This is a genomic window from Leptospira bandrabouensis, assembly GCF_004770905.1.
GTDB lineage: Bacteria > Spirochaetota > Leptospiria > Leptospirales > Leptospiraceae > Leptospira_A > Leptospira_A bandrabouensis.
Genome location: NZ_RQHT01000003.1, coordinates 1 through 115,343, shown reverse-complemented (window position 1 = coordinate 115,343; position 115,343 = coordinate 1). Strand labels below are relative to the sequence as shown.

Below are 115,343 nucleotides of genomic sequence, written 5' to 3'. Positions count from 1 at the left end.
CTGTAATACCATAACTTAATATATTTCCAAATGTCGATGGAACATGTAACTCAAGGCCTTCGGTGGAAGGTTGGAAACACAAAACCACTTCCGAAATTCCATCAAAATTACGGAGCCAAGGAACTAAAGGGAGAATATTATTTTCTAATACTTGCGTATCCGCATTGGAAAATCTAAGGATAAAACCTGTCTCAACTTCTGAGTCACCCAAAGTATGAAAATACCCGGATTCAGTTGGTAAATTATGCAAACCTTTTTCGAGACCCTTCTCATTCAAAAGATAATAAAAAACAGCATTCGATGGATTTTGTTTCACCACTAATAAATCAGTGATTCGTTTTTTTAAAATTGTATCTTCCACTTGTTTCGTGATCCGAAGAGATTCTTGTTCTGGGATTGAAGTTGGAAATTCCAATTTAGCCATTTGAATGGTTCCATCGGGAATCTTTAGTGGATGAAAGAAAATAGCAGAATAAATTGCCAATAGGAAACTGCTAAAAAGAAAAAAAGAAACTAAAAGAAATTTAGAAAACGATTGGGAACGATCAGGTTGATTCCAAAATTTCCTAATTAAGAAAACAATAGAATCTAATCCAGACCAATAAAACTGAGGGAAAGTAATAGAAACAAAGGGAGTAAAAAGTTTTTTTAAGAATGTAATGGCTAAAAAAAAATAGAGGTTCGATAATAAGATGAAACCAAAAACTTTTGGAATCCAATCAAGGTAAATCAATATAGAAAAAATAAAGAAGGAAAAAAATGACTGTTTGACCCAAACCCCAACCCGTCTTACCGAAACAATGGCAAAAAAATATTTCCATAAAATCAGTAAAAATAGGAAAATTTTACCAATGGGGATGGCAAATAAAATACAAACGCCAAGGAAAACCAGAAGGGATGTATAATAAGCACAAAAATAAACAGAAAGTTTTATCCCTTCCAACCCAAGATAAGAAACAAAAATAACCAAAAACAAATCCACGGAAAAGAAAATGATAAAAAATCGAAACCAATCGTTCATCATTTCCTGATGACTTGAATATAACAAAATCCAATCTGTATATTCTTCTAATAACGTTTTCAATTCTCTGGTAAGATGATACTGAGAGATATGGCTCTCTGCTTTCAAAATCATAGTTTCCGAAGTTAGCCCATTAATCCGTGTTCCGTGCCGAAGGACTTTCTCTTCTAAAGACAACTTTCCCAATGAAGTAAACTTAAATCCTTCTCCAAAACGAAACGGTATTTCCATCTGAGAAAAAGATGTAAACTGAACAGGAAAATCTTTTTGAAACCAAATCTGATTTGATTGATCCAATCCAAATCCCCAATGGTAATTTCGAATGGTAGTAAAAATTTGAGATAAAGAAGGAAATTCCTTTGCATGAATCCAATTTGAATTCACTTGAACTACCATTTCACTTTCTTTATGCGAATAGTGAGTAAGTGATTCTAATCCAGAAATATTTCGTATTTTCTGTTCTAATTCCTTTCTACTTTTTTCATTCCCCTCTCTAATATTTTGTAAAATGATAATATGATGGTTATCTGGTTTACCGAATTTTATTTTCGGAAAATGAGAATCCTCAGGGAATCTTTGTCTTTGCAAAAGGTATTCATTTCGAATGATTTGAATCAAATTTTGTTTTTCAAATCCTCTTTCCAATTCCAAATGAATCAAAGAGCTCCCTATTTCTGAAATAGATTCTATTTTTTTATATCCAGAAATTGATTTTAAAATTTGTTCCCACGGTTTTGTTATATTTTCCTCTATCTGCAGTGCTGTTTTATTTGGCCAAAAAGTTGTGATTTGTAAACTGTCGTCATCTAAATCCGGAATTTCCGGCGCAAATACTAACCTTTGGATCGAAAGAGTAGAAAGTAACACAAAAAACAATACAGTAGTCAAAAGTCGGAAACGATATATTCGAATCCAATCGTCGCTCATATTTTTTTATCCAAATACTTTTGGAATATAACTGGATAGATATAAAAAACAAAGAAAACAGAAATGGGAATACCAACAAACATAGTTAATGCGATAGCCTGAGAGAACTCTGAACCAGGAACCCCGAATAAAATCACAGGGAAAACACCCATTAGAGTTGTACCAGAATTCAGAAGTATCGGCGAAACCAACCAACGAAAAGATAGTTCCATTTTCTTTGAATCTGGATCTCCTTTGGGGAATTCCATCCACCTTTCGCCAAACAAAGAAATACTATCGATAGACAAACCCAACAAAACTATTAAACCTATGTAATGCCCCAAATGGAATTCGTGTAAAAGAATAATTAAAAAAGAAATGGTTACGACCAAATACAATAAAGATATTCCTAGATAAAAACCAGGAATAAGAAAAGATTCATAAATTCCCACTAGAGCCAGATAGATAAATACAAATGAAAGAATTAGCAAAAGTATAAGATTTAGATAAAACTTGCGAATTTCCTTTTTCGCGGAAATTTGTATTACCGATAAACCAGTCTCTTTTGTAAAAAAGTTTGAATCAGAGCTAAAAAAATCGCCTACCCATTCATTATAATACAAACCAGATTCTCTATGGTATTCCGTAAAACTTTCCTGTTTTTTATAAGTAAAAAGAGAATCGATAAAAGTTGAATCGTAAGTTTTGGTTTTAAAACGAATCCGTTTGGAATCTTCTATTCCATCAGAATCAAAATCCGAAGTATCTATTCCCAAATACAAATCTCTTTTCTTTGTTTCTCCAATAGTTCCCAAAAACACTTGATTCCCGCGATAAAGAATTCTCTGTCTTAAGTCGTCCTCGTTAGGCATCAATTCGGGGATCGGAATCTGGTTACGCGACCACTCTTCCATTGTGATTTGTTTTGGAGAAAAATTGAAACTTCCATCAAACCCCAGTTTACTTGTTTTGTTTTTAAATTGATTTGTAAATTTTAATAACTCATCAAAAGATTCATGCAAAAAAATGATAGAATCCTTAGGAAGAAATGGAAGAACAATAGACACTTGTGATTCGATCGGCTCCAATTTCCAATCCCATTTTTTCTTCGAAAGGTGTTCATCCAAGATAGATTCCAATTCTTTGAGATCTTGTAACCCAAGTAGTTTCCATTGGATTGGAATTGCTTTATTAGGATTTTGTCCTTGTTTATCAAATCTTTGTTGAGGGAGAACTAAGTAAGGTCCATTTGGATTGATTTTTTGAATTTTATCTTGTAATTCCCGAACAACGCTAAGCTCCTCTGTCAGTGAAAGGTTAGATTTAGGAGACATTTGCAAATACAAACCGAGGTTTGTTTGTTTCGGAAATATTTGCCAATCAAATCCAAAACAAAGAAAAGAAACAAAAACCAAAATACAAATAACAGATGTTATCCCTTTTTTATTTAGATTTTGCCATCCCTTAAAAGATTCCTCATATTTAGAAAACAAAAATTTATCTAAACCGAGGTGTAGATCAGCCCCTTTAAATGATTCTGCAAAAGAAATCGTAACCAAAGGAACTATCCAAAAGGATGAAACAAAAGAACAAAAAACTAACAAGGCAATACAAATCCCAGAATCAGAAAAAAAACTTTTCCACTCTAGCGGGACCACAAGTAGCGGTATAAAGACAACAATAGTAGTTAAAGAAGAAGAAAATAAAGATATAAGAACAGAGCGAATTCCCTTAGAGATGGAATCAGAGATTTGTTCCTTTTCTAATTTTTTACGAATTGAGAATACAACCAAATTACTTGCATCAAATAACATCCCTATCCCAACAGAAATACCACCTAAACTAAGCAAATTGATGGAAATAGAAAAAAACAAAACTAAATGAAAAAAGAGTAAAAGAGAAAATACTACTGATACTAATAAGATAAAAGATGGAATCCAACTCCGATATAGCAGATAGGAAAACAAAAAAGCAAACAATAAACTCCAAACTAAATTAATGACAAACTGCTTTATCTGAATCCGTAATTCGTTTGAGGCATCAAAAAATATAATCGGAGAAAAATTTAATTGAAAATTTTCAATTTTTTTTTGAACATCCGAAGAAACAAACAGAGGATTTGCGGATGGATCTGTAAAAATTGCAATGTATACAGCACTTTTCCCATTTAGTCGAGTGAGTTTTTCATTTGGCAATTTTTCTTCAAATATGGTTGCTAATTGCCCAAGATGTACCGAGTGACCATCCCTTAAATCTACCGGGAAATTTAAAAGGTCTTCCTGTTTCTGAATTTGAGAACTAAACTTTAACTCTGTATCCTTTACATATCCCTCTATTTTTCCAAGCGATCCTCCTCGCATTGCCAATTGGATTTGCGATTCCAATTCACGAATGGTAATAGGAAAAATATCGAAAACTTTGGATTTCAGTGAAATAAAGGAAGATTGTTTTGGATCTCCTATGAGGCGGACTTCATTTACTCCAGAAATTCGTTCCAATTGAAAGACTAACTGTTGCAATGAGAAATCAAAACTAGTGGAATCTTTTTTATCTCTTTTCGGAATCAAGATTTCGATAAAAGGTCTTTCTTTTGTTCCACTCTGTAACAACCTCGGTGCCACAACACCAAGCGGTAGTTTATCTTTCATTTCTAAGATTGTTTGATACAACTGATCTTTGAACTCAGAAACCGAAGCTCCAAAATCTAAATCTATTTGAACCACTGACTTTCCATGTTCTGAATCGCTTCTAATTCGTTTTACCGATTTTACAGAAGAAACCATTTCAGAAATAGGAATACTTACAGAAAGATCTGTATCTTCTGCCGAATGATTCGGATATTCCGTTACCACATAATAACGAGTTGGTGTTAATTTAGGTAATAACCAAATTTCTAATTCAGGAATTCTAAAGATGGCACCCAAAAAAATACAAAAAAATAAAACCCAATACAAACGTTTGTGTTGCAACAGGGAAAGAACGTAATTTTCAAGATTCATAAAGGCAAACTAGTTTCAACTTCGTCTTCCAAGGTAAGTCCAGATAGAATTTCTAGTTCGTTCAATAAAAACGGTTTAAATTGAATGTATCGTTTGCTTATCTCCCCATCTTTTCCTTTTATGTTTACATAATGACCATTAATTTCATTTCCATGAAGTGATGATTTTGGAATTATTATTTTTCCGACAGTTTCGGGAAGTTTCACTTGCACCAAACCAAACATTCCAGGTAAAATATTATTTTGTTTTGAATCTAACTTAACTTTAATTCCAATACTATGTGACCTTGGATCCAAAAATCCACCGACGTGGTCCAACTTACCTTTGATTGCTGGCATTTTATCTAAAGAAGGAATAAAAAGGATTTCTTTCCCAGGTGTAAAAAAGGAAAGGTCTGATTCACCTATTTGGAATCCCGCTGATAACTCTCCTTTTTCTACTAAAAGCATCACAGGAGATTGAGTAGTTAATTCCCCTTCCTTGATTTGTATTTTTAAAATTTTTCCTGATTTAGGAGCTCTTAGTTTTGTTTCAGATAATAATTGTTCGTTCGATTTAATTTGGTTTTTGATAATTTTAAGATGTGACTGCGTTAATTCATATTCAGATTTTTCGAGAGAAGTATTCTTTTTTCTCCAAGTTTTTAACCTTTCTTCAAAATCTAAATTCTCGGATTCTAATTCTAAATTCATTCCCGATATCAGGTTTTCCCGATCCCGAATTAGGTTTTTATATTGGGTTTCTTTAGACTGTTCCTCCTGTTTTAGTTTTTCAATCTCAGATAAAGAAATAAAACCTTGTTTCCAAAGTATTATCTTTTTTTCTTTCAGATCTTTACTTATATTCCATTCCTTTTCTGCTAACGATATCCATTCCGTTTTTTTATCTATTTCTCGAAGTTTTACATCAACCTGTTTCTCTGCAAGTTTCCACTTTTCTAAGGCAATATTAGCATTTGATTCAGATACTTGCGCAGAAAGACGAAGCCTTTCCCCTTCCAATCGCAACAATTCATCATCGATTTCCAATAATATTTGTCCTTCTTTAACAACAGTTCCTTCCTCAACGTAAATTTTCCGAATACGACCAATTTGTTTATTGTGCAACTGAATTTCTTTTGTAGGTTCCACTACTGCTGGAAATTCAATGATCTTATTTTCTTCGATTAAACGAGGTTTTTCAAACACCAAATTTTGTTTTGGTTGTTCCGTTGCAGAAACTTCATTCAACACCTCCCAATAATTAGGAAAATATAAAATTTTTGCAAGTAGAGGAAAGCGACTCCTGATATTCCATGTAGAGAAAAGAGTATAAAAAACTGCGGAAATTACATACAAAACCCCGACTACAAGGAGTTTGCGAATCCATTGTTTTAGTCCAGCCATTCTGCTAAAATTCATACATTTGCCAATGCCAGAATCACAAAAACAAAGACTATCGGATTCACATAACCCAAACTATGCGACAAAAAAGTAATAGAATGATCTACTTGGAAAAATAACTTCTTATACAAATCTCCATTTTGAATGACAAAAAGTAAAAATAAACTAACCCAAAATAAAACCACTAAAATCGAATAATATTCCCAGTATTGTAGTAAGCCCAATATTTGATTCCCAACAAAGAGCAGACATACAAACAAGAAGAACTGTCGGACAAGACCAAAGGAAAAAGAGAAAATTTTGCCTCTAAATATTTCTTTGTTAGTTTTCCCAAAGGAAAAGATAAAATTGATACACAAGGATAGGAACCAATACAGAAAAAATACCAACAACACGCTGACTATTTGAAAAGGATACAAACTCCAAAGAGAAATTTGTTTTCCCGAATGAATTGCATTCAATTCTAAACTTCTGTTGAAACTCATAAACTCGGACCAATTCAAAATACAATGAAATCCATATAGAAAGAAATAAAGAAACAGAAAAGAAAAAGGAGACTGATACAAATCCTCTAATTGTTTTTTTACCATTCCTCTTAGAAAAATAATTCTGTCACCAATCGATTGATAAAAGCCAAACCGTTTCATTTTTTTTCACCCAACTCCTTTTGTAATCGATCCAAATGGGTTTGAAATTGTTTGCCTTGGGCCAATAAAAGTTTTTTTTCGTGAATTCTATCTTTGTGTTTGGTGAATTTTAAATATAACAAACATGCTTCGGGTGAGACAGTCAATAAATCAACGAGCCTCGATTCATCATTCGCAGAAACGGTTACTTGTGTTTTAGAAAGAATTACTGCCTTAAAATAAAGTAAAACGATTTCAGGAGTTTTGTTTTGTATCGAATTCCAATGAGAGAAAAACTCGCTCCAATTACCTTGATAGAACAAGGTTTTTGCAAACAAAACCTCTTCCTCACTGACAAATTTTCGATTCTTTTGGATATCTTTTAAAATTGAGTTTACAACTGTTAAATGACCAGAACGATATGCTTCCTTTAAAATTTTCAATTCTGATCGATCGGACACTGGTTTTGAACAAGAAAGTGAAACCAAAACCACTAAGATCATACTGTATCTTTGATTCACTTTTCCCCCTCCTCTTTATTCCGAAACGATTCATAAAAGGGAATTGGTTCGTCGGGATTCCAGTTCCAATCAAAACGACTGATTTCATTTTTATCAAAACGAATACAAAACATTCTAATTCGTTTGGTTTTATTTTCTAAAGAAAAGTGATAACGTAATAAAAATACACCGGTAGCACCTACCGAAGTCGCACGTTCTTTCCAAATTTGAATTCTTGGTTTTTCCTCTGTCCATTCCGGTTTCAAATTTTTCTGAAACACTTCTATATTATCATTTGTTATACGCTTTATCTCTTGATCTTCCCATACTTTATCTCCGATCACAATAGAATATCCCAACTCCTCTAATGTTTCGGAAATCAAATGATTAACATCTCTTACTTCATCATAAGAATCATAAAAAGTTGGAGAGATAGTATTTACAAAAAGCATCTTTTCCCCATTTGGTAATGGGTAAGTGATTTTTTGTAAATGATGACGATCAAAATGGCAAGATAACAAAGTTACCACTAGGAGAATCCATATATATTTCATTTTGCCTCCACCTGGATCACAAATCCAACTTTCATCCGTTTTCCTGAAATAGATTTTGCTTCTGGTTCCAATCGAAATTCATAATACGGATAAAAGTTTGGCGATGAGGCCGAGGCCGATATATTAAAATCACCACCAGTCGCAATATTTCCGAATAACGTACCGTTACAACTAGCCTCACTTTCCGCATAGGAATAGGTTAACTCTCTACACCCAAATGGATATGTTGTTTGACAATTTGCCCAAACCCATGTCGACAAACGAATATTTGTCGAAGGTGGTGAAATTTTTGATAACCTACTTGCACCAATCACTGAGGTTGTATCCATATATTGATTAAAAAAGATACGAAAATTATCAGTATTCACATCCGCGCAAGCAAGAGTGCTGCCTGAAATCCCAGTTCCATCATCGCCACCTCTAAACTGGTAGAAGTTAGGACTTAATATAGGTAAACCACGGCTCCAAAAACAAAAATTAGAATCCCAGCGAGCACCTGTCACCGAACCTATTTCTTGAGTTCCTAATCCACAGTTTTGTGATTCTAAACCAAATCCTATGACTTCTGGATCACTTAAGTCAGGCCCCACTAAAAAATTTCGTTGTATAGTTTCCTTAAGTTCAGCTCCATCATATGCATGGATTCCTTTCGGGAATAAGATATGGTATCTTGTCTCAGGTAACAAAATGGAATCAGGTAAAATTTTAAACTGCGATGGGTTCTCCCATTCCAAACGATAAGAAAGAGAAGGTTCGATCCTTAGCCCCAATTCTACTTCTTTTTGGTTCATTGGTTTTGTGAATCGAATGAGTAACGTAGGTGGCCCAGGAATCCCTGAACACACGGAACCAACATCACCTAACTTAAGATCTGTGGAATTTCCACCAGCCAAACATTCCGATTCGGTTCCTGTGAATACAATGAAAGATTCTAATTCAGGAGATTCAGGAATTTCCTTTTCTCCAACACGAAAAGGAATGGTATAAACTCGGTCCAAATCCTTTCCATTTTTAGCTTCACACTGTTTTGTGACTTTGATTATATAACCACCTGACGGTAGTTCACTTTTTGGGAAAAATTTCAAACTTAAATCGTTAGTTTCAAATGCACCTCTCACTTGTGGTTCCATAGAAAAAGCCGAAACACAAGATTGAATGGACATAGGATGACTAAATAATACAGAAATGTTCGTTTCTGGATTTACATCGATTGTATCGGAAGCAGGGAAAAATGATAAAATTTTAGGTGTGTCTTCCCAATTTAATAGTCCCAAAAGGTCTTTTGCGGATCCAAATTGGGAATGACAATTCACAAACAAAACAAAACTTAAAATTCCCCATTTAACGAGTTTCATACGGATCCTCCATTAAGAATGGGTAAGGTTTTTTCAATTTTGGTTCGTTTATTTTTCGATTTTCTGAGGAAAAATCCTGTTTCCAATTTTCTAAGATCATGGAAAGATCACTTGGAACAATTTTGGATTCTAGTTTGTAATACCGATTATCAAAAGGATCTTCTCCAAGTAACAAAACTAATTCGAGTGCGTTTGTTATATATTGAAAGTAATGATCTAATAAGGTTTCCAAACCAACAAAAATCTCTTCTTCAGATTTCAAATACTCAATTTCTGAAATGATTCCTTGGTTTCTTTCCTCCTTTCTCAAACGATGTTGATAAAAGTTGGATTTTGTATTTTCTAAGTACAGATTGTACTTTCTATAAATTTCTATTAATTTAATTTCTGTCGATTGGATTTGGTTTAATACTAAAATTTCTGATTGTTTCCATTCAGATTTTGCTTGTAACAAACTCATTTTTGAATCAAAGATTTTTTTATTGCGACCTATATCATCAAAAAGTCCTATAGATCCACTTTGAAATGAATTTTCACCAGGTCCCACTGGTTGCGGTCCATATCCCGGAATTCTTTGAATTCCATTTCCTTCCGACTGGATTCCATTTTGTGTATTGGTTTGAAAACTAGTTCCTCCTAAGTTGGCCTGAACTCCAAAACTCAATCCATAAATTTCATTCTGCAATGGGAAACCCGCATTCCCATTTTTACCAACATAACCACCGAGTATCAGTTTAGGTTTCCAATCATTCTCTAAACTCTCTTGGTCGAGCTCTGCAAGTTCCATTTGCAATCTTGCTTTTTTTCGAATGGGATGATTTTTATCGGCAGAGTTTGTTACTAAAAATGGATCATATAACCGAATCCGTTCCGTAAGTCCCATTTCCAAAATAATATTCACACCTGGATCTAAAGACATCGCTTGTTGTAATTCCAGATGGGCAAGTTTCTTAGCAGAATCAGAATGAATTTGTTTAGATTGAAATTCTACTTCCCAAACTTTGCGTTGGTTCAAGTCTCCTTTCGGAGAAAGACCTAGTTCACTTTCCTGTATTCGTTTTTTCTCCTCCCATTGGAAACGTTCCCATCTTAGTTGGTAAATAGTATCAACTAAGATTCGTTTTACTGAGTTAAAATAAGAAAATGAAATCGACTTAAAAACCTTTTCGCGTAAAAGTTTTTTTTCTTCTGAATGAATTAACCTTCGAATTTCTATTTTTTGTTTTTCTCTTTCCGTTTCTCCTCCATCATAAAGTAGCTGTTGGATTTGTAGACGAACATCTCTATATTCTTGGTCTATTTGTTCTTGGTTTTTAGAAAAGATTCCAAAATAATGAACTCCTAATTTGGGAAGGTATTGTTTCCATTTGTCTTTGGTAAGGATGGGAAAAATCTCAGACCTAATTTGTTCCAAACCCAAATTACCATTTCGCTCCATTCCAATCCAAACACAATCCTCCCATAATAATTTGCCCTTTGCATACATGGGATGGGAAAGGAATCCTAGAAAAAAATAGAGAACCCAAATTTTATGCCACATATCAGAAGATAGGTGATAAATCAGAATTCTGGTTCCCCTTCTCCTTGGTTGTAGTGGTTTTTTGAATTTTTTTTTTAGTTTTTTGGCTTGTAAGAAGGGGGATTTTAGTTATAAAAGTGGCATGATTCGATTCGCTGTGTCCGTTTTGTTCCTTTTATTTGCTGCCACCCTCTCCGCCGAAGAAGTGGGGATCGTTAGTTTCATCCAGGGAAAGAATTACCTTTCAGGACCACGTTTCAAAAAAGCCAAAGAACCGGTGAAGTTAGGAAGTATCCTAAAAAAAGGCGATACCATCACCACAGAAGACGGAACCTGCGAAATCCAGTTAGCCACACAAGCCACCATCCGTCTTTCCAAGTTTACTTCTATGCAAATTGAAGACCTTCTCAATCCAAAATCCAAAGCAACGACTTTGAAACTAGTCGGTGGTAAGTTATTTGTAAAAGCTTACAAACCCGCATCAGGTGTCCCAAGCCAAAACCAACTAAAAGTGGTAAATCCTAGTTTTGTGGCAGGTGTCAGAGGAACTGAGTTTTTAGCGGCTGCCCCAGATACGGGAGGAACTGATGACGAACTGAGCAATGTGGAAACGGGAGTTTATGTGAATGAAGGAACTGTTGCCGTAAGCCCAGACAAAAAAGGAAAAGAAACTCTTGTGAAAGAAAACGAAGAGGTCCTTGTCTCCGGCAAAGAACTGAAGAAACAAATTTTAGATGAATTTGTAAAAGAGAAAATGCGAATTTTCCAAGAATTCAAAGCCATCAAAGAAGAAAACTACCAACGAATCAAAGATCAGTATGAAAAAAACGACCAATTGATGAATGAATATAAAGGAAAAACAGAAGAATGATGAAACAATTTTGGATTTTAACTGCCTTCCTTTCCCTTTCTCTCTTTTCTTCGGATCGAGTAGGAAAGCTTCCCGTATACAAAATAGCAGTGGAAGTTACCAACCAAACTGCGGAAACCCTAATCCTTCGCGATTTTATGAAGGATCAAATCCAATCAACAGGACGTGGATTAGTTTCACTTCCCATAAAGAACTTTGAATCTAATGTTTGGGAATTTGATAAAGAAGGAATTGCCTCTGGAAAGTCAGCAGAAGTTTTGCAAAAACTGAACGATGTAGATAAACTGGCTCTCATTTCCACAGAAGATGGACAGGCAGTGATTTCCTTTGTGGATGTCCTCCAACAAAAATTGGAATACCGCAACTCCCTTCCTGAAAGTCTCTCCAAAACTTTGGTTTTCGACTTTCTAGGTTTTTTAGACAAAAAAAATATTTACTTAGCATTGTCGGAAACAGGTTCAGGATCCAATTCCCAACTCAAAATCAATTCTTTAAAACCTACTTATGTGGCAGGTGAACCGATTCGTTTTGAAATTGAGGCAGCTGAGGATAATTTCGTTTATGTGGTATTAGTCCCTGAAAACCAAAAAGGAGAACCGGTTCTACTTTTCCCGAACCAATTCCAAAACGATAACTTTATCCGTAAGGGTGACAAAGTGACCATTCCCGATAAACGAATTTCATTTAAGGCATCCACCACTCCTTCCAAAGATCGCATCCGCGCCTTTGCTTCTCGTGAAGAATGGAAAGAGTTTCAACTCCGCAGCAAAAGAGAAGATTCATTTTATAAGATCCTACCTCCCGCGATCACTGGCACTAAATCTGGAGTTAGACCTATGATTGGTTCGCAAACCATTACGGCCTCTATTGTACAAAGTCCTGTGATGGAATGGGAATACCAAACCATCTCTAGATAATCCTTGCAAAAAACTCTCATACTGATTGTAATCCGTAAGTATGAGAAATTTCCTCCTTAAATCCATTGCCATTTTAGGACTCACAACACTCGTCACTTGTTCATTATTCAAAAAAGATAAAAAAGAAGAGGATATGCTAAACGCATTCCTACTTTTGCTTTGGGCAAACAGCCAATCAGCCGGATGCTCTGGGCCAAAATCTGGATTCACTATCTGTATTCCCAAAGGAATTGCGGAATAAACCATGAAAAAATTTTTATATACAATGATTTTTCTTGGAATGAGTTTCCAGGTTTCCGATTTCAACAAGTTCACTCGTTTAGACCCGAAGATAAACTTGAGTCAAATTTTGGGAGGGGCCATCCAATTTGGATTTGGTTCAGAAAAACTTTGGTCGGCCACAAGTGCAGATAACTGGGGTTTTGTGCGCCAATCTGCCACTTGGGCTCGTGGCAACTCTGGTATCATTGACAATCTTATCCTCGGTTTAAAAAACGCTGGTTACTTTAATAACTCTTCCCCACGAAATGAAGTCTTAAACAATATCAACTTAAATGGATTTGGTTCGGCAACACTAACCATCAAAATCAGTACTCCGACAACGGGTGTGAGTTCCACTGCTTATACAGGAACCAAAGATTTTAATCATTTTTTTCAAATCACAAAAACTGGAGCCTCCACTCCCTCCTTACAGTTGTTCTTTGATGATCCCAATACTACTCTTGGTAATGATGGTGCTTTGATTTATTACCGCTTGGTTGATTTTGGAAGTACCCAATTTGCAACGGTTGGAGATGTCATCACTGAAAGTTATACTGCTAACGACTCTGTATATGGAACCAAATTCCAAACTTATACCTGGAGGAATGGTCCAGAAAATGCCGCTTGGATTAGTAAACATGGAAGAGTGGTTTTAACCGAAGTGGATGCAGGTAGGCAACTATGTTTTCGTTCTGTAGTTCGGTTGAGTTTTACCAAACTAAAAAGCCTCAATCCAGCCAATGCCACAGCACTTGAAAATTTAAAGTCCCAGTGTAATTCGCAACTAGGAACGGCGACAGACAACCTTTACTATGTGCTTGCCTATATGCAAAAGTTTGATTCTCCTTTCCAAACTACAGCCAAAGCAACTTACACTACGGCAGCTACAAAACATGAAACTATCTGTAATTTGGGTATAAAACTTTCTTATGGAATTTTTAATGTGAATGGGTATGTAACAGACCAACTCTCTGCGGGAGAGGTTCCCTCTGACTATCCAAGTCCCACCATAGGTGGTTCTGACTTTATGTCTGTGGATGATGCATTTTTACGTACCTACGTTGCGTTTGGTGCTAGTATCGCAGGACAAACTGGTCTCGGTACTGTAAAACAATACGAAACCACATCGCAAGCCTTTTTAGATACCTTTGATGGTAGTGACCAAAACTTAAAATTCAAATAAGGATACAGTTATAATTTAATTACTTCGGTAAATAGCGTTGGAGAGGATAGAACCTGTAAGGGCAATCATCTCCAACCTCACATAAGAATCTTTATCTTGGAAACGATACTCAGCTCTGTTTGTGTCAGGGTTTACTTGTAACACTTCCCCTTTTTGTCCTATAAAACGAATCTCCAAATACCTTTCCTTAGAATTCACTTGGATGGTATTCTCTTTTGTCACAAAAATTTTTGGAACCTTAGGATCATCCGCTCCTTGAAAAAATTTTTTCACACAATAAAAGGATCCAGAATGTAGCGAAGCGATTACAGAAGCTTGGTCCTTTTTACCTTCCTCTGTAACAATATAACGCAAAAAACTCTCTCCCTTTCTAGATCTTTGGTTTCCTAAAGTTTGAATCAAATCTTTCCAAAAAGGTTGGTCAAAACTTTTGATGGAATTTTCTGGAAAATAATGTAAGTCATCACTTGCCATACAATGTATGTTTCGTCCTTGGCTAAGAAGAGAATCCAAAATTTTTGGATCATCGCCAAACGGTGAATATACTTCCACTGCCTGAAATCCATCGATGGCCATTAGTTCTTCTCTGGAAAACGAATCAAAAAGTTTTGGATGCGAGACAATCACATATCCACCTAACTTTTTCATACGATCCATCACCCAATTTAAATTTTCGCGACTCGCATAAACAGGAAAATAATCATAAAAAGACTTCTTAATCCCAATGGCGAGTAGGTGCCGTTTTTTTAAATTTTGTCCCCATTCCATTCCTCGAATGTAATCTGGATTGTCAGTTTCGGATACCTGACCATAATCAGTGATAGCAAGATTCGAAAAACCCTCTCGTTTGTATTCGGATTGAATTTCTTTTACAGTATGTCTTTCGGGAGTAAACCATACTTCATTGGAATGGGTATGTAGGGAGATTTTTTCCTGACCTTCCCCATTCCAATTTTGGTATGGATTTACAATTTTTGAACCTTGAAAGGAGGATGCTGGCAAAACAATCGTCTTCCTAAGGAGTAAAACAACCGCTAATTGGTAACAAGTCAATATCCCAAGCAATGATAACAAAATCAGAATGTACCTGTACTTCCATAGAGAGGGACGCACTGCTGTTTGATGGTCTGAATAAGCAATGGATCCTGGAACATTGAAAAGCATAAAAAAACTCTATCTATCTTTCTTTCCAATTTGATTCCAGTTTTGTTACAAAATGAATACAAAAGCTAGGGTTCATTTCTGCTTTGACAAACAAGATAGGTATTTCTCTCGTGAGACTGTGAAATTCTTTTCTGTCCACCGCACCTTCCTTTTCCTACTTTCTGTACTAGTAGTTTTTTTATTTTATGGGAATTCCTCACCCCTGGTCGACCAAGACGAGGCAGCCTATGCAGGGTTTTCTAGGTCCATGATGGAAACGGGGGACTACCTGACCATGGACTTCCCTTATTCAACACCACACAGAAAGCCACCTCTCCATTTTTGGATTACCTCTTTTCTTTTCCAGATTTTCGGCCCTACAGAATGGGTTTTACGAATGTTCCCGGCTCTTTGTATTTTAGGGACAAGTTTGTTAACATACCATCTTACAAATGTTATGTACGGGCAGAGAACCGCACTTTATGCTTTCAGTATCTTAAGTTTTTCATTGTATTTTCCTTTAAACGGAAAAATTGCCTTAGTGGATTCCCTTTTAGTTTTCTTTAGTATGTTAGGTTTTGTATCGCTTTACCATTGGATTTTATCTAATAAAATAAGATTTGTATTTTTGTTTTGGCTTTCTGTAAGTTTGGGACTACTTGTAAAAGGACCACCAATCCTTATTTTCCTTGGGGGAACTTGTGTCCTTCTTTTGAGTATCAACCAAATCCGTTTTAGGGTGTGGAAACTGAATCCATTTTTATGGTTACCTGTTTCTCTTACTCCCCTTCTTCTTTGGGGATATTTTTCTTGGCAAAAAGACAATGGGGTTCTCATCCGATGGATGTTGGATTGGTATATTTTCCGAAGGGCTACAGATCCAGTATTTGGACAATCAGGTCCTCCTGGCACCTATCTTATGTTATTTGTTATAACACTTTTTCCTTGGACTCGAATTTATCTTTCCTTTTTAAATGAATATGGATGGAAATTGTTTGCCTATTTAAAAACGGGAGGTTTAAAACTTTTTAAAAACCTACTTCCTTGGAATTGGAAAGGAATCGATTCCCATTTTACACCAAAACGGTTTTTACTAATAGGACTTGGATTTTCTTGGATCTTTTATGAATGTTTGGCCAGTAAACTTCCTTCTTATCCTTTGTCTGCTTATCCTATCCTTGCCATCATCCTCGGTGACCAACTTTCCAGAAAACACAATCAAATCTATATGTTTCGATTGTATCTGACAGTTGCGTTGATTATGATTGCTGTTTTTTCTTTTATCATCCTTCCGAAGTTTTCGGAACTCCGAATGGATACAAAGAAGACTGCGGCTTCAATCCAAAATTTAATTCCTCCGAACGAAACCTTACATTCTTTTGGTGGTCTTGGAATTCCCAGTTTTGCTTATTATTACCACAGGCCGATCCAAGAAATTACCTGGGAAGAAATCCAAACAACAAAGGGTTATCTCCTTGTCACTGAATCCGATTTTTTACTTTGGAAAGGATTAGGACTTGGATGGGAAACAATCGGAGAGCCGTTTTCGATTTTTGCCTACGATCGTAATAAAAAACTAAACCTAAGGCTTGTGAAAACGAAGGAGAACTAATTCAAAAATCGTTTTTTAAGGTTTGGTGAAGGGATCATACAGGTTTCTGCTTTACCAAACCAATGGTACCTATGTTTGGCAATGTACCTATAGAGAAAGTTTCTAATAAAACGAGGAACGAACCTAAATCCATACAACAAAAACCAAGGAAATTTTAATTCAAGAACCAATTGCAAAATAGCATCAGATTCTGCGTATATCTCCCCTTCCTTCCAATAGAGGATACTATCGGGGAGTTTGGAAACCATGTTTATGGAGATTAGAGAATGGAAAACATCAGAACCAATCGCCGAAAAATATAAATTTTCTTTTTGGTTGTGTTTCAATAGAAACTGGACCGAACCCATACACAAATGGCAAACCCCATCAAAGAAAACAATTTTACTTTTTTCCGGTGGCATCCTTTCCCTCTACTTCCAAACTGACAGAGAACTAATTGAAATCGAGTCTAAAACAATAGAGGCCACTATGTTTCCTGAATTTCATTCTGAAAATCTTCCAAAAAAAGAATCTGCCATTTTAGAAAAAATGGAGTCCAACAAAAGTTTCATTCAATCCATATTACAAATAGACAAACCTACGTTTCAAAACTTTGTTAAACCCTACCAAAGAATCCAAACAGAACTGGGAGACCTGGTTACAGAAATTTCCCATCTCAATTCTGTAAAAAATAACGAAGAAAGCCAAACTATCTATAGCAGGTTATTACCAAAACTTAGCGAGTATTATACGGACCTTGGCCAAAACGAAGAGATTTTTTCTACACTATTAAAAATTCAATCCACGGAACCTAATTTGAACCAAGAAGCTTCTAAAGTTTTAGAAAATGAAATTCGTGACTTCCGTTTGTCAGGGGTGGGGCTTAGTACCGATACCAAAAATGCCTTAAAGGAAATTCGGGTTCGTTTGTCTGACCTTTCCAACCAATTTTCTCAGAATGTTTTAAATGCAACCAATGCTTTTGCACTCTATCTCACAGAAGCCGATGTAGAAGGTCTTCCTGAAAGTGATAAAATTTCAGCAAAAATGGAGGATGGTAGATATAAATTCACCTTACAATTCCCATCTTACATTGCTTATATGACCTACGGACAAAATAGAGAAATTCGAAAAAAACTCTATGATGGGTATTGTACAAGGGCGCCAGAAAATGGAAAACTAATGGAGGAAATATTAGAACTTCGTGACAAGGAAGCAAAACTCCTTGGTTTTCCTACTTTTTCTCATTTGAGTTTGGCTACCAAAGTAGCTGATACTCCAGAACAAGTAATAGAGTTTTTGGACCATTTGGGGAAAAAAGCAAAACCAATCGCTTTACAAGAGTTAAATGAAATTAAAAATTTTGCAAAGAAACTCGGCCACAATGATTTAGAACCTTGGGACCTTACCTATTTCTCTGAAAAATTAAAAAAGGAATCCTTTTCTTATGATGAGGAAATTTATCGGCCGTACCTTGAAAAAGAAACAGTCATCCAAGGAACCTTTTTATTTTTAGAAAAACTTTTAGGAATCCAATTCAAACAAGTAAACACTTCCGTCTGGGAACCGTCTGTCCTCTGTTATGACTTAGTCGTAGATGGAGAAACCAGATCTCGTTTGTACTTAGATTTAGAAGTCCGAACCGAAAAAAAAGGTGGGGCATGGATGCACAATTGGAAACCTCATTTTCAAGATGAAACGGGAAAAAGAGAACTTCCTGTTGCCTTTGTTGTAGCCAGTTTCCCGAAAGCAACTGAAACACAACCTTCACTTCTACGACCAAGCGATGTGGTCACTCTCTTCCATGAATTGGGACATGCCCTTCACCACCTCCTCTCTCGTGTCAACGAAGCCTTTGTCAGTGGAGTGAATGGGGTTGAGTGGGATGCCGTGGAATTCCCTTCTCAGTTTTTAGAAAACTTTGCTTATGAACCAAAAGTTTTAGAACTCTTCGCCAAACATTACCAAACGAAGGAACCAATTCCAAATTCTTATATTGAAACTATGGTAAAGGCCAAGAACTTTATGTCGGCAATGGGAGTAGTAAGACAAATCGAATTTGCAAAGTTTGATATGTTGATCCATCTAGAAAAACCAACAGAGTTTAGAGTTCAGGAAATTTTAGACCAAGTCAGGAAAGAATTTTCAGTTGTATTCCCACCAACTTATAATAAATTTCAAAATTCTTTTACTCATATCTTTGCCGGTGGTTATGCCGCAGGGTATTATTCCTATAAATGGGCAGAACTTCTTTCTGCGAACGCCTACTATTCGTTTGTCGATAAAGGTGTTTTCGATTTAGAACATGCTGCCCATTTCAGAAAAACGGTTTTAGAAAAAGGTGGCTCTGGGAACGCAATGGATCTTTTCCGCGATTTTTACGGAAGAGATCCAGAGATCGATGCCTTACTTCGCCTGAACGGAATCGCCGCTTAAGGCAAGTATTGATTTTGTGATGACTTCTTTGGAATCGGTGGACTTGATTAACTTCCTTGTCTTCCGATTTTTATCCAAAACATAAATGTAAGTGGAATGGTCAAAACTTTGACCATCTTCCGTTTTTTGTACATAGGCAGCATATTGTTTCAGAATTTGATTGGTTGTGTCTTCCGAAAAAGAAAGTCCAATCGATTGTGGTAAATAAAACTGCACATATTTTGTGGTAGTCTCCGGAGAATCACGCACAGGATCTACAGAGATAAAAACCACTTTGAATTTAGTTTTTTCCTCAGCAGAAAGTGGTTCAACAGCTGCTTTTATTTTTGCCAAAGTGTTAGGACAAAAATCAGGGCAGTAAGTATATCCAAAAAATACCAATAAAACTGGTTCCTGAAACGATTTAAAAGACACGAATTGTCCCGATTTATCTTTTGCTTCAATGTTTCCACCAATGGGAAGTTCTGTGAATTCTAAACTCGAACCACAACCTATCATTGAAATTCCAACTAACAAAATTAAGACTATGTTTTTTTTCATCATTGATTCTTTTCCACAACTACTGTTCGAGTTTCTCCGTTAGAAAATTGGATTTCTAATTTTAAATTTCCAGAAACATTTTCTTTATCATATAACATCAGGTGATTTCCAGACCGCATCAACTGGATCGTTTGATTTGCTTTCAAAAGGATAGGATATTCCTTTTTACGCATCCTGGCAACTTGAGTCTCGTTGTCTAAGGAGGTTTCGTGAAACTCAACGGTTTTGTAATGGTTACTAACAATGTTTCGAATCTCCACATCCACTTCAAAAGGATTTCTAATCTCTCCATAAACAGCAGCAGTTTTTGCTACTTCTGGTGGAGGTGTCATCCAGAGTCGGATGGGTTCTGTCGGTTTGTGACAGAAAACAAACAAATTGACTTGAATTAGAAACAGAAATCCTGCATTTGTGATATTTATCTTTCGTAACAAGAGAACCTCGATGAGAATAATAATCAAATGGGTGATAGCCATCACTCTCATTCTATCTTCATTCCTAGTATCCACTTACAACTGGTCTATCAGTGAATACAATTATGATTCCTCTAGGAAATTCGAAAATTTTGATGCCTTTTACCAAAACGAACTACAAATCAGTGCCAAAGAAAATACAAGGCCAAACAACGAAGAACTTCTCATCCGTGTTTCGGAAGAAAAAACTCCTATTGCCATTGTTTATATACATGGATTTGGTGCGAGTCGTGGAGAAGGCGAAGAGGTCACAAACAAACTTTCCGAATACTTTGGGGCCAATACTTATTACTTAAGACTCCCTGGGCATGGAACGAATCCAGAAGACCACTTACATACTAACTTTCAAAAATACCTTCAAGATGCAGAAGATAGTTTGATTTATGCAAGAGAGCTCGGACAGAAAACCGTTCTCATTGGAACCAGTATGGGTGGAAACATTGCGTCTTATTTAGCAGCGAAACATCCAGAGCTTGTGGATTCCCTCGTCCTTGCTTCCCCATTTTATGATTTTGATGATCCAAGTGCGCATATGTTTCGTTTCCATTGGGGAAAATCTTTTATCAATGCCATCAAAGGGGAAATGCGTATTTCCAAAACCGACCCCAAAGATGAATCGGGCAAATATTGGTATTTAGATCAGTATTATGGTGCCATTCAAAATCTTTTAGATTTAAAACGATTTGTAGACAAAGACAATCCGTTCCCTCGCATTACAGCTCCCACCTTACTCATGTACTACTATAAATCAGAAACAGACCATGATTTTGTTGCCTCTGTTCCAGCAATGTTACATGCCTTCGAGCAAATTCAATCGGGACCAAATCACAATCCTCAAAACAAACTTCTAAAAATTGAAAACGGAGCCCATGTTTTGCTTTCCAAATACGTGAAATCAGACAAAGAACTAATCGAAAAAGAGCTAATTCAGTTTATCAAAGATACAACGGGTGCCGAAGAAGTTAAAAAATCAAAGAAAACCAAACGATAACAAAATCGTTTCATAAAGTTCATCTACGGATATTGGTTTCGAACGAACCAATATCCCTTCTCTATCCAACTCTTCCGAATCAAGTCCTTCCATATTTCCGGTATAAAGAATCGCAGAAAGATTCGGATTTACCTTTTTGATATTTCGAATGAGACTAAGGCCATTGATCTCTCGCATCCGGTAATCTGATAAAATAAAATCAGGAACTATATTTTTTACATTTTCTAAGGCTGAAGTTGCCGTTCGAAATACTTTGGGAAAAATTTGTTTTTGAGAAAGAACAAAACTAATCGCTTCACTAGCCGCTTCATCATCTTCCACAATCCAAATTTCTTTTTCAGAAATCACGGACCAAACATCTTTAGGTTTATTTTCTTGGTTTGTTTTTTTGGCACCGAGTAGGATCTGTCCTTCCTCTAATGGCAAAAAAATATGAATCAGAACTGTCATTGGTTCCGGTTTTTCGATATAAAACTCACCTCCCCAATTTTTCACATAACGATTGATTAGGTGCATTCCTGTCCATTGAAATTCTTCCTCACCAAAATTGACAAAGTCCAGTGTATTTAAACCAGAAAGACTGGGTAAAGAAAGCCCAGCAAATTCCATAGAAACTAAAAGTTTATATTCATCTGCGGGTGACGTTTGTATTCGAACCAGTCCTCTCTTTCGATCATCCCAAACAAGAAGTCCGCCCGAAGTCAATTCACAAAGGATTTTAGAAAACCGAACCGCATCCAACTTTGTATAAAGAGGAGTTTTGTAAAAATCAAATTGGGCTTCTACATTTTTCGGTAAGCCTGCATTTACAAGAGGAATGGCAGACTCAATCACCGAAGATATTTCAATTTTTGCAGAGGAATTTTCGTCTTTTACCTTTGAATATTGAATGATCCTATGGATCATCGAACGAGCATTATCTGCTCCCATTCTAATTTTTCCAAAATATTCTAAAATTTTGGATTCGTCAAATTTTCCCAACTTAATTTGTTCTTCACCCAACTGAGAGAAAACATGAATGGGTTGTAAGTAGTTATTCAAATCATGTGCGATATTGGTTGCTAAACTTCCAATGGTTTCCATTTTTTGCGAATGCAACTGATAAGATTCGAGTTGTTTTTTTTCAGTCACGTCATCCAAAAAAACATAATAAAAATCTGGTTTGCCTTGTGAGTTACGAAAAGCACTGATCCGCCGGTACACATTGATGCGCCGACCATCTTTTCTTGTTAACCTTGACTCTTCGACTCCCTCTTTAAAAAAACTAAAATATTCCATTTCTTCTTCGGATATAGATTCCCCTTTGATCCGTTTGATATTCAAATCCGTTAAATTTTGAAAACTATATCCTGTGATTTCCGTAAACCTTGGATTGATGCGAAAATAACCACCTTCCCAATCTTGCAGAGCCATCCCGACAGATGCATTTTCAAAGAGACCAAGAAAAAATTGAATTTGTTCGACAATATTGATTTCGTTTGTTTTTTCATTGGTCACATCTCGAACAAAAACAATTTGTAATTGTGAATCCATTTTCGGAATGTTTACTTTTCGTTTTTCAAACTGAAACCATCTCACTAAAATTTCATTCGGCATTCGAAATCTGTAATCACCTTGTATGGTGTCCCGATCAAAATGTTTATTTGGGAAAAGAAACTGTTCCTTAAAATTGGCTTTGTCTTCTTCTGCGACCCATTGTAAAAGATCGGATTCCAAACATTCCTCAGTGGATTTGTGACAACCCAAATTGTTTTTAAAAAAATCGTTCGAAAATAAAATTTTCCCGGATTTTGGATCTGTTAAATACACACCACCGGAAAATAGATTGGGCAAGACCTTAAAGAATTCTATCATTCCGCTTGCTTCTAGATTCGTTTGCATAACTCTTGCCTTAAGAGGGAAATATGCCATCCAATCCGTTTTCTTTTCAAGCACCTATTGCTTTTTTTAATTTGGGACCTTGGGAGATTGCACTCATCGTCTTCTTAGCGTTACTTTTTTTTGGCGGAAAACGCCTTCCCAGCCTTGCCAAAGATTTAGGTTCTGGAATTAAAGAATTTCGCAAATCCTTAACAGGACAGGAAGACGAACCAACGCAAACTAGTTTTCCCCAAGAAGAACCAAAGTCCGCTTCTACGGGCGTTTCCAAATCTGGAAAAAAGAAAAAAGCATAAGATTTAAACTTTGGCCGGGAAAAAAAGAACCGCACTTCCATTACCGGAGGATTCTGAAACCAGGGAAAAATACATGTCCCTGGGGGATCATTTAGAAGAACTCCGCCAAAGGTTGATTTATTCCATTTTAGTGGTGTCAGTTTTTATGATAGCCACCTTGTATTTTGGAAGTGAAATCCATACCTTTCTCATCCAACCCTATAAATCTGTTTTAGGACCCGATGCCCATTTTTTTCAGATCCAGCTTATGGCTCCGTTTCTGATTTATCTCAAAACATCGTTTATCTTATCGGTCCTTGTTTCTTTACCATTTTTACTCTATATCCTTTGGGGATTCATTGCACCGGCTGTGGACCCAAGGACAGAAAAATGGGGTAAATTCATCATCCTATTTTCTACCTTACTCTTTTGGTCAGGTCTTGCACTCTGTTGGTTTACGGTCTTTGAAAACTTCCTTCGAGTTTTCCTTGTGATTCTCAGACCCGATGGAGTGGACCCGTATTTACCGATTGACGAATATTATGATTTGTTTTTTAATTTGCACCTAGTGTTTGGTGCCTCCTTTCAATTACCGATTGTTCTCATCCTACTCGGTAGGATTGGAATCCTTTCTTCCCGGTTTTTGATTTCCCGATGGAGGGAAGCTGTCCTTATCATTGCCGTTGTGTCTGCAGTTTTATCACCAGGCCCTGATGTTTTTTCTATGTTAATGTTACTTGTTCCTCTTAGTTTTCTATTCTTTCTTTCTGCTATCATTATGAAAGTATTGGAAACCACAGATCGCAAATGAGTTTTCGAGTTAAACTTCCTGTACTCTTAGGGATCATTAGTTTTCTTTTTTTCCTCATTCATTTTTTATTTGCAGAATTTACATTCACTCATTGGCAAAATCCCAAAGGAGAAAATGCACTTAACTTTAATTTGGTGGGAATTTATTCCTCTTTTGTATTTTCGCTCCTGCTTGGATTTTTAACCTATTATTTCCTCGGATTTTTATACCAATACATTCTTCATGTCATTGCCCACATCCAAGACACTGAACTTCCGAAAGACATTCAAAAACTAAATAAAGATTCGGAAGAATACAAAATCTACAAATCAGTTCGATTTACCCTTCTTCAGGGAGATGAAAGTTTCGGCGAGGAACAATTTGAAAACAAATTTGACTGGAAAACGAACCAAGCAGCTTCCATAAACAAACAAATCCCCGACGTCCATATTCCTAAAATTCATGGGTTCGATGTATCCGTTTTTCCATCTGTCATGCGTTATGCGGGTGCAGACTATATTCGAATCGTCAGAGCCAAAGATGGAATTTTTGGAATCCTTGCAGGGCATATGGAACCAGGGATTCTAGAGTCTTCTGAAAAAGTTTATATTCATGGGATCATTTCCTCTTTGGGAGATGGTATTTTTTCCACAGAAGAGATTTTGGAAAAACTAAAATTGGCCCTCCACCAGTTTACATTTTTAAAATTAAAAATCTCTGCATTTGTAATCGCCAGTAGAGAAGACAAAATGTCTTTTTTACACTATATGGACATGCCTATCTTCCAATTTTCTGAACACGGAATCCAAGTGATCGAAGGAAGCGGAGACGACCATTGGTATCCCAACCACAAACATCCACTTTCTATGGCAGATGGAATCGAAATTGGGGATTATTTAGTTTGGGCCAGTGACAGAACCCTCACACAGTTTGGACTCACATCCTTTGAAATTATGGAAGAGTTTGTGGATTATCTTTTGGATTTAAGGCCTAGTTCCTCTAGACAGATGTTACTGGCCATTGCTAAAAAAATGAGTGCTCTGGGTGCTGAAAGAAATCTAACAAACCCCATGGAAAAACTTTCGATTTTAGTGGTTCGGCGAAACAAGTAAACGGATCGTATGGCGAAGTAAATCTAACTTCCCCCAGTCGCCATGCCCTGGTACCACGACCTCGGCATCTGGATAACGAGATAACACCCGTTTCACCGAATTGGGCCATTCGTTTAAATCGGCTTCTTTGGTATTTCCTAAGTCTTCTGCATCGAGTGCCTTCACAAGACAACCCCCGAAGAGGATATGAGTTTCGGGAAGCCAAACCACAATATTATCTACAGAATGCCCATGCCCAGGATAAAATACCTCAACTGATTGATTGCCCAAGGATAATCTTGTTTGGATGTCAAGGATAGGATTTGTTTTTCCGAATCCTCTTTCCTTGGCTAGTTTCGCTGTTAAGGAAGTGCTATAAACCGGAATGTTTCGTTTGTGAAATAGAGAAACTCCCGCCATACGGTCGTCATGTGCATGAGTCACAATTAAAAACAAAATTTCTTTTTGGAACTTAGTTTGGATCTCAGAAAATAGTTCTTCTGTTTGTGATTCGGTCCAAGGAGTATCAATGACTACGACTCCTTTGTTTGAAAGAACCACAAGACCATTTGCCGAATAAACTTTTCCGCCAAAGGTTCCGAAACTACGGTGGATCCAAACGGATTCTTTGATTTTACTCCACTCTAAATGTGAGGGAAAAACAGTAGAATCTTGGATTTGCGTTTGGTCCTTTGGAGTGGCAACTGGTTCAGCGACTTTTCCAAGTTGGCAATTAAAAAAAGAGAACCCTAAACAAAAATAGAAAACAACCACATGGAATCGAATCTTAGGTAGTAATGAAAATTGCTGGGATCTGTTTTTTAAGGGACTGGAATCTAACATAAGTTACTCCTAAAAAAGAAAAACCTATCTGACCGATAGGTTTTTTCTAGTTTCTCTAGATCCAAAATTTAAGATTTTAAATCTAGAAATTGTAATTGGAACGGTTATGCGATTTTTTCGATATCGCCTTTGAGAATGGTGATCGGTGCGTCTTTTTTCAGAACCGTTTCATCTGTCACAACCACTTCCAATACATCCTTACGTGAAGGGATTTGGAACATGAGTTCCATCATTATCTCTTCCACGATGGCACGAAGTCCGCGGGCGCCACTTTCCCGTTTAATGGCCGTTTGGGCAATGGCTTCAATGGCAGATTCTGTAAACTTGAGTTTTACATTCTCAATATCAAACATCTTTTGGTATTGTTTGAGAAGAGAATTTTTTGGTTCCGTAAAAATGGATTTGAGACTTTCAATGGTGAGTTCATCGAGAGTGGCAATGATCGGAAGTCGACCAATGAACTCTGGAATCAGACCAAATTTCATCAGGTCATCAGGAATGACATGGTGTACTACAGATTCCCCTTCTTCGATTTTACGGCCTTTGTCATTTACGATTTCGTTGGAATGGAATCCGATGGATTTGACACCAACTCGTTGTTTGATGATGTCGCTTAGACCCACAAACGCTCCCCCACAAATAAAGAGGATGTTTTTGGTTTCCACAGGAATATATTCTTGGTGTGGGTGTTTGCGCCCCCCCTGTGGTGGCACATTGGCAACCGTTCCCTCAATGATTTTGAGTAAAGCTTGTTGGACACCTTCCCCACTCACATCACGAGTGATAGATGCAGAATCCGACTTACGAGAAATCTTATCAATTTCGTCAATGTAAATGATTCCCATCTCCGCACGTTTGACATCATTGTCTGCATTTTGGATGAGTTTAAGGATGATGTTTTCTACGTCCTCTCCCACATAACCTGCTTCCGTAAGGGCTGTGGCATCAACAATGGCAAAGGGAACTTTGAGAATTCGAGCCAGTGTCTGCGCAAGAAGAGTTTTTCCAGAACCAGTAGGACCGATGAGCATGATATTGGATTTTTCCAATTCCACATCCCCCGCCTTACGTTCGTTATGGAAGATTCTTTTATAGTGATTGTAAACGGCAACAGACAAAGCTTTTTTGGCTTGTTCTTGGCCAATCACATACTGGTCTAAGATTTTTTTGATTTCGGTTGGCTTTGGGATGTCACCGACAATGGCAGTTTTTTCACCACCTTGCGGTTCTTCTGCGATGATTTCATTACATAATGAAATACATTCATCACAGATATAAACACCAGGACCAGCGACAAGCCTTCTTACTTCATCCTGGGCCTTTCCGCAGAAAGAACAATGTAATTTTTCTCTGGAATTACCCGTTTGGCTTGGACGTTTGGTCATGGTGTAAGCCCCTCTTTTAAGCTTGTGGCATCTGTTTGCGTTCTTGGATGACGTTGTCGATGATGCCGTATTCTTTGGCTTCTTCGGCACTCATAAAGAAATTTCTCTCTGTGTCTTTACGAATTTGTTCTGATGATTTTCCGGTGTGTCTTCCATAAAGATCGATGAGTTTGTCCTTGATCTTTATGATTTCTTTTGCCGAAATTTCGATATCCGAAGCTTGTCCACCTGCACCACCATAGGGTTGGTGTAACATAATTCTAGAATTAGGAAGTGCAGAACGTTTTCCTTTGGCACCGCCCGCTAGAAGGAGAGCTGCCATTGAAGAAGCCTGTCCAATACAAAGTGTTCTTACTTCCGGTTTGATAAGTTGCATGGTATCGTAAATGGCAAGACCAGAGCTTACGTACCCACCAGGACTATTTATGTACAAATAAATATCACGATCAGGATTTTCCGCTTCCAAAAACAAAAGCTGTGCCGAAATGACATTGGCATAGGTTTCATCGATGGCAGATCCAAGGAAAATGATCCGATCTTTCAAAAGCCGTGAAAAAATATCGTATTGGCGTTCGCCACGGCTTGTTTGTTCGATTACATAAGGCATGAGTGTAGACATAGTTTACTCTTCTTTTCCGCTAAGAATTTTCTCAGCTTCTTCCGTTGAAATAGTCTTAGGCGACTTCTTTTCTACCTCAGCGTATACAAACTCGTCAATTTTATCAAACAGGAATTTGTCACGGTAGTAGGTTTCCGCCTTCTGTTTTTGGACTTCCTTTTTGAGTGTTTCGGCAGGAATTCCTTGTGCAGAAGCCTCTTTTTCGTAACCCGCTTCTACTTCTTCGTCAGAAATTTGGATTTTATGGTCTTCAGCGATTTTCTGCTTCAAAATATAGGTTTGGATCCGTTTTTCAGCGGCTTTGGAAAAAGATTCACGAACTTCTTTTTCTTCTTTATTCAATCGTTTTGCGTAGTCTGCTAAGGATGATACAGGAAGGCCGAATTCACGCATAAAGTTTTGGAAAACGGTTTCTGTTTCTTCGTAAATTAATGACTCAGGAATGATGAACTTGGATTCTTTGATGATTTCATTGTAAGCATCATCGGTGGCCCGTTTCGTCAGTGCGTTTCCGAAAATTTCAACAAGTTGTTTTTTTGTTTTTTCTTTTAACTCTTGTAAGTTGGCAGAACCATCCACTTCCGATGCAAAATCATCATTGATTTCAGGATAAGTCACCTTGTAAATCGCAGTGACAGTTACAGTATAAACGATGGTTTTTCCAGCAGATTCTGGGGATTGTGGGTAGGAGTCAGGGTAAGTGAAAGAAAACTCTTTGGTTTCGTTTAGTTTCATTCCAAGAAGGTTCGTTTCAAAACCAGGTGGGTTTTGAGGAGCACCCATTTGGAATTTGCCCACTTGGCCTTGTTCTGGGTATTCTTTGTCAGTTTCTTTGAACTTATAATTGATTTCTAAGAGATCTGAGGATTCAACTGGTTCTCCCTCTTCTTTCAAAGAGTTACGAGCCATGTTTTTTTGAATTCCTTCTAATTCTTTTTGGATGTCCGCATCAGAAATTTTAATTTCTTTGGGTTGGATTTTGATCTTTTTCAACTTCGGTAAGGTGACTTCTGGTTTGGTGTCGTAAGTGGCTTTGGCTTTGGCACCAGTATTTTTATCAAAGGTTTCCATTTGGAATTGGGGCAGGCGAATTGGTTTGTGTTCCAATTTATCAAATAAATCTGCCATTGCTTGGTTGAGCATAATGTTGGCAGCATCATCCATTACGGAATCCCCAAGAACTTTTTCGACCATATTCAGAGGTGCTTTTCCAGGTCGAAACCCTGGGATTTTTACTTTTTCAGATGCATTTTTGTAAGCCTTAGAGTAGGCAGTGCGGACTTCTTCAGCGGTAAATTGAATGCTTAAGTCACAGGTTGCGTTGTTATTTTTTTTTGCCGTAAATTCCATCGTATTATATCCAGTGTAAAAAAAGAGAGTGTAGTGGAAAGAAAAAGAAGCGTACCTTCATTAGCGGGAAACGGGACTTGAACCCGCGACCCTCTCCTTGGCAAGGAGATGCTCTACCGCTGAGCTATTCCCGCAGAAGGTTTGTGAAACCATCATTTGGAATTGGGGCAAATCGGCAAGGAAAAAAGGCAAAAATTGATAGAGGAAAATCGGCGGCAAGGTTTAAAATCAGATCCCCAAATTTTGGGACGCGGGTCGGGGGAACTACTCCGCCAACTAACAAGCATCATAGGCTAGAATAAAAAATAGCATTCCCAACTTTACCAATGGGTAGTGTGGACATTCCTCCCTGTTAAAATAAACGATGTACTTTTTAGAAAGATTCTTTTTCTAAGAAGCATTTCTTTATATTCGAAACCACGATACCATTCCCCAAAAGGAAGTCTCTCTTTCTTTCTGAAAGGAACCAACTGGCAATCAATAGTGAACAGTGAACGCGATTGAAAAACTTTTTTATGGAAATCCCTCGATTCAAATTCGCAAAATACAAGGATTATGCGAAAAATTCATAACCTACCCTTCGATTTTTGGATCTTTTCTTCCCTTTCCGCTCCACCAAAATGCGTGATGACAGTTCTACAAACAGTTTCATTACCAGGAAAACACTTTGTAAGGTTATTTTCTACTAGAGAGAATCCAGGTGTTACAAGTGTTTTAGATTGATTCCATACTACCGCATAATCCTTGTATGGATGGAAAAATGTCAGAAAAACAGAAGTTTACAAAAAATTACGTATTTAAACCGAATTCTCTTGACACAATTTTCATATCTGCGACTAACTAGTACCCGCTGGCAAACGGCGATAATATTCCATAAGGAAACACGAATGAAAAAAACAACATCTATCCTCCTCGCTCTACTTTTCGTAGCTGCGGTTTTTGGTAACTGTAAAGAAGATAAAAAAGACGACACTCCTGTACTTGCTCTTTTGCTTTATGCAAATGACCAATTAAGTGGTAACTGTGCTACTGTTACTAGAAACAGCACAACATCTTACTCAGTATCTCTTTCTACTGTTCCAAAAGGTGGTTGTAAAGTGAACCAAACAAAAGCAGAAGCAGAAGCAAGTTTCAATACTCAAAAAACAAACGTCCTTGCTTTCTTCACAAAAGCAGGATCTGTTTGTGATACTTCTGCTACTTTTACAACAAATTACTTTAACACTCAGATTACAAACTCTAACAACCAAACTGATTCTGCTTTTGCTGCCACTGTTGAGAAAACAAGAGCATTCTCAGTTGGTAACCTTGTTACAGAATCAGCATTGAAACTAAAAAATACAGACGGTAGAACTGATGCACAAATTGCTGCTATGTCTCCTGGTAGTTTAAATGACCTTTTCTTTAGCACTGCTATCACTCTTGCTGGAAACGTATCTGCATCTTGTGCAACTGCTGTAAAAGCATTGGACCAAACTACTGCTGACGCGTTAACTTCAACTCCACCTACAAAACTAGTATCTTCCTCTTGTACTTACGGTTCTTCTGCAGCTGCAACTACAAAATGCGCAACTCTCGCAACTGAGTTCTAAGAACTCTTAAGAAATTTAAGTTTTTAAGGACCGGTCACTTAAGTGACCGGTTTTTTTATTTCTCAACATTATTTGATTCTGACTTTTCCCTATATGAAAAAAATCTTTATCCTCACTATCTCCTGCCTATCTTTCTACTGTTCTCCCTTACAATTCACAGAAGTGAAAAACCAAGCCATCATCCAATGGAATGACTTAGGTCTTGGGTTTTTCTTAGCTACCAAAGAAGAGGGAAACCTCTACCATGACCTAGCTTGGATTTACGGTGATTTAAAAGACCAATCCAAAACATTTCCTCTGTTTAACGAATGGAGAGACCCAAAAACAAAACAACCTACACGTCGTTTGTGGTTTGGGCCCGAGACACAAAAATTAGTGGAATGGTCTGACGAAAATCAAAACGGGATTTGGGAAACAAAAACCTATTTTAACCAAACCGCAAAAACAGGAATCACATCTGGACATATTGCCTACTCCGACTTCGATACTGACGAAAATGGATTTATGAATGTCCGTATTTTTTTAGGGGCTCGTGTGGAGGAATTGGTTCAGGAAAATGGCACCATACGTATCTGGGCCGAAGGAAATGGCAATCTAGAAAAAATCGATGCTTTTATTCGGTCTAAAAACCTAACCGACTTAGGTCCTAGTCGTAAAATTCCCATTGCAGAATCTTGGGTGGTTCATCCGGAAAAGGTGACACAAAAAGTGTACAAAGCCGTATATCAACCGTAAGTTGGGAATTGATAAAATCTGGACACTCCCAAATCGCTTTAAAGAAATAGTGTATTCTTCATTACCTAGTTTAGTATATGGCTTTCATGGCTTGCGATGAAGAAATTGCTAATTCTATTAAAGGCTTTTTCAAACCAATACTTTAGCTCAAAATTACACTTAATACTAAATTACTTCCCTTTCTGGTATTCGCCTTGCCTACCGCAAGCTACATGCCAGTCCCTAACGTCCCGTTGGGACTCAGGGACAGGGAACTTTTATAAGTCTAGTTCGTTATGCGTAAGTTTTCAAACTTTGACTGTGAACAAAGAGATACTTTATTTGACACTTTTTTCGTCTTGCTATTATATAAAGTAACCATTATCATGAAATTGTAACCACAATTTTGGAGCAAAAATAATGATCTATGTAGGAGTGAGAGATTTAAAAGCAAAACTCAGCGAGTATCTCGATAAAGCAAGGCTTGGAGACGAAGTAATAGTTACTGAACATGGTAAACCTATTGCTAGACTAATAAAAGAACCAAGTAAACAAAAAACTACAATTGATAAAATGTATCTTTTAGCTGAGAAAGGTATAATACAACTCCCAAGTAAAGAAAAAAAAAGTAAATCGGCTGCGCCACTGACAACAAAGTCAAAAATACCAGCATCCGAAACCTTACTGAATGACCGCTAATGTTTTATTATTTAGATTCCAGCGTTCTGGTAAAAAAATACTTTAATGAATTTGCTTCAGATACTGTTTTAAATATATGGAAGGAAAATAGATATCTAGCCATATCACAAGTAGGATACTCGGAAATACTAGCGACTATAAATAAAAAACAAAAAATCGAAAATTTCTCTGACAAGGTAAAAGAAAAGATCATAAAACAATTCAAATCTGATTGGGACCAACTTGTCAAAATTAATGTTGATCATACAATCAATTCGGAATTAGAAAGAATTCATTCAAAATACCTACTACGTGGTTTCGATGCGATTCACCTCGTTTCTGCAATTATCCTATTCAATGAATTAGAAGAAGAAACATTCTTCCTTAGCGCTGACGAAAATTTAGCTACTGCTGCAAAAAAAGATGGCTTAAATATCGGTAATTACGATTGGAAATAAACGGAAACCTTCGCATAATAGAAGATAACTGCTTCGCTTCGGCACTTACGTCCTCGCTTTAGAGTTCGCTACATTCCTCTCCATTATGCTTTCCTTTCGCAAGAAGAAATAATGATCAGCTGACGCCTACTTCATAGGCCCTTCTATTTTACTAACAAAGGTTTCAGATAAGGATAAACTGTTTCTGCCACTAATTTATGACCTGCTTCTGTGGGATGGATTCCATCTTTTTGATTGAGTTTTCGAATGGAGGCCACTTTTTCTAAAATAAAAGGAACTAGGGGCACATTCTCTTCTTTAGAAAGTTCTGGATAAATTGCATTAAAGGCACTTGCATATTTTTTCCCCATATTGGGTGTAGCATACATCCCGACTAACAGTATTTTGGTGTTTGGGTATTGGGATTTAATTTGTCGAATCATAGAACGAAGGTTTTCTTTGGTAACACTGGGACTAATGCCTCTAAGCATATCATTGGCACCTAACTCTAAAACAAAGATAGAGGGTTTTTCGGCAAGAACCCATTCCAATCGTCCAAGCCCGCCGCTCGTTGTGTCGCCAGAAACGCCAGCATTGGTCATTTGATAGGAATATCCTTCCGCTTGTATTCGTTTGGTAAGGACATGGGGCCAAGCGTCTTCGAAATCTAAAAGACCATATCCAGCCGTCAGAGAGTCACCAAAATAAATAATCCTTCTCGTTTCATTTGCCTCTTTTGTCGCAGAAACATTCGTGTTTGTGGGATCAGAGGAATTTCCACAAGTGAGTAAAAGAAAAAAACTAATAAAAATTACGTAAGGCATCACTGATTAGATTGTTCCAAACTAAGGAAAAATCAAAGGAAAAAATAAGAATTCAGTAAATTTTGTCCGAGTCGTAAAAAAAGGAAACTCCGGGCATTATGTAAAATTCTGTTACCGTATGTTTGACTGAGGTAGACATTTCCGAAAATCCAATATATACACTTCTAGAGGAATAATCACTTCTTGGAACCCCACCAAGTGTATCACCCAAATAGGTCTCATAATTACGTTTGATATCTTGGCGGATCATTCCAATGTCTAAAGTAAAACGGCAATATTGAAAAGAAGATTCTATGTTTAGTATGGTTCCCTTGTCTCTTACCTTTCCACCGTAAGCAGGGACCACACCTGTTAAGTTAGAACTTCCATCACTAAATGTTTCTTGGATGATTTGAGAACCTAACACAGAAAAGTTTCCTTTTCGATCCAATAATTCTAACCTGGTTCGAAGTTCCCACCAATCTCTCAGTTTCAACTTTGCAAAAATTCCCGGCAAAATTCCTTTCATCGAATATTCTGCGTTTGCATCGCCGCCAATAGACCAAGTAGCCTTGTTAGGAACTGTTGCTTCTGCTCTGCTCGTAGAATAGGAACCATAGGAAATATTATTTCTCTCCGTATAACGATGGAAGTTGATAGAGGGACCGATCATAAAGATTTTGGAAAAAGGATGTGTATAGGAAAACCGAAGGTGTTGGCTTACGCCTTCAAATCGCAACAAACGGTTCCCTTCAAAAGCACTGGCCCAATAAGTATCAGTTCTTGGTGAAAAAAAGTTATTGGAGGCAGGAAGATCCCTACTATAAACACCAAGGGAAATATCTTCGGCTAATTGGATTTCAAATTTATTTTTGTAACCGTACCGAATGTCCCAAAACTGAGAATTAACACCCAAATCTTTTACTGGTTTGTATGGAATTGAAAGCGGAGAGCCTGGTTCTGTGATTTGTCGAAAAAGAGAATTCTGAAACCATGCGGGTCCCGTTTCATTGAGAATTGCTGGAGAGAGTTTTCCGATACCCCAACCTGTGCGAAACATTACTCTATGTTCATACACCTGATTAAAAATATCCATTCGAGTTTTGTTATCTTCTCTATCTTCTAATGGAATGGATGTTTTGTTTTCTGAATCTTTTCCTTCCTGTTTAACTCCAGGACTCACTACTTCTTTTTTTGTTTCCTCGGCAAAGGAAGGAAAAACAAGTCCAAGAAATAAAACTAGAAATAGATAATTGTATAAACTAAATAAAAAAATCGTACGGACTTTAATAAACAATGCGAACCGTCCCTACATAAATTTCTGTTCTACGGTTTTTCTTTTCAGCAAGCATTGTATCTACAATTTTATGTAAATCAGCGAAACCATCCACTTCCTTAAAACGTTCTTCCACAATTCGGTGAATTAGTTTTAATTCAAGTTTTACGGATTGAGAACGCTCCTTACTAAGTTTTAGGTTCATCGAAAAAGCCCCCACACTATCCGTGTGTCCGCCAATTCGACAATTAGTTTCAGGATAAGCATCCATAGCGTCCCCAACTTTAGCGATGAGTTCTTTTGCTTTTGGAGTGAGAGTTGATTTTCCAGATGGGAAAGCTACGTCTCCATCAATGACAATTAAAAGTTCTCTAAGACGTTTTTCATCATCTTCAATTCGTTTGAGTTCGACCCCTTTTCCAACAAGACTTCCTCCCACTTCTTCAAATGGCGTTCCGGAGTGTTCAAAATCACCGCGAAGACCTTTATACAATTTCTCCAAATATTCCGAAGTTCCCAGTTTATCCAAAGAACCTACTGGTAAACTTCCCAAATAGTCGCCAGCTTTCTCCTCTTTAGGAGTGACACATCCGCAGAATTTTTGAAAAGCAACTGAATCCTTCCATTCTTGTTTTACAATACTATTGCAATTGATAACAAATAACAAAAGGAAGGTGGAATGGATTATGATTGATAAGTATATTCTTTTACGCATAAAGCCAACAGTCCTTATCTTGAGAAGTGATTGGGAAAATCAAATGAAAATTAGTTCAGCTAAAATTAACAGATTTAGAAATAAAAAGTAAAATCATTCTACCATAAAGTTGACACATACATTAGGAGTTCACACTAAAAACTCCCCTTGGATTTCACTACAAACTGCTAGTTTTTTCACCACCAACTAACGCATATTTGGAGGCCAATTCAAAATTTGTTCTTCATAGGTTTTTCGTTGCCCCGATCTGATTGCCAAAAACAATTGGACCAACCCAACCACTGGAAACAGGAAATTATTTATGAACTTTCACCAACAGATCAAATCCTCTCTTTTGATTCTTTGTCTCTCATTCATCCTATTTCAAAATTGTAGTGGCCAAGTCTCTGCTGGAGATACTTTTCTTTTTGGACTCAGCGAGCAGTTCGATAAGTTGTTTGGGAAGGAAGTGGCGACTGCGGCTTGTTCGACTGACGTAACGATTACGACAAAAAAAATTGACCTAGTGGAAGATGGCAATGTTTCCGCATCATTTAGCACAACAGAAGATTCTGGAGTGACTCCTGCGCCTACAGAAAACGATTGGGGATACAGTAGTTTCGAAACCTGTATTTACCCTAGCTCTCCATTTACTGGATCTGTAGAAATTCCTGTATCACTCTCCTCAAACTATGGCACACGAATCACCTCCGCTCAGTCAGTTCCTGGACCTGCTGCCTTTCCATCAAAGCTTACGTTTACAGGGAACGGATTAACGGCAAGGCAGTGTCTGCGATTTACAGTAGTTAACGATGGAGATAGAAGTGCCGTTGTGGATCCAATGACAGTAGACTTAGGAAAAATGGTTCAAAAAGATGGGGATGGAAAGGTAACATCAGGAACTTATTCCAATAAAGATGCCTGCGATATTTCTGTATCACTCGAAGATGATGAGGCCCCGGGTGTAAGAGTTTCCAATATTCGTGTTATGGAAGAACCAGGCCCTTCGGCGACAACTACCTATGGTACTTTTAAAGTAAAACTTAGAACCGCTCCCTCAGCCAATGTGACCATTCCCATTAATGATGTTTACGATGCGGTGAATGTTGGGAATCGAGAAGGAACTACGAATCCCAAAACATTGACATTCACACTAGGAACTTGTCCAGGAACTGGAAATTGGTGTGCAGACCAAACAGTCAGGGTTGATTCTGTCGACGATTTAGAGTTAGATGGATTAAAATCGTATACGATCGAACTTGGAAAAACAACTAGTACCGATTCGGATTACAACGGAATCAAACCAAGAAATGTAGTGGTTTACAATCTGGACCAAAGTGTCCCTGGGTTTAGTGTCCTAAAGTTTAGCGGTGGTTCCACAATCAATTCTGCAAGTGCAAGCGTTCCAGCAATAACAGGTTTTGCAACAGATGAAAACAATCAATTCGGAGATAAATATTCCAACTTCCAAATTCGACTCCGATCCAAACCAACAAACAATGTTACATTAAATTTTACATCCGATTGCGGAAATAAATGTACGATCCAAACTCCTTCTTTGGTGTTTACACCAAGCGATTGGAATACATACCAAACCTTTCGTGCCATTGGAAAAACAGATTCGGCAAATTCAGGTAACCAAAATTATACAGTCTCATTTACAGTGAGTTCCTCCGATACAACTTATAGTACGACAGTTTACAAACCCAGCGTTACCATTCGATCTTGTGACAATGATGGGACTCATCTCATCCAACCTTGCAATTATTCAGGTTCTCCTTTAGGAACTATAGGCAATCAACTTAGTGCTGCGGAAGGCGGATCGACTCAAATTTGGCTCATCACTCAATCCTCTCCCGGCGGTTCTATCTCTGTTGGTCTTACTTCCAGTGATACTTCAGAAGGAACAGTTCCTGCCAGTGTTTCCATCGACGCTAGTAATTATAATACAATGGAAACAGGAGCCACAAACAGAATTGGTTTGGCCCATGTGGATGATGCTTTAGTTGACCTCACACAATATTGGACAATCACAACAGCGACTTCCTCTGGAGGTTTGACTTATGATCCCATTGATATTTACGCAGCAACAACCGACGATGAAAAAGCATTTTATGTAACTCACACAGGTTCACCAAAAGAAGGAACAGCTAATGTTGCCACTGTGCATGTATGTTTGGGGGGAAATAACCCGACACAACAAGTGGTTTTAAATATTAGCTGTAAAACATATACAGCTACAGAAGCAGCTTACAATGAGTGTGATGTGATAACTCCTACTCAAATCACTTTTCCCGTGAATAGTGAAGTGGAGACGATGAATGCTTCCGATTCAGGATGTGCTGCCTCAGCAAAAAAACAATCTTTTACAGTCAGTGGCAAGGATGATTTATTTGCCGATGGAAACCAACCCTTTGATATTCGTTTAGTAATGGCTGCGAATACTGACACAAATTACCAAAATGCAACTAGCCCTTCCGACCATTCCATTACGAATGAAGACGACGAGCCAGCAGGTAAAAAAATATTTACAACAGCCAACTCCTATAAAGGAGAGATGGGAACAGATGGAGTTTTCGGTGCTGACCTTACCTGCAATAACAATAAACCGACGGGCGTTTCAGGAACCTACAAAGCTTTGATCATCAGTAATAGTGTTGGTGATACATCGATTGCCAACCACCGAGTGCCTAACGGAATTAACTGGATCCTTTCACCTAACTATCATTATTACCGCTGTACAGGTTCAGGATATAATGTTTGTAGCGATGAATATACAAGACTTTTTATCACTGATGGATCTGCCTTATTCAATCCAACTTCCATGTCTCGTGATTTTTCAACCACTGCATCGGATGAATTTTGGACTGGGATGACAAATACGGCTTCCCTAACGCCTGCAACCCAAACGGCATTAAACCCTGATGCAACGGCATGTAATGATGCCACACTTGTTTATCGACAAAACTGTCATGGCTTCAATTATGAAACTTGTACAACAAATTCCTCAACGTATTTCTATGGTGAAATTTGGGTTCGCAATGGCAACGGTTCCGTATCCAACGCTTCAAGGCGATGCGATTTACTAAAAAAACTAATCTGCGTGGAACAATAGAAAGATCCTTCTCCTAGAGCAACTTTAACTTTTCTTTCAAAACTTTGGCGGCCATCGCAAAACCGCCATCAGCTCCATCCACGAAATGAACTTCTTCGGAAGAGTTCACCTTTAATACGCAGGTCATCAGAGACCGGTTGGAAACAAAATTTCCATACCGGATCAATCCTTCCAATTCCAATTGATTTAAAAAACTAACAAGAGACTCCCTATTATGTTTGGATCCATCAATTACCATTTTTAAGGTTCCATCATATTTACGAAAGTCAGCAGAAAGAATTTGATACTCTTTCAAATGGTTTAATGAATAATGTCCGGAGCGAAAGGGAATCCCAAACTGCATAGCGATTGCCACCACTGTTCTTTCCAACCAAATTTGTGTTAGTGCCAAATAGAATCTGATTCCACTTGGTTTTCCAATGCGGGCAATGGCTTCCTTTCTTAAATAAGGACCAGAATCTAATTCTATATTACTAACTCTTAATGGATGATAATCCCCTTCTTCGCCATATTCAGATCGAATAAAATTCAAAACACGAGTGATAGTTTTTTTACAAACATCAAAATCTGGATGAATGGGTTTTACAATGAGAGAAACAATCTCACCTCTTTCGCTGGGGATATCCTTCCATCGGCAGGTAAAACCTGTAAAATCAGCAGGAAAAATCTTTTCATTTTCTCGAACTAAATAAGACTCATCTTTTCCTTCTTTGATCCAAGTTTCTGCAAGCGATAACGCATCTCCAAAGAGAGAACATTGAACATAATGAGCAGATGCACGGAATTTACTTAAAAATAAATCGGCTCCTGCGCGGTACAACTCTTGTACGGGAACAATTCCTGCGCGCATCTCCAATCCAAAGGCTGACCGCACTTGGGCTATAGTATCAGCAATCGCCGATCGAATGGGAAACAGTAGATTTACGGGGAGTAAAAAGGTTACCCCATCACCACCAAATACAAATGGAAAATCCATATGCCCATATACATTGGCAACCGCTATCGCTGTAAGTCCACCAGCCGTATTTACATCTTTATAACGACCTTCCTCTATCGCTTTTGTTGATCCAACAATATCGGTAATCAATACAAACCAATCATCCGGAACTTTTGTGGGTTCTTCACCATAAAATAAATTTTGGAATTCAGGACTTGGTTTTAGGTTTTTATAAAAATCATCCACAGAAACTCAGACGAAGGATTTCGTATACAAAGTGGATATTTTTCTTAGTTGTCTCGAAAAAGCCGTCAGTAAATCGTACTTATCAAACCGTATGAACCAAGTTTTACTTCGCACAACATTTTCCCTGTTTCTTCTTTTCGGATTTTTTGGCTCTTCCTATTGTTTTGGATTTTACTTAAATGAACTAGCCGCCAACGAAAGAAAGGTTTGGTTAGAGGATAAAGCCTGGGCCATCACAAATGCCATGACAGATGCGGAACTGGTTGGCCAAACGATCCACATCGCCATTCCACAAAAAACAGTAGATGCCATTGCTATTGAAGAAATCAAAGAAACAAAACCAGGGGGGATCATTCTCTTTGGAAAAAACTTAGGTAAAAAAGAAGAAATCCTCTCTCTAACAAACAATCTACAAGCGGAGGCGAAAGCCAATGGACTTCCTCCATTTCTTATCTCCACAGACCAAGAAGGCGGACGTGTGTTTCGAGTCCAAGATGGAATCACACCTTACCCTGGTGCAATGGCAGTAGGCCAAACTGGAAATACGGAATGGGGAGAAACTGTTGGTTTTGTAACTTCCTATGAACTTCGTAACTTAGGGCTTAACTTTTTATTCGCACCTGTTTTAGATATCAATAACAATCCATTAAATCCTGTCATCAACACACGTTCGTTTGGTTCTGATTCCAAACGAGTTTCTGATGTAGCAGTGGCTTATGAAAGAGGAGCTCGTACTGGAGGATGTTTGCCAGTCATCAAACATTTTCCAGGACATGGAGACACAACTGTGGATAGCCATTTAGGCCTTCCCATCATAAATAAAAGCCTAGAAGAACTAGAACAATTGGAACTGGTTCCGTTCAAAAAATCCATTGCCGGTGGTGCCGAAGCAGTGATGTCTGCACATATCGTTTATCCAAAAATTGATCCGCAGTTTCCTGCAACACTTTCCAAAACTATATTAACCGATGTTTTACGAAAAAAATTAAATTTTGATGGGATCATCATCACTGATGCAATGGAGATGCATGCCATTTCTAAAAACTACGAAAAGGACAGGCCAGGAGTTTTAACCATACTTGCGGGTGCCAATATAGTTCTCCTTACAAGTTGGGGAGAAACTGCTCGCAAATTCAAGGCACAACTCAGCGATGCTTATAAAAATGGAGAGTTCCGTTATGTAGACAAGGACGGAAAGGAACATGACAAATTAAAAGAGGCAGTGCAAAAACAAATCCGCAAAAAATTAGAACTCGGTATTTATGATACAAACTCCATTTTGCCTACAGTATATGACGAAAACCCAAAACAAAAAGAATATTTAACCAATTGGAACGAAGAAAGAAAACAAAGGTATATTAAACTCAATCAATCCAAAAACTTTGTGAAAGAAATCAACGAAGACTCCATTCGTTCGTATCCAAAATCCTTTCCAACTTCAGGAATTGTACAAACGGAAACAATCTCCTTTGCAAAGAACGGCCGCCTGAAAGAAACTCTTAAATCCAAAAAAATCGACACACTGCCTTTCAAAAATTTCGCAAGCCAAATCAAAAATAAAACTCTTACAACTTTCGTTTTTGATTCCACATCCGAAAACGAAGTTCTTTCCGTTTTTAACTTAGCAAAAAAATACCCAAACAAAACGTTTGTGATTTTACATGGAGGAACTCCCTTTATCAAACTTCCGGAGCTTCCAAACTTACACTATTTATTATCTTTTTCTTTAACCCAAGGATCATGGGAAGCATTAGGAGAAAAACTCACCTCGGGGAAAGAAATCCCCGCAGTGGATTTAATTTTATTACCAAAAGGATCGAAGACTCCATCGAAAGGAGCCTTCCCCGAGAGATTATAACAGTAGTATTTTTTAAGTCAAAACTTCTCTGATACCACCACGTTTGCGGATTTCTTCATACAAAGTTTTCCGCACAGTTTCATCAGCATCTACATAACGTAGTAAATACAAATCTGACTTTTGTTTGGTGGGCATCATCTTGGCTCTGATATGAAACATAGGTCCATTCTCAAAACTAAAACTAACTTCCCAAAGATCTTGTTGTTTCCAAATTTCGGAAGAAGTTCCCGGGGGAAAAGAAAACAAAATGCCACGATCAGAAAGTCTTTCTGACAAAGTAATAAAAGGTCTCGGTGTTTCTTTGATATCAAAACGTTTTTCGTTATTTTCCTTTTGGTCTTTGGCAATTCGTTTTAATACTTCTAACTGTTTATCAATATTTTCTTCTGTGAGTAAAAGTTTATTTTTATCCAACTCGAGAACTTGTTTTTTTTCATCAGGTGGTGGCCAAGGGGAAACGGTAATAGATACTTTGTCCGTTAACATCAAATGTGATTCTCCTTTCCTTTCAATTTTTCCATTAAAATGAAAAATCACTCCACTTTCATTGGTTCGAACCACTTTCCCTTCTAACAAATAACCGCCGCTACTGGGTCGAAATACATATAATTTAGCTTCTTTACCAGGAACGAGTAAATCCTTGGAAAGGCCTTTTACCGATAGAAGAAGTTCGTCTGTTGTTTTTTGCATTACATAGGTAAGTTCCTCACGGCCATCTGCTTCGAGAGCCGCAACCTCACCTATTGTCAGTTCATTCAAAGAAAGAATTTCTTTTTTAAATTCAACTCCGGATCGGAATAGTTTATCAAAAAGATCCACTTCCTTTTCTGTTGTGTTTGCATTCGATTTTAAAAAGTAACGATAAAGCGCATTTTTTAATTTGTTTCTATTTTCAGGTAAAAGATAAATTTCACGTTCTTCTTCGCTGAGATGATCATAAAACGCATGAAGAATATTCAGTTCTACTTGGTTGCATTTTCTTGCTACGGCAAAACGTTGAAACTCAACCCAGTGGTTCACGACACTGGTTTGTTTGTTTTGTATGTAATTCATTACTTTCACGTAAATGAAGGCAGCAACTCCCATTAGGAAGATGTAAAAGAGGTAGATCGTATCAAATTTGGGAAAAATCCAAACGACTTGTGCTATAAAATTCATAATTTACTTTTCCTCATATCCGTATTGTGTCGAATGGAAGCAAGGTGAGCTCTTCCTACTTTAAAATTATCGGCAAAAATCCTCTCCACGGGACTGTTGTTCCCCAAGGAAATAAAAATGAAGCACTTCCACTTCTGGGAGCCCTACTCCTTTGGGAAGGAGACGTCATCCTAGACAACCTTCCAGAAATTGCAGACGTTCTGAAACTTATGGAAGTACTCCGCCAAATAGGAGTAGAAATCAGTGCTCTCGATACAAAAGGATCTTATCTCTTTCAGAAAAAAAATCCAGTGAAATCGGATCTTCCTTACGAACTTTGTTCGCAACTCCGAGGAGCTGTCACTTTAGCTGGCCCTATCCTTGCACGCACAGGAAGGGTATTTCTTCCCAAACCAGGGGGGGATAAAATTGGCCGACGCCGTATGGACACCCATTTGTTGGCACTCGAGGCACTGGGAGCCAAAATCGAAGTTTTTCCCGACGGGTATATGATTACCGCTGACCGATTGGTTGGAAAAGACATTTTACTTGATGAAGCATCCGTTACCGCCACAGAAAATGCAGTGATGGCTGCCGTTTATGCCGAGGGCATAACAACGATTCGTAATGCCGCTTCCGAACCTCATGTCCAAGGGCTTTGTCGTTTTTTGATTGCTGCTGGTGCCAAAATTGAAGGTGTGGGAACAAACCAACTAACAATCACAGGTGTTAGTTCTCTAAAATCCCCACCCGGTGGGCTTCGACATAGAATTGGATCGGATTATTTAGAAATTGGATCCTTTATCAGTCTTGCGGCCGTTACGGGAGGAGAGATTCATATCACCGATGTCAATCCAGAAGACATTCGTATGATTCGAATGGTTTATTCGAGGTTAGGGATTGAAGTAAGACCCACGGAAAATGGAATCCTTGTTCCCTCAGACCAAAAAATGGAAATCATTCCCGACTATCACGGAGCCACTCCTAAAATCGATGATGCTCCTTGGCCAGGATTTCCTGCCGATATGACCTCAGTGGCCCTTGTCACAGCCACACAATGTAAAGGAACTGTTCTCATCCACGAAAAACTTTTTGAATCCAGACTCTTCTTTGTGGACAATATCATTGCCATGGGTGCCCAAATCATCCTCTGTGATCCACACAGGGCCATTGTCATTGGTGCCAACCGTTTGTATGGCCAAAGGGTCGCAAGCCCCGATATCCGTGCGGGGATGGCCATGATCATTGCTGCTCTATGTGCCGAAGGCCAAAGCGAAATTCATAACATTGTTCAGATTGATAGAGGTTTTGAATCGATTGATACCCGACTTCGTTCTTTGGGTGCTCAAATCGAAAGAGTCTCCGATTAGATGAAACGAAAAGACCTATTCCGAGAGGGATTTAAATCTGTTTTTCAGTTTACCTTTACGAAGGCAGATGAACTCACCGAGGTGATCAAAGAAGTTTGGGAAGAAGAAAAAACTCCCAAACAAAAAGGAAAACAAAAGGCAATTTCTCCATCTAGCAAGGAAAAGTTGCCCCCAAAACCAACAACTGTCCGGAAACGTAAAACCAGAATGTTCCAGACATTATCCCTACCTCCTGGTGCTTCTCCTGATTTTTTTTCCCGTTGTACAGGTTGTAATGAATGTATTTTTGCCTGTCCTTATGCCGTCTTATTCCCTGTTACAGCAGGGGAAGAAGGAAAAATATTTCCACATTTGGATCCTAACGCAAAAGCCTGTCATCTATGCACTGACTGGCCCTGCATTAGTGTTTGTCCTGAAGAGGCACTCTTACCGTACGAACTGTCCGGTGAAAAACCAAATTTTGGTAAGGCGAAAGCCATCACAGAACATTGCATTAACGAAAAAACAGGTGAATCCACTTGTAATGCGTGTTTTGTTACCTGCCCAATTGAAAAAACAGTGAAATTTAAAGGGAATTTGCCTGTTTTTGCCTCATCTTCTTGTACGGGTTGCGGGTTATGCGTTGAATCTTGTCCAAGTTTTCCGAAAGCAATTCAGATTAAATTCAAAAAACAATAACCATCGCCTATCAATCGTTTTATATAATAAAATCATCGCAAAACATCAAAAAATTGTTATTCGATCAAAAAAATATCTTGAATTTTTAAGAGAGCAGAGAGATACCTTTGTTAGGGCAAGGGATTTTCCCTCGTCAAAAAAAAGATAAAATCTAGATTTAAAGGAAAAAGAAAGCTATGGAACCACAAAAAGTAGGCCCAGGACAAATTGACAAAATTGCAGAGGATTTGAAAAAAGATCCTGAAAAATCCATTGGAAATTACCTTTTCAAAGGATTCAGAATTCAAATCTCTAAATACAAAGCTTCTGGTGCAGAAAGAGTGCAACAACTCTACAAAAGAAGAAGAGCGCAAGGTCTTTGCATCGTTTGTGGAACTAAAGTAACACGTAAAAATCCTGTAACAGGCATCCTTTACAGACTTTGTGATACACACAGAGCTGAAATTGATCAAAAAAACAAAGAAAAAGCGAAAGCAAAAAAAGGAAAATAGTCCTTTCCTTTCATTTTTCTAACTAAGAGGGGACTTTGGTCCCCTTTTTTGTTTACAGACAATCTCCGAGCCTTATCTTTTTTTCATGAAATTTCTCTTACCAATTCTTGCCCTATCCCTCTTTGGATGCTCCCAAATGATTTGGCGACATGCGCAATTGCCACAAGAAGTGTCTCCGAGTAATGATCCTAATTTTAATTTAATCTTAACGGTTGAATATGAAGAGAAAGACTCTTGGAATCCTATGAACGGAACTACAGATAAAAGAAATTATAAAAGCAAAATTGAATTAGTAAAAAATACACCAACAGGTAGAAAGTCTGTTAAGGAATGGACTCTCCCTTCCTGGTCTTTGGGAGATGGAATTTTTTATCACACAGATTCATCCACCTTATTTGTATTATATGGAAAAGATGATGAGTATGGAACTTTAAACCAAACTTTGTCCCTTTATCCTGAAACTGGTGGTGCTTTTTCTTATCCAGCAATACCCGAAAACCGAATTATCTTTCAAATGGCTCCATCACCTAATGGAAACTTGGTGGCTCTAGTCACAGCAAACCCTAAAAAAGAAGGTGAGTTTTCCGAATTTGAATTAAATATCATCCAACTTTCTGACAAAAAAATCCAAAGTTTCCCTATCAATTTTTGGACGGCACTCCCACTTTATGGAATTCGTTGGGCCGAGGATGGAAAAAAATTGTATCTCCGAACTCCAGACCGCATTCTTTTATGGACTGGTTCCGAGATTATCGAAACCAAATCCTTTCCCGATTGTTTCACGGTTCCTACCAACTTTGGAAAATGGGCTTATGAATCCGCAAGTTTGGGAGAAGGTGGGAATGTGGTTTTAGGTAAAAAACTGCCTACTCCCCGCCAAATCTCCAATATAGACCAAATCAAACTCTGTCGTTAGTCACTTAGCCGAAAACAAACGAAAGTCCCTCTTCTCTGAAAAGGAGAACGGGGCATCGGAATACACTGAGAAGACTTTGGATCCAAACACCACCCTCCTCATCCTCAATTCGCTTGATTTTATTATGTCACATGATTGGATGAGTGAAAAGCCCCCATGATCGAAAAGAAATTTACGGAACATATCGATGCCATTTCCAAATACCTGAATGTCGTCGAAAAAATTGAACCCATTCGCAAAAGTGGGGTCGTTGTATCCGTAGTGGGTAATGTCATTTACTCCCAAGGACCACCTGATTCCAAGGTGGGAGAAATTTTAGAAGTAGAACGAGGGTCTGACAAAGGTTATTTGCCATGTGTACTGGTCGGTTTTAAAGACCATCTTTACACCTTAATGCCATTAGGTGATACTCAACAAATATTTCCTCATGCATTTGTATTTTCTTCGGGAAGACAAATTACTCTGAATGCAGGTCCAGAACTTTTAGGAAGAGTGTTAAACGGTCTTGGCAAACCCATTGATAACAAAGGGATTCTCATTACTAAAGAAGAGAGACCTTCAGAACCAAGGTTTTTAAACCCCCTAGACCGCCCTCCCATCACCGATATCTTAGAGACGGGAGTTCGGGCCATTGATGGAATGTTAACGGTAGGTCGTGGACAAAGGATTGGAATTTTTTCCGGTTCCGGTGTTGGTAAATCAAGTTTACTCGGTATGATTGCTCGTTACACAAATGCTGATGTAAACGTTGTTGCTCTTATCGGAGAAAGAGGACGCGAAGTAAATGAATTTTTACACGTGGAACTTGGCAAAGAAGCAATGACTAGGTCTGTTGTATTTGTAGCCACTTCAGACTCTTCGAAAATGGAACAAGTCAGTTGTGCAAACCTTGCCTGTTCTGCAGCTGAATATTTCCGAGACAAAGGGATGTCCGTCAATTTATATATGGATTCTCTTACACGTTATGCCGAAGCACTACGAGAACTTTCCATCGGAGAACCTGTGGTAACCAAAGGTTATGCATCTAGTGTCTTCACAAAAATGGCAAAACTTGTAGAAAGAGCAGGAACTTCACATAACGGAGGTTCTATTACAGGGTTTTATACTGTTTTGACCGATGCAGAAGATGATATGGATGATATTGTTGCAGATAAGGTTCGCGGATTTATCGACGGACATATTGTTCTAACAAGAAAACTAGCAGAACAAAGCCATTACCCTGCGATCGATGTACCCGCTTCCCTTTCAAGACTTATGCAAAAGATTGTCAACGAAGATCATTATATGCGTTCTTCCATCGTAAGAGAACTTATTTCGAAATATAAAAGCTCAGAAGATATTATTTTATTAAACGCCTATGTTCGCGGAGCCGACGAAAAAGTAGATATGGCGATTGATAAAAAATCACAAATTGATGATTATCTTAGACAAAGGATTGAAGAAAAGTCTAGTTACCAAGATGCAACCAACCGATTGGCCAAAATACTTCAGTCCTCCGCTCGTGTAGAAGATGATTTTTAATCTAAGGTTTTAAATATTTTTTTGAAAAACCTTCAAACTAACCAATAAAACAAATCTTCAGATAACAATTTAAAAAACCAATTGATAAGTCAGTATTTTTATTCGATTTCTAAAATTACCAAAGTGACATCGTCATCAGGAGAACGATTCCCTGTAAATTCCTTGATCCTTTCGAGTAACAAACGTTTGGATTCGGGAATTGGATATCCACTGTATCTCTGAACAATACTTTCCCAATTTTCCTGGCCAATCATTTCCTTATCGGAGTTAGTGGCTTCCGTAATCCCATCCGTATACAATACAATTCGGTCACCAGATCTCAGAGAAACAACATCTTCCTGTATATCTAGTTCAGGGATCCAACCGATCAGTTTTCCTTGTGGTAAACTTAAAGAAGGTTTCGAATTTCCTAAACGACTGATAATCAGGGGAGGATGACCACAACGAGCATGGACTAATTCTTTTGTTTCTAAATTAATATATATATAAGAGGCAGTGAGAAAAGCACCTTTCATTTTTCCAAGTAAGGTGGAGTTGATTTGTGTCATTAACTGGGCAGGTTCTCTCGATAACCTAACTTGCGTGGAAAAAGCAATTTTTAACATGGCAGAGATAAGGGCAGCAGGAATCCCATGTCCCGATACATCCGCAACCATCACACCGAGTTCTGTCTCGGAAATCGCGTGAAAATCAAAGAAGTCACCGCCTACGCTGTCCATTGGCTCATAATAGAATTCTGTTTTGATACCAACGATAGCAGGGGCTTCTTCAGGTAAGATTGAACTTTGGAGTTTTCTTGCGAGTCCCAATTCATTCTGAAAAGCAATAAACTTGTTTTGTTCTTCCACTGCCTTTTTTAAGGTAATCAAATTTTTGGCTCTAGAGATTAACTCTCTTTTGTCGAAAGGTTTTGCCAAATAATCATTTCCACCAGCTTCTAAGGAAGCAATGATGTCAGTGATTTGGTTTTTGGCAGTCAAAAATAAAATCGGTAGTTGGTATAAAGAATAAGATTCACGTAAAACAGTACAAACATCATATCCACTCATTCCGGGCATCATGATATCAAGTAACATCAACTCAAATGGGCCATCATCTCGAACCATTCTGATGGCATCGCCGCCATTGGATGCTTCATGTACATCACAACCAATCAGTGTTAAATGATTTTTGAGAACCTGGCGGTTGATCGGTTCATCGTCTACAACGAGAACTTTGATTTTTTCGCCATCATATTCATCACAAGTTTCTTCGATAGGCTCAAATTCAGGAGACTCACCCCCAAACCACAAGTCAGTCTTTTTCTGAGGAGGTTTTTCCATTGGGATTTCGCCTTCTCTTGCCAATGGAAGCGTAAATCGGAACGTAGAACCTTCCCCTTCCGTGGATTCCACCCAGATGGAACCGCCGTGTAACTCCACCAAACGTTTTGAAATGGCAAGGCCAAGGCCAGTCCCACCAAACTTTCGTGTGGTGGAAGAATCCACTTGTTCGAAAGATCTAAAAATATCAGCAAACTTATCTTTAGGAATTCCTATCCCTGTATCTTTTATAGAAAGTACCAACATTTTTTCCGAAATCTCGGCGGAAACATCGATACGACCTTTCTCTGTAAATTTAATCGCATTTCCAATTAAATTAAAAAGGATTTGTTGGAGCCTTGCTTCATCTCCCAAAATGGGAGGAAAATCGACAGGAACATGATTGCGAACGGTTAGATTTTTTGTAACATAGAGTGGCCTGGAAATCACAAGCACCAAATCACAAATTTGATGTAAATCAATGGCTTTTAGGTCCAAATCCAAGTCTCTGTTTTTCATTTTGGAAAAGTCTAAAATATCATCTACAAGGGAAGACAATCGTTTTCCTGAACTGACAATCATTCCTAAATTCTGTCTTTGTTCTTGGTTGAGACGTCCACCTATTCCATCAAACATAGATTCGGCGATACCAATGATTCCATTTAAAGGTGTTTTTAATTCGTGCGAAGTATTTGCCAAAAACTCGTCTTTGAGTTTATCTAAAGCAAGTAGTCTTTTGGAAAGAGATTCTACATCAGAAAAAGCGCGACTAAACCGTCTAGAGAGTGTTAGGGACTGCACTAAAATAAATATAAAAATTCCAATAGGAATTGCTTCTACAGTATAAACAATCTGATACGCATTCATTAAATCAATAAAAGCAGCAATCGCTACTGAAATGATACCGATTGAAAATAACAAACTACTTTCCTGCCGATTGACAACCGCACGAAACACTCCTTGTAAAATCATTAAGATTCCAGATAGAAACACAATCTGGAAATAGCCGTTTAACTTTGTATAAATGGGAGTTGGTAAAAACAAAAGAAAACTAATGAATATCAAAGTTGGGATAAACAGAACTCGGTCCATCCAACGAGGGTAAAACTTGGGATAAAATTCACGAAAAAAAGCAAAGAATAGATAAGGAGATAAATAGAAAGTTAGATATTCAATCCGAAGACAAATATTCCAAGTAATAAGGGGAGATAATTCATTAAATACAAATCTTTCTCCGGTGAAAAGGGTTCTTACTGATAACAAAAGTGCAGCTAACCCAAATAACAAATTTCCTTTATCCGATCTTCTAAAATAGAATAATCCAAAATGGTACAAAGCAATGATGAACACTGCCCCTGCTAAAAACAAAGAGGAGGCTAAATCTTTTTCATTTTCTTTAAAAAGTTTTTTCCACTCACCAACATAAGGAGGTTCCCACATTCCACCTTTGTCATGATGAAAATTAGATATCTCCACCAATAATTCGTTAGGTCCCTTTTTCCAAGGGAGAGGGTAAAATTGGAATTGGTAGGAAGGTTTTGACTCTTCTGGATTTTTGGAAACCGTTCCGGAAGACCCAAGAAGTTTTCCATTCCAAAACACTCGTGAGGCGGTGGCAGAATCTACAAGTTTGATTCCGTAAACGGTCTCTAAATCTGTGCCTTCTGGTCTCTCCAAAACCAAACGATAAGTTCCGAATCCATTTCCCGTCCCAAGTTCGGAATTCCAAATTCCAGGTACCAAAACTTGGAGTTTGGACTCAGGCAATTGATTTGTTTCTGAGAGAAAGGTATGAGGATAAAACTCCCATTCGCCTTCCAAATGAACGGGATTTCCTTTGCTTTTCCGCAGGATTTCAGCCGGAGACGTTGCGTATAAATGAGGAAAACCTAAAAAGATAGGTAACCAGGCCGCAAAAATCAGATGTAAGTATTTAAAGGACAATATTGCAAGTTTTACTCATTTTTTTAAAAATACGAGTAAAAAAGAGTACAAAAATTATTCAGAACCGAAGAAATAGACAGGTGTGAAACGATTTCGTTTTAGTTTAGAGACGGTTCTGAAGCTCAGGGGTTGGCGGGAAGAAGAAGAAATCCGCAGGCTCTCTTTAGTTGTCTCCAAACTCAATGCACTCATCGGTGAAAAGGATACCAATGAAAGAGAAATCGAATCTTCCTATGAGGCAATCCTAAATTCTTCCAAAGTAGGAACGAGCCTTTCTGATTATCTGTCCATCGAACAATACATCCAGGGACTTATCAGGCGAAACGAAGAGTTAGAATCTCGAATCGCCACTCAAAATGAAGAAGTAAATTTGGTTCGTAAAGATGTGATGGTGGCTCGAATGAACAAAAAGGTAATCGAAGTTTTAAAGGACAAACGATTTGCCGAATGGAAGAAAAAACGAAATCGAAGTGAAAGAAGAGAAGTAGAAGAATTTAATCTACAATTAAGCAAACAATCATTATTCGATTCGACAGAAAGCATTGGACTTTCAAAATCTAAGAAGATACCAAGAACTTTCAAAATTTTGAACCGCGAAGATGGAGGTGATGAACTTACATCCGACTTCAAAACTCTTCGTGATTTTTATGAAAAATACTACCTAGGACAAGGGAAATCATAATGGCAAGTGTAACCGATAGCACAAGATCCTTCTTTTTAATCGTTCTTATTTTTTTCTTAATCGCCATTGGATTTTTTGTTTTTGATTACTTTCAGGTTATCAACGCAGAAGACTATTTGCCTTTCTTAAAAAAACAAGCAGGACTTGTTAACCAAGACTTACTTTCACCAACGGAACTAGAAAAGTTGGAGATGGAAAAAGCAAAAGAAAGGCTCATCGCTGACCGCGAAGAATTAGAACAGATGAAACGTGAGTTAGAGGAAAAATCTTCATCTCTAAATGCAGATAAAGAACGTTTGGAAGAACTCAAAGAAGGAATCCAACGTAAAGAAAAAGAAATGGCAGACAAATTGAAAAAAGACAATGCCCGCGCTGAAAAAGTGAAGGTACTTGCAAACAAAGTTGCCAATATGCCACCCGAATCAGCGAGAGATATGTTAATCAATTGGCCTGATTATGATATCATAGAAGTGTTCGAACAAATGGATAGAGATGCCGAGGAAGAAGGTAGACAGACCATTACCACTTACCTACTCACTTTGTTCCCTGCCGAAAGAAGGTCAGTGATTTCCAATAAATGGTTGGATGCGGGAGCAAAAAATGTTCCCAATTATGGCAAAAGTATTGATGAAGATAACGACGAGCCTTAATTAGGGGCCGTTAATTTAAAAGTTTTCTGCTGTAATAAAAGGAATCGATAACAAACCGATTTAAAGTTTTATTTTTTTATGCCATACAAAATGGATTTTACTTCTCTTATGGCATCTTCCAACTGATCGTTCACCACCACATAATCAAAATTAGGTGCTTCCTCCAATTCTTTGATCCCATTTTGTATCCTTCTTTCAATACTAGTTTGGGAATCAGTCCCTCGGCGGATTAATCTTTCGATCCATATTTCTCTACTAGGTGGTTCAATAAAAATAGTCACGGATTCTGGACGCAATGCCTTTACTGTTTTGGCACCTTGGACATCTAAATCCAAAAGAGCAACACGATGGTCACGAATGGCATCGAGAATGGGGCCTTTGGGAGTACCATAGTAGTTTCCATGTACTTCTGCCCATTCGTAAAAATCATCCGCATCAATCCGTTTTTTGAACTCATCTACCGAAAGAAAGTAATAGGTTTTCCCTTCGATATCCCCCGGTCTTGGTGCTCTTGTGGTACAAGAAATAGAAAAATAAAAATCGGGATTTTCTTTAAGGAGAGCGGCGATGATCGTCGACTTTCCACCACCAGCCACAGAAGAGATTATGTATAAATTAGGACGAACGTTCAATCTTCGGACTCCTCTTCGCCTTCTGCAAAATGATTATCCCCTGACTCTAAACGTTTGGCTAAACTTTCTGGGCGAATGGCGGATAAAAGGATATGTCCTGAATCTAAAACAAGAACAGAGCGTGTTTTGCGACCACCTGTGGCATCAATGAGTCTACTTTCCGATTTTGCTTCCGAACGAAGGCGTTTGGCACCAGCAGAATCCGCTTGGAGAATGGTAAGAATTTTCGAAACGAATACTACATTTGAAAATCCTACATTGAGTACCGGAAACGAAGACATGGAAACATATTTTTAGATTCTTCTAGATCGATCAAGTCGAATCGTTTCTATTAAATGAATTTCATGAATGCCAATATTCATGGCTTCTGAAATTTCATCGTGTTTGTATCCTTTTTTGATGAGATGCACCACTTTATCAATTTTCGTTGCGGAAGGAGCAAGTTCTTCTAGTGCCGATTCAATCGATAGTTCCACTTTATCCAAATTCATTTTTTGATAAGACGCAAATGCTGGATCATTTGCTTTTGAAACTTCGTTTAAGAATTCTCTTTTTTTAGATCCTTCTGTTAGTTCGTTTCGAATCGCTTCCGTTGGTTTTTCTTCAGTAAATGGATTTCCACCTACCGTATAATTCATCTTAGGTTGAAAAGTAGGAACTTCTAAATTATCGATAGCTTCTACAGATGGTGATTGGATTTGTTCCATCCCAAAAATCCCTTTCACTGCCTTTCCCAATTTTCCAAAGGCTTGGTTCACGGCACCTTCTGTCGTTTCTACGTCATCACTTGGAACCGGAATTTGATTAGCTTGGTAAATTTTGCCAATCCCTGTTCTTTGTTCTTTCAGATCAAGAATCGGTTCTTCTCCTAGGTTTGGTTCTGGAATTAACTCAGATTTCATCGAAAGACCCGTGGACTGGTAATGTTTGAATTCTTTTACCAATACTTCACCTCGTTCCATCATAGAACGAAGAGCCACCATTTTAGATTCGATGACTGCCACTGTAGCATCTAACTCTCGTATGGTTTCTTGGGTGGCCATATCAATAGCACGGTTTAATTTTTTATCGTAATACTCTGAGACTGCTTTTTGGACTTTTGCTGAGATGAAGACATACATCATCCCACAAAATAATAAATTAATTAGAACAAGGGAAAAGAGTTCCATGACATTCTCCTGCAGAACATTTCCAACAACATTCCGGAGTGAGAACTTTAAACTTTTAAATCAAAACGAGATCCTCTTTCCAAACCAGGTCGGTCAAAAATGACTCCCTCTTTGGAATAAGCATAAACCGAATTTTCTTTATCTTGTTTCGGTTTCGCCGCCGAACTCTGGTTTCCTGATTTTGGATCGGGTACCGTTTGAGCTCGGTTTTGGGTTTGGAACACAACCTTTTGCAATTCTACCACCTGGTTTTGGTGGGTGAAGGGATTCTCTGCCTGGGCCCTACGTGCAAAATCGTAGTGGTGCGTGAGACTTGCGAAGTTTTCGTTGAGAATCATCGAAATCCCTCCTAATTCTTAGACTTACCACGGCCTCTCTTTTTTCTCCAGTCATTTTTCGTTTCGTCTGGATCTTCGTAAGGAGCACTGCGGACCTGGGATTCCTCTTCGTAGAAAGTCTTTGCCTTTGTCTCGTGACGGAGTTTAAACTCAGCATTGCGGATACGGATGGTAACTCCCGGGAAAATGGTCTTCTCGACCGAAATACGCCCATTCGCCGCCTGTTCGTCCATATATTCGGTAAGTGTTTGGATGTCCTTTCCTGCCTCTGCGATGCGTTTTTCGAGTTTCTTTGTTCCTGCGTCCAATTTTTGCAAATGAGCGTCCTGTTCGGCCGTAAAACTGGCAGGATCGGCTTCTTTTCTCGCTTTGAGAGTTCGCATCGTTTTTGTGAGTTGGTCCAGTTTGTCCTGGTTCTCTTTTCGCTTTTCTTCGTATTCCTGGATCTGTTTGAGGATCTTCGGGTTATTTCCCACAATGAGGTCGGTTTGTGGGTTGGCTTGTGAGCCAATGATTTTAGCAGAAATGAGTTGGGCCGCTTGGATGGTTCCCCCCACAATTTGTCCCCGTTTTCCTTTACAAGAAACCTTACCACCTGCCATGAGATGGGAATGTAAAATTCCTTCTTGGACGATGATGTCTTTTTCGGTAATACAAGTGGCGTTTTGGATGAACTTAGCGACAATGTTTCCGCCTGTGGATTCCACACGTGCTTCTTCTCTTCCCGTCACCCCTTGGCGGACAATGATATCGCCATCGGCTTCCACAATGGCTTTTTGGACTGTTCCATAAATTTCAATATTACCTGCGGCTTTCACAGAATAATTGTCTTCCACGTTTCCTGTGATGATGATAGAACCAAGGAAGGTAACATTACCAGTACGAACTCCCACATCTCCATTGATACGGTAAACGGTTTCCACAGAAAGTCTACCTGCAGCATATAACACCTGGCCGTTGACCTCTGCTGTGAGTCGCATTTTGTCTTCCGACAAAATAGTACCTTTTCCTTGTTTGAGTTCGGTATCCAAACCATCTTTGGCAGGTAATACCATTCCAAATAAATTGCGCCCAAATTTTCCTTTTTCGGCAGGGATTTTTTCGGCTAACAGTTGTCCCACGACAACGTTTTCGATCATATCTAAGTCTTTGTAATCGACGCGGCCCGACTGATCTTCCTTGAAGTTGATTTTCTTTTCGGTGCGAACATAGTATTTGATTTCCGCATTTTTTCCGTTTACCGGGAAATCACCCTCTGCCCCAATAAAAGGTTTGTTATGAATGTCTTCATCCAAACACCTTCTGATTTCATCTTCTTTTAATCCGTGAGCCACACCCATCCCTTTGAGGGCGGCCACAACATCGGAAACCTCTAAATCACGACCACCTGGCCTTGCGGGAAACACAGTGACAAAGGCACGCATATTTTCTTGGGCAATTTCTACGTTGCAACTAGAGTCATTTCCGGCTTTTGGTTTCTGATTCGATATGAGAACTGGTTCACCCTTCTTCTCTTTGAGAATTTTATTAATTAGGTTTTGATCAACACCGGCGACTCCGCGAAACGAAAGTTTCTTGGATACATCAGCCATAGTCATTTCCAATCCTTCACCAGTAGGGGGATAAACAGTTAAAAAAACACCGGTTCTATATATCTTAACGGTAACGCGACCATCTTTGTTTTTGGGAGTGACCAGTTCTTTTAAATCTTTGGAAACTAATTTCCCGCTACCACCCGTTAGATGTTCATCCAAAAGACTTAGTTCATCTAATAACATGTCATCGGGAATGATGGAGGCACGAATATGATAAGGTTCAGAAAAGAATAAGGATTTTTTTCCTCTTTTTAAAACCGTATAATCGATCTCATGAACTTTGCGACCCAAGTGCTGCGATGCAATTGCCAGACACTCTTCTATGGTATCGGCAATGACTTCCACTTGTTCTTTTTCCTTACGATCGAACTCTTTCAGTTCCTCTGTAAGAAATTCAGTGAGCGACATATCTGTTTACCTTTTCTGGATCGCGGATTTTACTTTAGAGAGTTTGCTGCGAAGTCTTGCGACTGCTTTTGTATGAAGCTGCGAAATTCTTGATTCCGTAACTTCCAAAACTTCACCAATTTCTTTTAAGGTGAGGTCTTCATAATAATAAAGTACGATTACTTTTTTTTCTTTTTCTGGAAGTGATTGGATGGCTTCTACAATTACGTTTTTGATTTCTTCTTTTTCGATGATATTGTCAGGATTCATATTCATCGGAGATTCAAGGGTTTCCATAAAAGAAACTTCATCGTTCTCATCACCTAGAAACCAAATATCATTGAGAGAAACAAGAGAGGTTCCCGATAGTTTTGCAAGAAGTGAATTATACTCTTCCATAGAGACTCCGAGTTCTTTGGCGATCTCTTCATCTTCTACTTTTTTGCCTTCCTTGTTCTCAAGCATGGCAATGATGTTTTCGAGTTGTTTTGCTTTTTGACGGATGGAACGAGGGATCCAATCCACACTTCTAAGTTCGTCAAAGATGGACCCGCGTATACGAGTCATTGCATAAGTTTTGAATTTAATTTCGCGTGAAGGGTCAAACTTCTCAATAGCGTCTAACAGACCAAAGACGCCGTAACTGACCAAATCCTCAAATTCTACGTTTTGAGGCATACCGATGGCGATTCGTCCTGCCACGTGTTTGACGAGAGGAGAATATTTTTCGACAAGGTAACTTCGGATCTCCGCATCCTTTGTGACACGGTATTTTTTCCAAAGATCTGTCTCATCAAACTGATTGTATTTGTCTAGCAATCTTGACATAGGGAACCGAAGTACGGAATCTCTTTACTTTATAGAAAAAATCGTATAGAAAGGGAAATTACAAGAGGATTTTTTCTTATGTCCTCTAAAAACGGTAATTTTTCAACCGTCTTGTGGATCATCCTTAGCCATCATGGTGCGAATGGCCTCAGCCATGAGTTTTGGCTCGTTTTTGATCGCAATTTTATCCACAATGATATGATCTCCGAATTTTCCAGACTTTGCCATAGCAAGTTTTGCATCCATGGCGGCATCACCGACAGGTTGGACTCCAAAATCATCGGAACCTGCTGACTCAGAACGAGAAGATTCCATTCCCCCATGTTCCTGGTCAAATTCTTCGGAATGACCTTCGCCCCTTCCGAAACCACCGATGGAAAAGGTACTTAAAAATTCTAAAAATTCAGGAACTTTCTTTTGTAAGACAGAAAATACCCCAAAACCAAGTCCTCCAAAAGCAAATGTGGAGATGAGAGAGACAAAAAAGATATAACCAAGACGGTTTCCAACAAGAAACCCACATACGGCGCTAATCACGGCCCCAAGAACCGCAAATCCCAGTACAAATCCGATCTGCACTTAGTTGTCTTCCTCCATTTTCTCTTCCATTTCTTTCTCTTTGAAATCCACAAAGCTAAAGAATTTTTTGAAGAAACCGGTGAGTCCTTCCTCGTCACTATAACCACCTTCGGTTTGTAAGAGGGTGTGTGTGACCCGAGTCAAACAGGCTGCGGCTTTGGAACGTGGTGCCCCGATAATGAATGGTTTTTGTTCCCGAATGGATTTTTCGACTTCTTCATCTTGGAAAATAAATCCTAAGTTTTCCACTTGGACTTCCAAAAATTGACCCGAGATATCAATCACCCGGTCGGCTACTTTTTTTCCTTCAATGGCAGATCGTACCCGGTTCACGATGATTTTGAGGTTTTTGTCTTTGGATTGGGAAACAATCGATTTGATTAGGCCATAAGAGTCAGTGATGGATGTGGGTTCTGGAGTGGTCACAACAATCACTTCATCGGCAGGCATCACAAGCCCTATGACATTGGCAGAAATTCCAGCACCAGTGTCTATGATCATCACATCATAACGATCGAGCTCAGCAAATCCTTTGATTAAATTGTTTCTTTGTGTTTCATTCAGGTTTGCCAGTTGGGAATACCCAGAAGCTCCTGCAATGATGTCCACACCTTCTGGAGTGGAAATGACAATGTCTTTTAGAGATTTATGGCCTTTGACGACATGGTATAAATTATATTTCGGAATGATCCCAAGAAGGACGTTTACATTGGCAAGACCCAAGTCACCATCGAAGATTAAAACTTTAAGTCCTGTTTTTGCGATGGAGATGGCAAGGTTGACAGAAACAGTACTTTTGCCCACTCCCCCTTTCCCGGAAGCTACCGCGATGATTTTCGTTTTTTTAGCTGTATCCTGGGGTTGTACAAGTTTTAATCCAGCACCAGATTCCGTGAGCTTTCTAAGATTTGCAGCTTGGTCCATCGTTACCCCTAGATCATCAGGATAACGATGCTTGTTACACGGTCTTTTCGAAGACCTCGCCCGCTATCCCTTTCAATTTTTCAGGAAAAATCACACATTCGGCAAGATGTTTTTTCGAGGCATTTAGGATATCAAAAGGAACATCCTGGCCTACACTTAAAAATGCGAATTCCCTGTGAATAGTATCGGCTAATTCCACTACAGAACCTAAAAATTCTGCTTCATCCAGCTTCGTTAATAAAATTCTTTTATAACCTACCGACTCATACGCGTTTGCCACAGCCAGTGCGTTGTCTTTGGAAACCGTGGAGGAAAGAACAAGGATGGTTTCAATATAATCCTTTTCCCCAAAAACTTGGTAGAATTCCTGAAGTTTTTCTAAGTTTTCTGACTTTCTGTGGGAGTAACCTGCGGTATCTACCAAAATGAGTTCGGACCCATCTCGGACAATGGTCTCTTTCATTTTACGAAGGTCTTTTGCGGCATAGAACGGTAAACCCATTGCATCTGCATAAAATTTAAGTTGGTCGATGGCTGCAATTCTGTAGTTGTCAGTTGTATATAGGGATACTTTTTTTCCCATGTGCAAACTGTACTTTGCAGCTAGTTTTGCAATGGATGTGGTTTTTCCGGATCCAGTTGGTCCTACAAAAAAAATCACCTTTCGTTTTCCACGAGGAGTTCCACTAAACAAATCAGAATCAATTTGAATTCTTTCTTCTAAGTAAGTAACAGCTTTGTCGGTTACATTGGCATACCTTGTGAGATCCACTGCCGATAACCTGCGTTCCAATGCAATGGCCATCTCTTCCAAAAATCCAGAAGACAATCCTTCGTTTAACAAACGATCTATGAGTTTTTGGATATGTGGGTGCCGTTCTGGAATTTGTTGTTTAGAAGGTACGGGAACTTCCAAAATGGAATCTTTTGCTTCTGAAATCGATAACCCAACCGGTCTCTCTTCTAAAGTTTCCAATTCGTAAACAGGGGGATTTTGTCTACGACGGCGCTCCGAAAATGGACGAACGCCATCGATATTTTTTTTGCGATGGGAGGATGGCCCTTGTGATGTTTGGTTTGCACCAATGCTCACAAGACCTGATTCAGGTAAGGATTCTGTTCTTTGTTTTTGTTTGATGAGTTCTTTGAGGTCCTTTAACTTACGTTCAATTCTCTCTTTGGAATTTTGTTTTTCAGGGACACCTACATCAATTTCATACATCCGTTGGGCCATAAGCCCCGTACCAAAAAGTCCACCTTCGGTGATCACTCTTTGGTCGTAGAGGTGAGCCTCTGGACCGTATTTCATTTTCATCTGCATGATGCAGTCTTGTAAGTCTTTGCCTCGGATTTTTACAAAATCCATAGAATTTCCCCCGAACCTGGGAAAAATATGAAGAGTACCCTCCTTTTGGAAAGTCTTTTTTATGAGACATAATAATTTCAGAAAATTTCGCGTTTTTTTAAGAGCAGGAAAGCTTTGTTTCCCTCTCCGTTGTGACTTCGGGAAAGATTCGGTTTCCAACGAAGGCCAGGACCGGAAAGATGGGGATAGACTCCCGATGGAAAAAGACCCCTCCCCCGAAAATCCGAAAAACGAAATCGAACTCAAAGATGGGGTTCCCGTTTCCCTTTTGTTTGACGATGTGTATTTTTCAAAACAAGGGGGATGGGAAGAATCGAGTTATGTGTTCTTAGAAGGGAACCAAATCCCATCCAAACTGGCAAAAAAAGACCATTCTATTTTTTATATAGGCGAATTAGGTTTTGGATCTGGACTCAATGTATTTGTAACACTGGATTTTTGGAAGTCCTTATCCAATCCTTCCCTGGTTACATTTATTAGCTTAGAAGGATTTCCTTTAAAACGAGATATTTTACTAACATTAAACAAAAGTTATCCGAACAAAACACTATGGTTTGAAGATTTACTTTGCTCTTACGAATCTGCCATAAAACTTTGGGCCGATGACCGAACACAAAACTTATGGACTTACACATGGACCCATAGTTCCAACCAAAGCACATTCACCTTACAAGTGTTTTTTGGGGATGTTGGATTCTGTTTACCTCAGTTTCCAAAAATCCATTCTTGGTATTTGGATGGATTTTCTCCGGGGAAAAATCCTGATATGTGGTCTTCCGATACACTCAAAGAGATACAAAAAAAATCAAACCCTGGCACAAGTTTTGCCACTTTTTCTTCGGCCGGTTTTTTACGTAGGAATCTAAAAGAACTTGGATTTGTTGTGGAAAAGAAAAAAGGATTTGGTCGCAAACGAGAAATGATCACTGGATATTTAAAATAAAATGCAAAAACAAAATAAAACTGCTGTTGTCGTAGGAGCAGGAATTGCTGGAGCGAGCATTTGTTTGGCGCTAAAACAAAGAAATATAGAAACGATTTTACTCGAGGCAGACACGGGCCCCGCAAAACATGCAAGTGGGAATCCGATTGGAGTGGTTTATCCATTTCTCACCAAACACAAACTAGCCGAATCAGAATTTTCCCTAGCAGCCTTTCTATATTTCCTCTCTGTTTGGGAAAAATTCCATTTAAAAAACCTGGTCCCTCATGTAGATGGGATTTACTTTTTATTAGATTCTAAAGAAGCTTACGATCGTTATTCGAATGCAATCCTCTCACACCAAATTCCTAGTCACATAGCAAAAGAGAGTGTGGAACCTTTTTCAAACCTCCCTGCCATTTTTTTCCCAGTAGGAAAATCTGTATCCCCAGTGGACCTCACCAAACAAATAATCATTCTATCCGATCCAAAAATCCAATATTCTTCTAAGTTAGTAAATTGGGAAGAATCAGAGAACGCAACAAAGGTTATCTGCCAAACGACAAATGGTCAAATCGAATGTGATTATTTATTTTTAACACAAGGTTACCAATTTGCAGAAGATCCACATTTGGCCTGGATGCCCTTAAAAAAAGTAAGAGGACAAATTCTAAAATTCCCTGAACAAAATCCCACCAATGCCCACGGAATTCTTTACGGCGATTATATCACACCAGCCATAAACGGATTCCAAGTATTAGGTGCTACCTTTGATGAATTCAAACTAGAAGAAAATCCAAGACCCGAAGAAACAGAAATTTTGTGGGATGGGTTATCCAAAAAACTTCCAAATCTTTTTTCACAGTGGGAAAAACAAAATCCGCAAGAATTTTTACCGAGAGTGAGTTACCGAACGCAATCACAAGATCGACATCCTGTTGTTGGTAAATTGCCAAACTTATCCAAACTTGATTTATCTGTGAAATATCAGGATTCTCTGAAAGGTAACAAAAAAAAGATGTATATCCCCTATTATGAATCTGTAGGAATATTAAACGGACTTGGTTCCAGAGGTCTCACTCATAGCTTGTATGCGGCAGAGATTTTAGTTTCTTCCCTATTGAAAGAACCAAACTCCATCCTTGATTCGATATTTAATTCACTCAAACCCGATCGATTTTTGATTCGTATGTGGAAACGAGAGCAGCTAACATAGATTTTAGTTCGTTCTCTTCTTCTACAGAAACTTGGATTAAAATCAAAAAAACTCTTATTTTGCGACGAACAAGCTCTGCCAAAAAAGGCGTATCACTTCGCATTTTGATCCAATCTTTTTCTGTTGTGATCAAAATCTCATCTGTTTGTATTTCCTTTAATAAAGTTAATAAAGAAGTGGTCCCGTATTCAAAATGGTCAGGGAAAAATTTAGATCGTATGGACTTCGAACTCAAAGCCGAACTTGCAGTTTCATAAACACTTTTAGGATTTCCAACACCCGTAACCAAAAAATAATCCGAAGTAGAATCGGGATTTATCTGGTTTGTTTGATAAGTCAAATTTATCGTGATCACTACTTCGTGAACTTTTGGCTGAAAGTAGGAATGAAAAACGGGAACATTCACTTCGTTTCGAGTTAATATCTTTTTATATTCATCTAATAGAAATTTATTTTGAGAGGTAAGTTTCGTAAAAACAATGGCATTGGCCCGTTTGCTATTTTTGATAGGTTCCCTTAAAAAACCCAATGGGAGAGTCATTCCATTCCCAAAAGCGGAATTTGCATCTAACAAAACAAAATCGAAATCTCGATAAACTGCTTTGTGTTGGAACCCGTCATCAAGGATGACAATATGTTTTTTTGAAACCACTTGGTTGTAATGAAGAAACGATGTTTTTCTGTCCCTGCCGATAATTACCTGTGCACTTGGAAACATTTCTTTATGTTGGCTTGGTTCATCCCCGTATAACTTAGGTTCTAATCCATTCGGTAAGATGGCACCTTCTTTACTTTTTTCGGCTTTATAACCTCTCGATAAGATGGTAATCGCATAACTGGGATAAGTTTGGTTAAAATAGCGAACTAAGTATTGGACAAAAGGTGTTTTGCCAGTTCCCCCGACGGTTAGGTTTCCCACGCTAATGACCAAAACATTCGGTAAGTGGAAGGAGGAAGTCCCTCTTTGTGACCACCAGAATAGAAACTGGTAGAGAAAACTCAGAGGGTAAAACAAATATAATAGTAATTTCATTTAGTTTCCAGTAGGAAACCTACGATTTAGCTGTGGCGTTTTTCTAATTCTTTGGCAATGGTAGAGAGGCTAATCCCTTTTTCTACCATAAGGACTTCCAAATGAAAAACCAAATCAGCAATTTCATGAATCAGTTCTTTTTCATTGGGATTTTTGGCAGCAATGATAACCTCACCTGCTTCCTCTCCAATTTTTTTGAGAATACGGTCAACCCCATCACGGAAGAGCTCAGCAGTATAAGACTTTTCAGGCAATTCTTCCTTACGTTTGCGGAGTAGTTCTTCCAATTTCAGTAAAAATTCCATTTTTTGACCTTCTAGCGACCATAGAAACTGGCCATTCCATTTCGAAAAAGCGAAAATTGACTATTCAAACAGATAGATTCACAATAGAATTCAATAGATGGTTCGTAAGTTTTTACCTGTTTTTTTTCTTCTTTGCACAAGTGCCGTTTTTTCCGAATCTCCTTGGGGCAGTTCCATCCAAAAAGGATTGGAGACCGCCAAACAGGACAAAAAATTTATCATTGTAGATGTATTTGCAGATTGGTGTACATACTGTTTGGTTTTGGAAAAAGAAATTTTTCCTGATCCAGAAGTCAGTCGTGTTTTAGAGAGCTTCGTTAAAGTTCGGTTAGATGGAGAAGAGTTCCCTAACTTACGAAAAAAATACAATATAGAAGGATACCCTACCATACTATTTTTGGATGGGGATGGAAACTATGTGACAAAGATTTCCGGACTCGCAACAAAAGAAGATATACTTGGTGTATCCAAACGGATCCTGCAAGAACCAAACCTAGAATCTTATCTAAAAACAGAACTTAGACGAAATACCAATAGTCCGGACATCCATTTTCGTTTGGGTTTATTATACTTTCAAAACAAAGAGTTTGAAAAAGCAGAACAACAATTCTCAGATGCTGTCCAAAAATCCAAAAACCAAACTATCCTTAAAGAAAATGCACACTTTAATTTAAACTTAGTTAGATCTATTCATGGCCCGAAAGAATCTGCAGTAAAATCCTGGAAAGAATTTTTAGATATTTATCCAACTTCCAGTCGCAAAACTACCGCTAAACTATACTATGGACTTACACTAAAAGATGCAGGGGAATCCAAACTTGCAAAAGTTGTACTCATGGAAATCAAACCACAACTGACAACGGAAACAGATAAATCGATGTGTAACGAAGCTTTGTCGGAAATTGAAAGAGGATTTTAGTCCAACCAAAAGATTACTTTCAGTTGGACTCTTAAGTTTATCGGTTCCCGATAGAGTAATAAGTAAAACCTAACTCCTGCATCAAAGTAGGTTTGTATTGATTTCTTCCATCAAAAACTAGAGGTGATTTTAGAAGGCTTTTGATTTTATTAAAATCAGGTTCTCTAAACTCTCTCCATTCTGTTAAGAGTAACATGGCATCGGCACCTTGGAGAGCCGAATACGCATCTTTTTTGTATTCCACCTTCCCATCAAAATAGTATTTGGATGTTTCTGCTGCAGCAGGATCAAACACCTGGATTTTGGCTCCGTTTTTATGTAGTTCATAAATCAAAGGAATGGATGGGGCTTCACGCATATCATCTGTCCCTGGTTTAAAAGACAAACCCCAAATGCCAAAAGTTTTTCCTTTCATATCTGTTGATTTAAAGTGTTCGAATATTTTGTCTGTTAAACGAGTTTTTTGTTTTTCGTTTACATCCTCAACTGATTGAATGATGTGCATAGGTGCATTCACTTCTTCTGCTGTGCGAAGAAGGGCTCTTACATCTTTTGGAAAACAAGAACCGCCGTATCCAATTCCTGCATATAAAAACTGACGACCAATTCTAGAATCAGTTCCCATCCCTTTTCTCACATCATCATAGTTAGCACCGAGTGCATCACAAAGATTGGCAATTTCATTTACGAAAGAAATTTTTGTAGCAAGGAAGGCGTTACATGCATACTTCGTAAGCTCCGCAGAACGAATGCTCATCGTAATGATAGGGTTACCGTTTAATACAAACGGAGAATAAAGTTCGCTCATTTTTTTGGCTGCGATTTCTGATTCTGCACCGATGACAACTCGCTCTGGTCGCATAAAGTCATCAATGGCCGCACCTTCTTTCAAAAATTCAGGATTGGAAACTACATCAAACGGATGTTTTGTGTGTTGTGAAACAATGGCTTTTACTTTGTCTGCGGTTCCCACAGGAACTGTGGATTTATCTACAATGATTTTATAACCATTCATAGTTTTACCAACTTCTTCAGCCACGGCAAAAACAAATCTTAGATCCGCAGAGCCGTTATCCGAAGTGGGAGTGCCTACTGCGATAAATACAAATTCAGAAGATTCCACACCATCTTTAAGAGAAGTGGAAAAATGGAGTCTTCCCTCTTTGTGATTGCGTTCCACCAGTTCGGAAAGGCCAGGTTCGTAGATGGGAATGATCCCTTTTTTTAGGTCACTGATTTTCTTTTCATCTTTATCAATACAAATTACATCATTGCCATATTCAGCAAAACAGGTTCCTGCAACGAGGCCCACATATCCGGTTCCAACGACACAAACTTTCATAGGATTTCCAGAATTTAGTTTTTTCCTTTGAAGGAAACTGTTTTTCTACTCGGATTTGGGAAGAGTTTGGATTGTAAATTTGGTGGGTAAATGGCAAAGGCCTACGAATTTTTCGATTTTGCCTCGTTCGACTTCGAAGTCAAAAATGGATTCGTCCCAAAAATAACTTCCTTCCAGATGGGACTCTCCTTTGTGGATGGAAACTCCCAAACTGTATTTCCCATCGCTAAACTGGATGGGAAATTGGAATTCGACAACCGATCTTTCGGATTCGCGAATTTCTAAACCCTGCCATCCTAAATGGTGGGAGTTGGTTCCAAAAATGCGAATGCCTTTTTCGCTATCTATGTGAAATCCAATGGTTCCGTCTGTGATTGGTTTTGTAGCCTTAAATTCAATTCGTAATACAGCCGTTTCCCCTAGAAAATGGTGCTGAGTCTCGAGCCCCTTGGAATTTTTTAAAGAAATATGAATGTCCTGAATGGATTCAGAAAATTCGGCAGAGCTTGAATTGGCAGTTCCGGCTAACACATGCATATATTCTTCGATGGTTTCTTTTGGGTTACCATCAAATAACAAATGTCCTTTATTTAAAAGAATGGCCCTTGTACAAAAATAAGAAATGAGTCCGAGGTCATGGCTCACAACTAAAATACAAGACCCCAATTGGGAAAATTCTTTGATTCGTTTGAGACATTTTTGTTGGAAACTGGCGTCTCCCACAGCTAAAGCTTCATCTACGATTAAAATATCGGGGCGTTTGGCAGTAGCAAGACTGAAACCAAGGCGCATCGCCATTCCTGAACTATAATTTTTTAAGGGTGAATTTCGAAAGTCTGTTAACTCTGCGAATTCAAAAATGGAGTCCGTGAGTTCTTTGATTTCAGATGGTTTGTATCCCCAAACCAGTCCATTATAATAAACATTCTCTTCCCCAGATAGTTCGGGATTAAAACCAACACTTAGTTCAAGCAGAGCCCGAACCGATCCATTGACAATTAGGTTTCCCTTATCTTTACGGATCACCCCGGTGATTAGTTTGAGAAGTGTGGATTTCCCTGCTCCATTCCTTCCAACGATCCCAAGAATTTCCCCAGAGCCAACTTTTAAATTGATCGATTGTAAGGCGGTAAATTTAGAATCAATTCCAAAGTAACCAAAACTGAGACCTGTTAAAATTCTTTTCCAAGGTTTCGAAAATCCATGATAGTCTTTCGATAGATTTTCTAATACAACTGAAGCCATAAAAATTAAAGATGATCCAAAATCACCGATTGGAACTTACGTTTAGAAAGTAGATATACTAAATAGAAAAAAAGCAAAAAAGGTAAAATTTGAATCCAATCAAATTGTGGAGTATACCCTGGTATCACAGATGTGCGAAAAATATCCAAAGGAATGGTAAATGGATTCAATCGATTCCATTCTTTTAAATATCCAGTGGGATAATATAAAACAGGGATTCCCCAGAACAACAATTGACTCACCAAACGAATCAAAGGTGAGATATCTTTTAATAAAATATTTAGCCTTGAAAGATAATGGAGAAGTAACATCAAATAAAGCCCTGAAAAAATAAGAATCAGGTATCCCAAAAAAATTCCCGAAAGATTTAATTTTCCAGAATAAGCCAAATACAAAAACACTGGGATGGATGTGACGAGGCTATGAATGAGAAATTGAACATAAGGAATCCATAAAAATAAATCGATGCCGAGGCTAGAACGTTTGAGTAAACTTCGGTTGTCGGTGAGAATACCAGTTCCACGAACCAAAAGTTCCTGAATGGGAATCCAATAGAGTAACCCTGTTAAAAGATAAGCGGTGAAGTCCTCTTGTGTGGAAGGGTTTTTTAAGTTCAGCACAAGGAAAACCAGTGCGTACAAACTAATTAGGACTAGGTTTTGCAGAAACATCCAGGAGATCCCCAAGAAGGAACCTGCATATTGCAAAGCATAATCACGCCGAACCAGAGCCCAAAGTATGGATACTTTCTCCATACTTTGATTGTCGGCCTAGAGCCTCCTGTTCTAGAACAAGAAGCCTGTTTTTGGTCTTACATCTTCCTTAGGTTTTTTTGGCCAAGAGTAGAGAGACCTGGGGACACCCACTCTCCATTTTGGACCACTTCCCCTTGGAAGGCTTCCATCAAATAATCTTCAAAGGTCTTTCCAGTTTGGTTTTGGGAAAATCCCTTTTTAGGACCTTGCCCTGCGAGGCCTTGGTCTTTGTGGCGGTTGTAAGCGGGTTGTTGGATGGATCGAACGATCATAGGTTTTTCCTCCCCGTCATCATTTTAGACGACATAAAAACTAAAAATAATACCAATAATATACTAAACGCTTGTTTACACTACTTAACATTTGAGAAGTTAAGTCAATATTTTTTTCACGTTTTTATCGGTTTCTATAGGTAATTTAGCATTCCCCTGGGACAAAACCCGCCCTCTCTAAGATTTTTTTTGATGGGAGGTTTAGAATATGTCCCTTTTTAGAAAAAAGCAATCGTACTTAGGGCAAAAAAGAGAAATTTTATACCTCAATCCTGGTGGATTGGCAGAAATTTGGGGTTATTGTATGGATCTTATTTGTCGAGACTTTGGTTGCTGTAGAAAAAAAACCAGACCAGGTTTCGATTCCCCAACTTTTGAAAGCAGGGTTTCCACCCCATTTGGCTGCCGCTTGGAAAGAAAAGTCCAAACAAACTCCCGAAAAATTTTTGGAATGGAAAAAATCGCTCAAAGGAAAGGATGCAGCCCTTGTTTCCAAGGTTTGGAAAGAACAAAAAATTACACTATACGACAACAAACAAAGATTAGCTTACAACAAAACATTTCAAAAAAACAATAATTTTACAAAGGAAGAAAAAAATCAAAAATCCAAAGAGACAAAACCTTCGAAACCCAAAGAAGGATTCGATTCTAATGATGAACTTTTTTTTGGACTGAGTTATCAAAATTTAGATGTAAGGTATCTACCCAGAAAAGAGAAAAATCATTCCTCAGTCTTTCTAGGTGGCAAAGGAAAAGGACAAATTTGGATTTTGGAAAAACGAGATGAAGAATTTTCCTATGGAGTCAACCTTACATACCAAACATTTCGATTCACTTCGGGAAACCGTTACAAACCCATTCCTCATTTTTACTTTGCCAAAGATCCAAATTTTTATTCCCAATTGGAACGAACGGGATCTCCCCTCCCCCAACCCATTACCTACTCCAATTTTTTAGGTTATCGATTGTTAAATGATGGCAAAGAATATGAACTTGGGATTTACCACGCAAACGCATTTTCTTATTATCCTGGAGTCTATTTTGTATCTCCAAACAAATCCTATTCGGGTGTTTGGTCACCAGGGGATAACAAATCCAGTTTGTACATCAATGATTCTTGGAATCATAAAGAATGGGGTTCTCATAGAATCCAATCCGAATCCATATTCAACAAAAAAGAATCTGTTGGATTTGTTTATTTAAAATCGGAATCTCCCGAGTCCAAATTCTTCCTTGATGCCACAGTGTATAGAGACTCACCCCTTCTTTATGGAATCGTATCACCAGAAGAAGTCAGACCACAAATCCCGCAAAGTTTAGGTTACTCAAAGATAAGTTTCAAACATTGGATTGGATCGGAGTTTTTAGGTTCTAAGGAAGGACATAGGTATGAAAACGGAAGGTCAGGATTTTTTCCATGTTTCATAAGTGAGTGGGGAAACCTAATTTATAGGTATCGGGAATACAATGAATCAGGGAACTACCATTGGAATGAAATTGGAAGAGCTGCATTTTATGAATGGAGAAAAGAAAAAGCGGTAGTGTCTTTTGGATTTGAATCTAGAGAAAACGCAGGCCAATGGGAAGGAAAACTAGCCATCCCATTTGGAACTAGTAACTTACTTGAGTTCAGTGGTATTTTCAGAGAAGGACAGCCAAAAACTAGGGCATGGTTTGAAAATTGGACTTATGCGACAGATTTTAATATCAACTTAACCGATAGACAAGAAATCATCAAACTCAAATGGGTAAGTCCCTTTATTTCACTAAACGTAAGTTATTCGGAAAAAGAAAACGATCCCAATCCAATTTTATTCATCAACTTTCAGTTATTACATAAAATTGATCTTTAATAGAGAAGATCATCCGTGCGGACTTCGATGTATTCAATTAACTTAAAAATAGGAACTGATTGTCTGTCGGCAAATTCTTTAGGTTCGGCTGGAAGTTTTTTAGGTGTGGGGAGAGAAGAACGTTTTCCCCTTTCATCTACCGAATAAAAATAATATCCGATCCATTCCCCTTTCACTCGGTAAGGATTTCCAGAAAACAAATCTTTTACAAAAACTTCAGCATCCAAATCAAATTTATTACGTCTGTACCGGTAGTGGATTTCATCTCCGTTTAGATCATAAAATACAACAAAATCCCCTTGTTTTCCCTTAAAAAACAATTTCCACTCTAGGGGAAAAGTACCTGATTTTAGGAAGTCTGCTTTTCCATCCAAAATTCTTTTTTCAGAACGTGCTATAGAACCCGTATAACGCCCGTCATCTTCTGCATCAATGGGAATTCTCGCAAATGCAAAAAGGAAAATCAGTAGTGAAGTGAAAACTCTCCAATTCATTTGGGCTCTTCTTCCGGTTTTTCCTCTGGTGATTTTTCTTCATCGGGAACCGGTTCTTTCCCATTGATTTGGTCGATGGCTTTTTTGGCAGCCTTCTGTACTTTCGGACTTGGGTCTCTGTCCCTTTTGTATTCCAATAATTCTAATGCTTTGGGATCTTTCAAATTTCCCATAAACTCGATGGCCCGCAATCTCACCATACTGTCATCATCGCGAGCAAATTCATTTAGTTCCTGGAATACTTCTTTGTCACCCATCGTCACAAGAGCGCCAATCGCATAAATTTTTAGGGATTGGGCCTTTTTTGCATCCAACTTACCTGCTGTTTTTTTAAGAGAATCAAGAAGTTCGTATAACTTTGGTTTTGCTGTCTCTGATTTTAATTTCCCTAATGTATTCATCGAATAACATCGCAAAGTGGTAGGTTGGATTTCATCAAAAGCCACTTCCATTAGAGCTGACTCTGCATCAGAATAAAGAACTGATCCAAAATACAAAGCGATTTGACCACGCATATCTGCATTATTAAATTTTTCACGAAACTTGGTTTCCAAAAAAGGAGCAGCGGTTTTCCCCTCTGGCAATTCACCAAGTGCACTGATGTAGAGACTCAGTGAATTGGAATTTTTTGTGAAATCTTCCTTTTTTACTTTTTCGAGTAAGGGACTCGTTGCTTCTGCTAATTTCATTTTTTTAGCAGAAGTGACAGCTTGTTTGGCCACATCTTCATTGGAATCTTCAAACAGACCAATGATGGTATCTTTGTTTTCTTTTAAATCCAAATCACCAATGGTTTTTAAGAGGACAATTTTCATCCCCATATCTTTTTCTGTTTTTAATTGTTCACCAACTAGTGTATAAAGTTCACCAGCACTTTCTTTGGGAAAACGAGTTAGTTCATATAACGCTTGTTTCCTTTCTTGGCTTGTTCCATAACGAACCATTTTGGAAAGGACTTCTTTTTTTTTGGAGATTTGTTCTGGACTGAGATCTTTCTCTTTCCCCCAAACTGAAGAAAGAGAAAGAAAAACCAAAAGGATAAAGAGGAGATTTTTTTTACTGCTGCCCCGATTCCAATTCCATGATGCGACGATTGAGGGCTTGGATGAGGTGTTGGTTTTCCAAATTTTGTCGGAACTTATCCAGTAAGTCTTTGATGTCTTTGGATAGTTCGTCAATGTTCCAAGGTTTTTCGACATACCGACTGAGTCCCCCGTTGTTAATGGCATAAATTGCAGAATCAAGTCCTGCCTGACCAGTCAGAAGGATTTTGATCGCATCGGGAAGGCGGTGGTGCACCTGTTCCAAAAACCGATCCCCTTTCATTCCAGGCATCACTTGGTCAGAAACAATCAACTCAACAATGTCGTTGCTACTGATGATTTCGTCGATAAGGGAAAGTGCTTCTTCGGCACTGCTGGCAGTCTCGATGATATGGGATTCGCCAAATCGAGCCAGAAGTTGTTCCGCAAGCGTCTCCAATACCGATACTTCATCATCGACACATATAATATAACCTTTACTCATTTGGGACCCTTTCCTTGGAACAATACAACTCTGGTTCTTTTATGTCGATTCAGTTTTGTGGCAATTTATAGATCGTTTTTGGAGGAACTGTGTCAAGGAGAGGAACCTTCCAAATGTCCTTCGCATACTCCCGGATCGTCCTGTCAGAAGAAAATTTCCCTGACCTGGCCACATTCAAAATAGATTTTTTGGTCCAAGTAGTTTGGTCCAAATAATCTCTTGCTACCAAGTTTTGGGTTTTGTCATAAGCATCAAAATCAGCCATGAGGAGATAATTGTCAGTATAATACAAACTATCATAAATAGGGCCAAAAATTCCCGGTTCACCCATTGAGAAAAAATTCTCACGGATCATGAGAAGCACCCGATGCAGTTCATCATTTTTTTGAATGTAATCGGCTGGTTGGTATCCGGCTTCTTTCAGACGAAATACTTCTTCTGTATGAAGGCCAAAGATATAAATATTTTCTGGTCCCACTTCTTCGAGAATTTCCACATTGGCACCGTCCAAGGTTCCGATTGTCAAAGCACCGTTTAACATAAATTTCATGTTACTAGTTCCGGATGCTTCTGTACCCGCTGTGGAAATTTGTTCAGAAAGATCACTACCTGGGATAATTTTTTCGGCAAGGCTCACACGATAGTTGGGTAAAAATACTACTTTCAATCGATCAGCCACATCAGGATCGCGATTGATGACCCATGCCACATTGTTAATGAGTTTAATGATGAGTTTGGCCATATAATAACCAGGGGCGGCCTTACCACCAAAGATCACAGTCCGTGGTGTCATTTCACGAGATGGATTTTCTTTGATCCGTCTATACAATGCAATCACTCGCAAGATATTGAGTAGTTGGCGTTTGTATTCATGAAAACGTTTGATTTGTACATCGATTAGCGATTTCGAATCGATAGTAATTCCTGTTTCACTTTTGATGAGTTTGGCCAATTCGTCTTTAGCAGTTTGTTTGACAGCTCTCCAATCATTATGGAAGTCGGAATCATCCACAAATGTTTCCAGTTTTTTTAAATTGTATAAATCTGTTGTAAACTCGTTTCCGATTCGTTTAGAAATCAGGTTCGCCAAACTTGGGTTTGATTGTAGTAACCATCGACGAGGAGTGATTCCATTGGTTTTGTTATTAAATTTTTCTGGGAATACTTTCGTAAAGGCTTGAAAAATGGTTTTTTTAATGAGTTCCGAATGTAACTCCGCAACTCCATTCACACGATAAGATCCAATGACAGCTAAGTTTGCCATACGAATCCGTTTTTCCTTTCCTTCTTCAATGATACTTACTCTTTGGATTTCCTCATCAGATAAAATCCCTTTGTTTCGAACTTCAGATAAAAACCTATGGTTGATTTCATAGATGATTTCTAAATGCCTTGGTAAAAGTTTTTCAAAAAGTTCCACTCGCCATGTTTCCAAAGCCTCTGGCAAAACCGTATGGTTGGTATAAGAAAAAACTTTTGTGACAATCTCCCAAGCTGGCTCCCAATCCATCTCTTCATTATCTAGAAAAATTCGCATCAGTTCTGCAATCCCGATGCTTGGATGAGTATCATTCAATTGGATAGCAATATAGTTTGGAAGTTCTTTCAGATTTTGAGTCGATTCACGATATTGAGTTAAAATATCTTGGAGAGAGGCACAGACCATAAAATATTGTTGTTTGAGTCTTAGCACCTTTCCTTGTTCGGTGGTGTCATTGGGATACAATACTTTGGAAATATTTTCGGAAATGGATTTATCTTGTACGGCTTTCATATAATCGCCGTGGTTAAAATAATCTAAATTAAATTCTTCTGAAGACTTAGCAGCCCAAAGCCTTAGATAGTTCACCGTACTTGTGTTAAATCCAGGAATTGGATAATCATGTGCAGAAGCAAGAACCGTTTCATCGGGGACCCAATCGTGTTGGATTTTTCCTTTCCCAGAAACCCTAGTTTCTGTATGACCAAAAAAACCAACTGAAAAGGAAATATCAGAACGCACTACTTCATAAGGAACCCCGTCGGCATCCCAGTGGTCAGGCATTTCCAATTGGCTTCCATTGGCGATGATTTGGTTAAAAATTCCATAATCATAACGGATTCCATAGCCAAATCCTGGAACATTCAGAGTGGCCATAGAATCTAAAAAACAAGCAGCGAGCCTACCAAGGCCGCCGTTCCCAAGTCCCGCATCGGTTTCAAATTCTAAAACATCTGTGAGTTCAAAACCAATTCCTCGAAGCATCACTTGGATTGTTTCGTATAACCCAAGATTGATGAGGGCATTCATGAGAGTGCGACCCATTAAAAATTCTAAAGAAAAATAAAACACACGTTTGGGATTTTCATTCCTATAACGTTCATGTGTGACATTCAGTCGATCGATTAAAAAGTCTCTGATGGTATGTCCGAGTGCTTTGTAGATATCTTCGTTTTTCAGGTTAAATCTGTTTTTGCCAATGGTATATTCCAAATGGTGGGCAAATTGTTTTTCCATCGAAGCCAAGTCGGCTTTTTGTTCTTCAGATAAAAGGGTAATTAAACGAGGATTGTTGACAACCATGCTAAAGGATGGTAAGGAACCTCAGAAATAGATTCAAGTAAAAAGAGAAAATTTAGTCGCGGGCGCTCACCTTTCTTTCCAAAGTAAGGACAGCATCTTTTCCAATTTTATGTTTGGCGAACCAACCTTGGTTGACTTCCAATGCGTACATCGCCGGTTTTCTTGCATTATATACTTCTTCGGTTTGGTTGGGTTTCATATCGAATGATTCTAAAAGTCGCATATCTTCTGAAAAATAACCAATCGACAAAGGGATAAGGGTATTCTTCATCCAAAAACTTAAATAATCAGGACGAGGAAAAACAAATAACATTCCTTCATCTTCTCCGAGTTTCGTGCGATACATAAGTCCTGTCGCTCTTGTCGAAGGAGTATTGGCAATTTCTAATTTTAATATACGATCAGCCACACTCCCAAAAAGAACCTCGGGAGTGTTCGTTTGCGACGGAAAGGATTCTGCCTGTTTACAAACAGATAGACTAAGTAAAACAAGTAGAATTCCAATCCGCGTTTTCATAGATTAACCTTTGAAATTTGGTTTCCTTTTTTCGAGGAAAGCGGAAAGGCCTTCTTTGGTTTCTTCATCAGCAAACCTTCCACCAAAAAGTTGTTTTTCCCATTCCAAACCACGTTCCATATTGGTTTCTAAACCTTGACGAATGGCAGTTTTTGCCGCCTTAATTGCGTTAGGTCCACGAGATAAAATAGTAGAAAGTGTTTTTTCGGATTCATTTAGTAACTCAGCGGGATCGACAACCTTATTGATCAGGCCGAGTCTGTATCCTTCTTCGGCAGAAATCATATCCCCTGATAAAATCATTTCAGTGGCTCTTCCCACTCCAATGAGTCTAGGAAGTCTTTGGGACCCACCAAATCCAGGTAACAAACCAAGTGTCACTTCAGGTAAACCTAATTTAGCAGAAGCTACCGCATAACGAATATCACATGCCATAGCCAATTCCATACCCCCACCCAAACAAAATCCATTGATGGCAGCGATAGAAATTAGATTTGATAACTCCATTTTTCGAAAAACAGTTTGTCCAAGTTCAGAGAAAGCCTGCCCTTCACGGACATTGAACTCTTTCATTTTAGCAATGTCTGCTCCTGCAACGAAAGCTTTTCCTTCACCGGTAAGAACGAACCCTCGCACTGCTGGATTGGATTCCAATTCTTCCACCATCTCACCAATTTGGGTGATCACTACGTCGTTCAGTGCATTAAGGGCTTCTGGCCTTTTGATGGTAACAAGAGCAAAATTGGATTTAATTTGAATATCTAAAAAAGACAAATGAATTCTCCTTATTCTTCTACTTCCAATATAAGAAACATAGTGTCATCAGAAAAACTATCAAGTCCATAGTAGGTTTTCAATTCTGTGAGTAAATTAAGTTCCAATTCCTTGATGTTTGCACTTTGTCTATGTCGATTGAGAAGGGCAAGAAGGCCTTCCGTTCCCAAAGAATTTCCTTCCGAATCTGTGGATTCAATCAGTCCGTCAGTATAAATAAAAAATCGATCCCCCGGTGAGATCGATATTGTTTTTTCCGCAATGGGAGGAATTTTAATATTAAAACCTAGGATCGCACCTTGCGTTTCTAACTCTTGAAAGTCTTCCCCTTTGTGCGCCAATATCAAATAAGGATGACCTGCATTTCCGAGGGTTAGTTTTTTTTCGATAAAATCAAAAAATAAATAAATGGCGGAGGCATGGTATTTGTTTAAATCGTGAGCCAAACGATCATCTAAATAGTCCATGAGTTTGGCTGGGGCTGTTTTAAAACGATAGGGAATGGTAGAAACAAGGACCTTCATGATGGAGGCCACCATCGCAGAAGAAATCCCATGACCTGCCACGTCCGTTAAAAAAACTCCTACGTTTCCTTCCCTAAGTTGTACAAAATCAAAGAAGTCACCACCAATGACATTGGGACTTTTTCGATAATAGGTAAAAGCTAAACTCGGAATTTTGATATTCCCTGGAAAGAGTGCATCTTGTACTTTTTTTGCCAGTTCCAATTCATGTAACATAAACCTTCTTTCTTCCGAAAGATTGTACATGTCTGTTGTGTCTTTTCGTTTGTTTAAAACAAAAACCGTTCCAAGAGCAGCACTTCCCCAATACACTAAAATCAGAAAGTATTTACTAAAAAAAGAAAATTGATCGGAAACAGAAGAAGGTAAATTACAAATATAAATGATATGTAATATAGAAAAATAAGAAGCACTCAAAATACATGCCTTGGGATCAAGCCTTGTGCTATACAAAAGAATTGGAAAAATAAAGGACATGAGATATGCATTCAATAAGTAAAAACTTCCAATGGATGGGAAAGAATGGATACCTATCATAAAAACTATATAAACTAAGCCATCACCTATAAACCCGCTAAAGTAAATCACTCTTTGGATGGGCATACTTTTTGTATAAAATTGCAAAAGTAAAATTAGCCTAGCAATTGTTACACCAAGCAAATAAGGCAGAATCTGTAATTTAATTTCAGAAAACGGTGGGGCTATTAGTAAAGAGTAAACTATAAGGTGAGTGATAAAAATATAATAGGTATACTCTTTATCATAACGGGCTTCTACTAACTTTAAAATTTCCCATTCTGATTTCGTTGGTTTTCGAAAGATTTCTTTAAAGTATAAATAAAAGGAACGTGTCAATCAGGGTTCTCCCCATACCAAAGTTTGAATCTCTGATCCATTCAAGGTAATGGTGAAAGGTTTTCCGGAATCCAAATACTTGTCCATTTGATTCGCAAGTTCGAATGCTTTTTTCTCATCTTCCATTCGGAAGAAAAAGGGGTGGGACAAAGCTTTATAATTGTAGGGAAATCGTTCAGAAATGATGAGAGTCACTCGGTAATGGTCAGGCCTCCTTTCCATTACAATATGTGACACTTCTTTTCTAGTTAAAATCCGAACATCGGGTCGTAAATTCCACGGGTTGATTTCGGCAAAAAGGATTCCTGGTAAAAAAAAGCATAGACCAACAAATCCTTTCATATAGAAATACAATCGGCAAATGCGATCGAATCCTTACCTCATATCCCTATTTCCTTTCCTTTTTTGGCTCTGCACACCTACTTCCTTTTCCCTTCCTGAAAATCCTTACGCACATTGGGCTAAAGAGAATGTGGGATTAAAGTCGACAAACCTTCCTCCTTTAAAAGAAACCTGGAATACAAGAGTTTATCCTTTGGATTCCAAACGACTAGACACACTCATTGCAATCAATGCCATCGATGAAATCACAGACATACCCAAACCCACAAAGGATTTATCCCCTTGGAAAGTTGATTTAAACCAAATTTTCCGATCCATGCCAAAAGAATTAAATGCACTTACCAACTCTCTTGTGTATGGAATATATTTTGTCACCGACCTAGGTTCTACGGGACTTACAGGCATTGTGAGAAATGACGAAGGAAAACCTATTGGTGGCATTATTTTTTTGGATTCAAATTTACTAATGGATGGCTGTAATGACTGGGCAACAAAAAAAGAAGCTACAGCCTTTTTAACTTCTAAGGAACATTCCATCCAAGTCCACTTAGATGATTCGAATTCCAAACTAATAACATTACGTTTCATCATCTTACACGAATTAGGTCATATTGTATCCATCGTCCAAGGACAGGCACCTGATTTTTCGGAAACCCATAGAGATTTTAGAAAATTTCCTCTCTACGATGGAATCTGGTGGTCAGAAACCTATTCCCCGTATGAAGCCACTTTTTTTACCGAAAGAAACAAAATCAAATTTTACCAAAGATCTCCTACCCTTTTTTTATTTCCTGATGGCAAACTCATTTATAAAAAACTAACTAATACTGGGTTTGTCTCGTTATATGCAGCTACAAATGCAGATGATACCTATGCAGAAGCCTTTGCACAGTATGCACATGTATACTTATACAAAAATGAATATAAGGTAGTTCTGACTTCCCATGGAAATTCGGAAACTTTGTTACGTGATCCGATTCGAAAAGAAGGAGGAAGAAGGTTTCGTGAAACATTCCAATCTATCTTTGCAAAGCAAAATCTATAGCTTTCTATTTCTGAATTGTATTGTTTTTTTTCCTCTTCGATCGGAACCTATTTCCAACGAAACTAAACCTCTCCTTATTGAAACCAATACAGAAATTGTATCGGACTTTTTATGGCGTGGGAACTCTTTTGCAGGGGAAGCCGAAAACAGAAGGAATGGGGCCACCTACCAAAGTTTTACTTATGCCCCGGCTCTCCAACCAAGTATCAATATTTGGTCGCCAGAGAAAAAATTCCAATGGTCTCTTTTTGGAAACTTTCAACTAACAAACAGAGACGATAGGGACTCAGATAAACGAATTTTCCAGTCCAAACCTGGCGGAGTTGGCCCTTCTTATCTGGGAGAAGAGGGAAAATTTTATGATCCTTATGGCCAAGACCCATGTGTTCGTTCCGTCCAAGAAAGAATCTCAAACGGTGGGGAAGGATCTGATCCTTGTATAGGTTATAGCCCGAATGGAGGTTATGGCCCCAAAAAAGAACCAAACGGGAACAAAAGATCCGATGGAATGTTTTTTTCCATGAGTTACCATTTTGATCCCAGTCGTTTTGGTGATTTTGCGGTAGGAATTTGGTTTTACAATACATTCCAAAAAACACCAAGCTCTCTGCTTTCTCCTAGCACACAAAAAGAAAATCCTTATGTTTCAGGAGGACCAAATAACAAACTAAATGCGAATAATCCAGATGCCATCACAAGACTTGTTTGGCACGAATACTTTGTGCAATGGAAACTCCCCGTTTTAAAAATTTTGAAACCTACTATCTCTTATTACACACAATATTCTACTGAGAATGGGGGACTCCTTGCGGGTAAAAATTATCTTTCGTTAAGTGCCTCTTATACTTTTCGCGAAGAAGAATTTTTTAGAATTATGCCTCATTTCAATTTAGGTTACGCCATGAGTAACAATGCCGTTGATAATCGAAACGGAATCCAAGATATTACAACCTCAACTTCTTTTTTCTTTGGGGACTTTTTTATCAAACTTGCCCATGTATTCCGTCCCGACCTCTATCTTTGGGATACAAATAATTATTATGGGTATGCCGGTGGAGATCCCAATAAAGCAAATTGGAACCGAAGCTCGGAAGATGGAAAAGTAACCAATCCTTCACGTATTTATGGTGCGTACAACACCTCAATCCTAAACTCAATCGAACAGCTAAATACAGGAAATTCCCTCACCGATGCGCTGGCAAAAACCTGGCTAAGAGAATCTTACACTTTACAAAAGATTCCATCTCATTTATTCTATGTTAGCTTAGGATATTCAAAATCATTTTAACTATTTTTGTTTTTTATAATTTAATATTAGGAAAGGCTTGACTAGCAAAATTCATGAATTAGAATTCCGTCCACCTCTAGGGAAAAACTATGAAATGGATTCACAATCTTAAAATTCGAGTCAAATTACTTTTGGCTTTTATGGTAACCATTCTTTTGATGATTGTTGTCGCAGGCGCCAGTTTCTATGCAGCACGTCAAATTTTAGCATCGCTTCATACAGTCTTTGAAGACCGAGTTGTACCAATTAGCCAAATCAAAGAAGTTTCAGATGCTTATCTGATTGGAATTGTGGATTCAGCCAACAAAGTTCGTGCAAAAAAAATCACAGTAGAAGAAGCACTCGAATCCATACGAGAATCCGAAACAAAGGCCGATGAAATATGGAAGGTTTATTTAGGTACTTATCTTGTCCCAGAAGAAAAAGCGATCATTGATCAGATGGAAAAAGAATTTCCACCACTCAAAGCAGGAGTCAAACAACTTCGCATCCTTTTGGAAACAAGAAATGAAGCAGAATTAGAAAAGTTTGTCACCGTCGATATGTATCCAATCTTCGAACCACTTACCAATCACTTAGATGATTTGATCCGAGTACAATTAAAAGTAGCTAAAGAAGAATACCATAAATCGGAAGCACATTTTGAAAGATCTTTAGCAATTGTTACTACAATCGTAGTGATTGCTTTTATTTTGGTTTTTGTGATCGCTATCTTTTTCTCAGACTCCATTGCAGCTCCGATGAAAAAAATCGTAGAGGTAGCACAAACTGTATCCATTGGAGATCTGGATGTAAATTTAGAAACAAAACATAATACTCATACAAGTATAAAACACTTAGAAGGCAATGAAATCCAACAGCTCACTCAAGCCTTTATGGAACTTGTCACTTTTATCAAAGAACGTGCTGAACACTTAGAACGAATTGCCAATTCTGATCTCAGTGCCGATGTCACACTCAAATCAGATCGAGATCAATTGGGCCTAAGTTTGCGTCGAATGCTTATCAATCTTTCTGATGTAGTAGAAAAATTGTTTTTTACTTCTCAAGAGGTGGATTTAGGAGCTCAACAATTAGCCGATGCCAGCACTTCTCTTTCAGAAGCAGCAAGTGAACAAGCAAGTGCAGTAGAAGAAATTTCAGCTACACTTACCGAAATCAGTAATAGTTTTCTATCAAACGCAGAAAATGCAGAGAAGATGACAGAATTTTCCGAATCAACCGCAAAACAGGCGCTAGAGGGTAATTCCAAAATGAAGGATCTAGTCTCTGCAATGGGAGAAATTAGTAACTCCTTTGATCAAATTTCCAAAATCAACAAAGTCATTAATGACATTGCATTTCAAACCAATATACTAGCTCTCAATGCGGCAGTAGAAGCAGCCAGAGCAGGACAACATGGAAAAGGTTTTGCAGTCGTTGCAGAAGAAGTAAGGAATCTGGCCCAAAAAAGTGCCAATGCAGCAGATGAAACCACCCTCCTCATTGAATCTTCAATGAAAAAAGTAAAACTTGGAAACGATGCGACTGAAAAAACAGCAGAAGTTCTTGGTCAAATTTCTGATAGTGCTGAAAATGTAAGTAACCTCACAAAGAGTTTAGCAAGTTCGATCCACGAACAAAAATCAGCTGTCTTACAAATAACCCAAGGTATAGACCAAGTAACAACCGTAACATCAACAACGGCTGCATCTGCAGAAGAAGTGGCAGCCTCAAGTGAAACCTTGAAACGTCAAGTGGAAATTATGCGTTCAATTATCATGAGTTTTAAATTAAAAGAAGATACATCTAAATCAACTGCCCTCACGCGGGTGGAAAGACCAAAAATCGTTTTATAGGTCAATTATGAACCAGAACTTAAAATCATGGGATATGAGCGCTGATGAAGATACCATGAAAGATTTGTATCTTTGTTTTAGTTTGGAAGATAGAGACTATGCATTTGAAGTAAGACACCTAACAGAGATTCTTGCCCTTCCAGCAATCACAACTATTCCCGGCACTGCTCCATTCTTAAAAGGTGTGATCAATATCCGTGGGAAAATTATCCCAGTAATGGATGTTCGTTTGCGATTTGATATGTCATTTAAACCATATCACGAAAGAACCTGTGTATTACTTGTGGAATTAGATGGTCTACCACTTGGGTTGATAGTTGATTCTGTAAATGATGTTTTACGGATTCCTTCCGAAAATATCGATTTAGCACCAAAGATTGGTGAATCAAAATCTTCACGATTTATTTATGCTACGGGTAGAGTTGGCAATTCAGTAAAAATTCTAATCAACTTACAAAGACTACTTACAGAAGAAGAAACCGTTTTGATTAAGGACATTCCGGGAAACTAATTCATGGGAAGAGATGATGTATTAGAATACTTAATCGAAGCGCGAGAAACACTTGAAAATATCGAAAAGGAATTACTCCATTTCGAAAAATCAACGTTAGATGGTAGTCAAGTAGACCGAGAACTTCTCGACACTTTATTTAGACATTTCCATACGATTAAAGGGAGTTCTGGTTTTTTTGGATTAACTGGGATTGTAAAAATGGCTCATGCTGCTGAAAATCTTCTCGATTATTTACGAAATCATCCCGAAGCACAAGATGAAGACACTTTAGAATGCCTCATCACAGCCCTAGACCATCTAAATGAACTTGTAGAACATGAAGAATCTTCTCCTTCGGGCGGAGATTTTTTCAATGAATTGCAAATTCAATTTTTAGAGAAATTAAACGAAAAAAACAATGAAATCCGAATCAAAGAAACAAAACCGAAGGAGAACTCAGAGCACAATCAAAAGGAAGCTGAGTTTGGTTTGTTTATAAACTCTAATACAGAGAATTCAGCAAAAGAAGAATTTGGATTGTTTATAGAGAGTCCAAAAACGCCTGTTAGTGAAGATTTCGGATTATTTACCGGTGATTCCACTCCCTCAAAAAACGAGGAATTTGGTTTATTCATAAAAACTGATAAACCTATCACTAAAGAAACAGTTCCTAAAGCAGAAGAGAATCTTAAAACAGAAAAAAAGTCGATCATCAAAAAAGACATTCGAATTGATACTGATAAGTTAGATTCTCTTCTTGATATTGTTGGAGAAATTGTCATCACCGAACCAATGGTAACGGATCATCCCGATATCGCAAAACTCAAATTAGAAAACTTTCAAAAAACAGCTCTCCAATTAAAAAAATTAATTAGGAACCTCCAGGAAATTACCCTGAGTCTAAGAATGATTCCTATCGCTGGAATCTTCTCACGTATGGAACGTCTTGTACGTGATACAGCTAAAAAAACGGGGAAACAGGTAAACCTAGTTATCTCCGGCGAAGATACAGAAATTGATAAATCCATTCTCGAAGAAATGTATGATCCTCTTGTCCATATTTTAAGAAATGCCATAGATCATGGGTTAGAAACTCCTGAAGAAAGAAAAGAATCCGGCAAACAACCACAAGGTACTATCCAACTAACAGCAACACAGTCTGGAAAAGAAGTTTGGATTGAAGTACGAGATGACGGAAAAGGTCTTAGCAGGGAAAAAATTTTAAATAAAGCAATCTCACTTGGATTACTTGGACGTTCCGATGCTGAAAGTCTTGAAGATAAGGACGTTTGGGAATTTCTATTTCACCCTGGTTTTTCTACAGCAAAAGAAGTTACTGACCTCTCAGGAAGAGGAGTTGGTTTGGATGTAGTTAGAAAAAATGTAACAACTCTAAAGGGCTTTGTGGATGTATTTTCAATATATGGACAAGGGACAACCTTCCTCATCAGAGTTCCATTAACCCTTGCCATTATTGAAGGATTAGTTGTTCGTAAATCCGATACATACTTTATTTTACCTTCTATAGATGTAAAAGAATCAATCTATCTAGGAGATGTGCCAATCAATGAGTTATACAAAAACAACCATAGCATTCAATACCGTAAAAACCAAATTTCAATTGTGGATATAAATTTATTATTTGGAAAAGATTCAGATTTAAACAAGCTAAGATCTCTTAAGGAAAAATATCTAATTGTTACTGAATCTCATGAAAAAATAATGGGGATTGTATTTGATGAAATCCTCGGCAGTCAATCGATTGTTATCAAACCAATATCACCGATTTTTAAAAATATTAATGGACTTGCTGGTTGTACCATTCTTGGGAATGGGCATGCTGGTCTTATTTTAGACGTACGAAAATTAATTAACCAACATTTATCTTCGGTTACTATATGAAAAAACACACAGTAATCGTTGTAGATGATCAAAAGTCTGTCCGAAGTATGGTCAAACGTTGGATTGAATCCGATGCGAACTGGGAAGTCATTGGTGAAGCTTCCAATCCATACGAAGCGAGGGATTTAATTGTCGAAAAACAACCAGAGGTTATGACTCTCGATGTTCATATGCCCGGAATGGATGGAATTGTTTTTTTAAAAAAACTACTGCCACAATATCCAATGCCAGTCATCATGTTTAGTTCTTCTACCACAGAAGGAGCAGGAATTACTTTAGAAGCTTTAGAAGCAGGTGCATTCGATTATGTAACGAAACCGACAGGAACACAAGAAAGTTTAACAGAAGCAAAAGAAGATTTACTTTCCAAACTATACGAAAGTTTAAATTACAATGTTAACCAATTAAGTAACATAAAAAATAATAATTCAACTTTATCCAAGAATTCAAATTCCAAAACAACATTTAAGAGAAAGTTAATGTTGATTGGTTCTTCTACAGGAGGAACCACAGCATTAAGAAAACTATTGAATGACGTAGATGAAACTTTTCCTCCCATACTCATTGCACAACATATGCCAGAAAATTTCACTGCCTTATTTGCACAAAGGCTCAATTCAGATTTAAAGGTTCGAGTTATAGAAGCAAAAGACAAAGAATTATTACAAAATGGACATGTTTATATTGCTCCCGGAAACTACCATTTAGGAATTCAAAAACTTGGTACCGAATACTATACGCGTATTACACAAACTGATAAAAAAAATGGACATAGGCCCTCAGTGGACGTGTTATTTGAATCAGCCGCAGAACAAGAAATAGCGGGTAGTAGCATAGCTATCATTTTAACAGGAATGGGCAGCGATGGAGCAACTGGTCTCTTAAAGTTAAAAAACAAAGGTTGCCTCACGATTGGACAAAACAAAGAAACATGTGTAGTTTATGGAATGCCAAAAGCAGCCTATGAATCAGGAGCCGTTCTCTACCAGGTATCCTTAGATGATATGGTAGAGAAAATTAAGGAAATTGCATCACTATGATTCCGCATAGCCTACTACTTGAAAGCAAAAACACAAAACCAATAGCGGAATTACTTAAAGAAATTGTTTATACATTTGAAAGAGTAAATGATCTTGAAGAAATTGCAGAGAAGTTGGAGGAAGGAAAATTCCACTTCCTTATTTTTCATGCAAACGACATAGAAAACGAAAGGGACCAAAAAAAACTATCTGAATTTACAATCAACTTTCCACATACTTTAATCATTCTAATCACAGATACTTCCCAATGGGGTTTAACAGCTTCTCTTTTAAAAAGACATTCGGTTTATGATTTCATTCAAACGCCAGTAGACCAAGATCACTTAAAATTTACTCTAGATCGATCATTTTTATATCTATCAACCAAATTAAAATCTCAATTTATCAATGACGCAGAAAACAATTTATACAAACGAATGGTCGAAATTTTCGATTGGAAAAAATCAATCTCGAACAAAGAGAATGAAAACATAGCAGCAGATATCATCCACCAAATGAATATTAACTTGTTCCAAGGAAGTGGAATAGGCACTCTAATGAGTGTAGTTAGCATTTTAATTTCAAAAAGTAAACTGGATCAGGATGAAAAAAATTATTCTATTCCCAAACCCGTTATGGATTTACTATCAGAAAACTATGAAGCTGCGAAAAGTATGTTTGATAGTATGTCGGTTTCCCAATCGATTATTGATGACCAAGAACAAGTAAATAAAAAAGAATCGCCAACCAAACTTCTTCCTATCATTGAAAGAGAACTTGATTTTTTAAACGAAGCATTAAGTATAAAAAATCAGAAAATAAACTTAAGCCAGATTCCGATTTCAGCCACTGGAAAAAAAATAAGACTAGATGAAACAAAAATCTCATACGCAATTAGAGAAGTTTTAATCAATGCGATCAAATATTCAAAAGATCAAGACATTATATATTTACTTTTCTTTCAAAAAGAGAATTTTCTTGAATTAAAAGTGATCAACCCTGCTTACCAAAATGATGATGGTTCCAGTGGTATTCCAGAAAAATTTGAATCCTTAGTCTTTGAACCTTTTTTTAGAATTTCATCAGTAGTAGATGATAGTTATGCGAAATTTGAACAATTTAGATTTGGACTCGGCTTACCACTTGTAAAAAAGATCATGGACCAACACCTAGCTAATGTACAAATTTATAATATAGAAAATAACTTTAAAAACGAAAACACAAAAGATATTTGTTTAACAATACGATTCCCATTATTAGAAGAGGAGAAATAAAATGGCAAGAATTCTTACCGTTGACGATGCACCAGCAGTGCTAAAAATTTTAAACCTGGTGTTAACAACAGAAGGTCACGAAGTAACATCCGCAACTAACGGAACTGAAGCCCTTCAAAAAATAGAAAGTTCTAGTTTTGATATTGGGATTTTCGATGTTAATATGCCAGGAATGACAGGGATAGAGTTAACAGAAAAAACTTTAAAAACTGAAAATGGGAAGTCAATGAAAATCATAATGTTAACCACTGAATCCAGCGAAGAAATGAAAAACAAAGGAAAGGCAGCAGGTGCAGTAGGATGGTTAGTGAAGCCATTTGCAAACGAATCACTAGTCAAATTAATTTCTCAGTTAAGTTCAATGTAAAATGGCCTCGATTCTAGTAGTAGATGACTCTCCAACTGTTCTAAAGATTGTTAGGTTAGCTTTAAGTAGCCAAGGGCATAAAGTAATCACTTGTGATACAGGTGAAAAAGCATTAGAGATATTAAAATCTGATATTTCTATTCATTTGGGAATCTTTGACTTTAATATGCCAGGCATTAGTGGAATTGAATTAATCCGAGAGGTAAAAAAAGTAAGGAGCCAAAAGGCTTTCAAATTTTTGGTTCTCTCAACAGAAGACAAACCGGAAATCATCTCCAAGGCTTTAGCCAACGGAGCTGATGTCTGGATGATAAAGCCATTTAACAACGAACAACTAATTAAACAAGTTACGGAGCTAATTGAGAAAGATGTTTCCATTTGAAGTAAACGTAGTTTTTGCAGTGACTGCCATTTCTATAGTATTCAATACTTCAATGGCATTTATTATTTACTTTTTAACAAAACACTCTAAATCTGAAGTCAAATTAATATATACCGCTATTTTTCTTATCGTTCTAGTTTTCAGAAACTTTTCTCTTTATCTTTTTGGTGAAAGTACAGAAAAAATCTTTTTTTTTATTTCTGAAAGTTTTGCCATATTTGGATCATATCTTCTGGTTGCTGCCGTTGCACCAATCGTTACAAAAAAAATCAGAATTTCTTTTCTATATGTTATTTCAATATTGGTTTATGTTTTATTCAGTTCTCTTCTCTTAATTGATGTAAGTTTTTTTTGGACCGCTTTACCTTCCTCCATTTTTAATGCCTGTGCTTTGGCTCTATTTGGTCTAATAGTATTCCAACTTAATACGTTTCCAAAAGCATTTCGTATCTACTTTTTTACTATTTGCCTTATCATTGCACTCCAAAGGATTTCATTTCCATTTTTATTTGATTTAGCTTGGTATAGACCTTTGGGCTATATCATCAATACACTTTTTATGTTTCTCTTTGGAGTAGGATGTATACTTTTTAACTTCAATGTCCAAACAAAAAAATTAAATCTTTCCCTCGAGGAACTAGAGTTATTACAGAAAACGATTAAAGATGTAAACGTACGTCTTCTTATTATGTATAACCAACTTCCAGCCATCATTTATAATATAGAATTTTTACCAGAGCCAAGGACTTCCTATATAAGTCCGAAAATGGAAGAAATCACCGGTTACGGATTAAATTTTTTTTATGAAAATCCAGATTTTTTCAAAGATATAGTAATTCCAGAGGACCAACATAAAATTGCAGAATTGTATGCTGGGCAATCACCTATCATACTTCGAATGATTCACGCAAATGGCTCACTTGTTTGGACTGAACATTACGTGAATGTTTCTTTTGATATTTTAGGAATTGAGAAACGAATTGATGTGGTTGCTCTTGACATCACCAAATCAAAAAAAACCGAAATTTCTCTTCTTCAAGAAAAAAATCTAAACAATACGGTTTTTGATAACGCTGCTAACTTAATTTTATTAACCAATGCACATGGGTTAATTGAAAACATAAACTCAGCAGCTTTAACCATTTTGGGTATTACTAAAAATGAAGTAGTAGGAAAATACATTCAAGATGTAATCCTTCTTCCTGAAGACAGGGAGTCTTTAAAAGATGTTTTGGACGACGTAAACGAAATTCAAAACATTGCTGAGAGTCTGATTTTAAGATGTGTAACCAACTCTAACCAAATATTATTCTTAGATTGGAGACTTGGAATCATCCGGGACAATAAAAATGAACCTTCAAAAATTATTTGGATTGGTATAGACCAAACTTCAAAACGAGCAGCAGAAATTGAACTCAAAGAATTAAACAAATCTTTGGAAGAAAAAGTAAGAGCAAGGACCAAAGAACTTCAATCTAGTAACTCTGAATTAAACTCTGCTCTATATGCACTAAGGGAAGCACAGCAAAAGTTAATTCAAAATGAAAAAATGGTTTCTCTTGGCCAACTAGTCTCTGGACTTTCGCACGAAATTAACAACCCCATTGGAATGATTAAGTCTTCGGTAGAAACACTCGTATCTGAATGGCAAGAAGGAAACGAAAGAGACCCAAATTCACAAATCAACGAGTTAGTACAATCAATATTAGATTCCGAAACGGAAGGCCTTCGAATTTTAACAGGATTATCCAACAGGCAAGCACGTAAATCTTTAACCGAAACCCTTAAACAACATGAACTTACCTTTGCAGAAGAACTTGCTGAACTCCTTGTTGATTCCGGTATACGAAATTTATCAACATCAAACATAAATAAAATCAAATCGTTAATCAAAAATAGAGAAAATTTTCAAACCTTAAGGAAGTTACTATTAGTAAAACAATCCTCTGAACATATTTTATATTCTGTTAGAAGACTTTCCAAAATTACTTATACATTAAAAAACTTTGCTGGATTACAATCCAATTTAGAACTTTCAGATTATTCGCTAAACGACACAATCCATTCTGCCATTTCCCTGTATAAGGAACATTTTTTAAGAGATATCAATCTGATACTTAATTTAGATTATAATGGAAATATTCGCTGCATACAAGGTGATTTAGTACAACTGTGGAGCCAAATTATTTGGAATTCCATCCAAGCAGTAGGATCTAAAGGCACGATACAATTAAGAAGTTATAAAAAATTAGATACAGTTTATGTAGAAATCGAAGATTCAGGCGCAGGGATACCTACAGACAACCATTCAAAGATTTTTATGCCATTTTTTTCAACGAAATCAACAGGTGATGGATTGGGTTTAGGACTGTATCTTGTTAAAGAAATTGCAAATCGTCATAATGCGAATGTTGATTTTGAATCTAAACAAGGTAGAACCGTTTTTAAAGTTGGGTTCCCTTTAACTACTTAATCGTAATCTTTCCTGTAGAATCTGTTTTACCAATCAAATAAGCATCTTCACCAAGAATTTTTAGTTCAGACATAATGACATCAACATGAGATGGGTCAACAACCAAGATATAACCAATTCCCATATTAAACGTACCATACATATCATTGCGATCTAGTGAATGGTCTTTTTCTAATTTGGAAAATACATAACTTTCCGGAAGAAAATCAATTTCGGCACCAATCCCTGTTGGTAACACTCGTGGTATGTTTTCGTAAAATCCACCACCTGTTATATGAACCATACCTTTGATAGAGAACTTTTCAATTATAGATAAAATTGTTTTAACATAAATTTTCGTGGGTTTAAAGACATGATCTCTTAAAAATTCCACTTCAGCGGAGCCAGTAGGTAACTTACCATCTTTTAACAACAATTTTCTAATGAGCGAAAAACCATTACTATGTGGGCCGGAAGAACCAAGCCCAATTATAGAATCACCTGTTTTAATGGTTCGGCCATCTATCATTTTTTGTTTTTCTACAACACCAACGACAAAACCTGCTAAATCATATTCATCATCTGGCATCACTCCTGGATGTTCGGCAGTTTCTCCACCTACAAGCGAACAATCGGCCAACTTACAACCATTAACGATACCAGAAACAATGGCCTCCATTCTTGGTAAAAAGAGTTTACCACAGGCAATATAATCTTGGAAAAACAATGGTTTCCCGCCATTCACAAGAATATCATTTACACACATGGCAACTAAGTCGATACCCACAGTGTCATGAATATCAAGAAGCCTTGCAATTTGTAATTTAGTGCCTACTCCATCAGTTCCAGAAAGGAGAATCGGTTCTTGGTAAGACTTCAAAAAACTAACATCGTAACAGGCGGCAAAACCACCCAACCCACCTAAAACATTTTTATTATGAGTGGATGCAACGTTGGTTTTGATTCTTTTAACAAACTCTTGTCCCTTTTCGGTATCAACACCAGCTTCTTTATATGTAACTTTATTTGAATTAGACATGGAGTTTTCCTGTAGTAGTATTAATTAGGGATAGAGTATGATTGGGCGTAATTGTTTTGGCGATTCTTCCTGCTAAATGTACGTAATCTGAATCAGAAGTATTTAACAAGATATCTAATTGGTTTTTATTTTCTGAAACGTCTGGTAAATTCAAAACTCTTTTTATATGTAATGTTGTGCCCAAATTTCCATCATATACTTTTACCAAAGGATAATTATAAAGAATTCTTTCCTTTAGAAAAACATAGTGAGTACAACCCAATACAAACACATTACAATCTTTGATTACAGTTTTAATTTTTGAATCAAACAATTCCCAAGCCTCTTCCCAAAGATCTTTATCGATGAGCTTTGCCAAACCCTCACAAGCAACAGGAAGAATCTCTGTGCCCAATGGAAATCCAGAAACTAAAGTTTTAAATTTATCTTCTTTTAAAGTGAGCTCTGTAGCAAAAACGGCAATTTTAACGCCAGGGTTTTGATTTACGGCTGGTTTTAAAGCAGGTTCCATTCCAAAGATGGGAATAGAATGTTTGGCGCGTAAAAAATCTGCTGCCGCTGATGTGGCTGTATTACATGCAAACAAAATAGCATCACAATCTTTTTCTAATAAATATTCAAAAGCGTTTTTGGAAAGTTCTAATACTTCAGCTTTTGATTTTTGACCGTAAGGAGAATTTACTAAATCTCCAAAGTAGATATAATCAATATGGGAAGTTTCTTTCCAAAGTGTCCGAAGTACAGAAAGTCCTCCAAGACCTGAATCAAAAATCCCAATTTTATATCTACCGCGAGAATTCATTTAGGATGCTAAATACTTCCTGATATTTTCAGCGAGAGTTTTATAAATCCATTCAAACTTTGTTTCATCTTCTTCTAACAATGTGACTCGAAATCCATTCCGATTACAACAAAAGGAACTAAGTGGAACTACACAAATTCCTGCAGAAGCTAACAGATGCAAAACGAATCTTCGGTCCAGTGCAGCTTTCTCCATTAATGGAGAAACAAAATCACGGACCTTAGTATTATCAATAGGGAGTGTCATGTGCGGTTTTAAGGCCCCATCTTCAAAGAGTACTGTCAAATAAAACGCACCCTTAGGTTGAATGACTTTAACTCCAGGAATACCCGTAAGAATGTTCGTTGCCTTTTCAGCTCTTTTTTTAAACTTTTGGTTTCTGAATTTTAAATGATTTAAAAATTCTGGATGGGAATATACAAGTGGAATCGAAAGTTGTGGCAAAGTTGTTGAACATACTTCTAACATCTTTGCATCTAACAATGATTTGATATATCTTTCAAAAGTTGAATCGTTTTTACGATTAAAAACCTCTAACCAACCACAACGAGCTCCGGGCCAAGGAAACTCTTTGGAAATGGATCTGAGTGCAAACCCACAAACTTTATCTCCAATGACTTCCGATAAATGGATACTTCCCCATTCTGAATAATTTACATGTGCATACGTTTCATCACAAATTAAGATGATATCATACTTTTCGCAGATTTTAACAATCTCCCGCATCACTTCTTTGGGATACACTGCTCCCGTTGGATTGTCAGGATTGATGAGTAAAATTCCCGCAATAGAATCATTGTATTTTACTTTGTTTTCAATGTCTTCTAAATCAGGCATCCAATCATTATCTGGATTTAATTCATAAGTTAAGTGTTCGTATCCTGAGTGCGCTGCTTCCGCTGAAGATAACGTAGAGTAGGCGGGGGAAGGTCCAAGAATCCTTGCTTCCCTTCTCATAAATCCAAAAATTTTTGCAACAGCATCCCCAAGGCCATTAAAAAATAAAATGTCCTCAGATGTGATTTGGGCTCCACCTCGTTCGTTGACTTTGGAGGCTAAAAATTTACGAGTCGTTTCGTCCCCTTGTGTTGCCGTATAGGCCCACGACTTATTCTGGGAGACAAGTCCACTGACAATGTCTTTCATCCAAGTAGGGACAGATTCTCCCTTTTGGATGGGATCTCCAATATTTTCCCAAGTGATGGTGACACCCATCGCCTCTATTTGCTTAGCAAGAGCGACAATCTGGCGGATTTCATAAATGAGTGCATCAGCACCCGAGTGGACAATGTTTCTTCTCATAAAATTTACTGGCCTTTTTTATAGGCGGCCTCGACCAAAGGGATCGATAATTCCATCTCTTGGGTATCCCGTAATATCTTCAACCGTAAGACGCCGCCGAGACCCACAAGTCCCACTTGTTCGCGTAAATCATTGATATGGCGGATTTGGAGGCCATTTGCCCCCTCAATAAAGTCATAACGCCTGAGCCCTCCTTTCTCTGCAGAAGAATTCGGTTCGATATCGTAGACCAAAACCCCAACCGTATCTCCTGGAATTCCCAGAGATTTCCTGTGGTCTGGGAGTGGAGCAGTTGCCATAACTCCAAGCGTTGCCGGCCGTATATTTTGTCCTACATTTTGTTCGATTTGGCGAAGGACTCGTTTGGCATAATTGATAGGGATAGCAAACCCAATCCCGGCACTAGCCCCAGAAGAAGAACGGATCATACGGTTGATCCCCACCACTTCCCCGTAAATATTGAGAAGGGGTCCCCCACTGGATCCTGGGTTTATGGCTGTGTCTGTTTGGATATGGGTTTGGCCTGTCTCATCCAGGTCTTCACGGGACTTGGCAGAAACTACTCCTACTGTAAATGTTTTTTCAAGTCCATAAGGGGAACCCACGGCAATGGCCCAGTCACCAACTTCGATTTCATCAGAATTGCCAAGAAAAGCAGGAGTGAAACGGTCGTTACTTGGGATTTTCAAAAGTGCAATGTCTGCTCTTTCATGGCTTCCCACATAACGAGCGGGGAAAATGCGACCATCAGACATGATGATTTCTATGATCTCTGCATTTTTGATAACATGGTAGTTTGTGACAACAAACCCCCGCTCATCAATGATAAACCCACTTCCAATGGAAGAGATTCGGTCTTCCCTACTTTCACCGAAAGCGTAGGGATGAAAAATCATCTCAGTTTTTTTCGTCCGAATAGAGACTACAAATTGTTGGGCTTCGCGGTAAACATTACGGAAACTGGATTGGATCTGAATGGCTTGGCTTTGTTTGCTTGCGGAGATGGGTTTTGGGGACGCAAATAGTTTTGTGACTGCCATCCGGATTTCAGGAAAGAAGATAGCGAACAAAAGTACAAAAACTAAAGCAAAGTTAATGTAGACGACTGGCGGAATCGAAGTTTTTCTTTCCATAGAATGCCAAAACCCCTTCCACTTTTGTTGATTCCCCTTCCTTGTCGAACCAAAAAGATACCTAGAATATTTACGATTTTATTCTTCCCCATTTTTCTTTCTGGGTGTTTGCCGTATTTATTTCACTTAGGAAAGGAACAATCTTCCATCATCTTGGGTCGGGTAAAAATCGAAGATATTCTTAAACTGCCCGGATTGGATTTAAAAACAAAACAAAAATTAAATTTAATTCAGGAAGCCAGAAATTTTGCCATCGGGGAACTTGCGCTAAATGAAAAAGGCGGTTTCGAATACTATACTAAATTAGATAGAGAAGAAATCGGTTGGAATGTGAGTGCCTCTGAAGCCTTGGAACTTAAATCCTATACCTGGTGGTTTCCCATCGCAGGAACCGTACCCTACAAAGGATTCTTTGATAAACAAAAGGCAATCTCTTTAGAAAAAGAATTACAAAAAGAAGGATACGATACTCGTATACGAGCCATAGGCGGTTACTCGACGCTTGGTTGGTTTTCGGATCCAGTCCTATCTCCACAACTTAACTGGCCTGATCATAGGTTGGTTGGTTTAGTTTTCCATGAAATGGCACATGCAACGGTTTATTTACCGGGAGATTCAACTTTAAATGAATCATACGCTAGTTATGTGGAAGAAAAAGGGATAGAGCGATACTACACAGAAAAAGAAGGGAAAAGTAGCGCTGGCTTACAGAAATTCAAAAAAGAAAAACTAAAAAGAGAAGTTACTATAAAACTTTTGCAAAAATATGCGGATGAATTAAAAACTCTTTATGCTTCCGATTTAGATACCGAAAACAAATGGAACCAAAAACGATCCATTATGGCAAAATTCAAAGAAGAAGTGATTCAAAAAAAACTGGTTCCAGAAGAAAAAGCCAAAGAGTTTTTAACACGTGATTGGAATAACGAAGACTTTTTAGGTGCCTTACGATACCATTCGGGAGAAGTCAGTTTTGAATCCTTATTTATAAAATCTGGTGAGGACTTTCGACAATTCCATAAAGAAGTAAAAAAACTCTTTGAATTGCCGGAAGAAACCCGCAAACAGTTCTTAAACGAAACTCGTTAGTCTTCAATCATTGCCGATGTATAAAGTTTATAACCCATCCAATAACGGTCATCAATCGCAGAATTCCTCGCAGCTTCTTTACCCTCTGCTAATCGAATATGTAATGGTTTAGGCAATTCATCAGCTTTAAAGAATTCTTTTAGGAAAAACAAATTGTGGACTCCTGTTTGAATACCCGAATGTAACACAAATAAACCGGGATTTTCTTTGGCCAAATAATAAGCCACACCGCTAAAATCATTCGTATACTGTGCGGAACTGCCCACTCTTTGATTTGCATAAATCCTAGCAGTATTTACATTCCTATTTGTAACATCAAACAGAGGGTTTTCTGAAATACAAAGAAAGTTGTTTTGGCACCATCCAATTTCCGCAAAATCAACTTGATAAGGGGAAAAAACATCCTTTTTCCCATTTGTTTCCCATAATGTAAGGCCTGCATTTATTTCATTCTCAAGAGAAGATCTCCATCCAAATACAGATACTTCAGGTTTTTTAGGAGATATCGAATTAAACTTCAAAGCAGGGTTAGATAGAAAATCGGATACAGAAGCGACTGAATAAAATTCTGTATCAGGTAAAACCATCGGAACCACCGCATGTTGGCCCGAACTATAAATATAATGTCTGCTGAGTTTATTCAATCGCAAACTGGTTCGGTATTTATCAGCAAGAGACTCTCTTAATATCACTTCTTGGTCATCTGATTCAGCGGAACGGAAATATTTCACTGACTCTCTATAGATAGATTTATTATCAGAAAACATCTCACGACCTAGCGACTTTCCAGAAGCAAAACTCAATAAATAAGTTTTTTTACCAAGGTCAAAAATTCCGTGAAACTCTTGTTTCCCAACCATTTTCTTTTTTAGTCGTTCCGAATAACTTTCGAAGTAAGGAATATGTTTCACATAAAGTTCGTTATTAGAAAACCGATTGGAAGTGAATCGAAATATTTCCCTAGCCACCGCTAAATCAAAAAAACTCTCAGAACTATTCTTTTCCAAACTTTGTTGCAGAAGAAAATAAAACAAAAATTCATACTCTTCTTTCAGTTCAGGACTTAAATATTCCGTTTTATTTCTTTTGTTAAATTCATTTAACATAGAAACAAACTCTTCAGGTTTCTTTGATTTAGCATCTTGGAAAAGTTTCAAAAACGGGCTAGAAAGTGATACTGTGGATGATTGGTTTTTAAGAAAATCACGTTTCCACTGGAAGTCTTTCCATCTTTCTTGCCAAAATTGGTTTCCTGACCCTAATTCTTTGTCCATAGACTGAATTTTTGAAACTAAGGAATCGGCCATATCCGATTCACCACGAAGTAACAAAGCTTTTGCGAGCTCCAATCTGAAAAACAATGTACGATAACTACGTCCTTCTTTTAATTCTTCAGAAACCAAAAGTTCCACCAAAGAATTCACTTCTTTGTTTTTTTGAAATGGCACAGAACTAAGGAGCAAATGAAAAAAAAGTGTTCTATTCAAGTGTGAAAGTTTAGTAAGAACAGATTCGCCACTTGTTAAATATTCTGGCGTTAAGGACATAGCCTCAAAATAACCATTTTGAAGTTGTTCCTTCCATGCAGAATACAATTTCAAACGATAGGAATCATAAATAGAATCAGAGTATCCAAACTTTGTAAAATCCCGAGATAGGATTTTTTCATCAAAATTTTTCCAATCTTTTTTAAATCCATAATTATAAGCAGAAGTGGATGTAAGTGGTGTTAGATAAATACTCTTATCACCTAACAAAAATCCCTTGTGAAAGTAAATTTCTAAAATACGATTTTTAACAACGGTTTTTTCTTTGGCTGTTTTTGCAAGTTGTGATAACTTGTTTGTTTCCGATTCTGCTTCATAAAACATATAGTTTTGGATGTACAATGAACCCAATCGATAAGCTTGCAAAAATGGATCTTCTGTTGTTTCTAATTTGGCTCTAAGTTCATTTTTTAGGGCTATATCTTTAACATTTCCACTGCGAAGTTGATCATAAAATTCCAGTGCACCCATATATGAATCTTTATCTTTACCTATAAAATCTGAGGAGCTGTATTTACATTCTTCTCTATCTTTTGAGGAAAAACAGGAAACTAAATACTCGTAACGGATTTGGTTTTGAAAAGAAGATTTGGCATACTTGAGCCAAAGCGGTTTATAAATGGAAATTCTTGGAACATTTGGGAAAATTTCCGTTTTTAATTTCGCCAACTTCAATTCAAGCGAAGGCAATACCATATCATTATCATCTAATAAAGTTGATGCGGTATAATAACTTTCATAGGAATCCGCAATCTCTTTGGTTTTTTCTTTTTCGAAACCTAAACGTATAAATTCCTTTGCTTTTTCACTTAATCCATCTTTTGGGATAGAAAACTCTTTCCAATTTCCAATCAAAAGACGATTTGAATCCTTAGCAAAAGTTTCCAACTTCATCGAAGTATAATCTTCCGTTTTTGAAGGCGAAAATGACACTAGATTCTGAATTCTTTTTGAACGAAGAACTTCATACAATTTACCGAGCAAATTCCATTGTTTTTGCGTTATAAAATTTGAGTCATCAAGTCCAATGACGGAAATTTCAGTTCCACTTCCTTGAAAAATTTCACGTAACGGAAAGACATTTGATTTTTCATCACCAAATAAACTAGTTTGTTTTTCGATAGAACGTTTGCTTACTAAATAATCGGTGTCATAAAGATATACACCTAAATTTCCAGAAGAAAGACTCCTAACATTCTTATCCTCTCTGTTTTTTTCCACGTCACCATAAATAGTAACCCACTTTAAGCGACGTTCATTCCTCTCCGCAAACAACTCATTGTGAGTTCGATCAAACAAAATAACTGGATAAGAATTTATTTTATGATATTCATTTACGATATTCCGAATCAATGTCCCATCGGCTTTCCTACCAATAATTTGAATTTTTGGTATAGATTCCGTTTTACTCGGTAGACATTCACTTATTTCTGATATTGATTTGCAGATTGTTGTTTGCAACCTTCCTTGGATTGTATGGAAAAAGTATAACGATTCGTTCGTTGGAAAGACACCAATCCATCCATTAAAAAATTCTTCATTTCCCAATCGTTTAGGTTCTAAAAATGCAGATCGTTCTGGTGATACATTTTTTAGTTTTCCTATGATTCCATCCAAATTCTGAATTTCTACGGTTTGTTGTTTCAGTGAATTTGCAACTGACTCACGTTTCAAAGCTTTTTCGGAAATGGTATTGGTTAGTTTACGATATCCTTTCATCCATTTGATCAAATCTTGATAATATAAATTCGATTTGGAATCCTCAAATTCAAATTGAGCTGATACCAAATCTCTAAACAACTCCAGGCTTCTAAAATTTTCCCAATGATTGATTATGTTTTTTGTTTGTTGAGATTCCAGTTGAGATTCCGAATGAGTTTCTAAAAAATCAATCAACCTATATTTTGGTGAAAAAAGTCGGACACTCAGATTCGTTTGATATGCCTGAATAGCCTCTTTACCGTATGAAAAGTAGTTTGAATTTCTTTCCGAAATATTTAGGGAGTGTTCCCATTTGAATCTCTGAGCATTGGCCCAAAACATTTCTTCATCCAATCGGAATTCGTAAGCGAGCTCAGATGCTTCTTTCCATTTTTTTTCTGCAAGAATCCTATCACCTAACTTCATATAGATAGTATATAAGTTTAGCTGAATTCGAACTCTTGATTGGCGTGATATTGGATCAGTGGAAAGTCCAATGATTTTAGGGTCCACAAGACCTGGACTTTCCAGTAATTCAGCAGCTTTTGCTAGAGTATTGTTATAGTCTTTTCCTTCCTTTTCCAAAAGAAGAGATTCATAATAGAGCGCAGTTCCATAAACTATATCGAACCTAGGAGTATCCATTCTAAAACGATTAAAACAAACAATGGGAACATCCGAACAGTTTGCCTCTTCCTTTTTTTTCCAAGATTCCATCTGCATCAAAAATTGATTTAAAAGTTTGCGTTTTGTTTCCAAAGGAAAAGTTGTCGATTCTTGAAGTGCAAATACAGAAGATCCATAATTTTGGAATAATTTTTCAAAACCTTTATTTGCTGGATTCTCTAAAAGGATATCAGCTAATTCTTTATAATGATTTACTGCCTCTTCTTGAAGCTCACTTCTTTGATAAATTTGGGCTTCCACTTGCCTAGATTTAGCGAGAATATTCTTGCCTATGATCGTATCATCCAAATTGTTAGAAGTTATCAGTTCATTCCTAACTTTTATCTCTGATAAAGCAGCAGTATATTCTTCCTGTTCAATATGATTTTCAATTCGTATTCCCAATGTTAAAAGGTATTTAAAATCATTAGGAAATTCTCCAGGAAATCTTCCATCTCCAATCACCCTTACATTATCGCCGAAAATCACATTCCAGAAACTCCATTTTTTGTATCTCTGCAACAAGGACTCTTGGTTTGTTTTGTATTCCATTTCAGCAACATTTAACATCTGATAGGAGTCACGGAAACGTCCACTTTTCTGAAATGCGATTGCTAAATAATTGGCTAAATTCACTGGGCTAATGAATTTTACATCTTTATTATAAGCAATTGCTGTTTGAAACGAAACAATCGCATCTTCAAAATTTCCTGATTCTAATTCTGAAAGCCCCTTTAACGAAAAAAGCAAAGCTAATTTGGAACGAATCGAATTTAACTTTCCTAAAGTGATTGAATTTGGGTCTGAAGCATGTTCATTAATTGATAGGTAATACTCATTTTTAAAATAAATGTCGATAGATTTAGAAAATTGATCAGAAGCCTTTTTATATTGGCCTTGGTAAATCAAGGACTTACCATAATTAAAACGATAAATAGCCTCTTGTTTGTATCCTTCAAATTGATTTTTTACAGATAAAAACTGAGACACATCTTCTACTTTTCTATAACTTTCATTTGCTTTTGGAAAGTTACTAAGTAAAAAATAGTTATTTCCCAAATTCAAATTAAGATCAGAAATTACTTTGCGATCCCTGTAATCTTCCCCAAGAAATACTAAAATTTGATTATAAAGTTCTATATTTGCTTCTAAGTTTTTGTCAGGAAAATATTTTTTATAAAGATTTTCATAAACTTCAGAATCAATTATTCCAGATTTAGGATTTTTTTGCATTTTGATTAAATCAACATACTGATACAACCATCCAAGCAATTGGTATGCATCATAATGCGTAGGATCTGCATAAATGATCCAACGTAGTTCCAACTCGGCTCGTTTAAAATTTTCTAAAATTTCCGTTTTACGAACATCTGTCATAGTCCCAGTCGAATAATAATACGATTCGAAAGTTACGTATTTATTGATTAGATAATAAGAATATCCATAGAGAGTTGCTAAATCTAAATACGGCCTTGCTCGAGGTACCGCCTGTTTGTAATATAACTCTGTCCAACTGAGCGCTTTTTCAGATAATACTTCTATCTTTTCGAAGTCTTTAATATCGACAACACCACGAAGGAGTTCATTGTCAGTGAAAATCGAAGTAACACCTGATAAATTCCCGACAACATTCAACTTATCCTTACTTAGGATATTTAATTGGTTCAAAAGGGCTCGTTCTTCTTCCTCACGAATCTTTTTCCCAAAACGAAAGATTGTATCAACCATCTTACGTTGATAATAAATTGCATATTCTTTATAAAGAGAATCTAGATACAAGTTCCTTGTTTTAACTAGGAACATGTTTTGGTTATTAAAAAAATAATGAAAAGAGGACTGCAATAAATCCCCTATTCGTTCAAACTCAACGGCTTTATTTTCAAAATAGAAGAAAGCACTTTGAATATCTTCTTCCCCTAAATCAACACCCAGTATTGGATCATAAAACTCTAAATAAATTTTTAAATTACGAAGTGCGTCGGTCGTATTGCCTACAGCTTTTTGATTATAATACTTCAATAAATTGGCACGCAATAAAATTGGGGTTTTATATTCAGCGATAAATGAAGGAGTTTCAAAAACGGAAGGTTTACCAGGTGGTTCCAAATCTATATTTACAGGAATAGGAATGATTGAATCCAGAATTACATTGGATTCATTAAACTTACGAATATCGGAAAGTGCTTTTGCTTTCAAATACTTCAAAGTAATTGCATATGGTGAAATATTTTTTGTTTCAGGTTCGGAGAGAATGACATCCAGATGTGAAATCAACATTTCGCTATTTCGATTCTCTGAAATTTTTTGAATTACATCTTCCAAAAGATAACGAAGGTCTCTTTTTTTATCGTTAGAAAAGGGAACAGAAGGATTCGATAAATACCTGTTTTTTTCCTTTTCCCATTCCAAAATCATCTCTTGGTATAACAAAGATAGCTTCAAAGAATTCGGTTTAAATTCAAACCCACCTAATCTACGTTTAATTTCGTCGATCTGATGATAATCCGGGAACCTTTCGTAAATTAATTTCAAAGAATCAAAAGCAAGTATTCCCTTTTTATCTTTTTCCAACTCATCAGCATATAAATGATACAAGGTTGCTTCTGCATCCTTAGTCCATTTGGCTTGCGGCACATTTTGTATTTCTTGAATAAGGTTGAATTTTTTATCCGAACGTTTAGACTCTTCCCACTGCAAAAGCAACTGAGCAAAATAATTCTTGTTAGGCTCTAATTTCAAACGATTCCGATAAAACTCTAAAAAGGTTTTAGCTTCTTCTTTTTTTCCAACCCTAAGTAATGAAGAATACTTCAAAACGGCGATTCTTGCAGAATATATTGGGAAAAGTACATCATCGGAATAAAACAATTCCACAGAGTCCAATGCTAAAAAATACGCTTCTAAACTTTGTCCACTTGTAAAAGTTTTTGCATATTGGTATTGCTCTGTGATGTTTTGCTGTTTAGGTATGGCTCCATTTTCTGGTATAAAATATATATTGATCGCGTTAAAATACGAAGCAGAAAAAAGTATAGAACCACCATTGAAATTTGAATAACGGATATCAAAATTAGAAGTTTCACCCGAAGATAAAATCCTCTCTTCGCCTGTCTCTAAATTCATCACAACAAGAACACTATGGTCTCTTTCATCTAGTTTCCCATTTTGGTTTGTATCTTTTCTAATGGAAGCGTAGTATAAATTTTTAGATTTAGAATCGACAGTTGGAGAAAAATCAAGATAAGCATTTTTTGTAATTCTTTGAATTAAAGAATTACTTAAATTATAACTATATATCTCTCCTTTGGAATCTTCAAAATAGGAAATAAAATAAATTATTTTTCCATCAGAAGAAACATAGGGAGAACTTGCTCCCTTAGAAGTAATCTGCAAAATTTGATTAGGATTTCCTACTTTTAATGCACAAAGATTTGGTAAACCAGGAGTAAATCTATCTGAAACAAAATAGATAGTTTCCCCATCAGTAGACCAAACAGGATCAGTATCAATAACCCCTTTTGTATACTCACCATTTTTATTTGGTTGGTTTGTTAGGTTTATAAAGTTATCATCGATGAATCGGTTTCCTTTGAGTAATTCGCGAGTCCACTCTTCAATGTCCATAGGCAAAAGAATTAAATCACCTTCTGAATCGAACTCTTCAGAAACAAATACCAGATATTTTCCATTGGGAGAAATTGAAGGTTTCGTTTCGGAGAAAGGGTGGTTTGTTACCGGTACAACAACAGAACTCTTTAGATCTCGAAACCAAATATCGAAATTTCCTTTTTGATCTGTTGCATAAAACAAATACCTTCCATCTCCTGTGGTCGAATTATAAATGTTATTTCCACGTTGGACAGTTAAAGGGAAAGGTTTCGATTGAGTAGGAGAAAAATAGTTTTTCGAAATAGCCGAATAATCGAAATCGACATTTGTCATTTTAACACTTTTCTGAAACAAAATACATTGAAAGAAAAGGATTGGCGAAAAAAGAAAAAAGAAAAAAGGAAACCATTTGAAAGGTTTCATTGTAACTTCTCCCATCTGCCAGAAGCAGTTTCAAAATACTCACCTGCCAATACAGATTTATAATATTCTTCCACTAAGGATTGTTTGTATTTGAGTAACTCTTCTTCTTTTTTACCTTTTTTCTTTTGATTCAAAACTTCTTTTTCCCAGATAGCCTTTCTTGATTCATTCAAATAAACAATCACATCTTCTACACGTTTTCGTTTTGCCGGAATTTCATATTGAGAATAAGTGGGTAAACTCAATGCCAATGGATTTAATTTAATAAATCCGGAAGGAGTTTCTCCAACGATTCCGTGCAGTTTGTATTGTTTGACTTCAGGTAACAAGTAATTCAAACGGATTCTATGTGCTTTGATTTCTGGGTCTGTATCATCACTTGCAGATTTTTCGCGATAGGATCTGCCGTTCGATGATGATTGGATGGAAGCTATTAACCAACCTTCCTTCTCTAACTCACGATCTTCCCCTACCATTTGTTTTTCTGCCGCAGTTTGTGCATTGGTAATGGTGATGGGAGGAACTTTTAAATCAACGATGGATTTACATCCCACTATTAAAAAAAATAAAACTAGACGTTTCATAAATACCTCACTCTTGGTATGTTTGGATTTCGCTTTGCGCGCGTTTCAAAAAGTTTGCAAGCGGCATTCGTTGTTGAGAAATTTTACCATCTTCAAGATTAATTAATAAAGACAACAAAGATCGATTGAAGTATACATCAGCATATACCAATCCCTTAGAAAGAGATACATCAATCTTATTGATTGAATAACTATCTGTTATGCGATCTATAAGGAAATTTTGAGGAGAAATAACATTTAAAGCACTTTTACCAAAATCACGGCCAATTTGGAAGATCGAAAAGAATAAATCCAAATTAGCAACTGGCTCACTCAAATCTCGTAAAGATATATTAAGATCAGCTTTTAATTTTCCATCGTCGATTTTATCTCGAACTTTGGGAGCCATCAATTGTTTTAAATCAATATCTCTAATTAAGAAGTTTCCCCGAAATTCCATAGATCTAGGATCCAAATTTCCTAAATTAAAAATTATGTTTTTTCCTAAAACCAAACCATCCAGTGAATAGGACCGCAAAGATTCTATGTTTGCATAATTTTCTTTATATTCAATAAACGCTGAAAGTCCCGGTCCATCTTTTTGTCTTTTAACATATTCAAATGGTAAATTAGGAATGTTTGGATGGGTCCCGAGAACTTGCCGAATGGTTAGGTTGGGTATATTGTTGCGACCATAATTTTTAATGAAAATGGATTTATCACCAACGATTAAACTATCTTCATTATCTCTCGCCAAATTATGTTGGATCGGAATTTTTGCAGTGACTTCCTCTAATACATAGGCCTTACAATTTTCGCCAGGACACTTTTGGTTGGTATAGGATAATAAAGGAACCTTGGAATGGAATTCTCCATTAATGTCATAATCACGAATGGATAAATTTAACCCTAAATCACCATGAAAACTAAGACCTTTCGCTAAATACTGTTGGCTTGCGGATACCAGACCAAACTTTAAATCCAAATTTCCAAAATAAGGACCTAACAGTGGTTTTGGTTTCGAAGTTTTATGTAACTTTCCATTGATTACCAAGTTCAAAATGCCTCCGAAGGCATTCATTTTAAAAGTGTTGATATTAATTTCGTTTGTATCTGCACCAACTAAAGAAAGGTCTGTAGTTAATCTTAGATCCTTGATTTCCAAACCTGGTAATTCAGCACGCAAATCCGCATAAATTTTCTTTGTAGAACCTGTTGCAGAATAACGGGTATTCAGCTTTAAAATTGGATGATTACCAAGGAGGTTCTGGATAGGAGAAATTTTTTCCTTTAATACTAATGGTAGTACAAGTAGTAAATTTGGAGTATAAACATGTAAACCTAACGGCTGTATATTTGCGACTAAATTTGGCCCCGTCAGCAAATTTCCTTTTATATCTAACTCTAATGCCTTATTTCCAGTAACTGTTTTTTGTTCTAATTTTAAATCGGATATATTGATTTCTGAAAGTCCAAAAGGACGATCGAATAATAAGGAAACACTTAAATCTAAACCTAGATAAGAAGCAGGAGACCTAGATCGATCCAATTGGTATCGAAAACCATCAATTTTTGCTTTATTATGAACGAGTAGATTAGCAAACGACTCACCACTCAATCCAAGATCCGTCTGAAGTTTTCCACCAAGGCCCGATACATAATCACCTAACTGTAATTTATCTACATTTATTTTAAAATCCAAACCTTTCGATTCAAAATATTCACCAGATAAAGATAATGAAGCACCGTTATAATCAATATGTGAGGGAGAAATCCTCAAAGATTTTATGTAAGGAAAAGGTTTTGCTGCTGATAAAGGGCTTTGGTCTGCAAAATTCAATTGGGAACTAATATCTAAAAAAGCGGATGGCAGAGAGTGTGCTTTTGCTTTTCCAATTTTTAAATTTAACTGGGATGTCCTTAATTTTAAATTTGCATTTGCATTTTTCCAATCCCCACTAACCCCTGTTCCTTCCAAAGAGAGTTCTCCAGACAACTTCATTTCAGGAACGATACCTTTCAGTTGGTTTATGGATTTCTGGAGAGAAGTCAACTGCACAATCGATTTTCCAACTACAATATCTACTTTAGGAGTATCTTTCGATACATCTTTGACAGAGCCGGATAAACTTACCCAAGATTGTCCCAATACTCTAAGATCAAATTGGTTAATACCTAATTGGTCTAATTGATTATCATAATGAATGTCGGATAACAGGCGCAATCCTAATTGAACAGGTTTACCACGAACTTCGAGCAAAAGATCATCTTTTCCTATATCAGTTGTAAACAAAAACATTTCAGGTGAAACAGTTCGATCCCATTCAAATCTTAAAGAAAGTGGAATGGTTTGTTTCCATCTAAGTTCTTCTGAATCTAAATCCAATGGAATTGGTTTAGATGTATTGAGAGATAATAGAATATGATCCAACTGGTTGAGTGCAGAAAGATCAAAGGGGATTTTCGTAAATCGATTGGTCTCCAATTCCGTTTGTAAGGAAAGATCCTCTACTGAAAAAAAATGTAAATTGCCTGTATCACGTTTTAGTTGGAATGCTATTGAATCTAAATTGATAGAAACACTTGCCTGTAACGGAAGATAGGTATTGATTTCCGTTAATGGTGGTTTGGATTCTAATGACGGCTCCTGCAGGAGAGACTCAGTAGGTTTTGTTATGGAATCAAAGTTCCATTTCCCCGATCGTTCTTCTAGATTGATTTTGGCATTCTGGAGGCCAATTTCTGAGATTTTAATTTTTCCAAAAAACAAAAGAGGAAGGTTGTAACGTAGTCGGATCCGTCCCGCTTCTGCCAATGGATTACTTTCAAAAGGAAACCCTGGATACAGCCGGAAATCTTCGATCTCAATTCCAAAAAAAAGAGAGAAACAACGAAAATTTCCGTCCATTTTTCCCAAAGTAAAATGGGAAAAAAGTCTAGGGACCATCAGGTCAGCGGTAAAAACATTGAATATAGATTTGTAGAGTAGGAATAGAACGAGAAACCAGCGAAAGGTTTTTGTTTTGGCGACTCCTAAACTTACCTTCAGGATTGGATTCATTAGTAGAATCGCCTCTAGCGATTAATATTCGAAGGAGTCTTCGGCCTCTTCCAGAGTTTTATAGATCTCGAAAACACTAGAAAGTTTCGTGATTTCCATAAGGTTCTCGATATCGGAATTTAAGTTCGCAAATACAAGTCTACCATTCAGGCCATCAATATGTTTGTAAATATTGAGAAATGTCCCTAATCCAGCTGAGTTGATAAAAGGAACCTTTTTCAAATCGATGATAAATTTAGGGACTTGGCCTTTTTTGATGTACTGTTCAATCTTTTCAGATAGTTCGAACTCATTTCCGGCTTTGATGGCACCTTCAATTTTAATGATGTGCACGTCGTTTTTACTAGTAACTTTGATTTTCATAACCCTTCGGAAGGTGGTGTTGCCATTAAATTCCTTCGATTTTACCGAATGTAAAGCAAATTTTTACGCATAGTGTAATAATTCTTTACCGGCTTTTCGAAGTTCATGTTTTCCCTGTGACAGATGATTGCGAACTGCCTTTCTGGAGATTCCCAATAACTTTGCGATCTCACGTTCGGATAAAAAACTTCGATCATAGGCTCTTGCCCGTCTCAAAATCCAGACTTTCTTTTGTTTTAGATACCAATTTCTGCGATTTAAATCAGTCACTTCGTAAAGTTTTCTGGTATAACGAGTGATCATTCCCGAAAGCCGGGCTAATAATTGGCGTTGTCGAAAACGTTTCTCTTCTAACTCTCGAAAGAAAATTTCCACATTATGATTAGTTTCTCTTAACTTCCAAAGAAGGAGTTGGTTTATGTTCTGTTTCATTGGTAAATCAAATTGTAAAGAAAGTACGAGCGCAGTTAACGTTGGAAGTTTTTCCAATTCAGCTTTTACCGGATTTGTGTCTTCCCAAGTTTCTGCGGGAAATTCCGCATTGGCAGGTTGGTCGTAGTTCCACAATTGCAGATATAGTTCTCCTGTCTCAGAAATCTCTGTTTTACGAAATCGATTCCTATATTGGTTAAAAGCATAAGTCACAAAAAAACCAAGAACATTTGTTAGATGATAGTTTAAACTAAGAGCCCACATTTTTGAAAATACTTCTAAAATGGTGACGACCATTTCACAACTTTCATCTTCCGTAATTTTTCTCTTTTTGGCCAAACGATCCACCATCCAGATAGGTAAATCCGTTTTTACAATATTGGGATCGTTAGAAACACGAGCTTTTTCGATTAATGGTAAAATTTTTTCATCTAATATTTTTGGTAACATGGGAGGAATTTATAATTCATCCGAAAAATATTGATACTACATTACCCTTGATTTAAAGCACAGATTATCTGTTATGTGAACTTCGTAAGTTCAACTATGAACTTTTAGATTTTTTTTGACAACAAGTAAGAGTGTTACAGATAGAATGATATGAAACAAGTTAAAGAAAACAAACGGAAAAAATGAAAACACCGAAACGCCAAGCGATGTTGACATAAATGCACCGCAACTATTCCAAGGAATGAGTGGAGAAGTTATGGTTCCGGAATCTTCCAAAGAACGTGAGATATCCTTTTCTGGGATTCCTTTTTCTTCCGCAAGACTACGAAAGGCACGTGCAGGAATGACTAAAGATAAATATTGGTCCGCAGTCACCATATTTAAAAGAAAAGCTGTCCCCATTGTAGATAGTAAAATATCCGAGCGATCTTTGGCCCAGTTTTTAATTTGAATTAAAATTTCGGCTAAATATCCATAACCTTCGACGACAGCACCAAACCAAACAGCGGCGAGGATTAAAATTTCGGTGGGCAAAATGGCAACAACCCCTCCTCCACTTAAAAACCGGTCCAATACTTCATTTTCTGAATGAGATTCAAATCCAAACACTAATGTCCTAACAATATCAAAATGGAAGCCGGATTCCATTACACTAAATGCAATGGCCGACACAATACCCAGTGCCAACGAAACTCTAATGTGTAACTTAAATAATGCGGATCCAAACACCAAAATGACAGGAATAAATTTGAACCAAGAAATTTGGTTTGTTATATCAGGCAATATACGACTTGATTGCAAAGTGGAATCATATACTTGATTTGCATCCCATACAAAAAGATTAAGAATATAAAAACCAAAGATAGCCACTCCAAAACTGATACAAGTTGTCTTAAGCATATGCTTTATGTGTGACCAAATAGGAACGTGCGTTAGACTAGATGCCAAATTGGTAGTATCTGATAGAGGAGAAAGTTTATCGCCAAAATAACATCCGCTCACAATAGCTCCAGCGGCCATTGCTTGTGGAAAAGAAATGACTTCTGCCACACCCATAAGAGCAACACCAAGAGTACCCGCCGTTGTCCAGGAAGAACCAGAAACCATAGCAGCTATGGCAGAAACAATCGCTAAGGATGGTAAAAAATAATCAGGTTGTAGAAACAAAATTCCTGTTTGTATCATTAAAAGTAATACACCTGTATACGCCCAAGAAGCAATGAGCATCCCTACAAAAAAAAGAATCTCCATTGCCGGTAGTACAGAGAGAAAATTTTTACGAAACGCGGATTTTAAAAACAGGAGTTTTCGATCTCTTCTTTGCAGAAAAGATAAAACTCCCGCAACTAACAATGCCATTGGATGAGGGTATGGTATTACCCAAACAAATCGAAAAAAAAGAATCGAAAGAGTTAAATAAAGAAGTGGAGAAAGAGAGAAAAAAATGGAATGTGTTTTTTCTCTCTCCATACTTTAAAGAAAAGTGATATTGATATAATAGATGGAAAAACCAAAGAGAAATAGAATTCCAAACCAAGATAATAAGTTCATCCACGGTTTTGGCCTTTCTTCTTTTGGAATTTCTTTTCCAAATAAAATCAAATGGTGGATCAGGGCAAGAACAGGTGCATTTAGAAAAGAGACTGTCGTGGCAAAATCCACCAAACTCTTCATATTTGTTCTAAAAAACATTAGAATTAAAATAGAACCCACACCCACGATGGCGATCCAATACCAGTAAAGTTTTTCTGTCGGAATTTTTTCTAAAGGTTTGAATAAACGACGACTTGCATTTGATACCACTCGCGGGTATGCATCAAAACAGGTAAGCGTAGTGGAAAACATAGTGAAAAAGGCAGCGATAAGAATGATAGGATAAGACCAAGATCCAATCGCGGTAGTATATAATTTAACTAACTCAGATGCAAAACTCACAGCTTGAGAAGAAAACTCAGCACCGGTATTGTACATCATGTTTGCACCTAAAGCCAAAAAACAAACAGCAAGTAATGTTGTGCCGATATAACCAATGTTAAAATCAATCATTGCATATTTCATTGGTGGAAGTTTTCCATCGGGAGTTTTTTTCGCCAGTGTCCAGTCGGATTGCCATACGGCCGCTTCAATCGGGATTGGCATCCAACCCATAAGTGCAATTAAAAAAGCAACGTCACCTAAATCAGAAATAGAAAATGTTTTTCCTACCGTTTCCAGTTTAGGAATGGCTGCATAAAAAGATAAAATCATCGCAACAATGGTAGAGACGGTTAAAAGAACCACTATCCACTTCATGAGTCCGTCAAGGGCTGCAAACTTACCGATCGCAAGTAATAAAGAACAAAATACCAATATGATGGCACAAAGTAACCAAGGTTCTAAAGAAATACCCAGTAAATTTGAAAACAAACCAGAAGTAACAAGTGTTACTGTAGCAACAATGATACACATTGTTCCGATCGATATGAAGAAAAAAATCCAAACGGGCAATCGGCCCAATGCTTCGTATCCATCTAACAACGATTTTCCTGTAATAATCGTATATCTGGTTCCAACAACAAAAAACGGATACTTGATCAAATTGGCAAAAATCACAACAAAGAGGAGTCCGTAACCGTAGACAGCTCCCGCCCGAGTCGATTGCACAAGATGAGAAACACCAACGGCGGCACCGGCATACAATAGTCCAGGACCAAGATAAGCTAAAAAGGGAAATCGTCTCATTTTGGACAAAATGTTTTGGTTCGAAAGTTTTTGCTACTCTATTCGAGTGTGGATCGATTCAAATAATGGAATAGAATTTCATTGAGTGCTAAGATATCAATCGGTTTGGTCAAAAATTGATCCATTCCAACTTCAAAACATTTTTTTCGTTCCTCATACAAAGCACCGGCAGTCAGTGCAACGATTGGAATTTTCGAACCCGAAGGCTGTTTACGGATCTCCGTTGCTGCCTCCAAACCATCCATGTTAGGCATTTGTACATCCATAAATACTAAATCGGGTAAGGATTCCCGAAAGAAGCGAACTCCTTCCAGTCCATCCACAGCCTCGATGATTTTAGAATTGGGAATGTATTTTTGTATCATTCGTTTCAGAAGTTCACGGTTCATTTCATTATCTTCCACGATTAAAATACGGGGAGAGATATCAGACAGAATTGACTCTCGGTAATTTGACAACTCTTCCTTATGGATTTCATTATTACCTTCAGAATCTTGGTCTACATTCTCTTTTCCAAAACTGCATTCGATAAAGAAACGAAACTCAGTTCCAACTCCTATCTCAGATTTAATCTCAATTTTCCCATTCATTAAATCTAACAAAGATTTTGTGATCTTAAGGCCAAGTCCAGATCCTCCATACCTTCTTTTAGAATTGGTTTCACCTTGCCAAAAGGATTGAAACAGGTGAGTTTTCTGTTCTTCTGAAATTCCTATCCCCGTATCCTTGATGGCGAATTCCAATTTTATTTTTTGAGGTGAGATTTCAGTTGCATTGACTTTTAGTACAACGCCACCTATTTCTGTGAATTTTACTGCGTTTCCTAAAAGGTTAATCAGTATTTGCCGTAACCTAGTGGCATCAATTAAAATAATTTCTGGAATTCCAGGACCTTCTTCCAACCTCAATTCGATTCCTTTTTCATTTGCTTTCCATCGCAAAACACCTAATGAATCATTAATAATTTGTTTTAAGTTGGAAGTAACTTCATTTAAAACTAGTTTTCCTGCTTCAATTTTAGAAATATCCAAAACATCATTGATAATACCAAGTAGGCCATGCGCACTACTGATCGCATTACGGACATATTCTCTTTGGTCCGAATCTAAGTTGGTAGTTAATAACAATTCATTAAAACCAATCACACCATTCAACGGAGTTCTAATTTCATGACTCATATTGGCGACAAATTCTGATTTTGCCTGATTTGCTCTTTCCGCTTCTTTGATTGCGCTACGCAAATGAAATTCTGCATTTTTACGGCCAGAAATATCATTCATATGAACAACAAAATACGAAGGTTCGCCGTCTCTATTTTTTACTAATGTATTTGAGATTTCAAACCAAAGGATATTTTTCTCTTTTGAAAAAAACCTCTTTTCATAGATCATATTTTCTTTGGAACCGCTGAGTGCCAAATCTCGAAAAGAATCAAATAAAACTTTGTCGTCTTCATAAGCGAACTCATTTGTTCTTTTACCAATAAGTTCAAATTCCTCATAACCTAACATAGATCTTAGTTTTTTATTAACACGGAGGAATTTTCCATTTAAGTCCAAAATACAAACGCCCACACCTGCGTTATCAAAACTCATCCGAAATCTTTCTTCACTATCGACGAGTTCTTCTTTGATTTTGTTTTCTTCTGTGATATCACGATTGATCGCAATGATACCAATAGTTTGGCCAGATTTGTCTTTCAAGAAACTTACGGCAGAAAGGATTGTTAATCTTTCTGAACGCTTAGTGTATTGGAATACCTCTCCTTGCCAAATTCCGTTTGTCTGAAGTTCTATTATACGATTCTCTCTAGTGGAATTATTCTGCACTGTTCTTAAAATAGTCATTGCAGATTTGCCTATGACTTCTTTGGCATTGTATCCATAAATACGTTCCGCGGCTAAATTCCAACTTGTGATTCGAAATTCAAGATCCGTAACTATAACGGCATCATATAAGTATTGAAGAATCAGCGAAGAATATACTTCACTGGGAATCAAATTTTGCATCACTTCCCAATACTAAAATTGCATTTAAAAAAAGTGCAAGCGAATACCTAAACCAAAAAGGAAGATTCAGAAAAATCAATGGTTACTAATTGACTCTTTTCTTTCTGAATTTAGTAATTCTACCTAATTATAATTGAATTTTCCTATCCATCATTGTAAATATTTTCATAGCAAAAACAAAAAATTCTAATTATAATCTAAGAATTTATTACATAAATATATCATTAATTTCTAAATTACCTTTTAAAACCCTATCACCTTTAGGAAAAAATCCTAGCAGGCTTCGGCTTCCTAACGAAGCCTCACCCATTTCGCGAACCATTGGTAACTGATTGTAAATTGATAAAAAGAATTATATTTATAGATAGAAAAAGATATTAACCCGCAATCCTGCGCAGTGACCCGTAGGGAACGAGCAGCTAATCGTTGAAGGCCATGTAGGTTTTGTGATAAATCCACCCGGCAATCATGCCGGAAAAATTAGAGCAAGACACCTTGCTCTAATTTTGAGGCAGCGACCGCTACTGCGAGTCGCGGACAGCAGCCGGCAAAAACAAAGCTCCCACAAATAACAAAGGCGCTCACTTGCGTGAACGCCTTAATAAACAATAATGACTAACCAGGCAACGTCCTACTTCCTCCCCCACTCGCTTTTCCGCTCCGCGGGCGAGTGTCCGAGCCTTGCTCCCTATGGGTCGCAAGTCTGTCATTTCGCGAACGATTTAGTTCTGGATACTATTGGGTTCGCTCAATGGATTTTCATTGGTACAAAAAAAAGCCAACCTTCCGGCTGGCCTTTTTTTATTGAGTTATTAGTGCTAACCCGGCAATGTCCTACTCTCCCATTGAGCGAACCCAATAGTACCATCGGCGATGAGAAGCTTGACTTCCGTGTTCGGAATGGGAACGGGTATGGCCTTCTCTCCATAATCACCAGGAGTAATTACCATTACTTCCAAGTGGTTCGGATTTGCAAGTACTTTTAAAAGAAAAGTTACAAATTTAAATCGTAAGTGACTCCAATTTTTATACCGGACATCGCAATTTGATGGTCTGCCGTGGCAGATACAAACTCCATTAATGTGCCTACTCGATCTAATGTATCCCCATAAAAACTAAGAGCGACTGGACTCTTCGCTTTAGCAGTCATGTTTTCTCTTTCAAAACTAACAAATAGGCGAAGTTTTGGAAGGACTACGATACTTCCCCCCACACTAATTTTTTCAGAATAGAAAGTATAACCACCGTTAGCAAAATTTAATCCAAAACCATTGTTATAAACTCTAAACTGTTCTGAGTTGTAAGTTCCTGTTGAATTTAAGAGAAAAGGTCCAAAAAGTAAAAAATCTGCAAATAATGTTGCTCTATCGTTAAGATCAAATTCGAAACCAACACCTACGAGTCCTGAAGTGCCAGAAGTAGTTTTTGTATCCTGTCCTAAATAAGATGGTCCACCAATTCCCAAATAATTGCCTTCAAAAGTTTGACTCATACTTCGAATGACATACTTGGGAAGAATTCTAAAGTTAGAACTAGGAGACAGGGTAATTCCTAAGTTAATATCAGAATAAAGTAAACGGTAATCACCTTCCTTAATTCCAAGTCCCGTAGCATAATAGGAATTCCATTCATAACCTCGAGTGAATCGGTTCAAATGTAAACCGAGAAAAACATTACTTAAAATTCCCGCATTCAATGAATGAAAATAATCAAAACCAAAATCATTAATGAGGGAAGTGCCACGATTGCCTTGCCAATCTTGGTTGTATTCTAATCCAACAATATCACTGTAAAAATTTCTTTTTTCTAGGTCTGTGCGAAGGCTTCCTAAAAATGATGCACCTTTGATTCGCAATGCATTTCCTTCCACTTTACCCTGTGCAAAAACTGATCCAGTAAATAGTGAGATGACGATCAGAAAAAAAACGAGACTACGTTTCATTATTTGAATACCTCTACCATCCAATAACAAATGAGAGACGGTTGACTCAAGGAAAATTTTTACTCTACAAATTCTTTTTATAGTAATATATCCAAATCCCTGAAATTTTTATAAATCGAAAACTACAACTTCATTACACAAATTTCTCACGAAGAAAAAAATTCGAATTATGTAAAAGTAAGTTGGTACCAAAATATTTTGTAATCTGGTAATCTGCTGATTTCAGATCTAACATCCATGAAATTTTACCTGGTCCTTTTTGTGCCATTGTAGCATTTCTGTCGCGTCCAGATATAACAACAGTTACACTTTCAATCATCACCCCAGAGTTGATGGAAAAATATTTAGTCCTAGGAGGTTCTTCATTCAGAGAAATGCTTTCTTTATTACAAGACTCATCCGTAAAAAAGGGGCAAATGAAAGAAAGAAAAACTAATAAAAAGTAACACAAAACAAATCCAATATTTTTTGTTTACACTAAAATTGAGCCAGATTTGTCGTAATGGTAGAAATTCCATGATCATTACTTTGTATCTTTTTTTAAAGGTAGGTTCAAGAATTTAGCGCACAAGATTCCTGATTTCCTCTTCTGGTGTATTCCAGTTTAAAGTTTTTC

Annotated in this window: 97 protein-coding genes, 1 tRNA gene and 1 rRNA gene (1 of these 99 running past the window's edge); 38 read left to right on the top strand and 61 right to left on the bottom strand. The window is 37.4% G+C overall.

The genetic code is table 11. The features are described from left to right. The 8 genes in view from EHR07_RS00980 to EHR07_RS00945 are tightly spaced (each overlapping or abutting the next) and all read right to left on the bottom strand, a layout consistent with a single transcriptional unit that may run on beyond the window. Nucleotides 1-1,948, bottom strand: partial view of an efflux RND transporter permease subunit gene (locus tag EHR07_RS00980; protein WP_135743347.1) — the 5' portion only. It extends 731 nt beyond the left edge of the window; the window shows 1,948 of its 2,679 coding nt (coding positions 1-1,948); its start codon is at nucleotides 1,946-1,948; the stop codon falls past the left edge of the window. After that, on the bottom strand, nucleotides 1,945-4,926 hold the full coding sequence (locus EHR07_RS00975) for an efflux RND transporter permease subunit (protein WP_135743346.1): 2,982 nt from the start codon (nucleotides 4,924-4,926) through the stop codon (nucleotides 1,945-1,947). Before EHR07_RS00975 ends, EHR07_RS00980 begins: the two co-directional genes overlap by 4 nt. Then, complete coding sequence (locus tag EHR07_RS00970) at nucleotides 4,923-6,326, bottom strand: efflux RND transporter periplasmic adaptor subunit (protein WP_135743345.1); 1,404 nt, start codon at nucleotides 6,324-6,326, stop codon at nucleotides 4,923-4,925. The genes EHR07_RS00975 and EHR07_RS00970 overlap by 4 nt, the downstream gene beginning before the upstream one ends. Continuing rightward, entirely contained in the window at nucleotides 6,323-6,955 is a 633-nt protein-coding gene (locus EHR07_RS00965; protein ID WP_135743344.1) for a hypothetical protein, read from the bottom strand. The genes EHR07_RS00970 and EHR07_RS00965 overlap by 4 nt, the downstream gene beginning before the upstream one ends. Continuing rightward, the gene (locus EHR07_RS00960; RefSeq protein WP_238777487.1) at nucleotides 6,952-7,455 is read right to left on the bottom strand and encodes a hypothetical protein; all 504 of its coding nucleotides are present in this window, start codon (nucleotides 7,453-7,455) and stop codon (nucleotides 6,952-6,954) included. Before EHR07_RS00960 ends, EHR07_RS00965 begins: the two co-directional genes overlap by 4 nt. Then, complete coding sequence (locus EHR07_RS00955; RefSeq protein WP_135743343.1) at nucleotides 7,452-7,988, bottom strand: hypothetical protein; 537 nt, start codon at nucleotides 7,986-7,988, stop codon at nucleotides 7,452-7,454. Before EHR07_RS00955 ends, EHR07_RS00960 begins: the two co-directional genes overlap by 4 nt. After that, a complete protein-coding gene (locus EHR07_RS00950) occupies nucleotides 7,985-9,343 on the bottom strand; it encodes an Ig-like domain-containing domain (protein ID WP_135743342.1) in 1,359 nt (452 codons plus the stop codon). The genes EHR07_RS00955 and EHR07_RS00950 overlap by 4 nt, the downstream gene beginning before the upstream one ends. Then, nucleotides 9,330-10,829: a TolC family protein gene (locus EHR07_RS00945; protein WP_208739651.1), complete on the bottom strand. Its 1,500-nt coding sequence runs from the start codon at nucleotides 10,827-10,829 to the stop codon at nucleotides 9,330-9,332. Before EHR07_RS00945 ends, EHR07_RS00950 begins: the two co-directional genes overlap by 14 nt. 175 nt (nucleotides 10,830-11,004) lie before the next feature. Here EHR07_RS00945 and EHR07_RS00940 point away from each other — a divergent pair, with 175 nt between their 5' ends. The 4 genes from EHR07_RS00940 to EHR07_RS00925 are packed head-to-tail and all read left to right on the top strand — an operon-like array spanning nucleotide 11,005 to nucleotide 14,094. Next, the gene (locus EHR07_RS00940) at nucleotides 11,005-11,733 is read left to right on the top strand and encodes a FecR family protein (RefSeq protein WP_208739649.1); all 729 of its coding nucleotides are present in this window, start codon (nucleotides 11,005-11,007) and stop codon (nucleotides 11,731-11,733) included. Then, on the top strand, nucleotides 11,730-12,650 hold the full coding sequence (locus tag EHR07_RS00935; protein ID WP_135743340.1) for a DUF4384 domain-containing protein: 921 nt from the start codon (nucleotides 11,730-11,732) through the stop codon (nucleotides 12,648-12,650). The genes EHR07_RS00940 and EHR07_RS00935 overlap by 4 nt, the downstream gene beginning before the upstream one ends. A gap of 40 nt (nucleotides 12,651-12,690) precedes the next feature. Then, nucleotides 12,691-12,891, top strand: coding sequence for a hypothetical protein (locus EHR07_RS00930; RefSeq protein WP_135743339.1), 201 nt, complete (start codon nucleotides 12,691-12,693; stop codon nucleotides 12,889-12,891). Nucleotides 12,892-12,894: 3 nt separating this feature from the next. Then, nucleotides 12,895-14,094 carry an LIC_12337 family protein gene (locus EHR07_RS00925; protein ID WP_135743338.1) on the top strand — a complete coding sequence of 400 codons (1,200 nt, stop codon included), beginning with the start codon at nucleotides 12,895-12,897 and terminating at the stop codon, nucleotides 14,092-14,094. A gap of 15 nt (nucleotides 14,095-14,109) precedes the next feature. Here EHR07_RS00925 and EHR07_RS00920 read toward each other — a convergent pair whose 3' ends face one another. Further along, the gene (locus tag EHR07_RS00920; RefSeq protein WP_135743337.1) at nucleotides 14,110-15,258 is read right to left on the bottom strand and encodes a PHP domain-containing protein; all 1,149 of its coding nucleotides are present in this window, start codon (nucleotides 15,256-15,258) and stop codon (nucleotides 14,110-14,112) included. A 118-nt stretch (nucleotides 15,259-15,376) separates the two neighbouring features. Between EHR07_RS00920 and EHR07_RS00915 the strand changes: the two genes are divergently transcribed. Continuing rightward, entirely contained in the window at nucleotides 15,377-16,849 is a 1,473-nt protein-coding gene (locus EHR07_RS00915) for an ArnT family glycosyltransferase (RefSeq protein WP_238777482.1), read from the top strand. Here the strand turns inward: EHR07_RS00915 and EHR07_RS00910 are convergent. Continuing rightward, on the bottom strand, nucleotides 16,846-17,250 hold the full coding sequence (locus EHR07_RS00910; RefSeq protein WP_135743335.1) for a thiol-disulfide oxidoreductase DCC family protein: 405 nt from the start codon (nucleotides 17,248-17,250) through the stop codon (nucleotides 16,846-16,848). The genes EHR07_RS00915 and EHR07_RS00910 overlap by 4 nt on opposite strands. 67 nt (nucleotides 17,251-17,317) lie before the next feature. Between EHR07_RS00910 and EHR07_RS00905 the strand changes: the two genes are divergently transcribed. Beyond that, nucleotides 17,318-19,264, top strand: a complete 1,947-nt coding sequence (locus EHR07_RS00905) for a M3 family metallopeptidase (protein ID WP_135743334.1) — start codon at nucleotides 17,318-17,320, stop codon at nucleotides 19,262-19,264. On the opposite strand, the gene EHR07_RS00900 is transcribed toward EHR07_RS00905, so the two are convergent. Both EHR07_RS00900 and EHR07_RS00895 read right to left on the bottom strand, forming a co-directional pair. Next, on the bottom strand, nucleotides 19,235-19,804 hold the full coding sequence (locus EHR07_RS00900; RefSeq protein ID WP_135743414.1) for an SCO family protein: 570 nt from the start codon (nucleotides 19,802-19,804) through the stop codon (nucleotides 19,235-19,237). The genes EHR07_RS00905 and EHR07_RS00900 overlap by 30 nt on opposite strands. Next, complete coding sequence (locus EHR07_RS00895; protein WP_244288895.1) at nucleotides 19,804-20,238, bottom strand: copper chaperone PCu(A)C; 435 nt, start codon at nucleotides 20,236-20,238, stop codon at nucleotides 19,804-19,806. Before EHR07_RS00895 ends, EHR07_RS00900 begins: the two co-directional genes overlap by 1 nt. A gap of 10 nt (nucleotides 20,239-20,248) precedes the next feature. Between EHR07_RS00895 and EHR07_RS00890 the strand changes: the two genes are divergently transcribed. Further along, complete coding sequence (locus EHR07_RS00890) at nucleotides 20,249-21,268, top strand: alpha/beta hydrolase (protein ID WP_135743332.1); 1,020 nt, start codon at nucleotides 20,249-20,251, stop codon at nucleotides 21,266-21,268. Here the strand turns inward: EHR07_RS00890 and EHR07_RS00885 are convergent. Beyond that, a complete protein-coding gene (locus EHR07_RS00885; protein ID WP_135743331.1) occupies nucleotides 21,248-23,149 on the bottom strand; it encodes a hybrid sensor histidine kinase/response regulator in 1,902 nt (633 codons plus the stop codon). The genes EHR07_RS00890 and EHR07_RS00885 overlap by 21 nt on opposite strands. A gap of 23 nt (nucleotides 23,150-23,172) precedes the next feature. On the opposite strand from EHR07_RS00885, the gene EHR07_RS00880 reads away from it, so the two are divergent. The 3 genes from EHR07_RS00880 to rktP all read left to right on the top strand — a co-directional run bounded on the left by EHR07_RS00880 (nucleotide 23,173) and on the right by rktP (nucleotide 25,323). Beyond that, complete coding sequence (locus EHR07_RS00880) at nucleotides 23,173-23,442, top strand: Sec-independent protein translocase subunit TatA/TatB (protein WP_135743330.1); 270 nt, start codon at nucleotides 23,173-23,175, stop codon at nucleotides 23,440-23,442. Between the two features lie 73 nt (nucleotides 23,443-23,515). Beyond that, nucleotides 23,516-24,232, top strand: coding sequence for a twin-arginine translocase subunit TatC (tatC, locus tag EHR07_RS00875; protein WP_135743329.1), 717 nt, complete (start codon nucleotides 23,516-23,518; stop codon nucleotides 24,230-24,232). Beyond that, entirely contained in the window at nucleotides 24,229-25,323 is a 1,095-nt protein-coding gene (rktP, locus tag EHR07_RS00870) for an Arg-Lys translocation region protein phosphatase RktP (RefSeq protein ID WP_135743328.1), read from the top strand. The genes tatC and rktP overlap by 4 nt, the downstream gene beginning before the upstream one ends. On the opposite strand, the gene bla is transcribed toward rktP, so the two are convergent. The 5 genes from bla to EHR07_RS00845 all read right to left on the bottom strand — a co-directional run bounded on the left by bla (nucleotide 25,300) and on the right by EHR07_RS00845 (nucleotide 29,633). After that, nucleotides 25,300-26,145, bottom strand: a complete 846-nt coding sequence (gene bla, locus EHR07_RS00865; RefSeq protein WP_135743327.1) for a subclass B1 metallo-beta-lactamase — start codon at nucleotides 26,143-26,145, stop codon at nucleotides 25,300-25,302. The two genes, rktP and bla, sit on opposite strands and share 24 nt — an antisense overlap. 104 nt (nucleotides 26,146-26,249) lie before the next feature. Further along, nucleotides 26,250-27,530: an ATP-dependent Clp protease ATP-binding subunit ClpX gene (gene clpX, locus EHR07_RS00860; protein WP_135570789.1), complete on the bottom strand. Its 1,281-nt coding sequence runs from the start codon at nucleotides 27,528-27,530 to the stop codon at nucleotides 26,250-26,252. Nucleotides 27,531-27,546: 16 nt separating this feature from the next. Then, nucleotides 27,547-28,149 carry an ATP-dependent Clp endopeptidase proteolytic subunit ClpP gene (gene clpP, locus EHR07_RS00855; RefSeq protein WP_135743326.1) on the bottom strand — a complete coding sequence of 201 codons (603 nt, stop codon included), beginning with the start codon at nucleotides 28,147-28,149 and terminating at the stop codon, nucleotides 27,547-27,549. A 3-nt stretch (nucleotides 28,150-28,152) separates the two neighbouring features. Continuing rightward, nucleotides 28,153-29,499: a trigger factor gene (gene tig / locus EHR07_RS00850; RefSeq protein WP_135743325.1), complete on the bottom strand. Its 1,347-nt coding sequence runs from the start codon at nucleotides 29,497-29,499 to the stop codon at nucleotides 28,153-28,155. 62 nt (nucleotides 29,500-29,561) lie between these two features. Continuing rightward, nucleotides 29,562-29,633: transfer RNA gene (locus EHR07_RS00845), tRNA-Gly, on the bottom strand. 753 nt (nucleotides 29,634-30,386) lie between these two features. Here EHR07_RS00845 and EHR07_RS00840 point away from each other — a divergent pair. The 4 genes from EHR07_RS00840 to EHR07_RS00825 all read left to right on the top strand — a co-directional run bounded on the left by EHR07_RS00840 (nucleotide 30,387) and on the right by EHR07_RS00825 (nucleotide 32,941). Beyond that, nucleotides 30,387-31,091, top strand: a complete 705-nt coding sequence (locus tag EHR07_RS00840; protein ID WP_135743324.1) for a hypothetical protein — start codon at nucleotides 30,387-30,389, stop codon at nucleotides 31,089-31,091. A gap of 93 nt (nucleotides 31,092-31,184) precedes the next feature. Continuing rightward, nucleotides 31,185-31,826 carry an Lsa25.6 family adhesin gene (gene lsa25.6, locus EHR07_RS00835; RefSeq protein WP_135743323.1) on the top strand — a complete coding sequence of 214 codons (642 nt, stop codon included), beginning with the start codon at nucleotides 31,185-31,187 and terminating at the stop codon, nucleotides 31,824-31,826. A 399-nt stretch (nucleotides 31,827-32,225) separates the two neighbouring features. Beyond that, on the top strand, nucleotides 32,226-32,504 hold the full coding sequence (locus EHR07_RS00830) for a type II toxin-antitoxin system Phd/YefM family antitoxin (RefSeq protein WP_135743322.1): 279 nt from the start codon (nucleotides 32,226-32,228) through the stop codon (nucleotides 32,502-32,504). Beyond that, nucleotides 32,504-32,941, top strand: coding sequence for a type II toxin-antitoxin system VapC family toxin (locus EHR07_RS00825; RefSeq protein ID WP_135743321.1), 438 nt, complete (start codon nucleotides 32,504-32,506; stop codon nucleotides 32,939-32,941). Before EHR07_RS00830 ends, EHR07_RS00825 begins: the two co-directional genes overlap by 1 nt. A 143-nt stretch (nucleotides 32,942-33,084) precedes the next feature. Here EHR07_RS00825 and EHR07_RS00820 read toward each other — a convergent pair whose 3' ends face one another. Genes EHR07_RS00820 through EHR07_RS00810 form a run of 3 tightly spaced genes read right to left on the bottom strand, consistent with a single transcriptional unit; the run spans nucleotide 33,085 to nucleotide 35,714 of the window. After that, nucleotides 33,085-33,744: an arylesterase gene (locus EHR07_RS00820; protein ID WP_135743320.1), complete on the bottom strand. Its 660-nt coding sequence runs from the start codon at nucleotides 33,742-33,744 to the stop codon at nucleotides 33,085-33,087. A gap of 52 nt (nucleotides 33,745-33,796) precedes the next feature. Then, the gene (locus EHR07_RS00815; protein WP_208739645.1) at nucleotides 33,797-35,020 is read right to left on the bottom strand and encodes a hypothetical protein; all 1,224 of its coding nucleotides are present in this window, start codon (nucleotides 35,018-35,020) and stop codon (nucleotides 33,797-33,799) included. Then, nucleotides 35,010-35,714, bottom strand: coding sequence for an OmpA family protein (locus EHR07_RS00810; RefSeq protein WP_135743319.1), 705 nt, complete (start codon nucleotides 35,712-35,714; stop codon nucleotides 35,010-35,012). The genes EHR07_RS00815 and EHR07_RS00810 overlap by 11 nt, the downstream gene beginning before the upstream one ends. 301 nt (nucleotides 35,715-36,015) lie before the next feature. On the opposite strand from EHR07_RS00810, the gene EHR07_RS00805 reads away from it, so the two are divergent. After that, a complete protein-coding gene (locus tag EHR07_RS00805) occupies nucleotides 36,016-38,808 on the top strand; it encodes a DUF1554 domain-containing protein (protein ID WP_135743318.1) in 2,793 nt (930 codons plus the stop codon). Nucleotides 38,809-38,821: 13 nt separating this feature from the next. On the opposite strand, the gene EHR07_RS00800 is transcribed toward EHR07_RS00805, so the two are convergent. Then, entirely contained in the window at nucleotides 38,822-39,991 is a 1,170-nt protein-coding gene (locus tag EHR07_RS00800) for a DUF3095 domain-containing protein (protein WP_135743317.1), read from the bottom strand. A 91-nt stretch (nucleotides 39,992-40,082) separates the two neighbouring features. On the opposite strand from EHR07_RS00800, the gene EHR07_RS00795 reads away from it, so the two are divergent. Continuing rightward, complete coding sequence (locus tag EHR07_RS00795) at nucleotides 40,083-41,849, top strand: glycoside hydrolase family 3 protein (RefSeq protein ID WP_135743316.1); 1,767 nt, start codon at nucleotides 40,083-40,085, stop codon at nucleotides 41,847-41,849. A gap of 12 nt (nucleotides 41,850-41,861) precedes the next feature. Here the strand turns inward: EHR07_RS00795 and EHR07_RS00790 are convergent, their stop codons facing one another. Beyond that, a complete protein-coding gene (locus tag EHR07_RS00790; protein ID WP_135743315.1) occupies nucleotides 41,862-43,007 on the bottom strand; it encodes a hypothetical protein in 1,146 nt (381 codons plus the stop codon). A 44-nt stretch (nucleotides 43,008-43,051) separates the two neighbouring features. Between EHR07_RS00790 and murA the strand changes: the two genes are divergently transcribed. The 5 genes from murA to EHR07_RS00765 all read left to right on the top strand — a co-directional run bounded on the left by murA (nucleotide 43,052) and on the right by EHR07_RS00765 (nucleotide 47,962). Beyond that, entirely contained in the window at nucleotides 43,052-44,356 is a 1,305-nt protein-coding gene (gene murA, locus EHR07_RS00785; protein WP_135743314.1) for a UDP-N-acetylglucosamine 1-carboxyvinyltransferase, read from the top strand. Next, nucleotides 44,357-45,034: a 4Fe-4S dicluster domain-containing protein gene (locus tag EHR07_RS00780; protein WP_135743313.1), complete on the top strand. Its 678-nt coding sequence runs from the start codon at nucleotides 44,357-44,359 to the stop codon at nucleotides 45,032-45,034. It abuts the gene before it with no gap. A 176-nt stretch (nucleotides 45,035-45,210) separates the two neighbouring features. After that, nucleotides 45,211-45,525, top strand: a complete 315-nt coding sequence (locus EHR07_RS00775) for an LIC10235 family protein (RefSeq protein WP_002973161.1) — start codon at nucleotides 45,211-45,213, stop codon at nucleotides 45,523-45,525. 136 nt (nucleotides 45,526-45,661) lie between these two features. Then, nucleotides 45,662-46,441, top strand: a complete 780-nt coding sequence (locus EHR07_RS00770; protein WP_135743312.1) for a hypothetical protein — start codon at nucleotides 45,662-45,664, stop codon at nucleotides 46,439-46,441. Nucleotides 46,442-46,597: 156 nt separating this feature from the next. Continuing rightward, complete coding sequence (locus tag EHR07_RS00765; RefSeq protein ID WP_135743311.1) at nucleotides 46,598-47,962, top strand: FliI/YscN family ATPase; 1,365 nt, start codon at nucleotides 46,598-46,600, stop codon at nucleotides 47,960-47,962. Between the two features lie 98 nt (nucleotides 47,963-48,060). Here EHR07_RS00765 and EHR07_RS00760 read toward each other — a convergent pair whose 3' ends face one another. Further along, the gene (locus EHR07_RS00760) at nucleotides 48,061-51,207 is read right to left on the bottom strand and encodes a SpoIIE family protein phosphatase (protein WP_135743310.1); all 3,147 of its coding nucleotides are present in this window, start codon (nucleotides 51,205-51,207) and stop codon (nucleotides 48,061-48,063) included. 82 nt (nucleotides 51,208-51,289) lie between these two features. Between EHR07_RS00760 and EHR07_RS00755 the strand changes: the two genes are divergently transcribed. Beyond that, nucleotides 51,290-51,889, top strand: coding sequence for a flagellar export protein FliJ (locus tag EHR07_RS00755; protein WP_135743309.1), 600 nt, complete (start codon nucleotides 51,290-51,292; stop codon nucleotides 51,887-51,889). Then, nucleotides 51,889-52,539 (top strand): periplasmic-type flagellar collar protein FlbB, encoded by a 651-nt coding sequence (locus EHR07_RS00750; RefSeq protein WP_135743308.1) that lies wholly within the window; start codon nucleotides 51,889-51,891, stop codon nucleotides 52,537-52,539. The genes EHR07_RS00755 and EHR07_RS00750 overlap by 1 nt, the downstream gene beginning before the upstream one ends. 68 nt (nucleotides 52,540-52,607) lie before the next feature. Here the strand turns inward: EHR07_RS00750 and EHR07_RS00745 are convergent, their stop codons facing one another. The 9 genes from EHR07_RS00745 to flhF form a co-directional block, all read right to left on the bottom strand. Then, nucleotides 52,608-53,171, bottom strand: coding sequence for a guanylate kinase (locus tag EHR07_RS00745; RefSeq protein ID WP_135743307.1), 564 nt, complete (start codon nucleotides 53,169-53,171; stop codon nucleotides 52,608-52,610). Further along, complete coding sequence (locus tag EHR07_RS00740; RefSeq protein ID WP_135743306.1) at nucleotides 53,168-53,452, bottom strand: DUF370 domain-containing protein; 285 nt, start codon at nucleotides 53,450-53,452, stop codon at nucleotides 53,168-53,170. Before EHR07_RS00740 ends, EHR07_RS00745 begins: the two co-directional genes overlap by 4 nt. Nucleotides 53,453-53,464: 12 nt before the next feature. After that, a complete protein-coding gene (locus EHR07_RS00735) occupies nucleotides 53,465-54,340 on the bottom strand; it encodes a hypothetical protein (protein WP_135743305.1) in 876 nt (291 codons plus the stop codon). A gap of 47 nt (nucleotides 54,341-54,387) precedes the next feature. Then, complete coding sequence (locus tag EHR07_RS00730) at nucleotides 54,388-54,678, bottom strand: hypothetical protein (RefSeq protein WP_135743304.1); 291 nt, start codon at nucleotides 54,676-54,678, stop codon at nucleotides 54,388-54,390. 11 nt (nucleotides 54,679-54,689) lie between these two features. Continuing rightward, nucleotides 54,690-56,681, bottom strand: a complete 1,992-nt coding sequence (locus EHR07_RS00725; RefSeq protein WP_135743303.1) for a FapA family protein — start codon at nucleotides 56,679-56,681, stop codon at nucleotides 54,690-54,692. A 6-nt stretch (nucleotides 56,682-56,687) separates the two neighbouring features. Further along, nucleotides 56,688-57,488: an RNA polymerase sigma factor WhiG gene (whiG, locus tag EHR07_RS00720; protein ID WP_135743302.1), complete on the bottom strand. Its 801-nt coding sequence runs from the start codon at nucleotides 57,486-57,488 to the stop codon at nucleotides 56,688-56,690. 102 nt (nucleotides 57,489-57,590) lie between these two features. Further along, on the bottom strand, nucleotides 57,591-58,067 hold the full coding sequence (locus EHR07_RS00715; RefSeq protein WP_135743301.1) for a hypothetical protein: 477 nt from the start codon (nucleotides 58,065-58,067) through the stop codon (nucleotides 57,591-57,593). Next, nucleotides 58,068-58,991: a MinD/ParA family protein gene (locus EHR07_RS00710; RefSeq protein ID WP_135743300.1), complete on the bottom strand. Its 924-nt coding sequence runs from the start codon at nucleotides 58,989-58,991 to the stop codon at nucleotides 58,068-58,070. Between the two features lie 34 nt (nucleotides 58,992-59,025). Then, entirely contained in the window at nucleotides 59,026-60,357 is a 1,332-nt protein-coding gene (flhF, locus tag EHR07_RS00705) for a flagellar biosynthesis GTPase FlhF (RefSeq protein ID WP_135743299.1), read from the bottom strand. Nucleotides 60,358-60,553: 196 nt separating this feature from the next. Between flhF and mnmC2 the strand changes: the two genes are divergently transcribed. Further along, entirely contained in the window at nucleotides 60,554-61,300 is a 747-nt protein-coding gene (gene mnmC2, locus EHR07_RS00700) for a tRNA (5-methylaminomethyl-2-thiouridine)(34)-methyltransferase MnmC2 (protein WP_135743298.1), read from the top strand. A 1-nt stretch (nucleotide 61,301) separates the two neighbouring features. Further along, nucleotides 61,302-62,495 carry an FAD-dependent 5-carboxymethylaminomethyl-2-thiouridine(34) oxidoreductase MnmC1 gene (gene mnmC1, locus EHR07_RS00695; protein WP_135743297.1) on the top strand — a complete coding sequence of 398 codons (1,194 nt, stop codon included), beginning with the start codon at nucleotides 61,302-61,304 and terminating at the stop codon, nucleotides 62,493-62,495. Here mnmC1 and lpxK read toward each other — a convergent pair. Then, nucleotides 62,443-63,528 (bottom strand): tetraacyldisaccharide 4'-kinase, encoded by a 1,086-nt coding sequence (lpxK, locus tag EHR07_RS00690; RefSeq protein WP_135743296.1) that lies wholly within the window; start codon nucleotides 63,526-63,528, stop codon nucleotides 62,443-62,445. The genes mnmC1 and lpxK overlap by 53 nt on opposite strands. Nucleotides 63,529-63,554: 26 nt before the next feature. After that, entirely contained in the window at nucleotides 63,555-63,833 is a 279-nt protein-coding gene (gene hisE / locus EHR07_RS00685) for a phosphoribosyl-ATP diphosphatase (protein ID WP_002989187.1), read from the bottom strand. A 97-nt stretch (nucleotides 63,834-63,930) separates the two neighbouring features. Here hisE and EHR07_RS00680 point away from each other — a divergent pair, with 97 nt between their 5' ends. After that, nucleotides 63,931-64,752, top strand: coding sequence for a thioredoxin fold domain-containing protein (locus EHR07_RS00680; protein WP_135743295.1), 822 nt, complete (start codon nucleotides 63,931-63,933; stop codon nucleotides 64,750-64,752). Nucleotides 64,753-64,789: 37 nt separating this feature from the next. Here the strand turns inward: EHR07_RS00680 and EHR07_RS00675 are convergent, their stop codons facing one another. From EHR07_RS00675 to EHR07_RS00660, 4 genes are read right to left on the bottom strand one after another with little or no spacing between them, the layout of a single operon-like run. Then, a complete protein-coding gene (locus EHR07_RS00675; protein ID WP_135570849.1) occupies nucleotides 64,790-66,094 on the bottom strand; it encodes a UDP-glucose dehydrogenase family protein in 1,305 nt (434 codons plus the stop codon). A gap of 45 nt (nucleotides 66,095-66,139) precedes the next feature. Further along, nucleotides 66,140-67,339, bottom strand: coding sequence for an ABC transporter ATP-binding protein (locus EHR07_RS00670; RefSeq protein WP_135743294.1), 1,200 nt, complete (start codon nucleotides 67,337-67,339; stop codon nucleotides 66,140-66,142). 5 nt (nucleotides 67,340-67,344) lie between these two features. Further along, nucleotides 67,345-68,094 carry an ABC transporter permease gene (locus EHR07_RS00665; RefSeq protein WP_135743293.1) on the bottom strand — a complete coding sequence of 250 codons (750 nt, stop codon included), beginning with the start codon at nucleotides 68,092-68,094 and terminating at the stop codon, nucleotides 67,345-67,347. Between the two features lie 56 nt (nucleotides 68,095-68,150). Further along, nucleotides 68,151-68,366, bottom strand: a complete 216-nt coding sequence (locus EHR07_RS00660) for an LIC12298 family protein (protein ID WP_135743292.1) — start codon at nucleotides 68,364-68,366, stop codon at nucleotides 68,151-68,153. Nucleotides 68,367-68,692: 326 nt separating this feature from the next. Between EHR07_RS00660 and EHR07_RS00655 the strand changes: the two genes are divergently transcribed. Further along, nucleotides 68,693-70,219: a hypothetical protein gene (locus EHR07_RS00655; protein WP_244288894.1), complete on the top strand. Its 1,527-nt coding sequence runs from the start codon at nucleotides 68,693-68,695 to the stop codon at nucleotides 70,217-70,219. On the opposite strand, the gene EHR07_RS00650 is transcribed toward EHR07_RS00655, so the two are convergent. The 8 genes from EHR07_RS00650 to EHR07_RS00615 are packed head-to-tail and all read right to left on the bottom strand — an operon-like array spanning nucleotide 70,216 to nucleotide 77,815. Beyond that, nucleotides 70,216-70,713 carry an LIC_11959 family protein gene (locus tag EHR07_RS00650; RefSeq protein WP_135743290.1) on the bottom strand — a complete coding sequence of 166 codons (498 nt, stop codon included), beginning with the start codon at nucleotides 70,711-70,713 and terminating at the stop codon, nucleotides 70,216-70,218. The genes EHR07_RS00655 and EHR07_RS00650 overlap by 4 nt on opposite strands. Next, nucleotides 70,710-71,747 (bottom strand): HEAT repeat domain-containing protein, encoded by a 1,038-nt coding sequence (locus EHR07_RS00645; RefSeq protein ID WP_135743289.1) that lies wholly within the window; start codon nucleotides 71,745-71,747, stop codon nucleotides 70,710-70,712. Before EHR07_RS00645 ends, EHR07_RS00650 begins: the two co-directional genes overlap by 4 nt. Nucleotides 71,748-71,769: 22 nt before the next feature. Further along, nucleotides 71,770-72,240, bottom strand: a complete 471-nt coding sequence (locus tag EHR07_RS00640) for a response regulator (RefSeq protein ID WP_135743288.1) — start codon at nucleotides 72,238-72,240, stop codon at nucleotides 71,770-71,772. Nucleotides 72,241-72,289: 49 nt separating this feature from the next. Next, entirely contained in the window at nucleotides 72,290-74,803 is a 2,514-nt protein-coding gene (locus tag EHR07_RS00635) for a glycogen/starch/alpha-glucan phosphorylase (RefSeq protein WP_135743287.1), read from the bottom strand. 52 nt (nucleotides 74,804-74,855) lie between these two features. Continuing rightward, entirely contained in the window at nucleotides 74,856-75,320 is a 465-nt protein-coding gene (locus tag EHR07_RS00630) for a DUF192 domain-containing protein (protein WP_135743286.1), read from the bottom strand. Between the two features lie 3 nt (nucleotides 75,321-75,323). Continuing rightward, on the bottom strand, nucleotides 75,324-76,100 hold the full coding sequence (locus tag EHR07_RS00625) for an enoyl-CoA hydratase-related protein (protein ID WP_409035744.1): 777 nt from the start codon (nucleotides 76,098-76,100) through the stop codon (nucleotides 75,324-75,326). A 5-nt stretch (nucleotides 76,101-76,105) separates the two neighbouring features. Then, nucleotides 76,106-77,473, bottom strand: a complete 1,368-nt coding sequence (locus EHR07_RS00620) for a PP2C family protein-serine/threonine phosphatase (protein WP_135743284.1) — start codon at nucleotides 77,471-77,473, stop codon at nucleotides 76,106-76,108. Beyond that, nucleotides 77,474-77,815, bottom strand: a complete 342-nt coding sequence (locus EHR07_RS00615) for a hypothetical protein (RefSeq protein ID WP_135743283.1) — start codon at nucleotides 77,813-77,815, stop codon at nucleotides 77,474-77,476. A gap of 19 nt (nucleotides 77,816-77,834) precedes the next feature. On the opposite strand from EHR07_RS00615, the gene EHR07_RS00610 reads away from it, so the two are divergent. The 10 genes from EHR07_RS00610 to EHR07_RS00565 all read left to right on the top strand — a co-directional run bounded on the left by EHR07_RS00610 (nucleotide 77,835) and on the right by EHR07_RS00565 (nucleotide 89,896). Further along, a complete protein-coding gene (locus EHR07_RS00610; RefSeq protein ID WP_135743282.1) occupies nucleotides 77,835-78,860 on the top strand; it encodes a hypothetical protein in 1,026 nt (341 codons plus the stop codon). A 19-nt stretch (nucleotides 78,861-78,879) separates the two neighbouring features. Further along, a complete protein-coding gene (locus tag EHR07_RS00605; RefSeq protein ID WP_420871233.1) occupies nucleotides 78,880-80,148 on the top strand; it encodes a hypothetical protein in 1,269 nt (422 codons plus the stop codon). A gap of 89 nt (nucleotides 80,149-80,237) precedes the next feature. Further along, nucleotides 80,238-81,986 carry a HAMP domain-containing methyl-accepting chemotaxis protein gene (locus EHR07_RS00600; RefSeq protein ID WP_135743280.1) on the top strand — a complete coding sequence of 583 codons (1,749 nt, stop codon included), beginning with the start codon at nucleotides 80,238-80,240 and terminating at the stop codon, nucleotides 81,984-81,986. Between the two features lie 7 nt (nucleotides 81,987-81,993). Continuing rightward, a complete protein-coding gene (locus tag EHR07_RS00595) occupies nucleotides 81,994-82,497 on the top strand; it encodes a chemotaxis protein CheW (RefSeq protein ID WP_135743279.1) in 504 nt (167 codons plus the stop codon). Between the two features lie 3 nt (nucleotides 82,498-82,500). Further along, entirely contained in the window at nucleotides 82,501-84,381 is a 1,881-nt protein-coding gene (locus EHR07_RS00590; protein WP_135743278.1) for a chemotaxis protein CheA, read from the top strand. Beyond that, nucleotides 84,378-85,421, top strand: coding sequence for a protein-glutamate methylesterase/protein-glutamine glutaminase (locus EHR07_RS00585; protein WP_135743277.1), 1,044 nt, complete (start codon nucleotides 84,378-84,380; stop codon nucleotides 85,419-85,421). The genes EHR07_RS00590 and EHR07_RS00585 overlap by 4 nt, the downstream gene beginning before the upstream one ends. After that, entirely contained in the window at nucleotides 85,418-86,674 is a 1,257-nt protein-coding gene (locus EHR07_RS00580) for a sensor histidine kinase (RefSeq protein WP_135743276.1), read from the top strand. The genes EHR07_RS00585 and EHR07_RS00580 overlap by 4 nt, the downstream gene beginning before the upstream one ends. Before the next feature lies 1 nt (nucleotide 86,675). Next, nucleotides 86,676-87,041, top strand: a complete 366-nt coding sequence (locus EHR07_RS00575) for a response regulator (protein ID WP_135743275.1) — start codon at nucleotides 86,676-86,678, stop codon at nucleotides 87,039-87,041. Nucleotide 87,042: 1 nt separating this feature from the next. After that, a complete protein-coding gene (locus tag EHR07_RS00570) occupies nucleotides 87,043-87,423 on the top strand; it encodes a response regulator (protein WP_135743274.1) in 381 nt (126 codons plus the stop codon). Further along, on the top strand, nucleotides 87,410-89,896 hold the full coding sequence (locus EHR07_RS00565) for a sensor histidine kinase (protein WP_135743273.1): 2,487 nt from the start codon (nucleotides 87,410-87,412) through the stop codon (nucleotides 89,894-89,896). The genes EHR07_RS00570 and EHR07_RS00565 overlap by 14 nt, the downstream gene beginning before the upstream one ends. Here EHR07_RS00565 and purM read toward each other — a convergent pair. The 4 genes from purM to EHR07_RS00545 are packed head-to-tail and all read right to left on the bottom strand — an operon-like array spanning nucleotide 89,889 to nucleotide 94,151. After that, entirely contained in the window at nucleotides 89,889-90,914 is a 1,026-nt protein-coding gene (purM, locus tag EHR07_RS00560; protein ID WP_135743272.1) for a phosphoribosylformylglycinamidine cyclo-ligase, read from the bottom strand. The two genes, EHR07_RS00565 and purM, sit on opposite strands and share 8 nt — an antisense overlap. Continuing rightward, nucleotides 90,907-91,716: a glutamate racemase gene (gene murI / locus EHR07_RS00555; protein WP_135743271.1), complete on the bottom strand. Its 810-nt coding sequence runs from the start codon at nucleotides 91,714-91,716 to the stop codon at nucleotides 90,907-90,909. Before murI ends, purM begins: the two co-directional genes overlap by 8 nt. Further along, on the bottom strand, nucleotides 91,717-93,018 hold the full coding sequence (locus tag EHR07_RS00550) for a pyridoxal phosphate-dependent aminotransferase (protein ID WP_135743270.1): 1,302 nt from the start codon (nucleotides 93,016-93,018) through the stop codon (nucleotides 91,717-91,719). 5 nt (nucleotides 93,019-93,023) lie between these two features. Further along, nucleotides 93,024-94,151, bottom strand: coding sequence for a S1C family serine protease (locus EHR07_RS00545; RefSeq protein WP_135743269.1), 1,128 nt, complete (start codon nucleotides 94,149-94,151; stop codon nucleotides 93,024-93,026). Nucleotides 94,152-94,154: 3 nt separating this feature from the next. On the opposite strand from EHR07_RS00545, the gene EHR07_RS00540 reads away from it, so the two are divergent. Then, nucleotides 94,155-95,240 (top strand): aminopeptidase, encoded by a 1,086-nt coding sequence (locus EHR07_RS00540; RefSeq protein ID WP_135743268.1) that lies wholly within the window; start codon nucleotides 94,155-94,157, stop codon nucleotides 95,238-95,240. Here the strand turns inward: EHR07_RS00540 and EHR07_RS00535 are convergent. The 10 genes from EHR07_RS00535 to EHR07_RS00490 all read right to left on the bottom strand — a co-directional run bounded on the left by EHR07_RS00535 (nucleotide 95,237) and on the right by EHR07_RS00490 (nucleotide 114,727). Further along, nucleotides 95,237-103,096 carry a PD40 domain-containing protein gene (locus tag EHR07_RS00535; protein WP_135743267.1) on the bottom strand — a complete coding sequence of 2,620 codons (7,860 nt, stop codon included), beginning with the start codon at nucleotides 103,094-103,096 and terminating at the stop codon, nucleotides 95,237-95,239. The genes EHR07_RS00540 and EHR07_RS00535 overlap by 4 nt on opposite strands. An 86-nt stretch (nucleotides 103,097-103,182) precedes the next feature. Further along, complete coding sequence (locus EHR07_RS00530) at nucleotides 103,183-103,770, bottom strand: DUF1318 domain-containing protein (RefSeq protein ID WP_100728436.1); 588 nt, start codon at nucleotides 103,768-103,770, stop codon at nucleotides 103,183-103,185. A 7-nt stretch (nucleotides 103,771-103,777) separates the two neighbouring features. Further along, nucleotides 103,778-106,810 carry an LIC_11026 family protein gene (locus tag EHR07_RS00525; protein WP_135743266.1) on the bottom strand — a complete coding sequence of 1,011 codons (3,033 nt, stop codon included), beginning with the start codon at nucleotides 106,808-106,810 and terminating at the stop codon, nucleotides 103,778-103,780. 21 nt (nucleotides 106,811-106,831) lie between these two features. After that, nucleotides 106,832-107,173 (bottom strand): STAS domain-containing protein, encoded by a 342-nt coding sequence (locus EHR07_RS00520; RefSeq protein ID WP_002989181.1) that lies wholly within the window; start codon nucleotides 107,171-107,173, stop codon nucleotides 106,832-106,834. A gap of 63 nt (nucleotides 107,174-107,236) precedes the next feature. Next, on the bottom strand, nucleotides 107,237-108,055 hold the full coding sequence (locus EHR07_RS00515) for an RNA polymerase sigma factor (protein WP_135743265.1): 819 nt from the start codon (nucleotides 108,053-108,055) through the stop codon (nucleotides 107,237-107,239). Between the two features lie 90 nt (nucleotides 108,056-108,145). Further along, nucleotides 108,146-109,525 (bottom strand): Na+/H+ antiporter NhaC family protein, encoded by a 1,380-nt coding sequence (locus tag EHR07_RS00510; RefSeq protein WP_207767050.1) that lies wholly within the window; start codon nucleotides 109,523-109,525, stop codon nucleotides 108,146-108,148. A gap of 3 nt (nucleotides 109,526-109,528) precedes the next feature. Beyond that, nucleotides 109,529-110,776, bottom strand: a complete 1,248-nt coding sequence (locus EHR07_RS00505) for an NRAMP family divalent metal transporter (RefSeq protein ID WP_135743264.1) — start codon at nucleotides 110,774-110,776, stop codon at nucleotides 109,529-109,531. A 38-nt stretch (nucleotides 110,777-110,814) separates the two neighbouring features. Continuing rightward, on the bottom strand, nucleotides 110,815-112,785 hold the full coding sequence (locus EHR07_RS00500) for a PAS domain-containing hybrid sensor histidine kinase/response regulator (RefSeq protein ID WP_135743263.1): 1,971 nt from the start codon (nucleotides 112,783-112,785) through the stop codon (nucleotides 110,815-110,817). An 821-nt stretch (nucleotides 112,786-113,606) separates the two neighbouring features. After that, a 5S ribosomal RNA gene (rrf, locus tag EHR07_RS00495) occupies nucleotides 113,607-113,723 on the bottom strand. A gap of 56 nt (nucleotides 113,724-113,779) precedes the next feature. Continuing rightward, nucleotides 113,780-114,727 (bottom strand): hypothetical protein, encoded by a 948-nt coding sequence (locus EHR07_RS00490; RefSeq protein ID WP_135743262.1) that lies wholly within the window; start codon nucleotides 114,725-114,727, stop codon nucleotides 113,780-113,782. Nucleotides 114,728-115,343: the final 616 nt, after the last annotated feature.

What these genes read in the sequence shown, in the direction of transcription:
- EHR07_RS00975 (WP_135743346.1), bottom strand. Translation starts at nt 4,926, where the DNA reads ATGAATCTTGAAAATTACGTTCTTTCCCTGTTGCAACACAAACGTTTG.
- EHR07_RS00970 (WP_135743345.1), bottom strand. Translation starts at nt 6,326, where the DNA reads ATGAATTTTAGCAGAATGGCTGGACTAAAACAATGGATTCGCAAACTC.
- EHR07_RS00965 (WP_135743344.1), bottom strand. Translation starts at nt 6,955, where the DNA reads ATGAAACGGTTTGGCTTTTATCAATCGATTGGTGACAGAATTATTTTT.
- EHR07_RS00955 (WP_135743343.1), bottom strand. Translation starts at nt 7,988, where the DNA reads ATGAAATATATATGGATTCTCCTAGTGGTAACTTTGTTATCTTGCCAT.
- EHR07_RS00950 (WP_135743342.1), bottom strand. Translation starts at nt 9,343, where the DNA reads ATGAAACTCGTTAAATGGGGAATTTTAAGTTTTGTTTTGTTTGTGAAT.
- EHR07_RS00945 (WP_208739651.1), bottom strand. Translation starts at nt 10,829, where the DNA reads ATGTATGCAAAGGGCAAATTATTATGGGAGGATTGTGTTTGGATTGGA.
- EHR07_RS00940 (WP_208739649.1), top strand. Translation starts at nt 11,005, where the DNA reads ATGATTCGATTCGCTGTGTCCGTTTTGTTCCTTTTATTTGCTGCCACC.
- EHR07_RS00935 (WP_135743340.1), top strand. Translation starts at nt 11,730, where the DNA reads ATGATGAAACAATTTTGGATTTTAACTGCCTTCCTTTCCCTTTCTCTC.
- EHR07_RS00930 (WP_135743339.1), top strand. Translation starts at nt 12,691, where the DNA reads ATGAGAAATTTCCTCCTTAAATCCATTGCCATTTTAGGACTCACAACA.
- EHR07_RS00925 (WP_135743338.1), top strand. Translation starts at nt 12,895, where the DNA reads ATGAAAAAATTTTTATATACAATGATTTTTCTTGGAATGAGTTTCCAG.
- EHR07_RS00920 (WP_135743337.1), bottom strand. Translation starts at nt 15,258, where the DNA reads ATGCTTTTCAATGTTCCAGGATCCATTGCTTATTCAGACCATCAAACA.
- EHR07_RS00910 (WP_135743335.1), bottom strand. Translation starts at nt 17,250, where the DNA reads ATGCCACCGGAAAAAAGTAAAATTGTTTTCTTTGATGGGGTTTGCCAT.
- EHR07_RS00905 (WP_135743334.1), top strand. Translation starts at nt 17,318, where the DNA reads ATGTTTCCTGAATTTCATTCTGAAAATCTTCCAAAAAAAGAATCTGCC.
- EHR07_RS00900 (WP_135743414.1), bottom strand. Translation starts at nt 19,804, where the DNA reads ATGAAAAAAAACATAGTCTTAATTTTGTTAGTTGGAATTTCAATGATA.
- EHR07_RS00890 (WP_135743332.1), top strand. Translation starts at nt 20,249, where the DNA reads ATGAGAATAATAATCAAATGGGTGATAGCCATCACTCTCATTCTATCT.
- EHR07_RS00885 (WP_135743331.1), bottom strand. Translation starts at nt 23,149, where the DNA reads ATGCAAACGAATCTAGAAGCAAGCGGAATGATAGAATTCTTTAAGGTC.
- EHR07_RS00880 (WP_135743330.1), top strand. Translation starts at nt 23,173, where the DNA reads ATGCCATCCAATCCGTTTTCTTTTCAAGCACCTATTGCTTTTTTTAAT.
- tatC (WP_135743329.1), top strand. Translation starts at nt 23,516, where the DNA reads ATGTCCCTGGGGGATCATTTAGAAGAACTCCGCCAAAGGTTGATTTAT.
- rktP (WP_135743328.1), top strand. Translation starts at nt 24,229, where the DNA reads ATGAGTTTTCGAGTTAAACTTCCTGTACTCTTAGGGATCATTAGTTTT.
- bla (WP_135743327.1), bottom strand. Translation starts at nt 26,145, where the DNA reads ATGTTAGATTCCAGTCCCTTAAAAAACAGATCCCAGCAATTTTCATTA.
- clpX (WP_135570789.1), bottom strand. Translation starts at nt 27,530, where the DNA reads ATGACCAAACGTCCAAGCCAAACGGGTAATTCCAGAGAAAAATTACAT.
- clpP (WP_135743326.1), bottom strand. Translation starts at nt 28,149, where the DNA reads ATGTCTACACTCATGCCTTATGTAATCGAACAAACAAGCCGTGGCGAA.
- tig (WP_135743325.1), bottom strand. Translation starts at nt 29,499, where the DNA reads ATGGAATTTACGGCAAAAAAAAATAACAACGCAACCTGTGACTTAAGC.
- EHR07_RS00840 (WP_135743324.1), top strand. Translation starts at nt 30,387, where the DNA reads ATGAAAAAAACAACATCTATCCTCCTCGCTCTACTTTTCGTAGCTGCG.
- lsa25.6 (WP_135743323.1), top strand. Translation starts at nt 31,185, where the DNA reads ATGAAAAAAATCTTTATCCTCACTATCTCCTGCCTATCTTTCTACTGT.
- EHR07_RS00830 (WP_135743322.1), top strand. Translation starts at nt 32,226, where the DNA reads ATGATCTATGTAGGAGTGAGAGATTTAAAAGCAAAACTCAGCGAGTAT.
- EHR07_RS00825 (WP_135743321.1), top strand. Translation starts at nt 32,504, where the DNA reads ATGTTTTATTATTTAGATTCCAGCGTTCTGGTAAAAAAATACTTTAAT.
- EHR07_RS00820 (WP_135743320.1), bottom strand. Translation starts at nt 33,744, where the DNA reads ATGCCTTACGTAATTTTTATTAGTTTTTTTCTTTTACTCACTTGTGGA.
- EHR07_RS00810 (WP_135743319.1), bottom strand. Translation starts at nt 35,714, where the DNA reads ATGCGTAAAAGAATATACTTATCAATCATAATCCATTCCACCTTCCTT.
- EHR07_RS00805 (WP_135743318.1), top strand. Translation starts at nt 36,016, where the DNA reads ATGAACTTTCACCAACAGATCAAATCCTCTCTTTTGATTCTTTGTCTC.
- EHR07_RS00795 (WP_135743316.1), top strand. Translation starts at nt 40,083, where the DNA reads ATGAACCAAGTTTTACTTCGCACAACATTTTCCCTGTTTCTTCTTTTC.
- EHR07_RS00790 (WP_135743315.1), bottom strand. Translation starts at nt 43,007, where the DNA reads ATGAATTTTATAGCACAAGTCGTTTGGATTTTTCCCAAATTTGATACG.
- EHR07_RS00780 (WP_135743313.1), top strand. Translation starts at nt 44,357, where the DNA reads ATGAAACGAAAAGACCTATTCCGAGAGGGATTTAAATCTGTTTTTCAG.
- EHR07_RS00775 (WP_002973161.1), top strand. Translation starts at nt 45,211, where the DNA reads ATGGAACCACAAAAAGTAGGCCCAGGACAAATTGACAAAATTGCAGAG.
- EHR07_RS00770 (WP_135743312.1), top strand. Translation starts at nt 45,662, where the DNA reads ATGATTTGGCGACATGCGCAATTGCCACAAGAAGTGTCTCCGAGTAAT.
- EHR07_RS00765 (WP_135743311.1), top strand. Translation starts at nt 46,598, where the DNA reads ATGATCGAAAAGAAATTTACGGAACATATCGATGCCATTTCCAAATAC.
- EHR07_RS00750 (WP_135743308.1), top strand. Translation starts at nt 51,889, where the DNA reads ATGGCAAGTGTAACCGATAGCACAAGATCCTTCTTTTTAATCGTTCTT.
- EHR07_RS00740 (WP_135743306.1), bottom strand. Translation starts at nt 53,452, where the DNA reads ATGTCTTCGTTTCCGGTACTCAATGTAGGATTTTCAAATGTAGTATTC.
- EHR07_RS00735 (WP_135743305.1), bottom strand. Translation starts at nt 54,340, where the DNA reads ATGGAACTCTTTTCCCTTGTTCTAATTAATTTATTATTTTGTGGGATG.
- EHR07_RS00730 (WP_135743304.1), bottom strand. Translation starts at nt 54,678, where the DNA reads ATGATTCTCAACGAAAACTTCGCAAGTCTCACGCACCACTACGATTTT.
- EHR07_RS00725 (WP_135743303.1), bottom strand. Translation starts at nt 56,681, where the DNA reads ATGTCGCTCACTGAATTTCTTACAGAGGAACTGAAAGAGTTCGATCGT.
- whiG (WP_135743302.1), bottom strand. Translation starts at nt 57,488, where the DNA reads ATGTCAAGATTGCTAGACAAATACAATCAGTTTGATGAGACAGATCTT.
- EHR07_RS00710 (WP_135743300.1), bottom strand. Translation starts at nt 58,991, where the DNA reads ATGGACCAAGCTGCAAATCTTAGAAAGCTCACGGAATCTGGTGCTGGA.
- flhF (WP_135743299.1), bottom strand. Translation starts at nt 60,357, where the DNA reads ATGGATTTTGTAAAAATCCGAGGCAAAGACTTACAAGACTGCATCATG.
- mnmC2 (WP_135743298.1), top strand. Translation starts at nt 60,554, where the DNA reads ATGGAAAAAGACCCCTCCCCCGAAAATCCGAAAAACGAAATCGAACTC.
- mnmC1 (WP_135743297.1), top strand. Translation starts at nt 61,302, where the DNA reads ATGCAAAAACAAAATAAAACTGCTGTTGTCGTAGGAGCAGGAATTGCT.
- lpxK (WP_135743296.1), bottom strand. Translation starts at nt 63,528, where the DNA reads ATGAAATTACTATTATATTTGTTTTACCCTCTGAGTTTTCTCTACCAG.
- hisE (WP_002989187.1), bottom strand. Translation starts at nt 63,833, where the DNA reads ATGGAATTTTTACTGAAATTGGAAGAACTACTCCGCAAACGTAAGGAA.
- EHR07_RS00680 (WP_135743295.1), top strand. Translation starts at nt 63,931, where the DNA reads ATGGTTCGTAAGTTTTTACCTGTTTTTTTTCTTCTTTGCACAAGTGCC.
- EHR07_RS00675 (WP_135570849.1), bottom strand. Translation starts at nt 66,094, where the DNA reads ATGAAAGTTTGTGTCGTTGGAACCGGATATGTGGGCCTCGTTGCAGGA.
- EHR07_RS00670 (WP_135743294.1), bottom strand. Translation starts at nt 67,339, where the DNA reads ATGGCTTCAGTTGTATTAGAAAATCTATCGAAAGACTATCATGGATTT.
- EHR07_RS00665 (WP_135743293.1), bottom strand. Translation starts at nt 68,094, where the DNA reads ATGGAGAAAGTATCCATACTTTGGGCTCTGGTTCGGCGTGATTATGCT.
- EHR07_RS00660 (WP_135743292.1), bottom strand. Translation starts at nt 68,366, where the DNA reads ATGATCGTTCGATCCATCCAACAACCCGCTTACAACCGCCACAAAGAC.
- EHR07_RS00650 (WP_135743290.1), bottom strand. Translation starts at nt 70,713, where the DNA reads ATGAATTGGAGAGTTTTCACTTCACTACTGATTTTCCTTTTTGCATTT.
- EHR07_RS00640 (WP_135743288.1), bottom strand. Translation starts at nt 72,240, where the DNA reads ATGAGTAAAGGTTATATTATATGTGTCGATGATGAAGTATCGGTATTG.
- EHR07_RS00635 (WP_135743287.1), bottom strand. Translation starts at nt 74,803, where the DNA reads ATGGTTGTCAACAATCCTCGTTTAATTACCCTTTTATCTGAAGAACAA.
- EHR07_RS00630 (WP_135743286.1), bottom strand. Translation starts at nt 75,320, where the DNA reads ATGAAAACGCGGATTGGAATTCTACTTGTTTTACTTAGTCTATCTGTT.
- EHR07_RS00615 (WP_135743283.1), bottom strand. Translation starts at nt 77,815, where the DNA reads ATGAAAGGATTTGTTGGTCTATGCTTTTTTTTACCAGGAATCCTTTTT.
- EHR07_RS00610 (WP_135743282.1), top strand. Translation starts at nt 77,835, where the DNA reads ATGCGATCGAATCCTTACCTCATATCCCTATTTCCTTTCCTTTTTTGG.
- EHR07_RS00600 (WP_135743280.1), top strand. Translation starts at nt 80,238, where the DNA reads ATGAAATGGATTCACAATCTTAAAATTCGAGTCAAATTACTTTTGGCT.
- EHR07_RS00595 (WP_135743279.1), top strand. Translation starts at nt 81,994, where the DNA reads ATGAACCAGAACTTAAAATCATGGGATATGAGCGCTGATGAAGATACC.
- EHR07_RS00590 (WP_135743278.1), top strand. Translation starts at nt 82,501, where the DNA reads ATGGGAAGAGATGATGTATTAGAATACTTAATCGAAGCGCGAGAAACA.
- EHR07_RS00585 (WP_135743277.1), top strand. Translation starts at nt 84,378, where the DNA reads ATGAAAAAACACACAGTAATCGTTGTAGATGATCAAAAGTCTGTCCGA.
- EHR07_RS00580 (WP_135743276.1), top strand. Translation starts at nt 85,418, where the DNA reads ATGATTCCGCATAGCCTACTACTTGAAAGCAAAAACACAAAACCAATA.
- EHR07_RS00575 (WP_135743275.1), top strand. Translation starts at nt 86,676, where the DNA reads ATGGCAAGAATTCTTACCGTTGACGATGCACCAGCAGTGCTAAAAATT.
- EHR07_RS00570 (WP_135743274.1), top strand. Translation starts at nt 87,043, where the DNA reads ATGGCCTCGATTCTAGTAGTAGATGACTCTCCAACTGTTCTAAAGATT.
- EHR07_RS00565 (WP_135743273.1), top strand. Translation starts at nt 87,410, where the DNA reads ATGTTTCCATTTGAAGTAAACGTAGTTTTTGCAGTGACTGCCATTTCT.
- purM (WP_135743272.1), bottom strand. Translation starts at nt 90,914, where the DNA reads ATGTCTAATTCAAATAAAGTTACATATAAAGAAGCTGGTGTTGATACC.
- murI (WP_135743271.1), bottom strand. Translation starts at nt 91,716, where the DNA reads ATGAATTCTCGCGGTAGATATAAAATTGGGATTTTTGATTCAGGTCTT.
- EHR07_RS00550 (WP_135743270.1), bottom strand. Translation starts at nt 93,018, where the DNA reads ATGAGAAGAAACATTGTCCACTCGGGTGCTGATGCACTCATTTATGAA.
- EHR07_RS00545 (WP_135743269.1), bottom strand. Translation starts at nt 94,151, where the DNA reads ATGGAAAGAAAAACTTCGATTCCGCCAGTCGTCTACATTAACTTTGCT.
- EHR07_RS00540 (WP_135743268.1), top strand. Translation starts at nt 94,155, where the DNA reads ATGCCAAAACCCCTTCCACTTTTGTTGATTCCCCTTCCTTGTCGAACC.
- EHR07_RS00535 (WP_135743267.1), bottom strand. Translation starts at nt 103,096, where the DNA reads ATGACAAATGTCGATTTCGATTATTCGGCTATTTCGAAAAACTATTTT.
- EHR07_RS00530 (WP_100728436.1), bottom strand. Translation starts at nt 103,770, where the DNA reads ATGAAACGTCTAGTTTTATTTTTTTTAATAGTGGGATGTAAATCCATC.
- EHR07_RS00525 (WP_135743266.1), bottom strand. Translation starts at nt 106,810, where the DNA reads ATGAATCCAATCCTGAAGGTAAGTTTAGGAGTCGCCAAAACAAAAACC.
- EHR07_RS00520 (WP_002989181.1), bottom strand. Translation starts at nt 107,173, where the DNA reads ATGAAAATCAAAGTTACTAGTAAAAACGACGTGCACATCATTAAAATT.
- EHR07_RS00515 (WP_135743265.1), bottom strand. Translation starts at nt 108,055, where the DNA reads ATGTTACCAAAAATATTAGATGAAAAAATTTTACCATTAATCGAAAAA.
- EHR07_RS00510 (WP_207767050.1), bottom strand. Translation starts at nt 109,525, where the DNA reads ATGGAGAGAGAAAAAACACATTCCATTTTTTTCTCTCTTTCTCCACTT.
- EHR07_RS00505 (WP_135743264.1), bottom strand. Translation starts at nt 110,776, where the DNA reads ATGAGACGATTTCCCTTTTTAGCTTATCTTGGTCCTGGACTATTGTAT.
- EHR07_RS00500 (WP_135743263.1), bottom strand. Translation starts at nt 112,785, where the DNA reads ATGCAAAATTTGATTCCCAGTGAAGTATATTCTTCGCTGATTCTTCAA.
- EHR07_RS00490 (WP_135743262.1), bottom strand. Translation starts at nt 114,727, where the DNA reads ATGAAACGTAGTCTCGTTTTTTTTCTGATCGTCATCTCACTATTTACT.